Source organism: Chryseobacterium sp. FR048 (genome assembly GCF_056844665.1).
Genome location: NZ_JBXDSE010000007.1, coordinates 230,687 through 346,029 on the forward strand (window position 1 = coordinate 230,687; position 115,343 = coordinate 346,029).

General features: G+C 37.3%; 98 protein-coding genes and 1 tRNA gene (2 of these 99 running past the window's edge). 50 read left to right on the plus strand and 49 right to left on the minus strand.

Features of this window, described 5'->3' with window-relative positions:
- The 7 genes from AC106K_RS19785 to lpxB form a co-directional block, all read right to left on the minus strand.
- Window positions 1–99, minus strand: the 5' portion of a protein-coding gene (locus tag AC106K_RS19785; protein WP_482447172.1) for a TlpA family protein disulfide reductase. 1,446 nt of this gene lie to the left of the window's left edge; only the first 99 of its 1,545 coding nucleotides appear in the window; the start codon lies at window positions 97–99; its stop codon lies beyond the left edge, outside the window.
- Window positions 100–407: 308 nt separating this feature from the next.
- On the minus strand, window positions 408–1,175 hold the full coding sequence (locus AC106K_RS19790) for a succinate dehydrogenase/fumarate reductase iron-sulfur subunit (RefSeq protein ID WP_185288546.1): 768 nt from the start codon (window positions 1,173–1,175) through the stop codon (window positions 408–410).
- A gap of 24 nt (window positions 1,176–1,199) precedes the next feature.
- Complete coding sequence (locus AC106K_RS19795) at window positions 1,200–3,212, minus strand: fumarate reductase/succinate dehydrogenase flavoprotein subunit (protein ID WP_482447173.1); 2,013 nt, start codon at window positions 3,210–3,212, stop codon at window positions 1,200–1,202.
- A gap of 15 nt (window positions 3,213–3,227) precedes the next feature.
- A complete protein-coding gene (locus tag AC106K_RS19800; RefSeq protein WP_047096267.1) occupies window positions 3,228–3,890 on the minus strand; it encodes a succinate dehydrogenase cytochrome b subunit in 663 nt (220 codons plus the stop codon).
- A 145-nt stretch (window positions 3,891–4,035) separates the two neighbouring features.
- Window positions 4,036–5,808, minus strand: a complete 1,773-nt coding sequence (locus AC106K_RS19805; protein ID WP_482447175.1) for a ComEC/Rec2 family competence protein — start codon at window positions 5,806–5,808, stop codon at window positions 4,036–4,038.
- A gap of 142 nt (window positions 5,809–5,950) precedes the next feature.
- The gene (locus AC106K_RS19810) at window positions 5,951–7,039 is read right to left on the minus strand and encodes a glycoside hydrolase family 99 protein (RefSeq protein ID WP_482447176.1); all 1,089 of its coding nucleotides are present in this window, start codon (window positions 7,037–7,039) and stop codon (window positions 5,951–5,953) included.
- A gap of 50 nt (window positions 7,040–7,089) precedes the next feature.
- Window positions 7,090–8,193, minus strand: a complete 1,104-nt coding sequence (gene lpxB / locus AC106K_RS19815) for a lipid-A-disaccharide synthase (RefSeq protein ID WP_482447177.1) — start codon at window positions 8,191–8,193, stop codon at window positions 7,090–7,092.
- A gap of 147 nt (window positions 8,194–8,340) precedes the next feature.
- Between lpxB and AC106K_RS19820 the strand changes: the two genes are divergently transcribed.
- From AC106K_RS19820 to AC106K_RS19830, 3 genes are all read left to right on the plus strand, one after another.
- A complete protein-coding gene (locus AC106K_RS19820) occupies window positions 8,341–8,850 on the plus strand; it encodes a DUF2480 family protein (RefSeq protein WP_482447178.1) in 510 nt (169 codons plus the stop codon).
- A gap of 2 nt (window positions 8,851–8,852) precedes the next feature.
- Window positions 8,853–10,112 (plus strand): protein O-mannosyl-transferase family, encoded by a 1,260-nt coding sequence (locus tag AC106K_RS19825; protein WP_482447179.1) that lies wholly within the window; start codon window positions 8,853–8,855, stop codon window positions 10,110–10,112.
- Window positions 10,113–10,193: 81 nt separating this feature from the next.
- A complete protein-coding gene (locus tag AC106K_RS19830) occupies window positions 10,194–10,847 on the plus strand; it encodes a DUF937 domain-containing protein (protein ID WP_482447180.1) in 654 nt (217 codons plus the stop codon).
- 59 nt (window positions 10,848–10,906) lie between these two features.
- Here the strand turns inward: AC106K_RS19830 and AC106K_RS19835 are convergent, their stop codons facing one another.
- On the minus strand, window positions 10,907–11,023 hold the full coding sequence (locus AC106K_RS19835; protein ID WP_082126156.1) for a 30S ribosomal protein THX: 117 nt from the start codon (window positions 11,021–11,023) through the stop codon (window positions 10,907–10,909).
- 264 nt (window positions 11,024–11,287) lie between these two features.
- Window positions 11,288–12,682 (minus strand): MATE family efflux transporter, encoded by a 1,395-nt coding sequence (locus AC106K_RS19840; protein WP_482447181.1) that lies wholly within the window; start codon window positions 12,680–12,682, stop codon window positions 11,288–11,290.
- A gap of 173 nt (window positions 12,683–12,855) precedes the next feature.
- On the opposite strand from AC106K_RS19840, the gene AC106K_RS19845 reads away from it, so the two are divergent.
- The 3 genes from AC106K_RS19845 (at window position 12,856) to AC106K_RS19855 (ending at window position 17,716) form a co-directional block, all read left to right on the plus strand.
- The gene (locus AC106K_RS19845; RefSeq protein WP_482447182.1) at window positions 12,856–15,039 is read left to right on the plus strand and encodes a S41 family peptidase; all 2,184 of its coding nucleotides are present in this window, start codon (window positions 12,856–12,858) and stop codon (window positions 15,037–15,039) included.
- Between the two features lie 166 nt (window positions 15,040–15,205).
- Window positions 15,206–16,960, plus strand: a complete 1,755-nt coding sequence (gene aspS / locus AC106K_RS19850; RefSeq protein WP_482447183.1) for an aspartate--tRNA ligase — start codon at window positions 15,206–15,208, stop codon at window positions 16,958–16,960.
- A 162-nt stretch (window positions 16,961–17,122) separates the two neighbouring features.
- A complete protein-coding gene (locus AC106K_RS19855; RefSeq protein WP_482447184.1) occupies window positions 17,123–17,716 on the plus strand; it encodes a hypothetical protein in 594 nt (197 codons plus the stop codon).
- Between the two features lie 24 nt (window positions 17,717–17,740).
- On the opposite strand, the gene AC106K_RS19860 is transcribed toward AC106K_RS19855, so the two are convergent.
- From AC106K_RS19860 to AC106K_RS19875, 4 genes are all read right to left on the minus strand, one after another.
- Window positions 17,741–19,009, minus strand: coding sequence for an adenylosuccinate synthase (locus AC106K_RS19860; protein WP_482447185.1), 1,269 nt, complete (start codon window positions 19,007–19,009; stop codon window positions 17,741–17,743).
- A 172-nt stretch (window positions 19,010–19,181) separates the two neighbouring features.
- Window positions 19,182–19,754: a Crp/Fnr family transcriptional regulator gene (locus AC106K_RS19865; RefSeq protein WP_482447186.1), complete on the minus strand. Its 573-nt coding sequence runs from the start codon at window positions 19,752–19,754 to the stop codon at window positions 19,182–19,184.
- A 155-nt stretch (window positions 19,755–19,909) separates the two neighbouring features.
- A complete protein-coding gene (locus tag AC106K_RS19870) occupies window positions 19,910–20,221 on the minus strand; it encodes a T9SS type A sorting domain-containing protein (RefSeq protein ID WP_482447187.1) in 312 nt (103 codons plus the stop codon).
- Entirely contained in the window at window positions 20,218–21,432 is a 1,215-nt protein-coding gene (locus AC106K_RS19875; RefSeq protein WP_482447188.1) for a hypothetical protein, read from the minus strand. The genes AC106K_RS19870 and AC106K_RS19875 overlap by 4 nt, the downstream gene beginning before the upstream one ends.
- Window positions 21,433–21,546: 114 nt before the next feature.
- Here AC106K_RS19875 and AC106K_RS19880 point away from each other — a divergent pair, with 114 nt between their 5' ends.
- Window positions 21,547–22,071, plus strand: a complete 525-nt coding sequence (locus AC106K_RS19880; RefSeq protein WP_482447189.1) for a hypothetical protein — start codon at window positions 21,547–21,549, stop codon at window positions 22,069–22,071.
- 125 nt (window positions 22,072–22,196) lie between these two features.
- Here AC106K_RS19880 and AC106K_RS19885 read toward each other — a convergent pair whose 3' ends face one another.
- From AC106K_RS19885 to AC106K_RS19910, 6 genes are all read right to left on the minus strand, one after another.
- Window positions 22,197–23,045, minus strand: coding sequence for a mechanosensitive ion channel family protein (locus tag AC106K_RS19885; RefSeq protein ID WP_482447190.1), 849 nt, complete (start codon window positions 23,043–23,045; stop codon window positions 22,197–22,199).
- A gap of 323 nt (window positions 23,046–23,368) precedes the next feature.
- Window positions 23,369–23,842, minus strand: coding sequence for a hypothetical protein (locus AC106K_RS19890; RefSeq protein WP_482447191.1), 474 nt, complete (start codon window positions 23,840–23,842; stop codon window positions 23,369–23,371).
- On the minus strand, window positions 23,842–24,576 hold the full coding sequence (locus AC106K_RS19895; RefSeq protein WP_482447192.1) for an SDR family NAD(P)-dependent oxidoreductase: 735 nt from the start codon (window positions 24,574–24,576) through the stop codon (window positions 23,842–23,844). Before AC106K_RS19895 ends, AC106K_RS19890 begins: the two co-directional genes overlap by 1 nt.
- Before the next feature lie 169 nt (window positions 24,577–24,745).
- A complete protein-coding gene (gene yajC, locus AC106K_RS19900) occupies window positions 24,746–25,093 on the minus strand; it encodes a preprotein translocase subunit YajC (RefSeq protein WP_047098822.1) in 348 nt (115 codons plus the stop codon).
- A gap of 10 nt (window positions 25,094–25,103) precedes the next feature.
- Window positions 25,104–25,616 carry a DUF1573 domain-containing protein gene (locus tag AC106K_RS19905; RefSeq protein ID WP_482447193.1) on the minus strand — a complete coding sequence of 171 codons (513 nt, stop codon included), beginning with the start codon at window positions 25,614–25,616 and terminating at the stop codon, window positions 25,104–25,106.
- A 1-nt stretch (window position 25,617) separates the two neighbouring features.
- A complete protein-coding gene (locus AC106K_RS19910) occupies window positions 25,618–26,523 on the minus strand; it encodes a transcription antitermination protein NusB (protein WP_482447194.1) in 906 nt (301 codons plus the stop codon).
- Between the two features lie 91 nt (window positions 26,524–26,614).
- Between AC106K_RS19910 and AC106K_RS19915 the strand changes: the two genes are divergently transcribed.
- Window positions 26,615–28,276, plus strand: a complete 1,662-nt coding sequence (locus AC106K_RS19915; protein WP_482447195.1) for an ABC transporter ATP-binding protein — start codon at window positions 26,615–26,617, stop codon at window positions 28,274–28,276.
- 99 nt (window positions 28,277–28,375) lie between these two features.
- Window positions 28,376–28,711, plus strand: a complete 336-nt coding sequence (locus AC106K_RS19920; protein ID WP_002976288.1) for a DUF3276 family protein — start codon at window positions 28,376–28,378, stop codon at window positions 28,709–28,711.
- Window positions 28,712–28,822: 111 nt separating this feature from the next.
- Here AC106K_RS19920 and AC106K_RS19925 read toward each other — a convergent pair whose 3' ends face one another.
- The 14 genes from AC106K_RS19925 to AC106K_RS19990 form a co-directional block, all read right to left on the minus strand.
- On the minus strand, window positions 28,823–33,868 hold the full coding sequence (locus tag AC106K_RS19925; protein ID WP_482447196.1) for a DUF5724 domain-containing protein: 5,046 nt from the start codon (window positions 33,866–33,868) through the stop codon (window positions 28,823–28,825).
- A 29-nt stretch (window positions 33,869–33,897) separates the two neighbouring features.
- Complete coding sequence (locus AC106K_RS19930; protein ID WP_482447198.1) at window positions 33,898–34,332, minus strand: hypothetical protein; 435 nt, start codon at window positions 34,330–34,332, stop codon at window positions 33,898–33,900.
- A gap of 217 nt (window positions 34,333–34,549) precedes the next feature.
- Window positions 34,550–36,859 carry a hypothetical protein gene (locus tag AC106K_RS19935; protein ID WP_482447199.1) on the minus strand — a complete coding sequence of 770 codons (2,310 nt, stop codon included), beginning with the start codon at window positions 36,857–36,859 and terminating at the stop codon, window positions 34,550–34,552.
- A 253-nt stretch (window positions 36,860–37,112) separates the two neighbouring features.
- Window positions 37,113–37,188 (minus strand) — tRNA-His (locus AC106K_RS19940).
- Between the two features lie 35 nt (window positions 37,189–37,223).
- Complete coding sequence (bshB1, locus tag AC106K_RS19945) at window positions 37,224–37,943, minus strand: bacillithiol biosynthesis deacetylase BshB1 (RefSeq protein WP_482447200.1); 720 nt, start codon at window positions 37,941–37,943, stop codon at window positions 37,224–37,226.
- 81 nt (window positions 37,944–38,024) lie between these two features.
- Window positions 38,025–39,677, minus strand: coding sequence for a tetratricopeptide repeat protein (locus tag AC106K_RS19950; protein WP_482447201.1), 1,653 nt, complete (start codon window positions 39,675–39,677; stop codon window positions 38,025–38,027).
- 91 nt (window positions 39,678–39,768) lie between these two features.
- Window positions 39,769–40,641, minus strand: a complete 873-nt coding sequence (locus AC106K_RS19955; RefSeq protein WP_482447202.1) for a PstS family phosphate ABC transporter substrate-binding protein — start codon at window positions 40,639–40,641, stop codon at window positions 39,769–39,771.
- Complete coding sequence (locus AC106K_RS19960) at window positions 40,631–40,828, minus strand: DUF308 domain-containing protein (RefSeq protein ID WP_185114447.1); 198 nt, start codon at window positions 40,826–40,828, stop codon at window positions 40,631–40,633. The genes AC106K_RS19955 and AC106K_RS19960 overlap by 11 nt, the downstream gene beginning before the upstream one ends.
- 77 nt (window positions 40,829–40,905) lie before the next feature.
- Window positions 40,906–41,748 (minus strand): energy transducer TonB, encoded by an 843-nt coding sequence (locus AC106K_RS19965; protein WP_047098811.1) that lies wholly within the window; start codon window positions 41,746–41,748, stop codon window positions 40,906–40,908.
- 29 nt (window positions 41,749–41,777) lie between these two features.
- On the minus strand, window positions 41,778–42,347 hold the full coding sequence (locus tag AC106K_RS19970) for an ExbD/TolR family protein (RefSeq protein WP_482447203.1): 570 nt from the start codon (window positions 42,345–42,347) through the stop codon (window positions 41,778–41,780).
- A gap of 11 nt (window positions 42,348–42,358) precedes the next feature.
- On the minus strand, window positions 42,359–42,967 hold the full coding sequence (locus tag AC106K_RS19975; RefSeq protein ID WP_047098809.1) for an ExbD/TolR family protein: 609 nt from the start codon (window positions 42,965–42,967) through the stop codon (window positions 42,359–42,361).
- Window positions 42,968–43,028: 61 nt separating this feature from the next.
- Entirely contained in the window at window positions 43,029–43,892 is an 864-nt protein-coding gene (locus AC106K_RS19980; protein ID WP_047098808.1) for a MotA/TolQ/ExbB proton channel family protein, read from the minus strand.
- A gap of 240 nt (window positions 43,893–44,132) precedes the next feature.
- Window positions 44,133–46,946, minus strand: coding sequence for a leucine--tRNA ligase (gene leuS / locus AC106K_RS19985; RefSeq protein WP_482447204.1), 2,814 nt, complete (start codon window positions 46,944–46,946; stop codon window positions 44,133–44,135).
- Window positions 46,947–47,127: 181 nt separating this feature from the next.
- Window positions 47,128–47,601 (minus strand): lipocalin family protein, encoded by a 474-nt coding sequence (locus AC106K_RS19990; RefSeq protein WP_047098806.1) that lies wholly within the window; start codon window positions 47,599–47,601, stop codon window positions 47,128–47,130.
- Between the two features lie 198 nt (window positions 47,602–47,799).
- On the opposite strand from AC106K_RS19990, the gene AC106K_RS19995 reads away from it, so the two are divergent.
- From AC106K_RS19995 to AC106K_RS20005, 3 genes are read left to right on the plus strand one after another with little or no spacing between them, the layout of a single operon-like run.
- On the plus strand, window positions 47,800–48,777 hold the full coding sequence (locus AC106K_RS19995; protein WP_482447205.1) for an acyltransferase family protein: 978 nt from the start codon (window positions 47,800–47,802) through the stop codon (window positions 48,775–48,777).
- Window positions 48,778–48,801: 24 nt separating this feature from the next.
- Complete coding sequence (locus AC106K_RS20000; RefSeq protein ID WP_482447206.1) at window positions 48,802–49,557, plus strand: glycosyltransferase family 2 protein; 756 nt, start codon at window positions 48,802–48,804, stop codon at window positions 49,555–49,557.
- Window positions 49,557–50,183 carry a deoxyuridine 5'-triphosphate nucleotidohydrolase gene (locus AC106K_RS20005; protein ID WP_482447207.1) on the plus strand — a complete coding sequence of 209 codons (627 nt, stop codon included), beginning with the start codon at window positions 49,557–49,559 and terminating at the stop codon, window positions 50,181–50,183. Before AC106K_RS20000 ends, AC106K_RS20005 begins: the two co-directional genes overlap by 1 nt.
- On the opposite strand, the gene AC106K_RS20010 is transcribed toward AC106K_RS20005, so the two are convergent.
- The 5 genes from AC106K_RS20010 to AC106K_RS20030 form a co-directional block, all read right to left on the minus strand.
- On the minus strand, window positions 50,175–51,413 hold the full coding sequence (locus tag AC106K_RS20010; protein ID WP_482447208.1) for a 3-deoxy-D-manno-octulosonic acid transferase: 1,239 nt from the start codon (window positions 51,411–51,413) through the stop codon (window positions 50,175–50,177). The two genes, AC106K_RS20005 and AC106K_RS20010, sit on opposite strands and share 9 nt — an antisense overlap.
- Before the next feature lie 12 nt (window positions 51,414–51,425).
- A complete protein-coding gene (locus tag AC106K_RS20015) occupies window positions 51,426–51,896 on the minus strand; it encodes a DUF1648 domain-containing protein (RefSeq protein WP_482447209.1) in 471 nt (156 codons plus the stop codon).
- Window positions 51,897–51,907: 11 nt separating this feature from the next.
- The gene (locus AC106K_RS20020) at window positions 51,908–52,624 is read right to left on the minus strand and encodes a C40 family peptidase (RefSeq protein ID WP_482447210.1); all 717 of its coding nucleotides are present in this window, start codon (window positions 52,622–52,624) and stop codon (window positions 51,908–51,910) included.
- Between the two features lie 88 nt (window positions 52,625–52,712).
- Window positions 52,713–53,360, minus strand: a complete 648-nt coding sequence (locus tag AC106K_RS20025; protein ID WP_482447211.1) for an O-methyltransferase — start codon at window positions 53,358–53,360, stop codon at window positions 52,713–52,715.
- Between the two features lie 140 nt (window positions 53,361–53,500).
- Window positions 53,501–53,653 carry a CCPGW family putative bacteriocin gene (locus AC106K_RS20030; protein ID WP_482447212.1) on the minus strand — a complete coding sequence of 51 codons (153 nt, stop codon included), beginning with the start codon at window positions 53,651–53,653 and terminating at the stop codon, window positions 53,501–53,503.
- A gap of 1,269 nt (window positions 53,654–54,922) precedes the next feature.
- On the opposite strand from AC106K_RS20030, the gene AC106K_RS20035 reads away from it, so the two are divergent.
- From AC106K_RS20035 to AC106K_RS20045, 3 genes are all read left to right on the plus strand, one after another.
- Entirely contained in the window at window positions 54,923–55,516 is a 594-nt protein-coding gene (locus AC106K_RS20035; RefSeq protein ID WP_482447213.1) for a hypothetical protein, read from the plus strand.
- Between the two features lie 126 nt (window positions 55,517–55,642).
- A complete protein-coding gene (locus tag AC106K_RS20040) occupies window positions 55,643–56,215 on the plus strand; it encodes a hypothetical protein (protein ID WP_482447214.1) in 573 nt (190 codons plus the stop codon).
- A gap of 4 nt (window positions 56,216–56,219) precedes the next feature.
- The gene (locus AC106K_RS20045; RefSeq protein ID WP_482447215.1) at window positions 56,220–57,167 is read left to right on the plus strand and encodes a hypothetical protein; all 948 of its coding nucleotides are present in this window, start codon (window positions 56,220–56,222) and stop codon (window positions 57,165–57,167) included.
- 51 nt (window positions 57,168–57,218) lie between these two features.
- Here AC106K_RS20045 and AC106K_RS20050 read toward each other — a convergent pair whose 3' ends face one another.
- Together AC106K_RS20050 and AC106K_RS20055 are read right to left on the minus strand one after the other, a co-directional pair.
- Complete coding sequence (locus AC106K_RS20050; RefSeq protein WP_482447216.1) at window positions 57,219–59,714, minus strand: M1 family metallopeptidase; 2,496 nt, start codon at window positions 59,712–59,714, stop codon at window positions 57,219–57,221.
- 211 nt (window positions 59,715–59,925) lie between these two features.
- Window positions 59,926–60,759 carry an OmpA family protein gene (locus AC106K_RS20055; RefSeq protein WP_047098795.1) on the minus strand — a complete coding sequence of 278 codons (834 nt, stop codon included), beginning with the start codon at window positions 60,757–60,759 and terminating at the stop codon, window positions 59,926–59,928.
- Between the two features lie 87 nt (window positions 60,760–60,846).
- Here AC106K_RS20055 and tilS point away from each other — a divergent pair, with 87 nt between their 5' ends.
- From tilS to AC106K_RS20090, 7 genes are all read left to right on the plus strand, one after another.
- Complete coding sequence (tilS, locus tag AC106K_RS20060) at window positions 60,847–62,196, plus strand: tRNA lysidine(34) synthetase TilS (RefSeq protein ID WP_482447217.1); 1,350 nt, start codon at window positions 60,847–60,849, stop codon at window positions 62,194–62,196.
- Window positions 62,186–64,255: a protein-disulfide reductase DsbD family protein gene (locus AC106K_RS20065; RefSeq protein ID WP_482447218.1), complete on the plus strand. Its 2,070-nt coding sequence runs from the start codon at window positions 62,186–62,188 to the stop codon at window positions 64,253–64,255. Before tilS ends, AC106K_RS20065 begins: the two co-directional genes overlap by 11 nt.
- Before the next feature lie 136 nt (window positions 64,256–64,391).
- Complete coding sequence (locus AC106K_RS20070; RefSeq protein ID WP_482447219.1) at window positions 64,392–65,927, plus strand: T9SS type A sorting domain-containing protein; 1,536 nt, start codon at window positions 64,392–64,394, stop codon at window positions 65,925–65,927.
- A 185-nt stretch (window positions 65,928–66,112) separates the two neighbouring features.
- Complete coding sequence (locus AC106K_RS20075) at window positions 66,113–66,631, plus strand: biopolymer transporter ExbD (protein ID WP_482447220.1); 519 nt, start codon at window positions 66,113–66,115, stop codon at window positions 66,629–66,631.
- Between the two features lie 106 nt (window positions 66,632–66,737).
- Window positions 66,738–67,520, plus strand: coding sequence for an alpha/beta fold hydrolase (locus AC106K_RS20080; protein WP_482447221.1), 783 nt, complete (start codon window positions 66,738–66,740; stop codon window positions 67,518–67,520).
- A 5-nt stretch (window positions 67,521–67,525) separates the two neighbouring features.
- Window positions 67,526–68,332, plus strand: coding sequence for a hypothetical protein (locus AC106K_RS20085; RefSeq protein WP_482447222.1), 807 nt, complete (start codon window positions 67,526–67,528; stop codon window positions 68,330–68,332).
- Window positions 68,333–68,380: 48 nt separating this feature from the next.
- Window positions 68,381–69,199 carry a patatin-like phospholipase family protein gene (locus AC106K_RS20090; RefSeq protein WP_482447223.1) on the plus strand — a complete coding sequence of 273 codons (819 nt, stop codon included), beginning with the start codon at window positions 68,381–68,383 and terminating at the stop codon, window positions 69,197–69,199.
- Window positions 69,200–69,257: 58 nt separating this feature from the next.
- Here the strand turns inward: AC106K_RS20090 and AC106K_RS20095 are convergent, their stop codons facing one another.
- Window positions 69,258–70,262 carry a DHH family phosphoesterase gene (locus AC106K_RS20095; protein WP_482447224.1) on the minus strand — a complete coding sequence of 335 codons (1,005 nt, stop codon included), beginning with the start codon at window positions 70,260–70,262 and terminating at the stop codon, window positions 69,258–69,260.
- Between the two features lie 236 nt (window positions 70,263–70,498).
- On the opposite strand from AC106K_RS20095, the gene rpmH reads away from it, so the two are divergent.
- Window positions 70,499–70,657, plus strand: coding sequence for a 50S ribosomal protein L34 (rpmH, locus tag AC106K_RS20100; RefSeq protein WP_039365072.1), 159 nt, complete (start codon window positions 70,499–70,501; stop codon window positions 70,655–70,657).
- Window positions 70,658–70,812: 155 nt separating this feature from the next.
- Window positions 70,813–71,523, plus strand: a complete 711-nt coding sequence (locus AC106K_RS20105) for a cell division ATP-binding protein FtsE (RefSeq protein WP_482447225.1) — start codon at window positions 70,813–70,815, stop codon at window positions 71,521–71,523.
- A gap of 60 nt (window positions 71,524–71,583) precedes the next feature.
- On the opposite strand, the gene AC106K_RS20110 is transcribed toward AC106K_RS20105, so the two are convergent.
- The 3 genes from AC106K_RS20110 to AC106K_RS20120 are packed head-to-tail and all read right to left on the minus strand — an operon-like array spanning window position 71,584 to window position 74,316.
- A complete protein-coding gene (locus AC106K_RS20110) occupies window positions 71,584–72,276 on the minus strand; it encodes a tRNA1(Val) (adenine(37)-N6)-methyltransferase (protein ID WP_482447226.1) in 693 nt (230 codons plus the stop codon).
- Window positions 72,276–73,730 (minus strand): ATP-binding protein, encoded by a 1,455-nt coding sequence (locus tag AC106K_RS20115; RefSeq protein WP_482447227.1) that lies wholly within the window; start codon window positions 73,728–73,730, stop codon window positions 72,276–72,278. The genes AC106K_RS20110 and AC106K_RS20115 overlap by 1 nt, the downstream gene beginning before the upstream one ends.
- A gap of 1 nt (window position 73,731) precedes the next feature.
- Window positions 73,732–74,316, minus strand: a complete 585-nt coding sequence (locus tag AC106K_RS20120; RefSeq protein WP_047098785.1) for a riboflavin synthase — start codon at window positions 74,314–74,316, stop codon at window positions 73,732–73,734.
- Between the two features lie 48 nt (window positions 74,317–74,364).
- Here AC106K_RS20120 and pdxA point away from each other — a divergent pair, with 48 nt between their 5' ends.
- The 14 genes from pdxA to AC106K_RS20190 all read left to right on the plus strand — a co-directional run bounded on the left by pdxA (window position 74,365) and on the right by AC106K_RS20190 (window position 87,814).
- Window positions 74,365–75,456 (plus strand): 4-hydroxythreonine-4-phosphate dehydrogenase PdxA, encoded by a 1,092-nt coding sequence (gene pdxA / locus AC106K_RS20125; protein ID WP_482447228.1) that lies wholly within the window; start codon window positions 74,365–74,367, stop codon window positions 75,454–75,456.
- A gap of 84 nt (window positions 75,457–75,540) precedes the next feature.
- Window positions 75,541–76,065 (plus strand): YceD family protein, encoded by a 525-nt coding sequence (locus AC106K_RS20130; RefSeq protein ID WP_185288497.1) that lies wholly within the window; start codon window positions 75,541–75,543, stop codon window positions 76,063–76,065.
- 67 nt (window positions 76,066–76,132) lie between these two features.
- On the plus strand, window positions 76,133–76,336 hold the full coding sequence (gene rpmF, locus AC106K_RS20135) for a 50S ribosomal protein L32 (RefSeq protein ID WP_002976251.1): 204 nt from the start codon (window positions 76,133–76,135) through the stop codon (window positions 76,334–76,336).
- Window positions 76,337–76,463: 127 nt separating this feature from the next.
- Entirely contained in the window at window positions 76,464–76,946 is a 483-nt protein-coding gene (gene accB, locus AC106K_RS20140) for an acetyl-CoA carboxylase biotin carboxyl carrier protein (RefSeq protein WP_065395338.1), read from the plus strand.
- 98 nt (window positions 76,947–77,044) lie between these two features.
- A complete protein-coding gene (gene accC / locus AC106K_RS20145; protein ID WP_045501198.1) occupies window positions 77,045–78,400 on the plus strand; it encodes an acetyl-CoA carboxylase biotin carboxylase subunit in 1,356 nt (451 codons plus the stop codon).
- Window positions 78,401–78,671: 271 nt separating this feature from the next.
- Entirely contained in the window at window positions 78,672–79,256 is a 585-nt protein-coding gene (locus tag AC106K_RS20150) for a Crp/Fnr family transcriptional regulator (RefSeq protein ID WP_482447229.1), read from the plus strand.
- Between the two features lie 37 nt (window positions 79,257–79,293).
- Complete coding sequence (locus tag AC106K_RS20155; RefSeq protein WP_482447230.1) at window positions 79,294–80,442, plus strand: FAD-dependent monooxygenase; 1,149 nt, start codon at window positions 79,294–79,296, stop codon at window positions 80,440–80,442.
- A gap of 344 nt (window positions 80,443–80,786) precedes the next feature.
- On the plus strand, window positions 80,787–82,034 hold the full coding sequence (gene rocD, locus AC106K_RS20160) for an ornithine--oxo-acid transaminase (protein ID WP_482447231.1): 1,248 nt from the start codon (window positions 80,787–80,789) through the stop codon (window positions 82,032–82,034).
- On the plus strand, window positions 82,035–82,823 hold the full coding sequence (locus AC106K_RS20165) for a glycosyltransferase family 2 protein (RefSeq protein WP_482447232.1): 789 nt from the start codon (window positions 82,035–82,037) through the stop codon (window positions 82,821–82,823).
- Window positions 82,820–83,584, plus strand: a complete 765-nt coding sequence (locus AC106K_RS20170) for a polysaccharide deacetylase family protein (RefSeq protein WP_482447233.1) — start codon at window positions 82,820–82,822, stop codon at window positions 83,582–83,584. Before AC106K_RS20165 ends, AC106K_RS20170 begins: the two co-directional genes overlap by 4 nt.
- Before the next feature lie 47 nt (window positions 83,585–83,631).
- On the plus strand, window positions 83,632–84,381 hold the full coding sequence (locus tag AC106K_RS20175) for a glycosyltransferase family 2 protein (RefSeq protein WP_482447234.1): 750 nt from the start codon (window positions 83,632–83,634) through the stop codon (window positions 84,379–84,381).
- 4 nt (window positions 84,382–84,385) lie between these two features.
- Window positions 84,386–85,372 (plus strand): WaaS/CpsH family glycosyltransferase, encoded by a 987-nt coding sequence (locus AC106K_RS20180; RefSeq protein ID WP_482447236.1) that lies wholly within the window; start codon window positions 84,386–84,388, stop codon window positions 85,370–85,372.
- A 3-nt stretch (window positions 85,373–85,375) separates the two neighbouring features.
- Window positions 85,376–86,563: a glycosyltransferase family 4 protein gene (locus tag AC106K_RS20185; RefSeq protein WP_482447237.1), complete on the plus strand. Its 1,188-nt coding sequence runs from the start codon at window positions 85,376–85,378 to the stop codon at window positions 86,561–86,563.
- A gap of 3 nt (window positions 86,564–86,566) precedes the next feature.
- The gene (locus AC106K_RS20190) at window positions 86,567–87,814 is read left to right on the plus strand and encodes a glycosyltransferase (protein ID WP_482447238.1); all 1,248 of its coding nucleotides are present in this window, start codon (window positions 86,567–86,569) and stop codon (window positions 87,812–87,814) included.
- On the opposite strand, the gene AC106K_RS20195 is transcribed toward AC106K_RS20190, so the two are convergent.
- From AC106K_RS20195 to AC106K_RS20210, 4 genes are read right to left on the minus strand one after another with little or no spacing between them, the layout of a single operon-like run.
- Window positions 87,815–89,074 carry a glycosyltransferase gene (locus AC106K_RS20195; RefSeq protein WP_482447239.1) on the minus strand — a complete coding sequence of 420 codons (1,260 nt, stop codon included), beginning with the start codon at window positions 89,072–89,074 and terminating at the stop codon, window positions 87,815–87,817.
- A gap of 27 nt (window positions 89,075–89,101) precedes the next feature.
- Entirely contained in the window at window positions 89,102–89,746 is a 645-nt protein-coding gene (locus tag AC106K_RS20200) for a glycosyltransferase (protein ID WP_482447240.1), read from the minus strand.
- Window positions 89,739–90,908 (minus strand): glycosyltransferase family 2 protein, encoded by a 1,170-nt coding sequence (locus tag AC106K_RS20205; protein ID WP_482447241.1) that lies wholly within the window; start codon window positions 90,906–90,908, stop codon window positions 89,739–89,741. Before AC106K_RS20205 ends, AC106K_RS20200 begins: the two co-directional genes overlap by 8 nt.
- Window positions 90,898–91,035: a hypothetical protein gene (locus AC106K_RS20210; protein ID WP_482447242.1), complete on the minus strand. Its 138-nt coding sequence runs from the start codon at window positions 91,033–91,035 to the stop codon at window positions 90,898–90,900. The genes AC106K_RS20205 and AC106K_RS20210 overlap by 11 nt, the downstream gene beginning before the upstream one ends.
- Window positions 91,036–91,155: 120 nt before the next feature.
- On the opposite strand from AC106K_RS20210, the gene gltX reads away from it, so the two are divergent.
- On the plus strand, window positions 91,156–92,883 hold the full coding sequence (gltX, locus tag AC106K_RS20215) for a glutamate--tRNA ligase (protein WP_482447243.1): 1,728 nt from the start codon (window positions 91,156–91,158) through the stop codon (window positions 92,881–92,883).
- Window positions 92,884–92,932: 49 nt separating this feature from the next.
- Complete coding sequence (locus tag AC106K_RS20220; protein WP_047098769.1) at window positions 92,933–93,889, plus strand: acetyl-CoA carboxylase carboxyltransferase subunit alpha; 957 nt, start codon at window positions 92,933–92,935, stop codon at window positions 93,887–93,889.
- Between the two features lie 56 nt (window positions 93,890–93,945).
- Here the strand turns inward: AC106K_RS20220 and AC106K_RS20225 are convergent, their stop codons facing one another.
- Entirely contained in the window at window positions 93,946–94,710 is a 765-nt protein-coding gene (locus AC106K_RS20225; RefSeq protein WP_482447244.1) for a DUF6759 domain-containing protein, read from the minus strand.
- Between the two features lie 143 nt (window positions 94,711–94,853).
- Here AC106K_RS20225 and tsf point away from each other — a divergent pair, with 143 nt between their 5' ends.
- From tsf to AC106K_RS20275, 10 genes are all read left to right on the plus strand, one after another.
- On the plus strand, window positions 94,854–95,678 hold the full coding sequence (gene tsf / locus AC106K_RS20230; RefSeq protein ID WP_089737958.1) for a translation elongation factor Ts: 825 nt from the start codon (window positions 94,854–94,856) through the stop codon (window positions 95,676–95,678).
- A 195-nt stretch (window positions 95,679–95,873) separates the two neighbouring features.
- Window positions 95,874–99,224 (plus strand): T9SS type B sorting domain-containing protein, encoded by a 3,351-nt coding sequence (locus AC106K_RS20235; protein ID WP_482447246.1) that lies wholly within the window; start codon window positions 95,874–95,876, stop codon window positions 99,222–99,224.
- A gap of 79 nt (window positions 99,225–99,303) precedes the next feature.
- On the plus strand, window positions 99,304–102,141 hold the full coding sequence (locus AC106K_RS20240) for a T9SS type B sorting domain-containing protein (RefSeq protein WP_482447247.1): 2,838 nt from the start codon (window positions 99,304–99,306) through the stop codon (window positions 102,139–102,141).
- Window positions 102,142–102,280: 139 nt separating this feature from the next.
- Window positions 102,281–105,124 carry a T9SS type B sorting domain-containing protein gene (locus AC106K_RS20245; RefSeq protein WP_482447248.1) on the plus strand — a complete coding sequence of 948 codons (2,844 nt, stop codon included), beginning with the start codon at window positions 102,281–102,283 and terminating at the stop codon, window positions 105,122–105,124.
- A 533-nt stretch (window positions 105,125–105,657) separates the two neighbouring features.
- On the plus strand, window positions 105,658–108,546 hold the full coding sequence (locus AC106K_RS20250) for a T9SS type B sorting domain-containing protein (RefSeq protein WP_482447249.1): 2,889 nt from the start codon (window positions 105,658–105,660) through the stop codon (window positions 108,544–108,546).
- A gap of 112 nt (window positions 108,547–108,658) precedes the next feature.
- Window positions 108,659–112,057, plus strand: a complete 3,399-nt coding sequence (locus tag AC106K_RS20255; RefSeq protein WP_482447250.1) for a T9SS type B sorting domain-containing protein — start codon at window positions 108,659–108,661, stop codon at window positions 112,055–112,057.
- A gap of 207 nt (window positions 112,058–112,264) precedes the next feature.
- Window positions 112,265–113,092, plus strand: a complete 828-nt coding sequence (locus AC106K_RS20260) for a hypothetical protein (protein WP_482447251.1) — start codon at window positions 112,265–112,267, stop codon at window positions 113,090–113,092.
- Window positions 113,093–113,377: 285 nt separating this feature from the next.
- A complete protein-coding gene (locus AC106K_RS20265) occupies window positions 113,378–114,142 on the plus strand; it encodes a DUF6759 domain-containing protein (protein ID WP_482447252.1) in 765 nt (254 codons plus the stop codon).
- A gap of 95 nt (window positions 114,143–114,237) precedes the next feature.
- Window positions 114,238–114,915: a tRNA (guanosine(46)-N7)-methyltransferase TrmB gene (gene trmB / locus AC106K_RS20270; RefSeq protein WP_482447253.1), complete on the plus strand. Its 678-nt coding sequence runs from the start codon at window positions 114,238–114,240 to the stop codon at window positions 114,913–114,915.
- Window positions 114,916–114,932: 17 nt separating this feature from the next.
- Window positions 114,933–115,343 carry the 5' portion of a DUF6759 domain-containing protein gene (locus AC106K_RS20275; protein ID WP_482447254.1) on the plus strand. 282 nt of this gene lie beyond the right edge of the window, so the window shows 411 of its 693 coding nt (coding positions 1–411); the start codon lies at window positions 114,933–114,935; the stop codon falls past the right edge of the window.

Below are 115,343 nucleotides of genomic sequence, written 5' to 3' on the forward strand. Positions count from 1 at the left end.
TAATGGAGAACCTCCAGTAATTTTTCCTTTTACCTCTACTTTTTTTGAACAAGACATCACGAAAGCTGTGATGATAAACAATAAAAGATATTTTTTCATTTCAATTTTAATATTATACAAAAATAAGCTTTTTAGGGCTTGTTAATTCACACTGATTATTTTTTTTAAAAATTTTATTACAACCCTTCAAAAGGGAGTTTTCAATTGCTTTATCCCACTCAGTTTTATCGGGTAAAAATCGATTGAAATACATTTTGCAATACAATTCAACGACCCTCCAAATATATACTTATTAAATAAAGAATACCAAAGCTTATCAAGAAGTTAACAAATTTTAACAGGAAAATGACCGGTACAAAAAAATCGCCTCCGAAATGAAGGCGATTTTTTATGTATTTGAATCAATTCTATCCTTGATCTACAAGAGCAGCCATGTATTCTCTGTTCATTCTTGCAATATTTTCAAGAGAAATACCTTTAGGACACTCGATTTCGCAAGCTCCGGTATTTGAACAGTTACCGAATCCTTCTTCGTCCATAGCTTTCACCATGTTCAGAACTCTTCTCTTAGCTTCTACTCTACCTTGAGGAAGTAAAGCGAACTGAGATACTTTAGCTCCAACGAATAGCATTGCAGATCCGTTTTTACATGTAGCTACACAAGCTCCACATCCGATACAGGCAGCAGCATCCATTGCTTTGTCCGCATCTTCTTTAGGAACAGGAATAGCATTAGCATCCAGTGTGTTACCTGAAGTATTCACAGAAATGAATCCTCCTGCAGCCATTACTCTGTCGAATGCGCTTCTGTCTACCATCAAATCTTTGATAACAGGGAAAGCAGCACTTCTCCAAGGTTCAATAACGATCGTTTCACCGTCTTTGAACATTCTCATGTGAAGCTGACAGGTAGTGATTCCTGTGTCTGGACCGTGTGCTCTACCGTTGATGTAAAGAGAACACATTCCGCAGATTCCTTCACGACAGTCATGGTCGAAAGCGATAGGTTCTTTTCCTTCGTTAATTAGGTTTTCGTTCAGAATATCCAACATCTCCAGGAATGAAGAATCTGTAGATACATCTGATATTTTATAGGTCTCAAACTGACCTTTAGATTTATTATTTTTTTGTCTCCAAATTTTCAGCGTAAGATGTAAGCCTTTTTTTGCACTCATAATGTTATATTTATAGGTTGGAGATTATTTGTAACTTCTAGTTTTAACCTCGATGTTGTCATATATCAGTTCCTCTTTATGCAATACTTCCGCATTGATATTTTCTCCCTGATATTCCCAAGCCCCGACGTACTTGAAGTTGACGTCGTCTCTTTCCGCTTCTCCATCCGGAGTCGCATGATCCCAACGGAAATGCCCACCACAAGATTCTTCTCTGTTGAGTGCATCGATAGCCATTAATTGTCCTAACTCCAGGAAGTCTGCTACTCTGAATGCTTTTTCAAGCTCAGTGTTCATACCTTCTCCTTCGCCAGGTACTTTTACATTCTTCCAGAAGTCGTTTCTTACTTCTTCGATTTCTTTGATCGCTTCTTTTAATCCTTCAGGAGTTCTACCCATCCCTACTTTATTCCACATAATGTGTCCTAGTTTCTTGTGGAAGTGGTCTACTGAGTGAGTTCCTTTATTGTTGATAAAGAAATCAATTTTATCTTTAATTCCTTTTTCAGCTTCGTTGAACGCTGCTGAATCTGTAGGAATTGCTCCTGTTCTAATATCTGCAGAAAGGTAATCTGCAATGGTGTAAGGAAGTACGAAATATCCGTCAGCAAGCCCTTGCATCAATGCAGAAGCTCCAAGTCTGTTGGCACCGTGATCAGAGAAGTTGGCTTCACCGATTACGAAGCATCCAGGGATTGTAGACTGAAGGTTATAATCAACCCATACTCCACCCATTGTGTAGTGAACTGCAGGATAGATCTTCATTGGAGTTTTGTAAGGATCATCAGCCGTAATTTTTTCGTACATTACGAATAAGTTACCGTATTTCTCCTCAACCCACTTCTTACCAAGATCATAGATCTGCTGATCTGTAGGATTGTGAATATGTTTTTCGATAGCGGCTTCTTTACCTTTTTTGATGATCTCTGTAGAGAAATCAAGGTAAACTCCTTCCTGCGTATCATTATTCTCGATTCCGAATCCAGCGTCGCATCTTTCCTTAGCTGCTCTTGAAGCAACGTCTCTCGGTACAAGGTTACCAAACGCAGGGTATCTTCTTTCTAAATAATAATCTCTGTCTTCTTCTTTAATATTTTCAGGTCTTAATTTACCTTCTCTGATCGCTACTGAATCTTCAATCTTTTTAGGAACCCAGATTCTTCCTGAGTTTCTTAATGATTCAGACATCAAAGTCAGTTTAGACTGCTGAGTTCCGTGAACCGGAATACAAGTCGGGTGAATCTGTACGTAGCAAGGGTTTGCGAAATACGCTCCTTTTTTGTGAATCTTCCATGCTGCAGAAACGTTTGATCCCATAGCATTGGTAGAAAGGAAATATACATTTCCGTATCCTCCTGAAGCGATTACAACTGCGTGAGCAGAATGTCTCTCGATTTCACCTGTTACAAGGTTTCTTGCGATGATTCCTCTTGCTTTTCCGTCTACAATAACAAGATCAAGCATTTCGTGACGGTTGTACATTTTGATTCTTCCTTTACCGATCTGACGGCTCATAGAAGAGTATGCACCTAATAATAACTGCTGACCTGTTTGTCCTTTTGCGTAGAAAGTTCTTTTTACCTGAACCCCACCAAATGAACGGTTATCTAACTGACCTCCGTAATCTCTACCGAAAGGAACCCCTTGGGAAACACACTGGTCAATAATATTTGCAGAAACTTCAGCTAGTCTGTATACGTTAGCCTCTCTTGCTCTATAGTCACCACCTTTGATGGTATCATAGAACAATCTGTAAGTAGAGTCACCGTCTCCCTGGTAATTCTTAGCTGCATTGATCCCTCCCTGAGCTGCAATAGAGTGTGCTCTTCTTGGAGAATCCTGGTAGCAGAACGCTTTTACATTGTATCCTTGCTCTGCTAAAGTAGCTGCAGCAGAACCTCCTGCCAAACCTGTACCTACAACAATAATATCAATCTTATCTCTGTTGTTTGGGGCAACAAGGTTCATATGGTCTTTATGATTTTTCCACTTGTCCTTTAGAGGACCTGCCGGAATTCTTGAATCTAATTTACTCATACTAGTATATTGATATTATTGAGTTATAAAATGATAAACTGCTACGATGATAAATCCTGCAGGGATAAGGATTGAATACCATTTCCCGAAAGCTTTGATCACCGGTGTATATTTTGGATGTCTTGCTCCGATAGACTGGAACGAAGACTGGAATCCGTGAGCTAAGTGTAATCCCAATAAAACAAAAGAGATCACATACAAAGCCACTCTCCAAAGATCTGCAAACTTCTCATGAAGTTCCGGCCAGAAACGCTCAGAATCCGGAGCAATTCCCTGTACATACTTGTAAGTGATTTCATGTAGCCAGAAATCATATAAGTGAAGCGCTAAGAAAGCTAAGATAACAGCTCCGGAAATAATCATATTTCTGGACATCCATGAAGAATTCACAGATGCATTGTTTGCTGCATACTTTACCGGACGCGCTTTATTATTCTTGATCTCAAGCACAAATCCCATTACAAAATGGAAAATTACTGCAAAACCAAGAATAGGCTGCATTAAGAACTGCACAAAAGGATTATAGCCCATGAAGTCAGATGCTGCATTAAATGCATCTTTGTTCAGGACTGATAACAAATTGGTTGTCAAATGCAGTATAAGAAAAATCAGCAAAAACAGAGCTGATAATGCCATAGCGTATTTTCTACCTATCGTAGAACTCGTTAAACCTGCCATATAAGTTTAAATTTGAATTTCCACAAAATTAAGAAAGTTTAACAATATCGAAAAGTGAGAAATCTCACAATTAGACAGTTTGTAATCTTTCTAAATAAGAATTCCGCCCGTTATAAATGCAGGAAAACTACTAAATTAAGAACCCTCATTTCAAATCATAAATCCTATCCCGGAAAACTACTTTTTGAGCAGTGGATGGCAACGCTTTTACTTCAAATACGTTCACCCTTCTTGAAGCACAATAGGGCTTGATAATAAACTGTAAAGTTTTATCATAATCTGCTTTATCCGAAAGCCAGAAACATACTTTAGACCCGTTTTTGACCGAGAAAATCTTATTTCTGCCCAAAGTATAAAAAAGAATCTCTTCTTTCTGATTCTCAAAAGTATTGCTACTGACTCTTATTATTAAAAAAGCCAAAACTGCCATGATTCCCCTCATTATATTTCTAAAATTAAAATTCAGAAGAACAAACCTTAACAGATAGATGATGATGAATACAGAACCTATTTCGACAAGATTCATTGGAATGTTTTCAAAAAACAGAATATCTGCCTGTGCAAACCAATGGATCACTTTCAGCAGAATATGGATCACAAAGTCATAAAATTTACTGATCAGTCCAAAATCAATACTGATCGCAATAAGAGCGGTCATCAGAAAGGAAAATATAATAATTACTTCTGAAAAAGGGACAATGATAAAATTGGCAACGATTGAAATAAAAGAAAACTGATGAAAATAATACAGCACTAAAGGAAGAGTCACCAGCTGGGCAGAAAGTGATATGGTAACGGTATTAAACAATAGCTTTTTCAAATAATGATCTTGCTTAGGAAAATAGTTCAACAGTGGTTGATTCAACCAGAATATTCCCAATACCGCAAGAAAGCTGAGCTGAAATCCCACATCAAAAAACTGCTGGGTATCCAGAATAAGAATAATAAATGCAGATAAAGACAATGAATGCAGCAGATCCGTCTTTCTCTGAAGTAATACTAATATAAAATAGCTACTGAGCATGATGCAGGAACGTAACACAGAGTTTCCAAACCCAATAAATCCCGCAAATAGCCAAATAAAACCTAAACTGAGAATCACAGCGTACTTTCTGAACTTTAGGGGAGCAAAACGCAGCATCAGCAAGTAAAACATACCGAAAATAACCACGATATGAGTTCCGGAAATCGCCAGAAAATGAACAAGTCCAGATCTGTTGAAATCCTTCACAGTATCAGCATCCATACCGGTTCTGTCTGCCAGAATAATTCCTTTTAAAAATTCTTTGGTTCTTGCAGACATTTTTGCACCATCAATTCTTTTAAGGACTTCAAACCTGTATTGACGGACCTTATCTCCTATACTTAAGTCAGTTCGTTCTGCAGAAAAGGGCTCTCCTGACAGATAAATCTGATGTTTAATATTTTTTCGGTTCAAATAACGGGCATAATCAAACTGAAAATCATATTGTGGAGGATAAGGCTGCGTAATAAAAGCCTCCCCTTTGTAATAATGGATAAAATCCAGATCCCGGCTATTTTTAGGAAGATAAAAAACAGCATTAAGGCGTTCGTTTTTGATCTGTGCAATTCCTTCGTATTTTTTATACTTTTCACTTGAGTTCAATTTTTGAGTAATCCGGAAAACAACACTCCCCTTCTCTTTGGAAAAAAGCATAATATCTGGTGAAGTGGTATTATAAAAATGAGCAACAATTCCTGAACAAAAGAACAACAGCCCTAGCAAATAGGCTCTTATGACATGTAAAAAATAAGATCGAAAAAAAAGAAGACTAAAAACCACTCCTCCAGTCAACATTACAGAATAAACAAATCTATCGGACAATACAATCTGATCCTGAAAGACAATTCCAAGAATAAAACATAGGGTCAGAATAAAGAGGGGTTGTTTCTGCAATTTTTCATCAATTATTTCACTAAAATATGAAATTAATTAACTGAGCATCATAACCATAATCACTGATTAAATAACATTCTGCAGATAAAAAGGCCAATAGAACGCCTGATTTTTTACTATTAAAATAAAATTTGGATTTATATTATTTCCCTTTCAGAAACTTATCCATCAACCGTTTGGTTTCTTTGATATAGAACCATGGATCTTTTCCGTAATCTTCGTATTTGAAGGTTCCGGTTTTCTTAGGAATAGCAGGCTCTATCTGAGTCCCTTCGTGCCACTCATTGAATGAAGTTATTCCAATAAAGTCAGGGTTAACTTTGACTGCGGCATCAAACATATTTTCATAATATTTTCCGCCATTTCTGCTTTTAAAATTCGCTTCGTTCCATGGTCTTATCCGTGTATCTGAATACCCCGGTCCTACACAAGGAATAAAAATAAGATGATGATCTTTTGCAAAATTTGCAAGAAATTTCCAGTTAGAAACTGTGCTTCCGAATACAAAGCCTTCACTGGCAAAGTAAGTGTAAAACCCATCAAATCCCGAAGATTCAAAGAAAGCTTCATCATTTTTTTCTACCCACAATCCGATGTACAGTGCATCCAGATTTGTATTTCGCACTGTCTCCGAACCATTTTTCGAAAGTAATTTTGACCATTCTTCTTTGGGAATTTTATAGCTGTCATAAACATACAGCAATGGCTTACCTTCTTTTTTATAAAAAGCATGGTGCGATGAATACGTTTTGATGAGATAGGAAATCTGCTCTTTAAATTCCCTAATATTTTTATAGAATGGCTCTATGTGAAATGCAATTTTTAAATCGAAACGGTCTGCAATATCCAGATATTTTTTCGTGCTTTTATCTGTAAAAGAATCTTTTCCCAACCAGCTTATAACCACTACGCCTACTCCGGATGCTTTGATCATTTTCATATGTTTTTCAATGATCTCTGTATCGTTGGAACTGTAGTTACCCAATTCCGGATAAAAATTGGCACCAATATCAGCCCCTCCTTTATAATGCCCAAGATTATTCCATTTCGGATCTTTCCAATGGGGAAGAATCTCATGATTCCAATGGTAGTAACTGCCATCGGTAGCCGGATTTCCGTACCAGCCATAATAGAATATCTGTACATTTTCTTTATTTTTATTCTGCGCAGCCACGTACGGAAAAAGAAATATGAATGCGATGAATAAGAGGAAACGATTATAATAATTCATGGTTTTAAAAAAGTATTTCAGGGCTTCAAAAACTCCGGTTACAACAGAACTTAAACTTTCAGGATCACATCAGCAGCATGCTCGCTTGCTCCTTTTCCGCCAAGTTTTTTTCTTAAAAGCTCATAATCGCTCAGAACTTGTTCTCTTTTGGTACCCGCCAGTATTTTATGAAGTTCATCTACGAGATTTTTGGTATTCAGATCGTTCTGGATCAGCTCCTTCACCACCTCTCTGTCCATAATCAGATTGACAAGGGAAATATAATTGATATTTTTAACCAGTCTTTTCGCAATGGCGTAGGAAACTTTACTTCCGCGATAGCAAACCACTTCAGGAATATTCAATAGAGCGGTTTCCAATGTGGCCGTTCCGGAAGTAACAAGAGCCGCTTTTGAACATCGTAATAAATCGTAGGTTCTGTTGGAAACAAAATGCACATTATCATCTACATATTTCTGATAAAATTCTTTCGGAAGGCTAGGTGCACCGGCAATGACGAACTGATACTCCTTAAAATGCGGTCTCACGGAAAGCATGATTTCAAGCATTTTTTCCACTTCCTGCTTTCTGGATCCGGGTAAAAGAGCGATGATTTCTTTTTCGTTCAGTCCGTTTTCAGATTTAAAATCCTGAATACTGATGTCCTGAAGGTCAGAAATAGCATCAAGCAACGGATGCCCTACAAAATGAGAATGCACCCCGTGTTTTTTGTAAAAGTCTTCTTCAAACGGAAGAATAACCATCATTTCATCTACATATTTTTTGATGATCTCTACCCTGCCTTCTTTCCATGCCCAAAGCTGTGGAGAGATATAATACACCACTTTGATTCCAAGTTCTTTGGCAAATCTGGCAATCCTTAAATTAAAACCAGGATAATCTACCAGAATCAGTACATCCGGTCTGTTATTCAGAATGTCTTCTTTACAAAATTTGATGTTATTCAGAATTGTTCTCAGGTTCATCACCACTTCCAGAAATCCCATAAAAGCCAAATCTCTGTAATGCTTCACCAATGTTCCACCCTGAGCTTTCATAAGATCCCCACCCCAAAATCTGAATTCTGCAGCCGGGTCTTTCTGTCGTAAGGCTTTCATCAAATTGCTTCCGTGCAGGTCACCGGAAGCTTCTCCTGCAATAATGTAATATTTCATTTCTTCCGAAATCTTATTATTTGTTTTGTATGTCCTTCAAAACCTCAGCTGATACGGCATCATGCGAGATTTCTATGGTAAGGATAGAGAACAAATTAAAATAGATATGATCTTAATTCGTAAATTTGTTCAAAGATAATGATAAAAATGTCAGAAGAATTTGAAATCCGAAATAAAGTTGCCGAAAGCGGGCTTGTGAATTTTGACCTTTCCACTTTACTTCCAAAAGGAGAAAGAAAGGGAATCGATCTTAAAGATTTTCTGTTTCAGGAAATGATCCTGAAGGAAAAAGACTTCCGTGAAAAGGTAGAAGCCATCAATGTTGAAGAATACAAGGATGCTTACATCTACATCTATAATTCTGTGGATACAATCATCCCACTTTGGGCTTATTTTGTCCTTACAGCCAAGCTTACAGATGTGGCTAAAAAAATCGTTTTCGGAAACCGTGAAGATCTTGAAGTGATCCTGATGCATAATGCGATACAGACTTATGATTTCAGTGATATGACAGGAAAGAGAGTTCTGGTAAAAGGTTGCTCTGATAAAGAAATTCCTGAAAATGCATATATAGAACTGGTAGAACAGCTTAAACCTCTTGTAAAATCTCTAATGTTCGGGGAAGCCTGCTCTAATGTTCCTATTGTAAAGAACTAAGAATGAATAAATATTTATCTGCACTATTCCTGTTTATCATCTTTCTGGGCATCTATTATGTAGGAAGTTTCACAAGAATTCCTTTTGCAGATTGTGTAGGATTCATACTATCGGCAGAAAAAGAAGAATGGGTGACTGTAGCTGATGCGACCAGTCATTTTCTTTATGTTAATACGGTTATTTTCATTAAAAGTCTTACAGGTCTCAATGCTATAGAAGCCAGCCGGTTTCTGGTAGTCACTTCGGGAGCTGCAACCGTTGCCGTTATTTATCTTACCCTTAAAAGCCTGGTCAAAAAAGAATGGATCGCTCTTACTGCGGCTGTTGTTTTCGGTTTCAGTTTTTCCTTCTGGAGGAATGCAGAAATTGTGGAGGTATACACCTACAACACCTTATGGATCAGTTTCTTTTTCTATTCTATGATAAAGGTTTTTGCAGAGAATAAGAACAGATACATTATTCTCAGCGGTCTTTTTCTGGGAATCAGCCTTTGGGTCCATATTCAGAATATTCTGCTGATTCCGGCATTTGTTATTTTCCTGTTCTTTTTCAGACAGGAAAAAAAATATGTTTATGCTTCGCTTTCTCTTTTCGCCGTATTATTTTCATCCTTATTTATTTTGAATACGCTACAGGGATTGCCATTTAACTCCCCTTATTCATCCCCTCAGGGAACCTGGGTAGAAGACTCTTTAAAGAAAGCACCTTTGCAATATGTAAGAGATTTTTTTGTCTCACTGGCTTACCTGATCCACAATTTTAACTTATTTGTATTCTTCGGAATTGCAGGGGTGATTTTATTGTATAGATCTCATAAAAGAATGTTTTACGTTTTCTTTACCGGAGCGGTCTGTGTTTATGGTTTTTCCACCTTCTATGCGGTTTCGGATAATTATGTTTTCTTTCTTCCCTTTAATCTTATTTTTGCGCTTTCCATAGGCTATGGACTGTCTTCCGTGCAATATGCCGGATTCAGAAAATTTTCATGGATATGCCTTCTTATTCCTATAGGATATTTCCTTTCTTATACCCTTGTACGATCTACCGAAAAAGGTAAAGAATTTGATGATTTCAAAAAATACAAAGGAGGTCTGACCTACTATTTGCTTCCATGGATGCACAATAATGCCGGTATTGTAGGCTTTACTCTCGATAAAAAAGAGGCTCCGGAACCTATTCAGTGGATGACAAGAAGTGCGGAAGAATATATAAAGGTTCTGAAAAGTAAAGGATATACTGACGAGGAGATCAGAAAACTTTAACAATAATTATGAACTGTGGATATTTTGTAAGGCATATTTTTTGATAACTTTGGGTTACTTAATACTAAACAAACACAAACAATGAGTTTAATTGACCTACTTACAGGGAACACAGGCAACCAGGTTGCTGAACAGGCTGAAAACAAATTCGGAATCAACAGAAACCAGGTACTTGCCCTATTGGCTGTAGCAACCCCTCTGATCATCTCTTACCTTAGAAACAAGTCTCAGGATGCTAAAGAAGCGGAAGCTTTGAACACTGCTTTGGATAAAGATCACAACGGCAGTATCTTAAACGATGCTTCACAAATCGAAGCCAGACAGGCTGAAGGAGGTTCTATCCTTGACCATATTTTCGGGGGACAAAAAAGTACTGTAGAAAATCAACTTTCACAAAATACAGGAATTTCAATAGATAAAATAGGTCCTATCCTTGCGATGCTTGCTCCTGTTGTTATGGGATATATCGGACAGCAAAAACAGCAAAACAACGTAGGTGCCGGAGGTCTTGGAGATCTTTTGGGTGGCATTCTCGGAAATGCGTCCAACCAGGCACAAGCACAACAATCCAGCCCTTTGAATGACATTTTAGGAAGTGTTTTAGGAGGTGGAGGTCAATCATCAGGAAACCCACTGAACGACATTCTTGGAAGTGTACTGGGTGGTGGTGGAAATCAACAGCAGCAGGGCGGCGGCTTAGGCAGCATCCTTGGAAATCTTTTTGGAGGAAAATAATTAATTTAATTTGTATAAAAAAAGACCGGAGATTATTTCTTCGGTCTTTTTATTGGATGTTACTTTTTAGATTTCTCTGTGGCAGCAAAAGATTTTGAGGCTTTCTTAGGCCTTCTTTTCCCATAGCTTCCGGAATTGATTTTCCCTCTTCTTGATTTTTTGTCTCCTTTTCCCATAGTAATAGATATTTGTTGTTATTACGAATTTAGGAAATACGGATGAAAAAACCAATAAATCAAGCTGTTAAAATTTCACAATACATACTACTGGAAGATGGAAGCTTGAGGCTGGAAGTTACTATTAGGTTATTATTTTCAAGCCTCTGTTAACAGATCAAAATCTATAATTTAATAATTATTGATAAAGACTGACTTAAATATTTCAGACTGCCAGCTCCTATCATCCATCCCCTATCATCCATCCCCTATCATCCATCCCTTCTACACTTTTATAGTCTTCCACTTCCCTCTTTTAAAAAGAATAAAAGCAACCACAGTAATCAAAGTTTCTGCCGCCGGAATCGAAATAAAAACTCCTTTCGGCCCCATTTCCAGATGTTTGGAAAGAAAATAAGCCAAAGGAATCTGGAATAGCCAGAACCCAAAGAGATTGACCCATGTGGGAGTCCATGTATCTCCTGCCCCGTTGAAAGCATTGATCATTACCATTCCGATTCCATAGAAAATGAATCCTGTACTCATAATGTGAAGAGCGTTTTGGGCAAAGTTTTTAATCTCGGCTTCCTGAGTAAAGAAACTCACAAGGAAGTTGCTGAAAAGAATAAATATCAAACTGACAGTCAGCATAAAGATCACATTATATTTCACAGTTTTCATCACAGACTGTTCAGCTCTCAGCATTTCATTAGCTCCCATATTCTGCCCTACCAGCGTAGAAGCAGCATTGCTCAATCCCCAGGCCGGAAGCATAAAGAACATCATCAGTCTCAATGCCGTCTGATACCCTGCGGAAGCATTCTCTCCTCCGGTGGTCGCCACAAGTTCTGCAAGAAAAATCCAGCTGCATGATGCGATGACGAACTGAAAAATTCCCGGGGTTGCAATTTTTATAATGGACCGTATCAGGTCATAATGAGGTTTAAAATAATTCAACCTGATACGGATCTGGGTATCTGCTACTAAAAGATGATAAAGCTGATAGATCACTCCTATACTTCTCCCGATGGTGGTAGCCAGTGCAGCACCAGTAAGTCCCATCGCCGGAACAGGGCCTAATCCTTTGATCAGAACCGGACAGAGAATGATGTTAGCAATATTGGCAATCCATAAACTTTTCATCGCAATCATCGCATTTCCAGCTCCTCTGAAAATACCGTTGATCAAAAACAGAAGCATGATAATGGTACTGCTTCCCATCATAATTCTTGTAAAATCTTTTCCATAGGCTGCCGCTTCCGGTCTTGCTCCCATCAGGATCAGAATTTCTTCGGCATAAACTACTCCCAGTATACTTAGAATCAATGTGATGACAAATGAGACCAATAACACCTGTGCCGCACTTCTGGAAGCCTGTTCAGGGTTTTTCTCCCCGATCCTTCTGGCTACCAAAGCTGTCGCTGCCATACTCATTCCTATCGCAATAGAATACATTACTGAGAGTACAGATTCTGTAAGCCCCACGGTCTGAATCGCAAACCCGCTCTCTTTTAGATGTCCTACAAAATACAGGTCAACCAAAGCAAATACAGATTCCATGGCCATCTCCAGCATCATCGGTATGGCCAAAAGCAAGACTGCACTTCTGATATTTACCTTTGTATAATCAGTTTCTTCTCCGCTAAAAGCCTTCTTCAGGAAATCAAGGTACCGTGTCATAATCTTTGTGATTTGTCTGACAAAAATATTGATTCAAAACGGAACAGCACTTTGCATATGGAAAGTTTTTAAACCACATGTATCTGTTAAACTTCTCTTAAATTTTACATAAAAAAGCTGTTCAAATGCTTGATAAACTATTTAACTCATTAGATTTGGGAAAAATAAATACCATGAGAAAACATATTATTACGTTTCTGATGCTTCTTCCTTTCACTACCTATTATGGTCAGAATAAGGCAGACAATCTGAATTTCGAAAATATTGAAAACAATATTCCAAAGCTATGGACAGTCATTGGCAAAGATCCATCGTCCATCTCTGTGGATACCCAGGAAAAAAAAGAAGGGAAATATTCTGTTCTGGCACAAGCTTCAACAGCTGGTATGAAAGGGCTTATGTATGTTCTTCCCGAAAACTATGCCGGAAAAAAGATTACCATCTCCGGCTATATAAAAACAGAAGATGTGACTGAAGGGTTTGCCGGAATCTGGATCCGTATAGACCCGAAAGTAGGTTTCAACAATATGCAGGATAAAGGCATAAAAGGAACCACACCATGGACAAAATATGAAACAACTCTTACTCTCGCCCCTGAAAGAACCAAAGAAATTGTTATCGGAACTCTTTTGACAGGTAAAGGAAAAGCCTGGTTTGATGATATTAAAATAACCATAGACGGAAAAGATATTCAGGAAGCAATAGCGTTTCAGAAACCCAAGGTAAAGGCTGAGCTTGATAATCAGTTTGACAATGGTTCAGAAATCAACAGTATTGATACCAGCAAAAAAAACATGGATAACCTGAAGAGTCTGGGACTGATCTGGGGTTACCTGAAATATTATCATCCAAGTGTAGCAGAAGGGAAATACAACTGGGATTATGAACTTTTCAGAATTTTACCTAAAATCAGTGGAACTTCATCCAAGCAGAGAGATCAGATTCTAACGGAGTGGATCAAAGGTCTTGGAACATTTCAGACAGAGAAGTTTACTGTTGATGCAAAAAATGTAAAAATTAATCCGGACCTTAGCTGGATCACCGGTTCAGGTTTTTCAAAAGAACTTTCTGATCTTCTTTTGCAGCTCAAAGATGCCAAAAGACCTAAAGTAAATTATTATCTGGATTTTTATGATAATGTTGGAAACCCTGACTTTAGCCATGAAAAACCTTACGAAAACAACGCGTATCCGGACACCGGCTTCCGTTTGCTCTCATTGTACAAATACTGGAACATCATTCAATACAGTTTTCCATACAAGAACCTTATACAGGAAGACTGGAAAGATGTACTTCCTGAATTTATTCCCAAGTTTGTCGATGCAAAAAACGAAACGGATTATACGCTTGCCACTTTAGAGGTCATTGCAAGAATACATGACACCCATGCCAATATATGGGGATCCAACAAAGTCCTGAATCAGTATTTCGGAGCAAGGCATAGTTCTGTGAAACTTACGTTTGCAGAAAATAAAGCTGTAGTGAGCGGATTTAATAATGATCAATTGGGTAAAGAATCCGGGCTACAGGTAGGGGATGTAGTCACAGAAATCAATGGAAAACCGGTAGATAAGATTGTAAAGGAAATGCTGAAAATAAGTCCAGCCTCAAACTATCCTACTCAGTTGAGAGATATTGCGAAAAAATTATTGAGAAGTAATTCGGAAACAGTCAGTATTAAGATTTCCAGAAACGGAAAACCGGAAAGCCTGACGCTGAAGACCTATGAACCTAAAGAGCTTAATATCAAAAAAGAACAGAAAGAGTTCTTTAAAATGCTGAATCCCCAAACAGGCTACTTTTATATGGGAAGTGCCGATAGCAAAAAACTTTCCGATCTCTTTAATCAGGTTAAAGATACAAAAGGAATTGTAATTGATTTCAGAAGTTATCCACCAGACTTTGTCGTATTTTCTATGGGCAAATTATTAAAAAAGGATGCTTCTGATTTTGTGAAATTCACCCAAACGAACAATGAGATGCCAGGGCTCTTCACCTTTACACCGAGTATTGGTACAGAAGGAAATGGAGCTGATTATTATAAAGGAAAAATTGCTATCCTGGTTAATGAAACCACGCAGAGCAGCGCCGAATATCATACCATGGCCTTCAGAACAGCTCCTAATGCAAAAGTATTCGGTTCTACAACTGCCGGTGCCGACGGAAATGTTTCAACAATTCTCCTGCCCGGAAATATTTCGACTATGATCAGCGGTATCGGAGTCTATTATCCGGACGGAACAGAAACCCAAAGAATAGGAATTGTTCCGGATGTAGAGATCAAGCCAACTGTGGAAGGCATCAAAAACGGCAAAGATGAAGTGCTGGACAAAGCTCTTGAATGGATCAAAAGCTGATTTCAGGATACAACCTATTCCTGCTTCTTTTTATGATAAAAACAAAGTCAAAAACTTCCTTTTCGGAAGTTTTTTGTTTATAAAACCTGCAAAAATCTTATCTTTGCCAACGAAAAATTCAAGGTTCGAAGGAGAACCTTAAACATTGAACTTTAAACAAATAATTATGTTTCGATCACACACCAACGGAGAGCTATCTCTGAAAAATCTGAATGAAGAAGTTACACTATCTGGATGGGTACAGACTATCCGTGATAAAGGATTTATGATTTGGGTAGATCTTCGAGATCGTTACGGAATTACCCAGCTGGTTTTTGACCAGGAGCGTTCTTCTGCACAATTGATGGAAGAAGCAAAAAAATTAGGCCGTGAATTTGTTATTCAGGCAACCGGAAAAGTTATTGAAAGAGTAAGTAAAAATCCTAATATTCCTACAGGAGAAATTGAAATTTTAGTTGAAAAACTTACAATTCTGAACGACTCTCAGCTTCCTCCATTCACTATTGAGGATGAAACTGACGGTGGAGAAGAATTAAGAATGAAATACCGTTACCTGGATATTAGAAGAAATCCGGTAAAAGATAAATTGATCTTCCGTCACAAAATGGCGCAGAAAGTAAGAAATTACTTATCTGATGAAGGTTTCATTGAAGTGGAAACTCCTGTTTTGATCAAATCTACTCCGGAAGGGGCAAGAGATTTTGTGGTTCCAAGCAGAATGAACCCGGGACAGTTTTATGCATTGCCACAATCTCCACAGACTTTCAAGCAATTGTTGATGGTAGGTGGAATGGATAAATATTTTCAGATTGTAAAATGTTTCCGTGATGAGGATTTAAGAGCAGACAGACAGCCGGAATTTACACAGATCGACTGTGAAATGGCGTTTGTAGAGCAGGAAGACGTGATGAATGTTTTCGAGGGAATGACTAAAACTCTTATCAAAGATATTACAGGTCAGGAATTCGGAGATTTCCCAAGAATGACTTTCGCTGATGCGATGAGAAAATACGGAAACGACAAACCGGATATTCGTTTCGGAATGAAATTCGTAGAGCTTAACGAGCTTGTAAAAGGAAAAGACTTTAAAATATTTGATGAAGCAGAATTGGTTGTCGGAATCAATGTAGAAGGATGTGCAGAGTACACCAGAAAGCAGATCGATGAACTTGTGGATTGGGTAAAACGTCCACAGATCGGAGCTTCAGGAATGGTTTGGGCCAAATTCCAGAATGACGGTGTGAAAACCTCATCGGTAAATAAATTCTACAACGAAGAAGATTTAGCGAAGATCATTGAGAAATTCGGAGCAAAAGAAGGAGACCTGATGTTGATTCTTTCCGGAAACGAAAATAAGGTAAGAGCTCAGCTTTCTGCACTAAGAATGGAACTTGGAAACCGTTTGGGATTAAGAAAAGGAAATGTATTTGCACCGCTTTGGGTTGTTGACTTCCCTCTTTTGGAGTGGGACGAAGACACTGAAAGATACCATGCGATGCACCACCCTTTCACGTCTCCAAAACCTGAAGATATTCACTTATTGGAAACGGATCCTGGGAAAGCAAGAGCCAACGCTTACGATATGGTTCTTAACGGAAACGAAATCGGAGGTGGATCTATCAGAATCTTTGACAGAGATCTTCAGTCTAAAATGTTTGATCTTTTAGGATTCTCAAAAGAAGAAGCAGAGGCTCAGTTTGGATTCTTAATGAATGCCTTCAAATACGGAGCACCGCCACACGGTGGTTTAGCATTCGGATTCGACCGTCTGGTAGCGATTCTTGACGGAAATGAGGTGATCAGAGATTATATTGCCTTCCCTAAAAACAATTCCGGAAGGGATGTAATGATCGATGCTCCGGCTTCTATTGCTGATGCACAGCTCGATGAATTAGAATTAAAATTGGATTTAAAAGCATAAATTTAAAGCGGGGTATTGGCCCCGCTTTTTTATTTATTATTCCTACTCACAATATTGATTTCTTCTTGTAATTCTTTTGAAAAAAGGATTTAGAAGATAAACGAATAATTCAGATCAATAAAAACCTTAATCAACCTTTTCAAATAAGTTCAGCTTAAATAAATGAAAGAAAAACGAAAACTCAAAATCTGGGAAATCCCTGTTACAATTGCCCTTTTAGCAGGGTTAGTCATGTTCATGTATGGGATGGGCGGAAAGATAAAAGGAACAAAAAGAACAGAGCCTTTTAGAGTTGAATATTTTATGGGAGGTCTTTCTCTTCTGGCTTTCGTGGGTTTCTATATTTTTTCTAAAAATAAAAGTGAGGAAGGCTTTTCTTTAGAGAACTTCAACAGAGACCTTATCATTGATGATATAAAAAGATACAATATTTCCGGCACAGTAGATTTGAGTAAAGCAGTAATGGAAAGTTTCGTTTTTGGAGTGGGGAAAACCCAGAATGACTATGTCAATATTTTCTATAACAAACTTGACATTGAATTTGTAAAAACCAAAGTGACGGTTGAATATACAAATGGTGATACTCCATTAATCCTTACAGCCTATACCAATATTGATAAAATAACTTTAAAGGAAATTATTGCTCAACAACTCCCTTCCACCCGAGTGTATTTTGATAAATATATTCCCAGCGATTATTATATTGATCTGGAGTTCCTGCAACATTGGGAAAAACAAAATGAAAGCGGGAAATAAAACCCGCTTTACTTATATCAGATGTTATTTCATCTTCAAAATCTCTTCTCTTCCCGGGCCTATAGAAAGATACCCTACAGGAACATCCAATTCTGTTTCCAGGAAAGTGAGGAAATTCATGAGTTCTTTTGGTAATTCGGAAGTGCTCTTTATTTTCGAAAAATCGGCATTCCAGCCTTCCATCCATTTCAACACAGGTTGTGCCTGCTCCGGAAGTGTTCCGGAAACCGGGATAATTTCACCGTTCAGCTCATAATGGGTACAAACCGCAACTGATTTCAACCCACTTAAGACGTCGGCTTTGGTCAGAACCAACTGAGTCACTCCATTGATCATTACCGCATACCTCAAAGCAGGCAGATCCAGCCAGCCTATTCTTCTTGGTCGACCTGTATTGGAACCAAATTCGTTTCCTTTCATTCTGAGATCATCTCCGAATTCATCTAAAAGTTCCGTTGGAAAAGCACCATTTCCTACACGGGTACAATACGCTTTTGCAATTCCGTAAATATCACCGATCTTTTTCGGTGAAACTCCTAAGCCGCTGCTTGCTCCTGATGCCGTCGTTGAAGAAGACGTCACATATGGATAAGTACCGTGATCAATATCCAGCATCGCTGCCTGAGATCCTTCGGCCAATACTTTTTCACCTTCAGATAAGGCCTTGTTAAGATGGATTTCAGTTTCTGTACAATTGAATTTTTTCAGGAATTCTACTGCATCAAAGAATTCTTTACTGATTTCTTCCAAAGCAGGCAAAACAATCATTCCTTCTTCTTCCAGCATTTTGTAATCTCTATCCAGAATATGCTGGGCTCTGCTTTGAAAATCTGATGAAAATATATCCCCTACTCTCAGGTTTTGTCTTAATATTTTGTTTGAATACGCCTGGGCAATCCCATTTTTTGTAGTTCCGATCGTGGTATACTCAGGACTTTCTTCCATGAAAATATCCAGAAGCTTATGTGTTGGCATTACCAGGTGTGCTTTTTTGGAAATAATGATATTATTTTCTGGCTGAACGGTATCGTCAAATACCTGAAGATTCAGGATCTCTTTTTTAAAGCTTACAGGATCAAGAACGGTTCCTGTGCCAATGATATTCTGCACCTCTTTCATAAAGATCCCTGAAGGAATCATTTTAAGGGTTATTTTCCGTCCTTTTCTCTCTATGCTATGCCCAGCATTAGCTCCGCCATTAAAACGGGCTGTAATGTCATAATTTTCACTGATCAGGTCAATAAACTTTCCTTTTCCTTCATCTCCCCATTGCAATCCTAAAACGATGTCCATATTGTTGTAAATTTTATGGTACAAAGCTAGGGAGGTTTGAAAGGGAGGCCATTGTCATTTGACAAAAACGTATATCAACTTATATTCTTTTTATCAGGTTTGGGCTAAAGCCAGCGGAAAAATTTTAAATGATATGATGGGCTAAAGCCCATCTCTATTGAATGCTGATAAGTTATTCATTAACATTTCTTCTGATCCGGCTCAATGATGAGGGGGTGATTCCCAGATAGGAAGCCAGCATCGATTGTGGTACTCTGTTGGCAAGACCGGGATAATGGTTTAAAAAATGGATATAACGGGCTTTCGCATCCTGGTTCAACATAATACTCGCTACTTTCAGCTTATTTTCAACAACGAAGGCGTGAATTCTGGCAAAGAGAACAGGCCATATGGCAATCTCTTTTTCAAGCACTCTGAAATGATCGAGATCTATGACAAGCAATACGGCATCAGTGATCGCTTCGATATATTCGTGAGCAGGAAGCTGGTCATTAAATCCCTGAAAATCTCCGATAAATCGCCCTTCATAGATAAAATACCGGGTAAAATCATCCCCTTCTTTATTGTAGTATAACGCCCGGAAAACACCTTCTTTCACAAAAGCAATCCTTTGACTTACTTTACCGGCTTCAATAAAAGGTTCTCCTTTTTTCACCCTAACTTCCTGCATTCCTTTAGCCAACAAAAGTTCATCCTGTGCATTCAGGATTCCAAATTTTTTGATGTAATTAAAAAGTTCTTCCATTTTTTGTATCCACAGATTGCGGAAAGATAAAGGTATAAAAGTCGCCTGAAAAAACCATTGTCATTTGACAAAAAGCTTGGAAATATTCATATACAGATATTTCTTTTTTTAATCGTTGTAAAAACAAAAGACGGGATTGTTTCCCGTCTCTTCTATTATTCTTTAATAAATTTATGTGTAGTTTCTCCAACCTTGAGGAAGTAAGTCCCCTTCACAAGACTACTTATATCAACTTTGTTATTATTGATTGAAAGCTTCATTATTATTTTTCCACTTATATCTATTACTTCCGCATTGGAATCTTTAGTCTTAGTGTTTTTCAAATACAGAATGTCTTTAACAGGGTTAGGATAGATACTTACAAGCTCATTTTTAATAGGCTTATCAATAACTGCCAATGTATTTGCATTATTTAAAATCTTAGTAATAATCCCTTTGCTCGGAGTCTGATGATTGCCAAAGATCATGATGTCATAATAGCAGAATTAATATATTCTTTACTATTCAAATCAATGTCTACTACACCATTACTACCAAAGCCTTGATCAACAGAGCCGTCGGGTTTAAATTTTTTAATAAACTGATTGCTATCTGCTGCATTTCCTGTAGGACTTGCTGTACATACTAAAAATAAGTTACTGGTATTGTCTAATAATAAAGTAGGAAAAAGAACATTGGTATCTACATAATAACTAGTATTATTGTTGTAATACACTTCATTGACAACCCCATTGGTTCCAAAACTATTAGCCAGTTCTCCGTTTTGATTTAATTTCATTAGAGTAATGAGCATTGTCGGTATACCTGCTGCAGAAGAAAATCCATATATATAAGTATTATTATCTTTACCTGTAGCTGTACATAAGTAAGTTACATAATTGGGTAGAGGAGTATATGGAATAGGATTATTATTATAAGTTGTGTCTAAAATACCATCCTCCGAATATCTGGATTTCATCAAAACTCCATTAGATTTTTGTCTAATCAAAACAAGTTTTGAATCATTCTGAACCACTAAACGACCTAAATCGCTCTCCATTAATAGTATGCCATTATTTCCAAAACTCATATCTATAGAACCATTTTCATTAAGGCGAAAAACTGCTAATTTCCTTACCTGATTTTCTACTACAGCACTGCTTATTAAGATTTTATTAGTATTAGTTAGTAGCACATTATTAAAATTAAAGATTCCCGACATTCCAAGATTGCTCACAAAATCATCTAAAATAGTTCCGTCAACCATTCCATTAGTACCAAACCCTGTATCATAAGAACCATTTTCATTAAGTCTAATCAATTTATTACCCATCAAATCTCCCAAAATGATTTTTTGATCAGATTGAATACCCATTTTAATTAAACGTGTATAAGGGTTTGAACTTGCAGGAGGAATAACTACTGTACTAAAGCTATTATCTATTGTTCCATTTGCATTTAATCTTTGAATAAAATTTGTAGTATAATTAGGATATGGTCCAGCATAAAGGCTTCCACTCACAATAATCTTCTGTTGTGAAGTTATAGCTCCTGTTTCATAAATAAATCCATATGCATTATTAGGAGTATGGGTAAACACTCCATTAGTACCAAAGCCAGGATCTAAAAATTGATTCTGTGCTTTTATCGAAATAACTGATAATGAAATCCCTAAAAAAAGGATGAGTCTATTGATCATGTTTATTATATTTTTTTGTGTAAATATAGTGCAATATTTCAGGAAAGGATTTGATGTGATGAAGATCCTGAAATAGCTACAGAATACTGATTAATTTTTGGTATCTTTATTAGCATGAAACATTTATCAGTATTGTTTATTTTCATATTATTTGTCAGCTGTTCTGATCATAAAACAAGCTCAGGGCAGGCAAAATATTCTTTTGACAATATACTGCCTACTTATAGCACGGATACTCTATTTATAAAATCCAGGTTTGCAGATTGTGGAGAATGGGGCGGTCATGAGGAACTGATCAAGATATACCGCTCTGAGAAAAAACTGAAGCTCACTTATATAAAATATGAAGTTAATTGCAGAACCCGGGATCAATCAGGTTTACTACAGGTTGAAAAGCTCAACAAGAATATTAAATTATCCCGCTTTCAAAAACTGGCTTTAATGAATTATATGGAGAGTTTAATGAAGACGCAATTTCTGAATAAAGAAATTTCAAATGCAGGAAATTATTTCACTTTGGAAGACACCAAAGGAAATTTAAAATTGACCTGTGGCGGAAATAACCCTTTATTGCTGGAACACTATAATCTGTTGATGACTAAACTTGAATTTCCGAAGGTAACTATTCAAGAAAACTAAAATATTCCCCTCTCCTCAATGAATAAGGATATTTTCCGGATGAAGATCCCAAGCGTCTTATAAACAAAAAATTCCTGCATTCGTAAAGAACGCAGGAATTTTTATTATGATAGTATGACTATTTTTTACTGTTGATTATAAACATGTACATCTCTCTGAGGGAAAGGAATTCCGATTCCGGCTTTATCAAGAGCTTCTTTACAGCCAATGATCAATTCTTCGTTCATTTTCCAGAAATTCTCTGTAGCTGTACTTACTCTTACTGATACATTCACTGCACTGTCTCCAAGTTCTGTTACTACAACCTGTGGTGCCGGATCTTTAAGCGCATACTGGTTATTTTTTATCACTTCCATTAAAACGTCTTTGGTCTGTCTTAAATCTGCATCATAGGCAATTCCGATGTCCAAAGCAGTTCGGCGTGTACCCAGTTGAGTAAAATTAGTAATACTGTTATTCGAAACGACTCCATTGGGAATAATAATTAACTGATTTTGCGGGGTAATTAGTTTGGTATGAAAAATATCAATAGCCTGCACCGTTCCTGATACTCCGGAATTGGTAGAAATGAAGTCTCCTATTTTAAAAGGTTTTAATAATAAAATAAGAATTCCTCCGGCAAAATTCGTCAGTGATCCCTGCAAAGCTAAACCTACGGCTAAACCTGCAGCACCAATCATTGCAACAAATGCTGAGGTTTGTACTCCCAATTGGGTAACGACAACAATAAAAAGGAGAATATTGAGCCCCCAGTTGATAATATTAAGAAGGAAGTGCTGTAAAGAAGCTTCCATATTACGTTTTTTGAACCCTTTCTCAGCAAGTTTCTTAATCATTCTGATCATCCATGATCCAATCAGATAAATCAATAATGCAGAAACAATTGCAGTAAAGATTCTCGGTGCCCATGAAATGGCTGAAGATATTAAGGTATCCCAATGTTTTTGAATGTTGTTCAATTGTAAATCGTCCATTTTTTCTACTACTTATTTAATGTTTTTGTCTGTATCTGTTCATTGATCTCTCCGGGTAGCAAGTATAAAATGAAGAAGAATAAAAGACATCTATAATCAAAAAGAAACCAACCCTAAACCTTAAAAGGTGAAGAATAGAGAATGAAAGATGAAAATAGTTTGACAGCAGAACAGATGGGTTCAGCCTTACTCAATGATCATTTTAAAATCGGGTCTTACTGAGAAGAAATAATTTCGGGCATAGAATTACAAAAACGATACCGCTTTTCAAATAATCTACCCATTTCGGAATTTTAAAAGAAAATAAATACTACGAAAAGACTTTATTGACGAAAAGAAGGAGCGCTTATTTTGTTTATTATTTTTAAATAATGATCAATCCGGCTTACGTCTTTTATGCCGTTAATAACCACATAAAGATTATTAATGATTGAAGATACAGACAATTCATTTTTGTTTTTACACATGATCAACTGTATTTCTAAATCCTGAGCAAGATCAGTCAGATATTCTACTTCATCAATTTTAGAAAAACATTCGCAGAAAACATATCCCGAATCATGTTTACCTTTTAATTTAAAATCTGTTGAGCTTAGGAAATATGCTATAATATACTGTTCATACTCCGGCCATGTAAAAACTTTTTCTGCAAAATCATCCTGCTCCTTTGAGGTCAAATCATTTAATACATTCTGAATAAAGGGAAAGTAATCATATTCAAAATATTCCTGCGGATCATCCAGATTTATTTCGTTGATATAATTTTTGATGATAAGAAACTGGTCTTTCATCTTCATTAAGGAAGTTTTGCAGCCAGACTTTCCGGTAAAAGCCTTAAAATATGATAAATGATCTTCCATTTGAAATTCGGGACAATGGTAAAAGAATTTCCGGCATTGACAATAAATTTTGCTACATAATCCGGCTCCATGATCAAAGACTCATTCAATTCCAGTCCTTCATTTATTTTTGTCCTGATATAGCCTATCACCAAAGCATTCACCGTTATTTTCCGGGAAGCAAGCTCTTGTCTTAATCCTGCCAGATATTGGGTAAATGCGGCCTTCGTACTTCCGTACACAAAATTACTTTTTCTGCCTCTTACTCCTGATAAGGAAGATAACCCGATGATTCTTTCAAGGTTTTTATTGCTTTCATCCATTGCAATGATGTTCAGAATAGAAACTCCCCCCATATAATTGACCTCCATCATTTGTCTGGCCCCTTTAAAATCTCTTAGTGCCTTTTGATTATCTACAAGGAAACCTGCTGAATATACTGCAATATGTGGTTTTACAGGAAGTCTGGTATAAAACTCCTGATGTGAATCAAAATCAGCAGCATCAAAATACAAAACAGAAATCTTATTCTTATCCAGGTTATTTAAGGTGATAAAATCTTCCAGAGATTTTGTATTTCTGGAAGCAGCTATTACAGACAAGCCTTTTTCAAGATATTGGATGATACATTGCTTGGCCACATCTGAATTGGCCCCTAAAATGAGAACGGTTTTGTTTGTGTTTTGACTCATAAGGCAAAGATAATTTTTTATTAAACATTAATTTCACTAATGTTTTCACAAATGGACATAAAATTTTATCCGCTGTATAGTTTGGATATGGAATATATAATAGGACATAAAAAAGCTGCGGCGGGTGAACTTCGTTCACCCGCCGCAGCTAAATATTTTTGAGACTGAATTATTTTTTTTCTTCAGTTTCTGTTTTTTCAGTACTTTTTGCTTTATCTCCAAAACGGGATTCAGTCATTTCTCTTGAAACTGCCGCTTTTTCGAATTTCAGTTTTCCGGATAATGTTTCGATAACAAAACCGTCATCCTGAACCTGAGCAATTCTTCCGTGAAGACCTGATGTAAGTACCACTCTGGTTCCTACTTTAAGGTTCTCCTGAAAGTTTTTCTCCTGCTTCTGCTTTTTCATCTGCGGTCTTATCATAAGGAAATAAAACCCTACAAACATCACCCCCATCATGATCAGCATCATAGGTGAAGAGCCTCCTCCCTGTGCCTGTAAAAATAGTGTCAACATATTTTTAAAATTATGGTTGAATATTCGCTGTGAAAGTTAATTTGATCGGAGCTTTTTCTACGTTGGCAAAAACATCTGCATATTTCTGTACGTTTCCTTCGAAGCTTGAAGAATCAAAATGAAGGGTAACTTTTCCTTTTTTACCAGGCATGATCGGCTCTTTTGTGAAGTCAGGAGCTGTACATCCGCATCCAGGCTTTACTTCAGAAATGATCAATGGGTTTTTCCCAGTATTGGTGATTTCGTAGATGTGCTCTACTTTATCTCCTTTTTTGATTTTTCCAAAATCGAAATTACTTTCAGACAAAGCAATGGAAGTAGATGGTTCGTTGGAAACCGGAGCAGCAGCTTCAGCTGGAGCAGCAACAGGATTTACCGCTGAGTCAGTAGTCATTGGAGTTCCTGCAGCTGTAGAATCAGTAGCTACAGTTTCAGCATTTTGGGTTTCTTTGTTTTCTTTCTTACATGAAACCAACCCAAAACCTATAATAGATAAGGCGATAATTGATAACGTCTTTTTCATTTTATATTCTATTTTGATCTTTACAATATTTATCTAAAATACCATTAATGAAGATATTGGAACGGTCTGTAGCATATACTTTTGCAATTTCAATATATTCATTAATAATGACTCTTGAAGGGGTGAAAGCAAAATTATCAAGTTCTGCAATCGCGGTCGACAAAATGACTTTATCCATTAGAGAAACTCTTTCCAGATCCCAGTTTTCCAATCTTTCTTCCAACTTTTTCTCGTTGTTTTCCCAATTGTTCAGGGTATCTCTCAACAGTTTACTGGCAAAAGTTTTATCATCTTCATCTTTGATCATCTTGATCAGCGTTCTGCTTTCTTCATCTTCTCTCAGGAAACCGATTGTTTTTTGTACCATGGAGTTTGAAATATGAATATCATCATACCAAGAAAGTTCTTTATCTCCCAGATAGTCATGGAAATCATCATTTTCAGCAATATATCTTAAAAATAATTTCCCGATAAACTTCTGATCATCTTCAAAAGAATAGCCTTCTTCTTTCATGAAATCCTGATAACGTTTTCCGGCAGTGATTCTTTGGAAAGTTTTTACCAGTAAGTCATCATGCATATCCCATTTCAGCTGCTTGTGCTGGCCTGTGAAGAATAATCTTTCCGGGTTTTCTTCCAGCTTAAGCAATACCTGGTTGTTGATGAATTTCTGGTTAGGATTAATATCAGCATCTGTTTTAAGATATTTGTTCTTTCCAATTTCGATCTGGTGTTCTGCCAATTCTTTCAGGCTCACCAGGAAATTAAGCTGATAGATATAGAGATAATAGATTTTCTCTATTCCAGCGAACATGTTTTTCTCTAAAACATCAAACTTAACAGGATTCTGATAGTATGAATACACTGTCTGTACTACTTTTTCACGGATTTGTCGTCTTCCTAACATTCAAAGAGCTTTTTAATGAGTGCAAAGATACAAAATTTAAAATTGATGAAATTCGTAGTCTGATGACATTTTTGTAATTTTGTACAACTATATGAAAGCGCTAAAAACCTTAAACCCCTATTTTTGGAAACACAAAATACTTTTGTTTTGGGGGGTACTATTCATCATTGCCAGTAATTTTTTCAATATATATAAAGTTCAGTTCGTAGGAAAATCTGTGGATGAGCTTACCAAAAGCGGAAATTTAGGCTTCAATCAGCAGGTTCTGATCTATGTTGGAATTATTGTTGGCTGTTCTCTGCTGACGGGCTTTTTCACCTTTATGATGAGGCAGACCATTATTGTAGCTTCCAGAAGGATTGAATATGAACTTAAAAATAAAATTTACAGACATTATCAGGATTTATCTTTAACGGATTATAAGCAGACCACCATAGGAGATTTAATGAACAGATTAAGCGAGGATGTGGTTGCGGTAAGAATGTATCTTGGTCCAGGGGTGATGTATGTGGCTAACCTTATCGTTCTTGTTCTGATTACTGCTATATATATGGTAAAGACAGACGCTTCAATGACGTTATGGACTTTATTACCTCTTCCTATTTTATCTCTTGCTATTTATAAGGTAAGTTCTATTATCAATCAAAAGTCGAAGATCATGCAGAAAAGCCAGTCTGCTATTTCTACTTTTGTGCAGGACAGTTTCTCAGGAATTCGGGTAGTCAAATTTTTTGCAAGGGAAAAGTATATTAAAAATAACTACGGAATCAAAGTAACGGATTATCAGAATAAGGCTTTAGATCTTGCCAAAACGGAGGCTTATTTCTTTACCATCATTCTGTTCGTTATTGGTTTATTGAATGTGGCTATTATCTGGATAGGAGGAACGAAATATATTGCCGGAGAACTAAGCATCGGTAAGATTGCAGATTTCTTCATGTATATCAATACCCTGATCTTTCCGTTTTCTATGGTAGGCTGGGTAACATCCGTCAATCAAAGGGCTGAAGCTTCCATGCAAAGGATCAATGAATTTATGGATAAAAAATCGGAGATCATCAATACCAACTTCGAGACCTATCCTATTAAAGGAGATATTGAATTCCGAAATGTATCTTATGTTTATCCCAATACAGGAATCAAAGCGCTGGATAATTTAAGTTTTACCATTAAAGCCGGGGAATCTTTGGCTATCATGGGAAAAACCGGAAGTGGAAAATCAACGGTTGCCTTATTATTATGCAGGCTGATAGACCCTACGGAGGGGGAGATTTTGATTGATGGTAAAAACCTGAAAGATCACAATCTTGATAATTACAGAAACTTCATAGGATATATTCCTCAGGAAAGCTACTTGTTCTCTGATTCTATTGAAAATAACATTGGTTTTGCCATTGATCATCCGTCGCACGAAAAAGTAATTGAGTACGCTCAGATTGCAGATGTTCACAAAAATATTGTTGAATTTAAAGAGCAATATAAAACACTTGTGGGTGAACGCGGGGTTATGCTTTCGGGGGGGCAAAAGCAGAGAATCTGTATCGCCAGAGCCCTTATTAAGGATCCTAATATCATCATTTTTGACGATTCCCTGTCTGCTTTAGATACTGAAACGGAACAGAATATCCTGGAAAATATCGACAGAAAAATCAGTAATGCAACATCCATAATCATCACACACAGAGAGTCTAGCGCTCAAAAAGCGGACCAAATCATCAACCTCACCGAAATTGCTAATTCTGTAACCGCTTAGCTGTTTCATTCTCAATTGTTAAATAAATCATAAAAAAAATTTTGTGATTAAAAGAATTCTTTTATATTTGTTCTTAACAAGATTAAAAAATATCTAACAATGAGTGAATACAAGGAACGCCATGAAAATGAGATTTTCACTAAGGTGTTAAAAGCAGGGAGAAGAACTTATTTCTTTGATGTGCGCGAGACGAAAGCAGGAGATTATTATCTTACCATCACTGAGAGTAAGAAGAATTTCGGAGAGAATGGGGAAGCTACATTCGAGAAGCATAAAATTTACCTTTACAAGGAAGATTTTAAAAGTTTTCAGGAGATGTTTAATGAGTCCACAGATTTCATCATTAATGAAAAGGGTGAGGATGTAATTTCAGAAAAACATGACAAAGACTTCAAGAGCAGATCTTACACAATCGATTCTGACGACGAAGTTTAAAAAAAAGAATATCTAAAAACACAAGCATCTGAAAAAGATGCTTTTTTTGTGCCCTGAAGTGGGCTAAAAACAAAAGGTACACTTCCGAAAAGCATACCTTTTTATTTTTATTTACACATATTCCCTTTTGATCTGGGATAATATGGTTGGATCCTGAATCTCGTTATCTTTGGCCAGTAATAGTACCTTGGATAATACCTCAGCTGATTTCGGGTCGTCGTCTGCAAAAGGAAGGAATAATCTTCCTCTGTGCTGAGAGTGAACAGGAAGAATAGACAAATATTTTCCCGGAACCTGATGAACAACAGCACTTCCCAAATGCACGCTGTATTCTGCCAACTGACCTTTCACCAATACATGTGAACCATCAATTTTTACATTATCCAGCTTGAATAAACGGGCAGTTTCTTTCATCAATACAGCTCTCATTTCGATAGAAGAATGACTGGCTTCAGGATCTACTGCTCCTACATGAGCTACAGATACAACCAGATCTACATCACGCATCACCTCAGAGAATAATCTTGGATTGATCTCTTCAAAAGGAATATTTTTATAATCTTTTAATGAATGAAATTCTATAGTTTCTAAAGTTGGACTTTCTATATCGGCCGGTGAGAACCAATCTGCCATTGCATACAGTTTCACCTGGAAGCCTTCTTTATGATACACCTTTTGTAAACCTTCTTCATAGTCTACCTTCCAGCCTCTTGTTTTAAGGAGTGCCAGTGTTTTCTTAGGCTGGATCTGATGTCCTGCATATCGTCTGGAAACAGATTTTTCCTTCAATTCGTCGGGAGTAGGCACATACAGTTCCCTGAATATCTGTTTAAACGGCTGAATAAGCTTTTCCTTAAAGCAATAATGCTGATAATCGCTCCATACAGAATGTTCATGCAGATCGACACAATGGGCAATACGCAATGTAGTCTCTTCATTCAATTCCTGAATCTCACCATGGGCATTGACAAGGCTGCCGTCATGATAGAAACCTATCTTATGATCATTAGAAATAAATACCAGCTTCTCTAAATGTTTTACAATAACAGGGTGCTCAAAAAGGGTTTTGATTTCTTTTAAGAAAAATTCATCTCCTCTGATCATGGCTTCTTCCAGTCCTTTTCTTGAACGGGTCCATTGTTCACGCATGATCTTACGGTTGTTCCCCAATTCCAAAACAGCTTTATCTTTTTTAATTTTCGGAGGGATAGATTTCAACTGTTTATCATCTCTGAACACGACAAGCTCAGCTTTTCCGCTATCTTCTATGATTAATCCTACCGTCACTCCATCGATGGTTACCTGAGTATCTTTTGACAAAAGCCCTTGAATCTGTTTGGTTTCCATAGCCCAGGTCAGCCTTACAGGATCAGGATAGCCGGCATTACGGGCTAAATTTTCCAATGCTACACGGATTGCCAGCGCTTCACTAGCCTGCTTCATAGAACCAAACTCCTTGCTTTCTTTTTTGAACTGCTGAATATACTCATACCGGCTCAATACATCTTTCTCCGGATTGGCTTTGCTGAGCGGAACAAGTCCGTAAACGCGAAGATAATCCTGATCACGCTTGTCTTTTACTTTGGCCGTAACTTCTTTGATTTTTAAACTTCCGGATAAGGTATCGGAATACAGCCTTGCTCTTCGGTGTCCATTTCCGTCTGAAATATATTTTGCAGATTCATACAACATTTCCCAACGGGCTTTACCCAATTCTTTATACGCTTTTGTAAACCAGTCTTTATCTACAGCTCCATCTTTAAACTCCTGAATATCTACGGATGAATATTTGGCCACCTCACTTTCCAGTTTAGCATTCTGCGCCTCATAAGCTCCGGTTTTAGTATGGGCATGCATCCACCAAATTGCAGAATCCAGACCTTTCCAACCTAAATACTTACTCACCAATGGCTGCCACTGTGGTGCATATACTGCTGCCTGAATCAAACGAAGCTCAGAAATTTTTTCTTTCTTCATGATTTCATCAAATACCTTCTGGGTATCACTTGCTAAAGGATAGCAGTCCGAAATGAGCTTGGAGAAAAGCTTCTGCTTAGTCATATTCTCATTCCCATAAGCATAAATATAATTGGCATACAGCCCTGATTTGCCTAAACCTTTCAGAATCTGAGCAAAACGATGGATTCCATATATTGTCTGGAATTCCTGCACAAAATGTGAAACTGCAGTATTGGCGTCCCCACGAATGAGTTCTACATCAAGGAATTTATCCCGTATTTCATCAATCATAGGTTTTAGAAAAGGAAATTCTTCGAGAATGTTTTCATTGCCATTGATTAGTTTACCTCTTGTAAGATCCCTGATCGCTGAATCGGCAGTAAGGATTCCTTCGTAAAGCTCTTCTTTGGTAATCATATTCAGTTCGTAAGCTTTACAAAATAAATAGAAAGGCGGAACAGTAACCTCTACAGATTCCTCCAGCCCATTGTACTGCATCCATCGGTATAAGTTCCATTGCTTACGATGCTGTTCATCGGTAAGTTTCTTTAAAGGAATTCCTCTTAAAAACACATCAAAAAAGCCCAGCTCCTGCCAGCCATTCCCTCTATTATTCTGATAGTAATAGTCTTTATTGTCTTTTCCTTTATAGTTGATAATATCTTCGGGAAGATTAGCAAATAATGTACTGCATGCCTCTATTAAAAAATCTGTTTTTTCTTCGAATACAAATTTATATTGTAATGAGTACAGAATAGAATGGATCGGATTATTCCAATAATATCCACCCTTTATTGGATTAGGTATGCTATCTTTATGATAAAACACATAGTCCTCCAGAAAGTCTCTGAATTTTTTCCGATCACAGTTCTCAATGAAGGTTACCAGAAATAAATCTCTTGGCTGCCATCCGGAATCTGTATACCATTGTTCCCAAACCTCATGCAACGGATAGTTTTCTGCCAGTTGTTCAGGTGTGAAGCCTTCCGTATTTCTCTTTATCTGGCGGAATTCATTCCCCATCAGGACTGTTGTTACAGCATTATTCCAGTCTTCCGACTCATATTCATAGTCTTTATTTTGCAGAAACAGATCATTGAGTTTATTGAGTTCGGCTTTGATATGTTCTATAGGTTTTGTGAATCCATATTTATCATTTTTAGTAGCCTGAGCATATACTGAATCTTTTTCTACTTTTGGCAGTTCATATTTTGAAATGACCGCAGGGTTATAAAAGCCATATCCGTTTTCTTCGGAAAGTATAGCCTGGTTCCCGGATGGATTAATCTGATCCAGCAAACCTTGCTCTCTTTCTGATATTTTGGATCTTTCCGAGTACAGTTGTGTCCAACCGGTAATCTGAGAAGAAACTCTTTTATCCTTCTGAAGCTGAAGCATAATATCCAATGATGCGGCACGCTGCTCCAGATCACCTTTTCCTATCAGCTCATCAACTAATGGAGTAATAACACCATCTTCCTGTGCGATCACCAGTTCTATGAGCTTTTTACGAAGCACACCCCCTTTTCTTTTGAAGAGATCAAAGAAGGCTATTACTTCTTCTTTATTTAAAGGATCCTGCATCAAAACATTGATTCCCGAAGCAGTTAAAGCCTCTCCCCTGTCTTTTAAAATTTTAAAAGCAAATTCTTTCTGGAAAGCGGTGGCTTTTTTGTTCTTTTTCCCCAATCCGTAGGACAGTGAATAGCAGTAAAATTCTCCTAAAATATTTCGGGTAAGTAATTCCCGCAATGAAAGATCAAACTGGTCAAAATATGACAGAACTATATCCCGTTTATGGTGATCTTCTCCCACCAGATAAAACATGGAAGCATACAGATCGCTTTTCTTAAAAGTGGCATTCAGCCAGGAGAATATTTTTCCTTCAAATTTTTTCTCTTTTACTTCTGTTTTCAGTGTCAGTGCATGCAGTTTTTCAAAGAAGTCCGGGTAATCGGGGTTATTGATATAGAATTTGGAATCTGTGTTAGCTCCTAACAAGGTAGACATAGAGTATCCGGCGAAGGCCAGCACCTGAATATTACCCTCCAAAACTGCTTTATAATACAGTGGCATCTGAATGTAAGGATCTGCCGTTTCTATTGCAAATTTAATCGCCAGGCATTTCTTTTCCACATCTCCATTATCAAACAGCTCATGAAGATAAGGAACTGTTTTCTGAACATCCCATACTCCCTGCACCCAAAGTGCCATATACACTTCATTATTATTCTTACTTTTTATGGCACCCGGAATGTCCTCCGGATTCTTAAAGTAATGATCTGCCAATGACAGAATATTTTTTACTACAGATTCTTTCTCTGCCTCCCAGCCTAGACCTGTCCAGGTATCTATCGCTCTTACTACGGATGAAAAACGGGTAAGCTTCTGCTCAATAATGACCTTCGTCATATACTCCAGTGCCCCGATGCTTGTTTCATCCAAAGCTTCCAGTATGGTCTGGCGTAAACCTTCCTGCCGTTGAGCAGCCAGCAAAAGTTTTTCCACAAGCTCCCAACATTTCTTCTGCTCACTATTGAGTAAAGCCTTAATAATATTTAGAGATACTTTCCCCTCAGGGTGTTTGTTGAATATAATATCTTCAATCAATTGATAAATGGCCGTATTTCCTGTATCTATCGCCGCCGACCAAATATAAAAATGACTTGAATTATGGGTTAATTCGTTATCATAAATAATCTGCTCTTCCAATGTCAGGTCAAAGCTCTCATTCCCGTTATAAGAATAGATGTAAGGGAATATCATTAATTCTCTGATAAAATTGATCTGATTGAGTGCTCCATAATATTCATGATGCGGAGCTCTGAATGACCGCCTGGAGTAACTGGTCTGATACATTTTGTAAGGCATTTTATTCCATGCATACTTTACCAGCTCTGCATTTTCTCCAAATAAATAAATCAATAGATCATAATAGTCGGGATCGTCCCAGATATTAGGCTTAATATATTCTTTCAGCTTTTCAGCATCTTTAGAGCCTAAATTTGTTCTTTCAAAATAGTTGGCTTTGCCCTTCAGTAGTTTTCCTAATTCCGCTACTTCTTTTTTAAGAATAGGTCTATCCGGAAAAAGCGTTGAGGGTACTCCCTGCTCTGCATGTTCCAACAGGTCTTTCCTTAATTTTTCGTAAAAATTCTTTACTAGTTTTTTCGATTCTAATTTTTTTGTGATTTCCATGTTTTTAAATTGTTAGTATCATCATTGAATTACCAATAGCTTCCTGCGAGAAAAGTAAGCCTGATAAAGGTAAATGGGTGTTGTAGGCTAAGATCTATGGTTTGGGTAAGGTCTTCAAGCTGTTCGTCATTGTAGAATACCGCAAACATCCCGTCCTCAAAAGCCTGTATTGCATTCTCCTGAGCTTTTTGGACATCTGCTTTTTTTAGATTATAAATGCTTCCAAAATCTACTTTACCGGTATCTGTGAGAATATTCAGATAGCTATCCTGAGGAATTTTGGCATAATCTTCATCTTCCAACTCAAAGGATTTTGCATTAAATGCATCCACCTGCTGCTGAACGATAAGCTTTAGTAAATTTTCTAATGAGATATTGGAATCTTCGTATGCGATTTCTATTTTTTGTTCTGAGAGAACAGGGTGTTTCTTCCCCAACTGCTTTACAGTGACCTTTATTTCCATATTTGAACTTAGTGTGGACTAAAGATAATGAAATTTTCCAGTGCTATTGGATCAATTTGAGATTTTATGACGAATATCAATAAAGAAGTTTGACAAAGCACATCCAATGGTAAGTTTTAGAATGATCAGACCGATAAAATTTAGGCTAAAGCCGTTTGAATAGGTGCATAAAAAAAACGGACTAAAGCCCGTTTCTATTGAATAATATGCTATCTTTTTATTGATTCTCTTTTTTGATAGAAGTTATAGCGCTCAGGTTGTCCTTACGGGAGAAAGCTGACTTCAGGAAACTAAATAATTCATCAGGAAGCTCATTCTGACAAGGATCAGTATTTTTATCTATATTATTTCTATGATTCTCACTGCTGATAACATTTGCCGCAGAAAACATTACAATACCACCGTCATTTCTAAGGGTAACCAGTTCGTCATTTTTGGAGCTTGGATCAAAATTCCCGAAACACATCACATTGTCCTTTACCTGTACAGCGGGAAATTTTTCAGTAGCAGGATCAGCCAAATAATTTCCATATGATTTAAATACTTTATAATCTCCATCAAAATTTCTGTGAGCAATAATTTCATCAACTCCTTCCCCATCAAGATTTCCTACAGCCAACCCTTTCCATTTTGATGCAGAACCAAATCCTATTGATTTAGTAATCAAAGTTAATACCCCATTATCATCTACATCATAAACATATATTCCGTTTTGCATATGATCATCTGCATCTACAAGCAACACAATTTCGTCTTTTGTATCCTGATCAAGATTACCTGATGCCACTGCTTTGATTGTAGAATTCACCGGCAAATTGAGCTGGTTAAAATAAACCAGTTCCGGGTCTGTTCCATTAAACTTATAAACCCTAACCTCTTTATTATAATTTCTAACAGCAACAAAATCATCTTTACCTCCGCTAATAAAGTTCCCTGCAGTAATTCCAGCCCATTTTGAATCTTCACCAAATCCTGTAAACGTTGAATGTTCAACAATTTGATTATTGTCAATATTAAAAATATAAAAGCCGTTTTTATTAAAATCAGTGTGATCACTCAATGCAATGATCTCACTTTTACCATCACCAAAAAAATCTCCTGCCGCCAAGCCCTTCCAATTGTAGATCCCTCCACCACACACTCTACTGTTTGTAACAGAGGTAAACCCTTTATTATAAGGTTTCATAGTTCCCATCATGCCATCAAAGTTTCTTAAGACAACAAATTGGTCACTGCTTCCGCCATCAAAATTTCCCTTCGCCACTCCTCTCCAATCAGAACCCTCTCCATAATTATGTTCGGTATTTACAGGAACAATCATATTTTCATAACTGGCTAAAAGCGCCAAAGCTAAAGAAGATTCAGATATTACATGGGAATAATATTTTTCGGCAGCCTGTATATCTGCAACCATCTGGTATAAAGGACTATCTTTTTTTGACAGATACAACCACATATAACTCGTATAATCATCATATGCTAAACTGCCGTTAGAATTATATTTGATATTCCACATTGCATTCCCCCCTATTCGACCATTGATCAACAAAGGAGATCTATAAATATCTTTTGTGAAAGTATGAGTATATGCCTGTATATCCGAATCTGTATAAACAGGGATCCCGCCCTCTTTGATATTATATTTGTTGCACTCATAAGGAAAGCTCATAGTGAGCCCACCATGAGAAATATCTTCTTTTATATCTGTATGGTTCCAATATGGCCATACATTTGAGCCCAGATTAGAGTTGAGCTGGGTATTTAATTTTATAAAATTAGATAGTTGACGCACTTTTGTAAGATAGACCGTATCATCTGTTGCTTTATACATTTGTACAAAGACTCTTCCAATGGCACTTAGCATATTAAAAGGCAGAATCACTCCTCTATTATTTATTGGGGGAGTATGACCATTTGCGATGTCCCTTTCTTTATAATATCCTATATTCCCAGGACCTGTATACCATTGACCTTCATGATAAATAAGTGTTTCTTTTATTTTTTGTATAAGGTCGGTAGCAATAGTCTTAAAATTTTTACCATCATAACGCCCTCCAAGATTATATTGTAAATTTTGAATAGCAGAATCATCTTTTACCATTGCTGCAAACTTAGCCATAGGATATAGTATATTAGCACTATGTACTACATAAGCATAAGTAGCTCCTGAATCCATCTTAGGTATATTGTAGTGATTATGTGACCATGCAGCACCTGAAATTCCTCTATAATCAAAAATAGAATCTAAATTCGGCACCGCATCTCTAAGATCATCCCTTCTATCAATAGTGTTTCCCATACACTTTATTAGGGTTCTGGCGTATTTTGGGTCTTTTGTTTTTTCAAACATCAATACCAATGCTTCCATATGGGCCGGTACTCCCCAGGCAAACTCAAACTGATCCGGACTATCTGAATTACCTATGGATACATCATAATGCTTTTGATCAAATAGTTTTTTGTAATACGATTGAGAATAGCATTTTAATGAGAACAATACAATGATGATTGTAAAAAGATTTTTCATATTATTAGTTTTGGGTTCAAAATAGTTTGAAGAGAATCATCTCATGGATAATTAATCAAATATAATGCTTTTGGTCTCTGGCCCTGGAATTTGTTTAAAACGGTGTAAAGAAAACCATTTTTCATGTATGGCACAAAGAATTGAAATGAGATGTTGAAAAAAGCTACTATGAAAATTAGAAAAAAGAAGAAAGCTTTTTAATTAAAACAGATATAAAATAAAAAAGTACACTTTCAAAAAATGTACTTTCTTTGGGTGAATGAGGGGTCTCGAACCCCCGACCTTCGGAACCACAATCCGACGCTCTAACCAACTGAGCTACAATCACCGTTTTCTGAGTGCAAATATAGGACAATTTCCTCAACTACCAAACAATTCCGTCAAAATTTTTCAAAGAAATTAATCTTTCTGACGTAAAGCCTTCAGCGTAAGCAACTCCCGATAATCGACCTAAGTCCTGAGCACGGTAAGTTAAGCTCTCAAAAAAGTCTTTTGTGGTAATCGGAGTCTCGGGTTCTTTAGAAGTTGGGTCATAAAATTGAGTTTTATAAGCCATACATGAAGCAATCTTCTTATCCAGGAATTCTGAAATGTCAATAACGAATTCCGGTTTTATATCTTTCCACTGAATATAATGGAAAATATGCTTCGGTCTCCACACTTCCTGAGCTTCTCCCTCGTCTACAGTCTCAATTTTTCTCAGTCCGGACAAAAAGCACGCATCCGATACTAATTTCGCTCCTTTTGCATGGTCTGGATGTCTATCATCAATTGCATTGGCTAAGACGATTTCCGGCCTGTATTTGCGAATCATTTTTACGATCCTCATTTGGTATTCTTCGGAATTCACCAGAAAGCCATCTTTCATTCCCAGGTTCTCTCTTGCAGAAAGCCCTAAGATCTTCGCAGCGTCTGCCGCTTCTGCTTTTCTGGTTTCATCTGTACCTCTGGTCCCCAGTTCTCCTCTAGTAAGATCTACCACAACACATTTTTTTCCTTCAGAAACCATTTTGGCAATAGTTCCGCCACATCCCAGCTCTACATCGTCAGGATGTGCTCCAAAAGCAAGTATATCAGTTTTCATGTAATCAAAGATAGGTTTAAAATAAAAACTCCCCAAACATTACGAATGGGAAGTTTTAATATCTATAATTTAAATTTTAAATTACTTGTTGATTTCTGCATTCAATTTTACAGCATCCTGGTAAGTAGGATCCAACTGTAAAGATTTTGCTACATAATCTTTAGCTTTTGCCATATCAGAATCTTTGCTCATATACGCTACTGCAAAGTAAGCGTATGCAAGAGTCTGCTTGTTAGCTTCCTGATCAGCAGGTTTTACTGTGCTGATGAATTTTTCGTAAGCAATTTTTGCAGCATCGTTGTTTCCTGCCTGTTGGTAAGAATATCCCTGGCTGTAATATGCCGGAGCCCAGTCAGGAAGAAGTGCTGACATTTTCTGCCATGTAAGAATTGCACCGTTCCAGTTTTTAACATCCTGATAAGCTGTCGCTAACTTAAATAATGCATCAGAGTCCTGAGCATTAGCAGCTACCTGTTTCTTCAATCCTTCAATGGTAGGGTTAGTAGGTCCTTTATCCGCTTCTGCCTGAGAAGCACCACCACCTCCTGCGATGTTAGCCAATTCAAGATCCCACTTCATGGTTTCATCTTTCGCAGCTTTTGCAATCGCAACTTTTTGCTGTGCCTCAGTCATTAAAGCCGTTTTCTTAGCAGCATCTTTTTCATCTTTTGCTAATCCTGCAGCGATAAGCCCCTGTAGACCTTGGTCAGCCGGTTGAATTCTTGTTTTCTCAGCCTGAGAAACGAAAGTATCCATATTCTGCTTTGCATCTGCGTAATTTCTGTCAGCATAAGACTGGTAAGCTCTTAATTTGAATTTGATAGGATCTTCAATTTTATCAAAAATCTTATCTAAAACAGTTTTAGAGTTAGCATAATCTTCGTTAGTGAAATATAATTTAGCAATTTCTAACTGAGTATATGGATCTTCGTCAGCATATTTTGTATAGTTGATAAGATCCTGTGTAGCTTTTGCATTTTGCTGGTATCTGATGTCATAACCTGCCAATGCTTTATATGCCGGAGCATAAGTAGGGTCTACAGCAATCGCTTTATCAACGCTTTCTTTTGCTTTTTGCCATACTTGTGCAGCCATCCATAAAGTAGCCATTCTTGTATAAACGGAAGCTTTATTTTTAGCTAAAGGTAATGCTTTGTCATAGGCAGACATCGCCTCCCCCGGAGCTCTTTTCAATCTGTAGGCATCTCCTAAGGTATAATAGTAATGAGCAGGTACTCCTTTCTTTTCAGCTTTTTCAATCGCTTTAGTAAGGAACTGAATAGCAATATCAGGAGAACTGTTCTTTTCGAATAACGTTAGTGCTTCAGCAGCTCTGAATAAAACTTCAGCGTCTTTTTCTTTTGAATCAGCAACTACTTTTTGAATTTCAGCAACCGCATTTTTATCTCCTTTACCTAATTTAACGGCCGCAAGACCGATCTTGTTAAGGTAGCTTTTGCCGTCAGCAGCCAATCCTTTGTTGAAGCTTTCAGTTGCCTTTGCATAATCAGGCTCTCCTTGTTTTAAGAAAGTATTTCCTAAATAGAAGTAGTTTTCAGCAGTAGGCTCTTTAGCGATCATTTCAGTGAAGTTGGTTTTTGCCTGTGCAAATTTATCACTGTCTATACTGTTAATACCATCCTGCAATGTCTGTGCAGAGGCAAAACCGGTAAAAAATACCACGGCTGCTCCAAAAGCAATCTTCTTTACATTCATATTCATTATATCTTTCATTTTATATTTTCTAATAATTGAGTTATATTCTACACAATTTTCAGACCAAAATACTATTTTCTATAGGGGGAAATTGTGAGTTTAATAATTTTTAACGCATTTGCACTTCTCTCTTGTAGATATTATAAGGCTGTAATCCTTCTTTCTGAACGATTTTCTGTCCTAAATGAGTACATGAAAATCTCATAAACCCATTGGCGATATTGAAGTTACCTTCATTTGCAAGAAAATAAAGAACCCTTGTAAAAGGATATTTCATTGTGCTAAGACCAGCATGATCTGCGTTATATGAAACTCCTTTCTCTACAACAGGAAGAACTTTTACCATATTTCTAAGTTCTTCAGAAGTTTTATCATAAGGACGGCTGAAAGTATTAAGCCCTATAACCCCTATTTTATCAGGATATTTCCCTAATTCCTCTATGATCTGCTTATTTCCCGGGATAATGGAAAATTGAAGGTCTTTCGGCTGTTTTTTAAATTTTTCAGCAACAAAATTCAGATTACTGGAATTGGTTCCGTCAAAAATAAATTCTTTTTTATCTGATAAAAGACCACTGCTGATTTCTTCCATTGAAATACTTTCCTTTGGAGAGTTTTTAGGGACTACAAAAACGACCGCATCCGCCGCAAATTTAGCAGGGAGAAATTTAAGATCTGTTCTTGCTTCAAATGTCTTTATTTCGTCGGGATTAAGGTTTCGAGACATCACCACAATTTTGGCATTTCCGTTCAGCAAATCAAGAAAACCTAAGTCTTCTTTTTTTGTTTCCACTTTGATGTGGGTTTCCGGATAATTCATCATATACCCGTCCGCTAATGCTTCTGTAACGCTTTGAAAGGATTCATCCGTAAAAATCGTAAGATTACCTTTATGATAGGAAGGAGATTTCTCCTCTTTTTTGCAGCTTGCAAGCATGAATCCTATAAGGAAGACAAGCGCAACTTTGAAACTATTCTTCATCTTTCGATCTTTTGATTTTAGAAACTGCTCTATAGATTCTGAAAATACCATAAATAATCAACACCACTCCCAGTGCATAGGCAATAGCAGGTTCCAGAATGGTAAAGAAGAATTTATAGATCATCACTACAATTCCTAAAACGATATAAAACAATCCCGTAACCAGGGATAACCAATTGAACATCATGTAACAAAAATACAAAAAAAATAAAAAGGGAAGCATATGCCTCCCTTTTTATTTATATTTTGAATAAATAAGTCTAATTATTCAAAGTTCATAGTAAATGGTACGCTATAGTAAGATCTAACGCTCTCCCCGTTTCTCTTCGCAGGAGTCCATTTTTTCAGTTTCTTCACTACACGCATTGCTTCACTGTTGAAGTCGCCATTCGGAGATTTCTCTTCGATGGTAACGTTGGAAACAGTACCGTCTTTTTCTACAACGAACTTAAGCTTAGCTTTCAGTGTACCTTCACCTCCTTCCATTAGGGAAGTATCGAAGTTATCTCCTAAGAATTTTCTCAATGCACCCATACCTCCAGGATATTCTGCAGATTGGTCTACATCTTTGTAGATTTCGTTAGGGTTATTCGCTTTCACTTCTACTGTACTAGCTTTAGTACCTGTAGATGGTGGTGGTGGCGGTGGTGTATAAGCCGGAGCTTTTACCCCCTCCTGATTATTCAAACCAGTTGTAGTTTCCAACTGCTTAGAAATCGGTGGTGGTGGAGTTTCAATTTTCGGAGCTTTTACAGGCTCAGGAACTACGTTCTGAATCACTTCAATTTTCTCCTCTTCTTTTGGAGGTGGAGGTGGTGGAGGTGGTTCTTCTTCTTTAGGCTGCTCGATAATCGGATCTTCTTCGATAATATCTACAAGATCTGCCTTTACTTCTTGCTTAGGCGGAGCTGTAAGATTTTTAATCGTAAGATAGATGAACGGAGACAATGCTGCCAAAAGGAATAATGCTGTTCCGACGATAAAAGACTTTGTTAAAAGTCTTGGATACTGATGTCTAAGATCATAGGCACCATATTCCTTGTTTCTATTTTCAAATACGATCTCATCTAAAGTAAGATTCTGACCGTATACATTTTCATCTGCCATAGATTAGATATAACAATTTTATGGTTAAATTACTTTGTAGCAGCAGCTGGTGCAGCAGCACCTCCTACTTTCTTGTCATATACGGCTTTCTCCCAAGGTTTCAAGTCAGTAACCCCGTATTGCTCACTTTTCGTGATGGCCATTTCGTCAAGAATATCAACAAAGTTCTTATATACAGCATCGTCAGTTGGCTTAATGATCACGGTAAATTTCGCTTGATCTGCAGCTCTAGATTTTGCCTGCTCAATTACTTTTCTAATTCCCGTTCTATCAAGAGTAGTTTCCATAAGAGTCTGGTCATTCAAGGATGTAGCATCCTGCTGGTGCCAGAAAACTCTGTTGTCTTTTCCTAATAGGATAGAAATTGAGTTAGAAAGTTTAATTTCTGTTGGAGGGGGTTTCGGCTGATCTTTTTTAGGTTTAGCCGGAAGACCCAAATCCATAACATTCGGTTTACTGAATGTAGTTGTGAACATAAAGAAGGTAATCAATAGAAAACCCAAGTCCACCATCGGAGTCATATCGACTCTGGTACTCTGCTTTTTGGAACGGACCTTGCCGCCCTTGCCGCCTTTCTCTTGTACTTGTACTTCTGCCATTTCTATCGATATTATTCGTTAGGTTTACCTTCTTGTGATGTAATCAACCAAAATTTAAGAAAATCAATATCTCTTAAACCCTCAAATAGACCTTTAACTTTAGGATATTGAGTTGTAACGTCACCTTTAATAGCTAACTTGTAGTCAGGGTTAACGCTCAAACTTTCTTTTACCCAATCAATTAATTGCTTATTTGTACTGTCCATAGGAATACCTGTAGGACTCTTATAATTTTTCTGCTCATCTGCAGGCATATCCAAATAACCTTTTAGTTGGTTCATTGGAACTCCAATTGCCTGTACTTTCTGGAAAGCTGCCTTTTGGTTGTTGTCAAAAGTAATCCCATACTTTTGTCCCATTTTATCTAAAAGTGCAACTCTTTCTGATGCATTTTCTACTGGCTGGAAATAGAATTTTCCGTCCGGAGTAGCGTTGATAGTCATTAAACTAGCATCAGGAAGCAATTTTTCCGAAATTGAAGATGGCGGTTTGATCTGCTCCACGTCAGGTTTTTTAAACTGAGTGGTCAAGATAAAGAACGTAAGAAGTAGGAACGCAACGTCACACATTGCGGTCATGTCCGTCACTACTCCATGTCTTTTTGGTTTGACTCTCGCCATTATTATAAAATATTTTTAATTAAACTTCTTTTAATTGCTAATGCAAATTTCTTGCTAATTCTTAGTTGAATTCAGCGAAAGATTGTTGGATACTCATAGAGATTTCGTCGATCTTATAAGTTAATCCGTCAATTTTAGAAGTAAAGAAGTTATAAAGGATAATAGCGATTGCAGAAGTACCAATACCTAATGCCGTGTTGATCAAGGCTTCAGAGATACCAGTAGATAGTGCAGCAGCATCCGGAGTACCACCTCCTGAACCTAATGCGAAGAATGCCTTGATCATCCCGATTACCGTTCCAAGTAGTGCGATTAGGGTTGCAACTGTACCTAAAGTAGAAAGGATCATCATGTTTTTCTCAAGCATTGGCATCTCAAGAGTAGTAGCTTCTTCGATAGCTTTGTTAAGCGCTACCATTTTCTGCTCTTTATTTAATGTAGTATCGTGAGCAAGAGCTTTGTAAGTAGTAAGACCTTCTTTTACTACGTTACCTACAGAACCTTGTTGTCTGTCACACTCTTCGATAGCTTCGTCGATTTTGTTTTGGTTTAGTAAGCTTCTTACCTGTACTACGAAATTGTCTAAGTTTCCTTTTCCAGCAGCTTTACCTAAGATTAAATATCTTTCAATAGAGAAAACGATTACTGTAATCATGAAAGTAATCAAGATTGGTACGATAACCCCTCCCTTGTAGATAATACCTAAGAACGATTCTGGGTGAATGTCTTTTCCTTCAACACTTGAAAAAGCTACAGAACCACCTCCTAGTTTATCTGCATCTTTAAAGTTTCCTGGGCTTCCAAGAACGAATAAATAAATACATACTCCTATAGCAAATAGAATAGGAATAATAACAGCTGGATTTAAACCTCCTGCCTTTCTAGCAACTACTTGCTCATCATTTTTTGAAACATTCATTTCCATATTTAACTAAATTATATTGTTTTAAAATTTTACAGGGTGTAAATTAAAGGCAAAATTAATTAAAATGCAAGAGTCTTAATTAAACATTTTGCTTTTTTTTGATAAAGAAATTTTAATACGATTTCGAAATAATAATTATTTTAAATTATTTTATTTATTTTTTCCAAATTTAACATTTGGGTTAAAAAATCAAAAAAATAAGACACCCATTTTTTTGATTTTCCCAATGTTAATTTTTTTTTAAATTACGATATTCACAATACGGTGAGGGACTACAATGATTTTTTTAGGGGTTTTTCCTTCCAAAATCTGTTGCATTTTCTCATTTGAAATCACCAAATCTTCCACCTCCTTAGCAGATAATTGAGCAGAAAGTGAAATTTTGAACTTCATTTTACCATTTACGCTTACCGGATATTCAATTTCATCTTCTACTAAATATTCTTCATTTAATACCGGGAATTTTTCAAATTCTATCGATTCACCGTTTCCTAACAAACTCCACAATTCTTCGCAGATGTGAGGTGCATATGGAGAAATGATAACGGCAAGAGGTTCCAGAATATTGCGTTTGTTGCATTTTAATTTCTGAAGTTCATTCACAGCAATCATAAAAGATGATACTGAAGTATTGAAAGAGAAGTTTTCAATATCATATACTACCTTCTTTATTAAGGTATGTAAAACTTTATATTCTGCTTTTGTAGGTTCTTCGTCAGAAACTTCAAATACATCACCGTTGAAATAAAGGTTCCAGAATTTCTTAAGGAAACCATACACTCCACTTAATCCCTGAGTATTCCAAGGTTTGGATTGCTCCAGCGGACCTAAGAACATTTCATATAATCTTAATCCGTCTGCTCCGTATTCTTCACAGATGTCATCAGGATTTACTACGTTATATTTAGACTTGGACATTTTTTCTACTTCACGGTCTGTGATGTATTTTCCATCTTCTAAAATAAATTCTGCATCAGCATAATCAGGTCTCCAGGCTTTGAAAGCTTCTGTATCCAATTCGTCAGAAGTTCCTTTTAATAAGGATACGTCTACGTGGATCTGCTGAGTCTGATATTCGCTTGCTAAGTTTTTAGATACATATTGATTAGTCCCGTCGATCCTATACACAAATGCACTCATTCCTAAGATCATACCCTGGTTGATCAGTTTCTGGAATGGTTCATCATGGCTGATATATCCTCTGTCTTTTAAGAACATGTTCCAGAAACGGGAATACAACAAGTGACCGGTTGCGTGTTCGCTACCTCCTATATATAGGTCTACCTGTCCCCAATAATCTGCTAAATCTTTTTTAACAAAAGTTTCTTCATCATTAGGATCCATATATCTAAGGAAATACCATGAGCTTCCAGCCCATCCCGGCATTGTAGATAATTCTAACGGGAAAATTGTTTTGTCATCAATTAAATCTGTAGCCACCACTTTCTGGTTAGCTTCATCCCATGCAAATTCTTTTGCATTCCCTAATGGTGGATCTCCGTCTTCAGTCGGCAAGTATTTTTCAACCTCAGGAAGTTCCAATGGCAAAGCAGAAGTTGGCAACGTGTAAGGCATTCCATCCTTATAATATATAGGAACGGGTTCACCCCAATAACGCTGTCTTGAGAAAATGGCATCACGCTGTCTGTAGTTTGTAGTTCCGTGACCGATTCCTTTCGTTTCAATCTCTCCAATTATTTTTGACTTCGCATCATTATAACTCAATCCGTTTAAGAAATCAGAGTTTACACAAACGGAATCTTTGGAATCAAAAGATTTTTCCTGAACGTCTTCTTCGGTTTCTACAACCTTTTTAATGTCAAGGTTAAATTTCTTTGCAAATCTGTGGTCACGCTCATCATGTGCAGGAACAGCCATTACAGCTCCCGTTCCATACCCCATCAATACATAATCTGAAATATAGATCGGCATTTTTTCTCCACTGAACGGATTGACTGCATAACTTCCGGTGAAAGCTCCGCTCACGTTTTTCACGTCAGACATTCTGTCTCTTTCAGATTTTTTGGAAGTCTCTTCAATATAAGTATCTACTTCAGCTTTTTGAGCATCGGTAGTAATAGTATCTACTAATGGATTTTCCGGTGCCAATACCATAAAAGTAGCTCCAAAGATCGTATCAGGTCTTGTTGTAAATACCTCAACGATTTCGTCATGACCTTCTACCTGAAACTGAACCTGTGCTCCCTGAGATTTTCCGATCCAGTATTCCTGAGAATCTTTCAAAGGTTGCGGCCAGTCTAATGTATTTAATCCTTGTAATAATCTTTCAGAGTAAGCAGAAATTCTCATGCTCCACTGCATCATTTTCTTCTGGAATACTGGGAATCCTCCTCTTTCAGATTTTCCGTCTTTTACCTCATCATTTGCCAATACGGTACCTAGTGCAGGACACCAGTTTACGGTAGTTTCTGCTCTGTAGGAAAGACGGTAGTTTAATAATATATCTTCTTTATCAAGATCGGAAGCATTTTTCCATTCTTCTGCCGTGAAATTTAATTCGTCGTTCTGATTGGCATTTAATCCTTCTGTTCCTTTTTCTTCAAAATGACTGATCAGGGTATCGATTGATTCCGCCTTATCGGTATTTTTATTATACCATGAATGATACAGCTGAATAAAGATCCACTGTGTCCATTTATAATACGATGCATCTGAAGTTCTCACTTCTCTGCTCCAGTCGAATGAAAATCCGATTTTTCTTAGCTGCTCTTCGTATCTGTTGATATTTTGTTCTGTAGTAATCGCCGGATGTTGCCCAGTCTGGATCGCATACTGCTCAGCAGGAAGTCCGAAGCTGTCATATCCTACCGGGTGCAGTACATTAAACCCCTGATGTCTCTTGTATCTCGCATAAATATCCGATGCAATATATCCCAGCGGGTGACCTACGTGAAGTCCTGCTCCGGATGGGTACGGGAACATGTCGAGTACATAAAACTTAGGTTTATCTGTATTGTTAGAGGTTTTATAGGTTTGATTTTCCTCCCAGTATTTCTGCCACTTTTTTTCTATCTGCTGATGATCGTAAAACACTTTATATAGATGTTATATGTTAGACTTTAGTATTGAATATTTTTTTCTTCTTAGTGAAGATTCACAAAAATAATGATTTTAAAGGAAATAGAAATTTAATTTATGATGAATTGCAATTCTATCCTCAACAAAAAAATCCCATCCGAAGATGAGATTTGTTTTTATATCCTGAAGTATACTATTATTGAACCACTCTTTTGAACGTATACGTTCTTGTCTGGAATACGGTAGGATCCTGTGTCTCTTCTCTTACAGCAAGATTAAGCGTAGTATCATCCAGCGTAACCACTTTTGCCACCTCCGGCTCTACCACTCCCTGAATCTTCATCTGAACCGTTTTTGAATCCTTATCATAGGTATAATTGAATTTTTTATCGGAAAGAATAGCACACACTCCCGGTGTAGCGGTATCTCCCCAGGTAGTTTTCCCGCCTTTGGAATCAACACTGAACCACCATCTGGTCTTTTTCTGACAATCTGTATAAGTAATTGTGTTAGAAACAGGAACTTCACCAGTTTCCACCGTAGTAACTACTTCTTTCAACGGTTGCCATGTCCCAACTAAAGGAGCTTCTCTGACAGTATCATTGTCATTACTACATCCTGTAGCGGCAAACAATGACAAACCTGCAAATAGTAATGCTAATTTCTTCATAGATCAATTTTTTCAAGCGCTAAAATTATAATTTTTTTGATTTATATTACTATTTTTTATGAAAAATTATTTCATCGCTCATTATTTATACATATTTTAAAACACTCAGACTCAATATTCCTGTTATTTAACAAATATTGAACCTGCGAAATCCCCTCTGTTTTATTAAAAAAGTTATTTTTGTAAGAAAAAATGCAAATGCAGGATATAACGAAAAATAATTTTGATTTCATCCGTGTTCTCCTAGCTTTCATTGTCTTTGTAGGACATTTGGGAGCGCTAAGCCAATCTGCATCACTTAAAATTTTAGAACACAGCCCTGTAGAAGTTGCCGTTTTCTCATTTTTCATTGTAAGTGGTTTCCTGATTGCAAGAAGCTATGAAAGGTCTTCAAGTCTTAAAAGCTACGCCAAAAAAAGATTCAACAGAATTGTTCCCGCTTATCTGTTGGTTGTTTTTCTTTGTGCCATACTTCTGAGCCTGGTCAGTACTTTATCTTTCTCTGACTATTTCAGCAATACCCAGGTCTACAAATATTTGTTCTGGAATTCATTGTTCATGAACTTTAAAGCGCCATGGCTTCCCGGAGTTTTCGGAAATCAGGCCGTGAACGGAGCTTTGTGGACGCTTAAAATAGAAATGTGTTTTTACATTGCTGTTCCCCTGATGTTTTTATTGTTCGGAAAGAATAACCGGTACAGAAATACCAGTCTTATTGTACTGTATTTTCTTTCGCTGATCTTTCTTAATTATTTTGAAATGACAGGAAAAGCAGCCATTTCGAGACAGCTGCCCGGTTCATTGTGCTATTTCATCGGCGGAATGCTATTATATTTTAATTTTGACACTTTCATCAAACATAAAAATTTACTTTTTATCATCGCTATGATTACGGTGTGGATAGATCTTATTTTTAAAATAAAACTATTCTCCCCAATGATGATCAGTATTATTGTGCTTTATATTGCCTACTCTTTCAAATTCCTGAATAATTTCGGAAAATACGGAGACTTTACCTACGGGATTTATATCTTCCACTTCCCTATTATCAGGGTATTTCAGACATTAGGTTTGTTTGAGGATTATAATCCCTACGTCATGAGTTTGGTATGTATGTTTACCGTAATTGGTGTAGGAATTGCTTCATGGCATCTTTATGAAAAAAGATTTTTATAATTTTACCGATATTTTAAAGCACAAATGAAAGATCTTGTCTCCATCATCACCCCTTGTTACAATTCAGCGGAATTTATAGAGGAAACGATACAATCTGTTCTGAGCCAGACCTATGAAAACTGGGAGTGGTTGATCACAGATGACCTTTCTAAGGACAATACTGTTGAAATCATCAGAAAGTATAATGACCCAAGAATAAAACTACATGTCCTGGAGCAAAACGGTGGTGCCGGAAATGCAAGAAATCACAGCATTGAAAGGGCCCAGGGAAGATATATTGCTTTTCTCGACTCTGACGACTTCTGGTATCCGGAATACCTCGAAACCATGACGGATTATATGCAGGAGCACCATGCAGAACTTGTGTATTGTAATTATTCGAGATGTAATGAGCAGCTTCAGCCTATATTGAAAGATTTTCTGGCAGACAAAGTGGTCACTTTTTCTAATCTATTGAAAACCTGCCGACTGGCTCCCGTCTCAACGATGTATGATACGAAAAGGGTTGGAAAGTTCTTATTTCCTGTAAAAAGTAAGCGGGAAGACCACGTTATGTGGCTGAATCTTTTAAAAGTAATTCCGCAGGGCATGCCTATCAATAAAACATTAGCTAAATACAGAATGCGGGAGAACAGTGTTTCCAGAAATAAAAAAAACATCATCAAAGATCAGTATCTTGTGTATAAAGATTTCATGGGCTTCTCTACCTTCACTTCGTTGTATTATACGGCTAACTGGGCATTGAACGGATTCCTGAAATATTCGAAAATTTTCAACTAATGGAGTATTCAAAAGAATTTAAAGCGGCATTGAGCGCTTTTTCAGCAACCGAGAAGGATAAACTTATTTTCAGACTGCTGAGAAAGGATAAACTGCTGTCTAAAAAGCTCTACTTTGAACTTATTGATCCGGAAACTACCGATGATAAAAGGGATGCCATGGAAGAACAGGTAAAAGAAAAGGTTTTTCTGGCTTCAAAATACACAGGAAATGCTAAGTATTTCCTGACCATTATCCGAAAAATAAGTGCTGAGATTACGGAACATGTCAAAATAACAACGGATAAATTTGGTGAGATCTCACTCAACCTTCTCCTCATTAATGCTATTTTAGATTATAATACGGATCTGAGCAGGCAGCGATTTGACAATGTCTACAAACTCTATCTGTACATCATCAATAAAATATTCAAATCTTTAATCCTGATCCGAAAACTGGATGAAGACTACTGGATGGAGATTGATGAATATTTACGGGACACCGAAAAGAAAATCACAGAGAACCATTATCTTCAAAAGCTCTGTATCAATAACGGACTTGACTTCAATTGGCTTGAATGTGACCGTATTCCGGAAAACATTGATCAGATCATGAAGGACATTAAAAATCAGGGATTCTTAAGATAAAATTTTCTTCAGAATCATTGCGGTAGAATCAGGTTTTTCATCGATGAACTTCTGAGCATTCTGAGACATGGAATCAAGTTCTTCCGTATTGTCTCCGTTGGTAAGAAACAGGACAAATTCTGCAGCTGCATATTCGTCTGCAAAGGCTTTTCCACCATCAGAAGAAATCAGCCCGTCTGCTTCGGGATTCTTTTTGTAGCGATTTCCAAAAACAACAGGGACACCAAATGTGGCCGCTTCTAAAATATTGTGCAGACCGGCATCATGAAACCCTCCTCCTACTACAGCTACATCTGCATAAGAATAAAGTTTTGATAGCAGCCCTATACTGTCAATGATTAAAATCTGGTATTCAGAAATCAAGAGTTCACTGGTTTCTATTTCACTATACAATAGCGCATCGGGATACAGATTTTTTAAATGCGATACCCTTTTCAGATCGTGAGGTGCAATGATAATTTTCAGAGAAGGATTTTTTCTGTAGGTTATTGCCGCAATTTTCTCTTCTGCCTGCCAGGAACTTCCAAAAACTACCGTTTTATGATCTCCTATAAAATCTGTAATATGACCAACATGGTTATCCCGTTCACGAAGTTGTTTTACCCTGTCGAATCTTGTATCTCCTGTTACAGAAGACTGCGTAAGGCCTATACTTTTGGCCAGGGCAAAAGAAACCTGCGTCTGATGAAAGAACCAATCTACATTTTGCTGAAGCTGTTTTACAAACCATTTCCCATATGATGTGAAAAAAGATTGGTTTTCATAGAACAGCGCAGAGATCACATAGATCTTTATATTTTGAGTTTTCAGCTCAGCCAACAGATTATACCAATAATCATACTTCACCGTAAAAAATAGTTGAGTATCAAATTGCGATATAAACTCCTTTATTACAGCTTTTTTATCAAATGGAAGATAACAGATCACATCTGCAATATGTTTCTTTTTAATAACATTTTCATAGCCGGAGGGAGAAAAAAAGGTAACCAAGATTTTATGATCCGGCAGACTTTCTTTGAGTTTTTCCAATACAGGAAGTCCCTGTTCATACTCCCCTAAGCTTGCGGCATGCATCCAGATGACTTTATCCGTTTTCGAAAATGAAGTCTGAACTTTATGCAAAGATTCTTTTCTTCCCTCAACGCCTTTTTTAGTTTTGGCATTAAATAAAGAAAATACTTTCATACCGAAAGTAAGGAGGCTTATAAATATGTTGTAAAGCAGGTTCAATTTTGGTTTGATTTAGTGATCAGAGTTTTCTTTATTTCCTTCCTGGATAGTTTTTACCATCCCTACTCCCAGCACTGCAAAAAGCAATCCCAGAATGAAGAAAATGGCATTGCTGAGCTCCGTTTGTTTTCCTTCTGCAACGCGAATACTTTCAACAATAATATCCAGAAATAAAATCATTACAGGAAGTTGTAAAGAAAACATAAACAATCCCAGTGTTTCCTTATTCCGAAAGTTTTTAGGTACATTTACAAGAGGTGAGTTGGGGTTTCTGGAGGCGCTCCATAAAATAAAAAAAACAAATGTCGCAATACACGGAAGGGCCCAGATCGTTCCTTTTCCGGATTCTCCGTCCACATTACCCTGAAAATCGAAATGGGTAGGAATAATATCTGGCAACCCGGCATACTTCACCCCCGTAAAAACCCAGATCACGATAAGCAAAAGAACGTTTACAATGAAGAGTATTCCGGAAGTTTTCATAGTATCTTGTTCTAAACAACACTTCTAAGCACTCTCAGTTTATGGGTATGCTTATTCATTTCTTTATTGAAAATCCCTGTAGAATCCAGGGTATCGATTCTCACTTTTCCTGAGGCATGGATGATTCTCTGATTATCCAGCATGATTCCTACGTGGATGATCTTCCCTTCAGCATTTTCAAAGAAAGCCAGATCTCCCGGCTGTGTTTCTTCCACAAAAGTAAGAGCTTCTCCCACTTCTGCCTGCTGTGAAGCATCTCTAGGAATTTTGATCCCATGAACTTTATAGACCAGTTGGGTAAAACCGGAACAATCTACTGCAAAAAAACTTTTCCCACCCCACAGGTAAGGAATATTAAGGAATTCTTTGGCCGTCAGAGCAATACTTTCCCTCACGTCATGACTTCTTCTTGATGCCACTACGGGAAATTCCACCTCGGATCCCATTGACAGTAACATTTTTCCGTCATTCGTCAGTACAGAAGAGAAATCTTCAGTTACCACCGTTGTTTTTCTGCCAGCAAGCTCCTCGTCTGTTACAGGCTTTAGCTGTTTGGTATCCATCCATCCTTCATAGCCATCATAATGCATTTTTATTTTGGTCCAGTTTTTATTCACTTCCAAAATATCTGCGCTTTCTCCAAACAATATCTCGGTAACAATCTCTGCCCTGTCAGATCCCTCTGCACGGACTGGTGCTACTGTAACAATACAAATTCCTTTATTCATTAACTTTGAATTTAAAGATTGAATAATTTAAAGATAAAAAAATACAGTTTGTACCCTCTTTAAATGTTTTGATCTTTGAATATTTTAATTACTTTCTGCGAAGAAAGTTGACCCCATCCCGCAAAGGTAAAATAAGATTTTCAAAATCTTCGTCTTTTGCTGCTAAATCGTTTAATTCTTTGATAGACTGAGTGGATTTCTGCTTAGGATCTTCTTCCAATACTTTTCCATACCACAAAACGTTGTCAAACAAAACCACAGATCCTGATTGAGTATGCGGCTTTATCAGTCTGAAATATTCTGCATAGTTTTCTTTATCGGCATCCACAAAGATCAGGTCATAAACCTCATCGGTTTCTTTTAAAAATTCTTTGGCATCCTGAAGTCTGAAATCAATCTGATCTGCATATTCACTGGTTTCAAAATATTTTTTCGGCAGATAAGCCAGATCTTCATTCACATCCAGGGTTGTAATTTTTCCATCTTTGCTCAAGCCTGATGCAAGACATAAAGTAGCATATCCGGTAAAAGTTCCTATCTCAAGAACATTCTTCGGTTTCAGCATCTGGGAAATGATTGTAAGCAACCTTCCCTGCTGGTATCCCGAGATCATATGCGGCTGCGTTGTTTTTTGATAAGTCTCTCTTCTCAGCTTTTTCAGAATTTCAGCTTCCGAAGAAGCGTGTGCTTCCAAATATCTATCCATTTCAGGATTCTTTTCTTCAAAAAAACTCATACCATTTTATTTTAAACAAATTTACGGAATTTTAAAGTTTCTTTTCCGAATCCTACGGTTCTATTCATCCTGTTTAACAAAAAAAGAGAGAAATTAATCCCTCTTTTCTCTGATAGATCTGTTGTGCTACAGAAAAATCATTAAATCGCGATGCAATACTGCCTTTTCCCAGGACATGCCCATCCCGGACAGCAATCAGAACTTTTCTGACAAATTATTTGTGGATTACACCCATTGACAGCTCCCTGCACGCTTTTCATCTGTGCTCTTGAAAGTTTTTTTGAATTTTTCATAATGATTTTGGTTTGGTTTTAATTTCCTACTCTTGAAGATTTTCGGACCACTCTATCAAATATCCCTTTAAAGGGATTTAAATATAGCATTATTTACCCAAATAAACAACTGATTGAATACAAGTTACAAACAAAAACACTATCCGAATTGAAATAAAATCCTTAAACATCAACCTTATTCCTTCCATTGCAACACCTAAGTTCTGTTATTATCCCGGGGAAAACCCCATATAAAATACCGGGAAAACACGGATGTTTTTGCTATAGTATAAATAATAGCTTTGCATAGAGAACAAAGGGGTAAAAACACTAAGAGAAATAACATGATTGCAGGAGAGACACAAACTAACCATGGGAATCAAAAGAATGTTATGCCGAAAGGCAGAACAGATTCTTCTGCAAAAAAAACTAAGACAGAAATATCCAATTCATTTTTGCGACGAATTATTTCGCTCTTGAAAAAAGAAGAATTAATTTGATTACTAAATAAATCCCGTACTCCTTCGGGATTTATTTTTTTATATCTTTTCAAAAGAATTCTATATTTTCCAATAGATTCCTTTTTCAATTCAGCAATAAAACCAGTATCATTTTTTTAAGTACAATCAATTTCTTTGTTTCTTTAAGCAAATGGAATCAGTTGCAAAAGTCGGGTTAATGTGAATAGAGAAGATTTTCTGTTCTTTGCAATTGGAATCAATCGTTGTGGAGAAGGGTTTTAAACGCAAAGTTTTTATTTTAATGCTGTAGTATTTCGAGGGAGCAAAGATGGAATCAATTTCATTGATTTTTATGAAGCGTACACATAAACTACAAAGCCAACATACTCTTAGCCCCCTAATATAAAATATTTGAATTTCTAATTCTTGGCATTTATAAAATTTAGCATAATCGATCTATATTCAATTGTTATACTACAGCTTTTGAGCATGATCTAACAAATGTATATCACAAAATTTCTTGAGTAACAATCCTGTACTTCAAAACTGTGTAAGGCAAAACATCCGAATCACCTTTCCTCTACCCTCGGGAAAAATAAACGGCTCTATTTTACCAAAACAGATTGGATTTTGTATTAATCCCACAGTTTTTACGCTTAATGGTTTCAGTTTAAAAGCTAAAATCCCTACACAAAAACAGGAAAAACACTTACTGGTAAATACTATCATGCTTCTACCTTTGATATAAGTTTTATAACCATGAAATACTCATATCGAGGAGGAACCCGAAAAGCCTAAAATAGAGTAGGGATATTCTAAAAACAACCACATGAAAACAAAAACCTTATTTTTAATCGGTACAATCGTGGGATTAGTGATTATTTTTTCCCAACTGAAACCTCAGGAAATGTCTTTTTATAAAGAGAAAGGCAACTACATCGTAGACAACAATTACATCATTAAAGACGTAAAAAAAATTTCAGATGAAGACATGAAAACTCTGGTACAGCTTCAAAACCTTCATCAAGCCAGATTAGGAACCAATTTTATCGTATACAAAATCAATCGACAGTATATCATCCGGGGATGCCTGCTCAAAGCAAACATCGACTGGAAAAAATATGGAGACTTAAGAACCAAAGTAGATGTGATCCTAAAAAAATACGGAGCTAAAGAACTGGGAACTGATTACTACTCTATTCAAAACAATCAGTTTGCTACGAATGCCGCTTTATTGAGTCAAAAGGATATAGCCTCTTTAAACAGACTGACTGTAAGAGGTGCTGAAGAATATACGATCTGCCCGCCAACGATGGGAAGAAAGAATCTCACCAATGTGATCATAAAATCTGTGAAAAACAATATGACGATTGATCCTAAAATAAATGTAAGGCTCAACAGTGTATTGGTGAATTACAAATAACATTAAAAAGACTGTTCCAGAAAACAAAAACATAGGTCATTAAACAATTCTAAGGAATGTTTTCAGATTCTGATTTTTTATTCGGAAGAATATTTTGGAACAGTCTTTTTTTTAAAAATTGCTGCCATGAAAAGAAAACTTCAATTATCCGGAATTTTCACATTATTGATCCTTGTCTTCATTATAGGCTTAAAAGGGACTTTCGATGGCTACTATGGTTTTTATTATGAAAACAAAACCTATCAGAAACCTTTGGCATATACCGCCTGTGAAAATATCACCCAATCATTACCCATCAGTATGTTTACCTCATATACAGGTTTTGATACCGGCTATGGTTTTTATGCACCGAATGTTGCCAGCGACTTTGTCATGAGCTTTGAACTAAAAGACGAGAAAGGGAATATTCTGGAAGAAAAAATGCTGCCATCCTTCAAAAGCAAAGAAAGCAGAGTAAGATACACCACTGTTTTCAATATGTTTCTTGATAAAATTTCTGATCAGAACAGATATGATAAAAAGTATTACAAATACCTGGACCTCATTATTCAACAGATCTCTGAAAATGTAATGAAGGAAAATCCTAAAGCTACAAATGTTACCACAAAGCTTTATTTGTATGACTACCCTACTATTGCAGATTTCAAAAAGGGAAAAATGACTGAAAATTTTATTCTTATTGATGAATTCAAACATTAAACCGATGAAAAATCTAAATTTGATCTACAGCAAAATTGAAAATTTCTTTTTCAAACAAGATCATCAGACTGAGTTTCTGAGCTTCTTCAGACTGTCGATAGGAATTATCATCCTGCTGCAGTTTATGGCTGTAATTGCAGATTTCGACACTCTGTTTTCAAGCAGCAGCATTATTCCTCAGGATATTATGAATGTCTTCACTCCTGACTGGCTGATTACCTTCCCGAAAATAATCAACTTTTTATATTCCTTTGGTATTCAAGAATCCACAACGGTTATTGCCTTCAAAGTCCTATTTATTACGCTATGTATTTTTATCATCATAGGGTTTTACTCCAGAATCTCGGCTTTCTTATTACTTTTACTCCAAATTGCCTTATTAAAAGGAAGTTCCTTTTTTGCCTATGGAGCTGATTTCTTTACTAGCATGTCTTTGTTTTACCTGATACTCTTTCCTTGTGACAATAGTTTTTCTCTAAAAAATGTCATATTCCGTAAAAAACCAAAAGATATTAATATAACTCCTGTCAAAAGATTATTCCAGCTTCATATTTCTATCGCTTATTTTTTCTCAGGTTTAGATAAAGCTCTTGGCTTCAACTGGTGGAACGGCGAATCGATCTGGAAAGCCATTCACCTTCCTTATTCTAACAGAGATCTGAATATTGATTTCAGCTGGCTTGCGGAACACCATTATCTTTTAATAATAATCGGCTGGAGTACCATTCTCGTCGAGATGTGTTATCCGTTCTTTATCTGGTACAAACCAACTCAGAAAGCATGGCTTTTCTTTACTGTTTCCATGCATTTAGGGATTGCTATCGTTCTCAATCTTTATTACTTCTCAGCCATTATGATCGTCTGGAACATCACTAATTTTTATTTTGAACAGCCTGCCTCAAAAAGAGTTCATGCCCACGGGAAGAAAATTCTTCCCGGACAGATTACCTGATAAGAAATCAATAAAGCAAGCTCTATATCTTCCAGCGCCAAAAGTATCTTATCACTTAAAAGCTTCTATTATTTTATTCAGAACAGCAATTTGCTTATCAATACTTTTTGCTTTTTGTGGGTTTTGTTTCAGAAGCTCAGTTTTTTTGGCAAGTCCTTCTTTCAGCATCTGGGTAAACATCATTTTGGTTTCCGGATCTTTCACAAGTCCTCCTTTCGATTGAGTGAGAACTCTGACAATATTTTCTGTGGCAATGAGATTGTCAGAAGTCATGATCCAGTTAAACCCATCCTCTGCAGGTTTTCCCAAAGCCGGATTCTGAAGTTTAACTAATGGATAGAATGCCACAATAGGAGCAAGATACTGCATTTGCGAAGTCACCTTATTCTTAACAACGGTAGGAAGCATTTTAATAAGCTGGCTCTGGGAGACGCCTGCAAGGTCAATCTTATCGATCAGCTTATCCGCTTTGGAAGGATCTAAATCTATAATTGCTTTCAGAGAATTGATTCTTACGGAATTGGAAACCGCATTGGTTCCTTTTTCAAATAAAGGAAGATATTTTTTGTTTTTTGTCTTTGACAAAGCTGTAACAGCCGCTGCCTGCACCAAAGTTTTCGGATCGCTGACAGCCAGTTTTTCCACATCGGAAATCAAAACTTTTGCCTGGTCTGTTTTAGTAAGATCCATTAAATCCAAAGCTTTTATACGGATTCTGAAGAAAGGATCTTTTAAGGCTGCATTCAGTAATCTGACCGATGCAGGATCCTGCAGGTTATCTTTGATTCCGGTTAATGCTTTATAACGGCTTAAAAATTCTTTAGATTGGGTAAACTGCATCAGATTCTGCTCTGCCGATTTTTTTTCTGTAATTTCAGAAAGCAATATCCCATCTGCATTGATATTAACAAGATCAGGATTTTTTGAAGCATTAAAGCTGAACGTATTCTTTGCCTGGGCATTTACCCATACATTATACCGCGTCGGTTTTCCATTGTCATATACATCAATGGCCAAAGGAAATTCAAATGGTTTTTCCTGAGACTGATTAATCACGACCTCTACCTGTTTCTTTACAGGTTCGAAAGTGTATGAATAATTTAATTTAGGATTGCCGCTTCCGTAATACCATTGGTTGAAGAACCAATTCAGATCTTTCCCTGAAACTTTTTCAAACGACAATCTTAGTTGTTGTGCTTCGGCATTTTTATATTCATAGGTTTTCAGGAAATCACTCATTCCTGCAAAAAAGGCTTCATCTCCTAAATAATTTCTCAACATGTGAAGAATTCCGCCTCCTTTTTGGTAAGATACCACATCAAAAACATCTTCCGGAGAGTCATAGCTGAATCTTACAAGATCTTTATTAAAATCCGAAGGACTGTTGAGATACCGGTTCACATTGGCCATTAAATGATAATCTCCCTGATCCTTTCCATATTTATATTCGTTCCAGAGGTATTCGGAATAATTGGCGAAAGATTCATTGAGGGTAAGATTACTCCAGCTCTCTGTAGTCACAAGGTCCCCAAACCAATGATGGAATAATTCATGGGCAATATATTCTTCCCATTTGTTTTCATCGATCAACTGACCGGGTTTCTGCAGCACTTCTGTGCTATGAAGGGTAGCAGTCGTATTTTCCATAGCGACACTGGTATAATCTCTACCGGAAATCTGGGAATATTTTGCCCACGGATAATCGTAGTTTAATTTTTTAGAGAAAAACTCCATCATTTCAGGAGTATTTCCGTAGATCTGTCTGGCATAAGGCTCATATTCCTTTTCCATATAATAATCTATCGGAATATTTTTCCACTGATCTTTCACAACTGCATATTCCCCTACTCCCATAAAAAAAAGATATACCGAATGTCTTTTATCCATTACCCAATGATCTGTCCGCATATCTCCGGATTCTTTTCTTGATTCTTTCAAAACACCGTTGGAAAGGGTAATATACTTGTCAGGAACAGTCATATAAATTTCCTGGGTAGTTTTCTGGTTCGGTTTGTCTATGGTAGGAAACCAGGCTGAAGAATATTCGGATTCTCCATCTGTCCAGATCTGAGATGGATGATCTTTATCTGTGCCCTGTGGATTAATAAAATACAGGCCTTTTGCCGGGCTCCCCTCCTGCTCTACTACGTTGGGTCTGGCTGTATATTTTATATAAACCGTATAATCCTGATTCCGGGTATATGTTTTATCAAGATTGACGGTAAGAATATTATTGTTGTAATTATATTTCAGCGGAACTCGGCTTTCACCTTTATCTATCGCTACTTCATGGATCAGCATTCCTTTTGCATTCAGCACCAATGAATCTGAAGGGTAAAAATAAGGAGATGCCGTAAGCCATTCTTCCCCGTTCATCTGTTCTTTCTGATAATCAAAATTTACTTTCAGCTTGGTGTGTTTCAGTTCAGTCCGTTTTGTATGGGCCGCTTTATATATTTTTTCTCTTCCGGATGTCTCCGTTTGTGCAAAAGCTTTTCCGGATAAAAAGAAGCTTAATAAGCTTACCGATAGAATTATTTTTTTCATAATGATTATTGTTTTTGGGTAAACATTCTGATTGCCTACTAATAAATGAGGATAAACCTCAATCCTGCAACTCTATAGCTCTCTAGGATTTACATTGAATAGGTAGTGCTATTTCTTTAAAAGTTACATGTTGGGAATATCAATTCATTTCACAAAAAAAGATCCCGATTTTTTTTCGGGATCTTGTATACTTTTATTTACTGTTGAGTAATTATTTTTTCGGAGCAATGTCCATCAACTTCATAAACTCATCCAGCTTAGGCATAATGATGATTTCTGTTCTTCTGTTTTCAGATCTTCCTGAAACGCTCATGTTCGTAGCTTTCGGGTTGTATTCGGAACGTCCACCTGCTGTAATTCTTGCAGGATCTACTCCAAACTGAGTCTGAAGAACTTTAGCTACAGAAGTACCTCTTAAAGCAGAAAGGTCCCAGTTGTCTCTTGGAAGATTAGGAGAATTCAACGGAGCGTTATCTGTATTACCTTCGATCAATACTGAGTATTTATCATAATCATTGATTACTTTCGCTACTTTACCCAGCACTTCCTGAGCAGCTGGCAAGATGTTGTAATCTCCTGTTTTGTATAACATTTTATCTGAAAGGGAGATCATTACCACTCCTTTTAATACTTTTACCTGTACATCCTGATCAGATACATTATCCAAAGATCTCTTCAGCTTGTTAGACAATGCAAGATTCAAACTGTCATTTTTAGCATTGCTTGAAATCAGCTGCTTGATATATGAATTGGAAGCGTTGATCTCACCTACCAGTTTATCAATGTTAGCAGAACTTTTCCCTGTATTGGAAAGACATGCATCAAGAGATGATTTTAAAGCATCATGCTGACTTTTCAACAGGTTGTTTTCGCTTGATAATGCAGAGTTTTGAGATTTCAGATCCTGAATTTCTCTTTGTCTTTCTCCAATATTTTCAATACACTGCTTATAATTGGTACTCAAGGCATCATATTGCTTCTTGCTCACACAAGATGTCATCCCCAGTGCCATTGCAGAAACTGCTACAATTTTTAAAATCTTCATAAATAATCTTTTTTAGACCAATCAAAGTTAGGAAAATTCAATTGAATTATATAAGTTATCTTTGCATAAAAGAAATTCTCAACGTATATGTTGAAAAAATCAAGCTTTAGCTACCAGTTAGAAAATCTCGTTCAGCAGCCTGAAAAATGCACTTATCTTTTGGCGGTAAGCGGTGGGGCAGACTCTATGGTTCTGGCCTCATTATTCCGGGATTTAAGAAATAGACAGGGCAATTCCGGATATGAATTTCAGGTGGCTCATATCAATTATAAACTTCGTGGCAACGATTCTGATCTTGACCAAAAAGTGGTACAGGATTTTTGTGAGAAAAATCATATAAAATTCCATTTGTATCAGGTATCTGAAAAGGATAATAAACCGGAAAATTCTATCCAGCTTTGGGCAAGAGAGCTCCGCTATCGTTTCTTTAAAGAAATTCAGGAAACAGAAAACCTGGAATTTCTCGTTACGGCACATCATCTGAATGACCAGCTGGAAACTTTCATCATCAATCTTTCCAAGGCTGCCGGCATCAATGGACTGAGTGGAATTCCGGCCAATGATAATTCTATTCTCAGGCCCATGCTCAGTTTTTCAAAAGAAGAAATTTATCAGTTTGCCGAGCAACACCATATTGAATTCCGGGAAGATCTTTCGAATAAAAAAAGTGATTATTTAAGGAATAAAATCAGGAATGAGATTGTTCCGGCATTAATGGAGACCAACGATCATTTTCTGGAAAACTTCAAAAAGAGTTCTTCTTACCTGAAGCAGACTAAAGATTTTGTTCAGAAACAGATTCTGGAGATAGAAAATAAACTTACGGTATTTAACCAAGAGCATAAAATCCTATCAAAGGAAAAGCTGAATCAGGAAAGTGATTTCGTCAAGTTTGAAATTTTAAAAAAATACGGATTCAACCGGGAAGAGGAAATTCCCAAAATTTTTAAAGCAGAAAACAACAGTTCTTTTTTTTCGAAAGACTTTCAGTTGATCGTTAACCGTGATGAATTAATTTTCATTGACAATAGTAAAGGTAAGGAGGTCGAAAATGAAATTATACTGATCGATCATTTTGATTTTTCTGAAAACCTAATCAGCATCAATCTCGTAGATGATATTGAAAGCATTGATGGAATCAATAAAAGTTTCGACTGGGATTTTGATGCTGAAAAACTTCAGTTTCCATTGCGCTTAAGAAAGCAAAAGGAGGGTGATGAATTTTACCCGGCAGGATTTTCGGGGAAAAAGAAAGTTTCTAAGTTTTTTAGGGACGAAAAATTATCTATTTTAGCGAGGCAAAAAATCTGGATACTGACCGACAGCGATGATTCTGTACTTGGAATCATCCCTTTCAGACAAGACAGAAGATATTCAAAGAATGAGAAGACGAAATGGAGTCTCAAAATTTTTAATGAAACGAACAATGAAATTTAGAAATTGGTTTTTATTAATTCTACTATTTTTAGCAACAGGAATTAACGCACAGATCAAAAATCCTGTAAAGTTTAAATTCACCATCAACGATCTTGGCAACAACCAGTATGAAGCGGTTTTGAATGCAACGATGGAAAGTGGCTGGCATATTTATTCAAAAGACCTTCCGGAAGATACCGGAATTCCTACTGAATATAAAGTGACAGGAAAGAATATTGAACTGATCGGAAAGTTTACCGAAGTCGGTAAAAAACATGAAGAGTTTTCTGAAGCCTTCGGCGGAACGATTGTATATTATTCCAACACCGCAGGATTTAAGCAGAAATTTAAATTAAAAGATCCGACAAAACCTGCTGAGGTTACCTCTGAAATCACTTATCAGACTTGTGACGACAGAGTTTGTCTGGCTCCAAATACTTTAGAATTCAACCAAAAAGTTACCCCGAAAGGAGCTACTGAAGAAGCAACAACAGAGGAAAAAACTGAAGCGACAAAAGATTCTGCAAAAACAGCTGAAACAGTTACTGAAAACCCAACAAAACAAGAAATTACCATTGCAGAAGGATCAAAACTAGATCCAAAGCAACTGAAAATTGAAACTATAGATTTCAAAAAACCTTTAACAGACTGTGGTACAGCGTCCACCAAAGTGGATGAAAATTATTGGACGTATTTATTCCTGGGCTTCATCGGTGGTTTAATTGCCCTGCTGACTCCTTGTGTATTCCCAATGATTCCATTAACGGTTTCATTCTTTACCAAAGGAAGCAAAAACAAAGCAAAAGGGAAAAGAGATGCTCTTATTTACGGGTTCTTCATTCTGTTGATCTTTGTTTTACTAAGTATTCCTTTCCACATTATCGACGGGATTGCAGGGAATATTTTCAATGAGATTTCAACAAGCGTATGGCTGAATATTGCCTTCTTTATCATCTTTATTTTCTTTGCCGGAAGTTTCTTCGGGTACTATGATATTACATTGCCAAGTTCTATTGCCAACAAATCTTCAAAAGCAGAAGAAGCAGGAGGAATCATTGGTATTTTCTTTATGGCATTGACCCTGGTTATTGTTTCATTCTCTTGTACAGGACCTATTTTAGGAAGTTTATTAGGAAGTGCGGTAACAGGTTCATCCAACGTTCCTATGCTGTTAACATTTGCATTGGCAGGATTCGGACTGGCTTGGGCAATCATTTTCGGACTATTGGCTTTATTCCCGCAGGCATTACAGAGTCTTCCGAAATCCGGAGGATGGATGAATACGGTAAAGGTCGTATTAGGTTTTGTAGAGCTTGCTTTAGCTTTAAAATTCTTATCAAAAGCAGATCTTGTATCGAAGACATTCTTCTTAAAAAGAGAACTTTTCATCGCAATATGGATCATCATTGCTCTGGGACTGGCATTATATCTGTTAGGATTGATCAGATTCCCACATGATGATAAAAAACCTAAAATTTCAATAACAAGAAAAGTATTAGGTGTTCTGGGAATTGGTTTTGTAATCTATCTGGTGCAGGGATTAATTCCTTCTGACCGTCCGAAACTTCATCTGTTAAGCGGAATTCTGCCTCCGTTGAACGTAAGTTATTTCCATGATGAAAAAGATGGAATTCTGGGAATGCACCCGGAACACGACTTCTTCAAAGCTATAGAAATTGCTAAAAAGGAAAACAAACCTATCCTGATCGACTTTACAGGATATGGATGTGAAAACTGTAGAAAAATGGAAGAGTTTGTATGGAGCGAGCCGGATATTTTGCCAATTCTTCAAAACGACGTTATATTAGCTTCTCTATATGTGGACGACAAAGAAGAGCTTCCTGAGGATCAGAAAACTAAGATTGACCTTGGAGACGGACAGATCAAAAAGGTAAAAACAATCGGTGACCGATGGAGCTTGTTCCAGCAGGTAAACTTTAATAACAACTCACAGCCTCACTATGTTTTAATAACTCCTGAAGGTAAAGTGATCAACACTCCTGTTTCAGGATATATGCCAAAAGAGGATTTCAAAAAATTCCTTGAATGTGGTGTTAACTACTATAAAAAGAGTAAATAATTTTTTTACATATCATTTGAAACTCACACTGCTTGGTGTGAGTTTTTTTATTCCTTAAAATTAAAATCAATGATAAAAAACCTGTCAGCCCATAAAATTAGTTATATTTGAATAACTAACACCATTTCAAATACATATGAGACACATAACCTTTACATTTTTATTCTTCATTTATTCAATATTATCTGCTCAGACTGCTCCTTCTATCCAGTGGCAAAAAGCGTTAGGAGGTACAGATAACGAGACTGCCTCTTCTATTCAGCAAACTCCTGACGGAGGATATATTATGACAGGAGTTTCTAATTATGTCAACGGAGATGTTACCGAACATCATGGGAATAATGATTGCTGGGTTGTAAAACTGGATTCCAGTGGTAACATTCAATGGCAAAAATCGTTTGGTGGAAGTGGACATGACCAGGGTCAAGCTGTTCACACAACTACTGATGGCGGATATATTATTGCAGCCTCCTCCGTATCTTCAGACGGAGATGTTACCGGAAATCATGGACAAGGAGATTATTGGATTATCAAACTGGATTCTAATGGAAATATGGAGTGGCAGAAATCGCTGGGTGGAAGTGGCAGTGAAACGCCCCGATCAATTCAGCAAACGAGTGATTTCGGATATATTGTAGCAGGCTCTTCCACTTCTACAGATGGAGATGTTATTGGAAACCATGGCAATAGTGACTATTGGATTGTTAAGCTGGATGCCGGAGGAAATATTCAGTGGCAGAAATCACTGGGTGGAAGTGATGGCGACATTGCAAACTCAATTCAGCAGACATATGACGGCGGATACATTATCGGGGGTACATCGAGTTCTACAGATGGAGACGTCACCGGAAACCATGGTGGTGTTGATTATTGGATTGTAAGACTCAGTTACGATGGTTCTCTACTATGGCAAAAATCCCTGGGCGGAAGCGGCAATGATTATTGCAACTCTATCCAACAATCCTATGAAAATGGCTTTATCGTAGCCGGAGCCTCTCCAGCCATTGGAGAATCTCCTATTCCCAACTATGACTATCGGATTATAAAACTAAGCAGCAATGGAACAGTACAATGGGATAAGTACTTTGGAGGAAGCGGATATGACGTTGCACAAGTAATCCGACAGACCAATAACTGGGATTTCATTGTAGGGGGCTCCACTACTTCTACCAATGGAGATGTAACAGGAAATCATGGAGGACAGGACTATTGGATCGCAAGATTGGATTATTTAGGAAATCTGAAATGGCAAAAGACTTTAGGAGGAGCTGATTCGGATAATCTTACTTCGATGATGATCACAGAAGATTATAGCTGTGTCGTTGCGGGAAGTACCCGCTCTACAACAGGAGATGTGACAGACAATCATGGCTTATTAGATGCATGGGTGGTAAAATTAGCGCCGGAACAATTGAATGTATCGGAAAGCCAGCAAAAAACCAAACCTAAAGTGTACCCCAATCCTGCAAAGGATTTCTTCTATCTGGATCATCTTCCGAAAGAATCCACGATCAGTATTACCGATATGGCCGGAAGAAAACTCTTCTCTCAGAAGTATCACGAAGAAAAAGTAAGAATCGACACCTCCGGATTCACCGATGGAATGTATGTGGTACAGGTAAAAAACAAAGAAGAAATTATGGTATCAGAAAAAATATTGGTGAGTAAATAACCGTCTATCAACACAACAATCCAAACACCTTGATTTTAACAATATTTAAATGTAAACACTCAACAAAAATCCGAAAATATTAAAGTTTTAACAATTACAGGCATAAACTTTGTATAACTTCTCAAAATCACGATCGGATTTTAAAGTTTTCATCAAATACCGTTTAACATTTAAAAACTAAAATCATGGCAGAAGTAATTGCACAAGAAAAGCAAGGCGGCAAGCAAAAGAAAAAATTAATCAGAGTAGACATGACCCCTATGGTAGACCTGGGATTCCTGTTGATCACTTTCTTTATGTTCACCACCAATTTTACAAAACCTAATGTAATGGATCTGGGACTTCCCGCAAAAGGAACTCCACCCACCGGACCTGTTGTAGTGAATCAAAAAAACCAGGTCACATTTATCCTGGGGAAAGACAATCGTGTTTTTTACCATCAAAGCAATGCGACAGATTTAAATACTTCAAATCTTAAAGAAACTGATTTCAGTGGTATAAAGATTTCAAAAATCATTTCTGAAGCTTATAAAAATGCTCCAAAACCGGAATTTTTCACAGTCATTATCAAACCTACTGATGAAGCCAACTACAAAAATTTTGTAGATATGCTGGATAATCTGGCTATTGCAAAAAAAGAACGATATGGAGTAACAGATATAAAGCCTTGGGAAACGAAGGTATACAAAGAATTAATCCAATAAAGACAAAGGGCATTTTTAAAATGCTCTTTTTTGTTTACATTTGAGGATGTAATTGAGCAACAGCAGATCATTTGCTGTTTATTTTAACCTCTATAATTTTGAAATCATGCTGAACTTTGAAAGAAAAGGAAATGGAAAAGAAACCCTGGTACTCCTCCACGGTTTTATGGAAAACTTATCAATATGGAGCGATATGGAACCTCATCTTTCTAAAGATTTTTCATTATTAAAAATAGACCTTCCCGGCCACGGACAATCTGAAATCCTAGGTGATATACACACTATGGAGCTGATGGCTGAAGAAGTAAAAAAAGTTTTGGATCATCAGCATGTAGAGAAAATTCATTTGCTGGGACATTCTATGGGTGGATACACCTCCTTAGCTTTTGCTGAAAAATATCCCGAGTCTCTAAAAAGTCTGACGTTATTCTTCTCCACCTATTTTGCTGATGATGAAGAAAAGAAGCAGCAACGTATCAAAAGCTACAGAATCATTAAAGACGCATTTGCCCATTATGCAAGAGCGGGCGTTCCCAATCTGTTCAACCCCAACGAAAGAGATGTTTTGGAAGGAAAAATTGAAACCGCTTTGGAAACCGCTCTCTCCACCAACAACATGGGTGCTCTGGCCTGTGTAAAAGGAATGGTGGAACGAACGGACAAAAAACATATCATGCAAAATCTGGAAGCCAAGATCCTGGTCCTGGCAGGAAAACACGACAATGCCGTAAAAACAGACATCATGATTAAAAATCTTCCTGACAGAACGAATATAAAATCCTACATCCTGGATTGCGGACACAATGGTCATTGGGAAAAACCAGGGATCTGCGCCGAAATCATCAACACCGAACTTTTGCATCACCTCCCTAAAAAACTGGTATTTTAAGATCTATGAGAATCGCTATAACCTCCATGCTGCTTCTTGCATTGCTAAGCTGCAAAAAAGAAACCCAACCTTCTTCTAAGGTTGCCACAACTGCCGATACTGTAACAGCTAAGAATGATACTTTAAGTGCAACTCCACCTAAAGAAGAAATATTCAACTTTGTGACTGAACTCTGCGACAATAAAGGGCATTTCGATAGCAGCAAATACTCCAGAGAAGAAATTGAAGGAACCTATAAACTCTGGTTCGAACTGAGTCATTCTTTACTCGATACTCCTTCTGTATTTAACCTTCGGGACCTTGAGGAAGTAAGACGTGATAAAGACCAGATCCTGGCAAAACTTGATAAGGATTTTGCGGAGAAAAAAAAGCTGTTTCAAAATCTTAAAGTCGTTAATACACCCTATTGGCAAAATGTAAAAAAAGTACAATACGAAGCTCTTGTACAACGATATGAAATGGAAAAGATCCGAATAGAAGCCTACTCTGATCCCGCCATCCTTTTGAAAAGCAGCACATGCCAGAACTTCGCAAAAGCCTTAAATTCCACTGATGAACAGATGATGGAGGAATGGAGAAAACTCAGGGAACAAATGAATAAAAAAAATGCAGATCCGGAAGGAAAAGCTGCTGAGTTCAATAACCGTTTGAATTCACCGGACAGAAAAGATTATGCAACGATTGATCTGATCACTTTTGGATGGGGGAACTGTTCCAACGATAAAATCAGCAGGGTCAATATTGACGAAAAAATGAACAAAGAATTCTATTCGCTGTTTCTAAAGACCGATTCTGAGTGTGATGAACCTTAATCTACATTTATAAAAAATCCTGTATATTAGTAGGTAATAATTGCTGCAATGGGTCTGTTCTCGTTCAAAAAAAAGAAAAATCCGGTTATCGGGCTTACACTTTCAGGCGGAGGAATGCGTGGGATTGCCCATATTGCTGTTCTGAAAGCTTTGGAAGAATACAATCTGAAGCCTCATATTATCTCAGGAACCAGCGCAGGCTCTATTATCGGGGCTTTTTATTCTTTTGGAAAGAGTCCGGATGAAATGATGGAAATTGTACGTCAAACTTCTTTTTTCTCCCGATCTGCTTTAAAACTATCAAAAAACGGGATTTTCAGCTCCAATTTTATTTTAAAACTTTTCAAAGATTATTTTCCGGAAGACAATTTCAATATACTCAATATCCCGGTTTATGTAGCTGCCACGGAAATGACCCACGGCATTGTCGATTTCTTTTCCGAAGGAGAACTTTTCGGGCCTTTGCTGGCGTCATCCAGTGTTCCTTTCATTCTTCCCCCGGTAAGAATTGGAGACAAAATATATGTAGACGGTGGTGTTCTGGATAACCTTCCTATAGAACCTATTATTGACAAATGCGATTTTCTGATTGCCTCCCATGTCAACTCGATCAGCTATGATGAATTGAAAAAAATGAGTCTGCTGAAAGAATTCGACCGGATCCTTCACTTAGCTATTGCCAAATCGGTATATTCAAAGGTAAAGCACTGCAATATCTTTTTAGATCCTCCGAAGATGACGAGATACAGTCTTTTTAACAAAAAATATATGGACGAAATGTTCCGGCAGGTGTACGAGTATACGTGCATAGAGCTGGAAGAAAAAGGATACAGTAAAAACTGGAATCTCAATACGTCAAAGAGTTAGAATAAATTTACGGTTCAATTTTAGCCCTCTTTTACACCAATCAGCATCTTTAGTATTCCTATAAATTCTCTTCGATCAATCTTGCTTTAAAATTTTCAATAGTTCCTGCTAAAGAGTCATTGGATTTCCCACCTGCAGCATTAATATGCCCGCCTCCGTTGAAGTATTTTCTGGAGAACTGATTCACATCCACATCATCTTTACTTCGGAACGAGATCTTCACAAAGTCTTCATACAGATCCTCCATAAAAAATGCAGACATTTTCACTCCGGCAATGCTTAATCCATAGTTTACAAATCCTTCCGTATCACCTTTCTGGAAACCAAATTCTTTCAATTCATTTCTCGTGAGGCTCAAAATAGCTACCTGATTGTCATTCACTACCTCTATTCTTCCCAGGACTAAAGCCAGTAGATGCAGTCGGGAAACAGTATTGGTATCCCAAGTATTGGAGGTGATCATCGCAGGATCTGCTCCTTTTTCGATCAGGTTAGCAATGATTCTGTGAGTCGCTGCACTTGTGGAACGAAAACGAAAACCTCCGGTATCGGTCATAATCCCTGTATAAAGACATTCTGCCATATCCAGATTCACAAGTTTTTCATCATTCATTGCTTCAATAAAATGATAGATCATCTGTGATGTAGCCGGAATTACGGTATCAGAATATACGAAATCAAATTGCTCCGGCTGCTGATGATGGTCGATAAGAATTTTCTTACCCTGTGCTTTCACCAGCCAATCTCCTAATAATCCTATTCTTGACGGAGAATTAAAATCCAGGCAGAAAATAACATCTGCTCCGGCAATCATATCTGAAGCCAGCTTTCTTTTATATTCTGCAATAATCACTTTTTTAGATTCCGGCATCCATTTCAGAAACTTCGGAAAATCATTGGGTACAATTACCTCAGCATGAATTCCTTTTGCCTTCAGATAATGTTTCAATCCCAGGCTGGAACCAATAGCATCACCATCCGGATTGTAATGGGTAAGGATAACTATTTTGTTTTCAGGGCTAAGTAATGTATTGATTTCTAAAAGTTCTGCTGGTGTAAACATCTGGTGTTTATTTTCGTTAAAATTTAAGTTTTCAAAGATAGAGCTTTTATATAAATCATTTAAATATTATTTTTGCAGCGGGAAATTGGTTTCTCCATCGGGGTTTTTAAATACCTGATACAAAAACATCATATTTAAATTTTAAAAAAAGATAATTAAAGTTTGTAACTTATAAAATTTTATATATCTTTGCAACCTGAAAATTAATAGATTAATTACGATTTAAACATATAGTAATGAGTAAAAGAACATTCCAGCCATCAGAAAGAAAAAGAAGAAACAAACACGGTTTCAGAGAAAGAATGTCTACGCCAAATGGAAGAAGAGTTTTGGCTGCGAGAAGAGCTAAAGGCAGAAAGAGTTTAACTGTAAGTGCTGCACGCGCTAAGAGATAATCTTTTTATTATCATATACAAAACATGCTTGAGAAGTTTCTTTTCAGGCATTTTTTGTTGTTAAAATTTATTAAAATTAGAGTCAGATAGACTTCTTTTTTCTATTTTTAAAGTTTAAAAATTTTTTGTTAGAAAATAGCCTTTAAAATTAAATTATGCCACATACCAATATCTCCGGAGACAATATTATAAGTTTACAACATGCAAAAATTGCACAAAAAAACTTTACTGTTCTTTCTGATGTAAACCTTAACATTAAAAAAGGTAGATTCTGCTACCTTATCGGAAAAACAGGTTCCGGAAAAAGCTCCCTTCTGAAAACGCTTTACGGACACATCCCTTTAGCATCAGGACACGGAGCCGTGGTAGGGTTTGATCTGGCAAAGCTAAAACCTTCTGATATTCCTAACCTGAGAAGAAAACTAGGAATTGTATTCCAGGACTTCCAGTTATTGTCCGACAGAACCGTTGAAAAGAATCTGAAATTCGTTCTTGAAGCAACAGGATGGAACGATAAAGCAAAAATAGAAGACCGTATCAATGAGGTTTTGGGAAGCGTGAACATGAAGAGCAAAAAGCACAAAATGCCGCACGAACTTTCCGGAGGAGAGCAACAGCGTATTGCCATCGCAAGAGCCCTTCTGAACCACCCGGATCTGATCCTTGCAGACGAACCTACAGGAAACCTTGACCCGGAAACTTCTAATGAAATTATGACCTTATTGAAGCAGGTAGCCCTTGAAAATGGCGCAGCTGTAGTAATGGCAACTCACGATTACCACATGATCCAAAACTTCCCTGGTGAAGCTATCAGATGTGAAGATGGAAAAGTATCCGTACTGGATACAGCAGAATTATTCGAATAAGAATTAAAATGATGGAAAAGTCAGAAATTACCAACTTCTAAAGTCTAATTTCTAACTTCTCTATTTAAAGACATGAAACTCTTTTGTGAGTTCAAGATATTGGTCCGAGTATATTCTCGGACTTTTTTCTATAATAAACTCAGATTCCAGAAGATTTTTTTCCGTTGGAGAAAACTCCAGCACCAGTCTTTTTATTTTAGAGTTTTCGATGCCTTTAATATTGATTCTCTTGGTGAGAAAAAGATGATATTCTTTAGCGATTGCAATAAAGATCTCGCCGGCCTCAACCGGAATAATTACAGAAAGTAGACCGTCTTCAGATAAAATCTGGGCAGATTTACCTATTAGCTGGGTAAAATTCAATTCTACCGTCTGCCGGGCTATCTTATCCTTTTCTGATCCTGATTCTTCAAAATAGGGCGGATTGGAGACAATCAGATCAAACTTTTCTTTCGCCTCAAACGTTTTAAAATCCTGGTGAATATTTTTCAACCTTACATGAAAAGGAGCATTTTCAAAATTGAGCTTTGTAAGTGCAACCGCAGCTTCATTAATGTCTAATCCTAAAAAATCAGCCTGCGAATTTCTTTGTGCCAGCATTAATGAGATCAACCCGGTTCCGGTTCCCACTTCCAAAACACTGGATGCCAATCCAACATCCGCTAATGCCCCAAGCAGAACCCCGTCCGTCCCTACACGGAAGACGTCTCTGGACTGTTGAATTTCAAATTGTTTAAACTTAAAAGGCTTCACTATAAATTGGTAGGTAATGTGATGATAAATGTAGACCCCTTCCCTACTTCAGATTTCACAGAAATCTCTCCTTTATAATCTTCTATCATTTTTCTTACCATAGACAAACCGAGCCCCATCCCGCTGTTTTTGGAGGTAAAATTCGGTTCAAAGATTCTCTCATACATATTTTCAGGAATCCCGATTCCGTTGTCCTGAACAGAAATGATCACTCTTCTCTGATATTGTTCCACATCAACATTAATAATCAGTTTTCTCTCATCACTTTCTGCCTGCTTGGCATTGGTAACAAGATTGGTAATAATCCTGGACAGGTAAATTCTATCCATATTGATCATGATATTGCTCTTGTTGGCATGCATAAAAATGCTGTCGTCATTGAACACACGGAGAATATCTTCTACTTCCGTATTGAGGTTGATCACCTCATTATTTTTTTCCGGAAGTTTTGCAAATTCTGAGAAAGCAGAGGCAACGGTAGCAATCAGATCGATCTGATCCACCATCGTTTTGCTCATCAGTTTTACTTTTTCTTTAATATTCGGATCTTCAGGATCAAATTTTCTCTCAAAGTTCTGAATCGTCAGCTTCATTGGGGTAAGCGGATTCTTCACCTCATGAGCCACCTGTTTGGCCATTTCCCTCCAAGCCTCTTCGGAAGCTTTAAAACGAAGTCTTTCCTTTTGGTCCTGAATCTGAAGAATCATTCTGTTGTAAGCTCTTGCCAAAGCATTAAGCTCATCATTTTTATAGTACCTGATAGGGCGCATTTCATTTTCAAACAATGTAATACGGGTAATCATATCAGAAAACTTGGTAATGGTTTTTGCAAGACTGTTGGAGGTCACCCAGCTGATCCAGATACTGAAAAGAATAAGAAATATATCGACCAGAAGAATGTATTTTACATACTGATGAAGGACATCCAGATAAGCAGATTCGTTGTGATATAAAGGAATATAAACAATCGCGATAGGTTCAAGCTCATTATTTTTCAGCAAGAGATAAGAAGAGGTAAGCTTTGCATCTTTGGCAGCATCATACCTTGTCATATCTACCCTGGCATCTGTTGAAAGCACTTTATTAATGATCTCCATAGGAATAGTTTTCTGCTCAACCAAAGCCTCATCTTTATTAGACAGCAGATAATGCCCTTTCAGATCATAAAGAAAAATTTCATGTTGATTAATATCTCCTATCTCGAAAATCTTGTTCCCTAAAACTGCCGGAAGGTCTTTTGTCTCTATAACTTTCTGACTCACCGCATAATCCAGATACCGCATCACGGCATTGGTCTTATCCTGCATATCGATATTACTCTGCTGCAGAGAGTGATTTCTCAATACAAAGTAAGGAACAAGTGATGTAGCTACAACACTTAAAAAACATACCAGTAAGAAACCGAAAAATACCCGGTTCCTTAAGCTATATCCTTTATATTTATTAATTGACATCTTACTTTTTAATTAACCTAGCAATATACTTACCAATAATATCAAATTCCAGGTTAACTTTATCACCAATTTTTAAATTTTTCATATTGGTAAATTCCCATGTGTAAGGAATGATCGCTACAGAAAACTGTGCGTCCTCACTTTTTGCTACAGTAAGACTGATCCCGTTTACAGTGATTGAACCCTGAGGAACGGTCACAAAACTTCCATCGTTGTCATATTTCATCGTGATGAAATAACTTCCATCCTTATTTTCAATCCCAACAACCTCTCCTGTTTTATCAACATGTCCCTGAACGATATGACCATCCAATCTTCCGTCCATTTTCATGCAGCGTTCAAGATTTACAACGGTTCCCAACTCCCATTTTCCAAGGTTGGTTTTTTCAAGGGTTTCGTTGATGGCCGTCACCACATATTGATTGTCTTTGATTTCTACTACAGTAAGGCAGCAACCGTTATGAGCAAGACTTTGATCGATTTTAAGCTCGTTTGTAAAAGGGCATGTCAGGGTGAAATCTATGTTGCTTCCTTTTTCTTCAATTTTCTCAATAACACCAACTGCTTCAATAATTCCTGTGAACATATTATTTTTTGCTAAATTTGTAAATTATAATCTTCAAAGATAATCAAAATGAGCCCAAAAAACCATAAAGTACGAGTAGGAATTTCAATCGGTGATTTCAACGGCATCGGCCCGGAGATCATTATGAAGTCTCTGAAAGACAAAACCATTACGGATTTTTTCACTCCTGTAATTTTTGGTTCGGGGAAATTGTTCACTTATCAGAAAAATATTTTCAAGCTGAATCTTAATTTCAACTACGTTAATGAAGCTTCGCAGGCTCAGGCAGGAAAGCTTAATATGGTTAACCTGACCAAGGAAAACGTCAACGTAGAATTGGGAGTTCCTACTGAGGAATCTACCAAAATGGCTATTGATTCTTTAGAAGCTGCTACGGAAGCTTTGATGAAAGGAGACATTGATGTTCTTGTAACAGCTCCTATCAATAAGGATGAAATGGTAAAAATGGGCTTTAAACATGCCGGGCACACCGGGTATTTTGAAGAAAAATTCAGCAAGAAGGGACTGATGTTCCTGGTAACTGAAGATCTGAAAGTTGCGGTTTCTACCCATCATATTCCTATCGCTAAAATTGCGGAAAATATTTCCAAGGAAAAGATCAAGAAGCAGATCCGAGTCCTGAACCAAACGCTTATAGAAGATTTTTGTGTTCAGAAACCTAAGATTGCTGTTTTGGGATTAAACCCTCATGCAGGTGACGGCGGTGTGATCGGAACAGAAGAAATCGAAATCATTGCACCGGCAATCAAAGAACTTTCTGATAACGGGATCCTGACATTTGGGCCCTTCCCGGCAGACAGTTTCTTCCAGCCAGGTAAGTATAAAAACTTTGATGCGGTTTTAGCAATGTATCATGACCAGGGGCTGGCACCGTTCAAAACACTGGCTTATGAAGAAGGAGTAAATTATACGGCAGGACTTCCTTTTATCAGAACATCTCCGGATCATGGAGTCGCTTATGATATTGCGGGGAAAAATATTGCTGATGAACAGAGTTTTACAGAAGCTATTTTCACTGCAATCAATGTTTTCAAGAACAGAAGTGAATACAGCGAACTGATGAGTAATCGCCTGCAACCGAGAAAAATGGCTGTTGACAATGGAATAGATGAAGATCTTCCTGAGGAAACTGAAGCATAAATTGTTGAAACAAATTTTAAATTAATTTGTTTGGAATTTTATTTGTTATTATAAAAAAAATGCATATTTTTGCACACTCATTTTATGGACAAGTTAAGAAACTATGACGTAAGCTTTTCCGGACTTAAAAACGGGAAACACGAGTTCAAGTTTGAGATAGATAAAACGTTCTTTCAATTATTTGACACTGAGCAGGAATTTACAAATCCTAGGATAGAAGTGAATGTCTTACTGGATAAGCACACTACTTTTTTAGAGTTTGAGATTAAAATAAAAGGTTTGGTAGAGCTGGTTTGTGACATCACAAATGAAGACTTCGACTATCCTATTGAGAATGAAATCAAAATTCTGGTGAATTTCGGGGAAGAATATGATGACAGCAATGAAGATGTCATTACGATTCCTACCGGAGAGCATGCCTTCAATGTAGCACATCTGATCTACGAAAATGTAATGCTTTCTATCCCGATGAAAAAGATTTCACCGAATGTAAGTGATGAAGACATCAAAATCCTTGACCAGTTCAGTCCTAAAGATATTGAGGAAGAGGAAGAACATGAAAGTGACCCGAGATGGGATGCTTTAAGAAAATTAAGAGACAATAATTAAATAGAATAATTTAAATATGATGAGATGATGAATCTCATCGCTCATCAATTAAAAAAGTTATTAGAAAATGGCACATCCAAAGAGAAGACAGTCGTCTACAAGAAGAGATAAGAGAAGAACTCACTACAAAGCTGTAGTTCCTCAATTAGCTAAAGATGCAACAACAGGAGAGCTTCACCTATACCACAGAGCTCACTGGCATGAAGGGAAACTTTACTACAGAGGTAAAGTAGTATTGGAAAAAGAAGTAGCTGCTACTGAAGAAAACTAAGAGTCGCTTTTCGCTGAAAAAGCCTCATTTTAATACAAAAACCGCCCAATTTTGATAAAATTTGGCGGTTTTTTGTTGTTTTTTACGTTTTTTTGGTATCTTTGGCATCAAATCAAATATCAAATTTATGGACATTAAAGACATACAAAATCTTATCAAGTTTGTATCTAAGGCTGAAGTATCAGAGGTGAAGTACAAGACTAAAGATTTCGAAATCACTATTAAAACTCCATTAGCTGGAAGCGATGCTGTTTATGCACAACCTGCAGTATACCACACTGCACCACAAGCGGTAGCTGCTCCGGCACCTGTTGCCACTCCGGCTGCTGCCCCTGCTGAAAAAGCTGAAGCTGCATCTGATGACAGCAAATATGTAACGATCAAATCTCCAATGATCGGTACTTTCTATAGAAAGCCATCTCCGGATAAAGATGTATTCGTAAACGTAGGTGACGAAGTTTCTGTTGGTAAAGTAGTTTGCGTAATTGAAGCAATGAAATTATTCAACCAGATTGAATCTGAAATCAGCGGAAAAATCGTTAAAATCTTAGTTGACGATGCTACTCCGGTAGAATATGACCAACCATTATTCTTAGTAGATCCATCTTAATTTAGAAGTTAGATGTTAGACATTAGATGTTAGATTAAATTCTACATTAAAATAACATTATCTGATTTTCAAATTATCTAATTTTCAAATTGAAGAAGATGTTCAAAAAAATATTAATAGCCAATCGTGGCGAAATTGCAATGCGTATTTTACGTACTTGTAAAGAAATGGGAATCAAAACCGTTGCGGTATACTCTACTGCAGATAAAGACAGTCTTCACGTAAGATTTGCTGACGAAGCGGTTTGTATTGGTCCTGCGATGAGCAAAGACTCATACCTTAAAATCCCTAACATTATTGCTGCTGCAGAAATTACCAATGCAGACGCTATCCACCCAGGATACGGATTCTTATCTGAAAATGCTAATTTCTCAAGAATCTGCCAGAAGAACGGGATCAAATTTATTGGTGCTTCCCCTGAACAGATCGAGAAAATGGGAGATAAAGCGAACGCTAAAGCTACCATGAAAGCAGCAGGAGTACCATGTGTACCAGGTTCTGACGGTTTGATCGAGTCTTACGAGCACGCTGTAAAAGTTGCCGAAGAAACAGGATACCCTGTCATGATCAAAGCAACAGCCGGTGGTGGTGGTAAAGGAATGAGAGCTGTATGGAAAGCTGAAGACCTTAAAGATCACTGGGAATCTGCAATTCAGGAAGCTGTGGCTGCCTTTGGTAACGGAGGAATGTACATGGAAAAACTGATCGAAGAGCCTAGACACATCGAAATTCAGGTTGCAGGTGACCAATTCGGTAAAGCTTGCCACCTTTCTGAAAGAGACTGTTCTGTACAGAGAAGAAATCAGAAACTGACCGAGGAAACACCTTCTCCGTTCATGACAGACGAGCTTCGTGAGAAAATGGGTGACGCTGCTGTAAAAGCTGCTGAATTCATCGGGTACGAAGGAGTAGGAACTATCGAATTCCTTGTAGACAAGCACAGAAATTTCTATTTCATGGAAATGAATACAAGAATCCAGGTAGAGCACCCTATTACTGAGCAGGTAATTGATTATGACCTGATCAGAGAACAGATTCTTTTAGCTGCAGGAACACCTATTTCAGGAATCAACTATTATCCAAAATTACATTCTATCGAATGTAGAATCAACGCTGAAGATCCTTATGCAGACTTCAGACCGTCTCCGGGAAAAATCACAGGATTAAACATCCCTGGCGGACACGGAATCAGAGTAGATACTCACGTGTATTCCGGATATACAATCCCTTCTAACTACGACTCTATGATTGCTAAGCTTATCACTACGGCTCAAACCCGTGAGGAAGCGATTGCAAAAATGAGACGTGCTCTGGAAGAATTCTATATTGAAGGAGTAAAAACAACAATTCCTTTCCACAGACAACTGATGGATAATGAAGATTATCTTGCAGGAAACTACACTACAAAATTCATGGAAGATTTTGTAATGGATAGAAAATATGATAATCACTAAGATTATTTAATATATAACCTTTAATAATCCGTCGCACGGCATGTGTGACGGATTATTTATTTTTGGAAACAACGCAATGATTGATTCTTATCGTAATTATTTCCAGAATCCAACGGAGAAGAAAAAGGAGCCTCCAAAGCCACAATAATCATACTGTTTACTCTCTCCCATCGAGGATTTATTTTTGAACATAGTCGAATAGGAAAAGTTATTTTTGTAATGACAAAAGATAAATTTTATTGTAGCATCAATTCAAATTGACATAGAAGCAATGACATCAGCAATAAAAGAGAAATTAGCAGAGACACTTCAAATTTCAATGGAGCGTGTGGAGGAATTTTTGGAGATTTGTTACATCGAAAATTATGATAAAAACAAAGTTATAGAACCTAAAAATGGCGTTTTTAATCGTTTGGGATTCATTTTGAATGGTGCTGTACGGATTTATTATATCAATGAAAAAGGGGAAGACATCAGCTATCTTTTGCAAGTGAATAATGATGTGATTGGCGATTATGCAAGCTATATCACCGGCAAAAAATCAACAGCAGCTATAAAGACTCTTCTAAAAACGGAAGTTTTATATTTTGATAAAAAAGATATTGAGGCATTAATTCAAAAAGATATTTTTTGGATTGAATTAGCAAAACGTATATCCGATTTAGCTTTTTTGGATGCGAAACAAAGACTGGACGAATTGTTTTTTTATACACCGGAAGAACGCTATCTCAATTTATTGAAAAAGTCACCCGAAATCCTGAACAAAATTCCACAGAAATATATTTCCTCTTACTTAGGAATTACACCACAATCACTGAGCAGAATCCGGAAAAGAATTTACTCGTTCAAAAGTTAACTTAAGTGAACGTCTTTGGTTTTTCTGACCTTTAATTTTGTCTCATAATATAAATGTAATCACAATGAAAGTAGCAATTATTGGTGGCGGAATTGGCGGTTTGACAACAGCTCTGGCCTTACTAAAAAATAATCTGGATGTTACCATTTACGAAAGTGCAACCGAAATAAAACCCGTAGGTGCCGGAATTATCATGGCCAATAATGCAATGCAGGTTTTTGACAAGCTTGGCATTCGTCAGAAGATAGAAAAAGCAGGCCACAAAATTTCAACCATTACAATTACCGATCCACAGCTCAAGACCTTATCAGATGTACAACTGGATACATTTGAGCGTAAATATGGAGTATACAATACAGCGATTCATCGTGCCGATTTGCAAATGATTCTGGCTGAGGAAATTGGTTTTGAAAATATCAAACTCTCCAAACGCTTATCCAAAATCGAACAGGGAAACGGCTATCAACTCACTTTTGAAGACGGAAGCTTCGTTAATACAGATGTGGTTATAGGTGCAGATGGAATTAAATCGGTAGTGCGGCAGCAAGTTTTCAACATTGGAAAATTAAGATCCTCCAAACAGAAATGCTGGCGCGGTGTCAGCGAATTTGACTGGACCGCAAAATACAATCATCAAGCCGTTGAAGCCTGGGGAAAGGGTAAACGTTTTGGATTTGTAAGGATTAACGACCAAAAAGTCTATTGGTATGCTGTGATTAATGAAAATCTGGTTAAAAATCCGAATCATCTTGCTGAGCTTTTCGCTGATTTTAATCCGGAAGTTCCAAGAATGATTTCCGAAACACCTAAAGAGAAAATATTCGTCAACGACATTATCGATTTGGAACCTATTTATCAATGGCAAAAAGATCGCGTTTGTTTGATTGGTGATGCTGCACATGCAACAACTCCTAATATGGGACAAGGTGCCTGCCAGGCCATTGAAGACGCCTACGTTATCGGAAAACTTTTTGGTGAAGGAAAAAATGTAGATGAAGTTTTCAAACAATACGAAGAACTGCGTATGAAAAAAGCGCATTACATCGTCAACACGAGTTCAACAATTGGTAAAGTTTCTCATTATGAAAACAGTCTGGCAGCTTGGCTCCGCAATACTTTACTAAAGGCAACACCTAGCTCCATCAACGAAAAGCAGATGGAAAAAGTATTTGATATTACATACTAGAAGCAGTATATCATTTAATTATTGAATATAATAACAAAGGCTTTAAAAATGATGATCACCTCTTCCCCGCATTGGTATATGTTTCAGTTTTTTTAAATTTTATATGTTAATTATTCTTTAAAAAAATAATTATAGAACCCAAGGTTATCATTTACAAACCGGAGATATTTTTTATCATGAGTCCTAACTATAGATAAAAATAAGGGTAAAAATAATCAATACCAGTTTTTTCATTTGTGTAGTTATTCATTCTGATTTTCAAAAAAACAGTTCAATATTTTCTCAATGACTCCCCAAGACTTTATCTCATTAATATTGCTTAAATTTGTCGAAAATCAACAAATATGTCAACAGCAGAAACAACAAAAAACTCACAGTATTTTATTGACCTTGAAGACAAGCATGGAGCACACAATTACCACCCCCTTCCAGTAGTTCTGGATCGTGGAGAAGGTGTTTTCGTTTGGGATGTAGAGGGCAAAAGGTATTATGATTTTCTTTCAGCATATTCTGCTGTGAACCAGGGACACTCGCACCCGAAGATCGTAGGAGCATTGGTAGAGCAGGCTCAGAAGCTAGCTTTAACGTCAAGAGCATTCTACAACTCTAAATTGGGAGAATACGAGCAGAAGATTACCACTCTTTTTGGGTTTGATAAAGTATTACCGATGAACTCCGGGGCAGAAGCGGTGGAAACTGCTGTAAAGCTTGCCAGAAAATGGAGCTACGAAGTAAAAGGAATTTCAGAAAATGCAGCAAAGATCATCGTTTGTGAAAATAACTTCCACGGAAGAACAACAACGATCGTTTCTTTCTCTAATGATCCGGATGCCAACCAAAACTACGGACCTTTTACGCCAGGATTTATCAAAATTCCTTACAACGATATTGCAGCACTTGAAGAAGTTCTGAGCAGAGAAGCCGGGAATATTGCCGCTTTCCTTGTAGAACCTATTCAGGGAGAAGCAGGAGTATATGTTCCGGATGAAAACTTCCTGAAAAATGCTTCTGAACTGTGTAAAAAGCACAACGTTCTTTTCATTGCCGATGAAGTACAGACCGGTATTGCAAGAACAGGAAGATTAATCGCTTGTCACCACGAAGATGTGCAGCCCGATATTCTGATCCTAGGAAAAGCACTTTCCGGAGGAATGTATCCTGTATCTGCAGTTTTAGCGAATGACAGCATCATGAATGTTATCAAACCTGGACAACATGGTTCTACATTTGGCGGAAACCCGATTGCGTGTGCTGTAGCAGTAGCAGCTTTAGACGTTGTTGCTGAAGAAAAATTATCTGAAAGAGCGGAACAGCTTGGACAGTTATTCAGAGCTGAGATTGAAAAAATCATTGAAAAGTCTGACCTGATTACCAAAGTAAGAGGAAAAGGACTTTTGAACGCTATCCTGATCAACGATACTCCGGAAAGCTCTACGGCATGGAACCTTTGCCTGCAGCTGAAAGAAAACGGATTATTGGCAAAACCTACTCATGGTAATATCATCAGACTGGCACCGCCGTTGGTGATTACTGAAGAACAGCTATTGGATTGCGTAAAGATCATCGAAAAAACGATTCTCGAGTTCAAATAAATGGCTCTTTCCCTTGCAATCATTACCTATAATGAAGAAGAAAATATTGTAAGACTTCTAGATTCACTTATAGATACTGTGGATGAAATTATCATTGTCGATAGTTTTTCTACAGACAAAACAAAAGAGATTTGCACTCAACAATATCCTCAGGTAAAATTCTTTGAGAAAAAATTTAATGGGTATGGTGAACAAAAAAACCATGCCCTTAATTTATGCTCCCATGACTGGGTTCTGTTTCTCGATGCAGACGAAGTTCCGGATGAAAAACTGAGAAATTCTATCAGAAAAATAGCCACCTCAGAAAACCCGGAATTCAATATTTATAAAGCAAAATTCAACAACCATCTTGGGATTCACCTGATCAGATTCGGGGGTTGGGGAAATGTTTGCCGCGAAAGGCTCTTCAGAAAAAAATATGCAACTTATTCTGATGACAAGGTACATGAGTTTTTAATTACCGATCAGAAAGCGGGTCTTTTGGAGGGTAAAATAGACCATTACACCTACAAAAGCATTCATCATCATGTTTCGAAAATCAACAAATATTCGGATATGATGGCAGAAAAAATGTTTGAAAAGGGAAAAAAGATCAACCGTTTCAAAATCATTGTGAGCCCTATTTTTGAGTTTATCAAAGTTTTCATTTTTAAATTAGGTTTCCTGGATGGATTTCCTGGTTTTTACATTGCAAAAACAATGTCTTACTACACCTTTTTGAAGTACATCAAGCTTCGTGAGAAAATAAGGCTACTCGAAATTGAACAAAAATCCGGAAAAACAGCATGATCTTTTATTTCGTATTACTTGCCATGACAGCTTTTGTTGTCCTGTATTTTCGTCTCTACCTTTTTGCTTTCCCAAAAAACAGGCTGATCATCCTTATGTATCATCAGATAGCACAGGAAACCAACGAAGATCTTACCGTAAGTTTAAACAATCTTGAGCAGCAATTCAGCTATCTGAGCAAAAAAAAATATACTTCCAAATTCTTTTCGGAACTCAGTATCCCCACTCAAAAAAATATTATGATTACCTTTGATGACGGATATAGGAATAATTTTGAATATCTCCCGTCACTGCTGGAAAAATATAATCTGAAGGCAACGATTTTTATTCCAACGGCATTCATCGAAAAAGGATATAAAGATTTTGAAATGATGACCTTTGAAGAGATCCGGAGTCTGGATAAGAAATATTTTGAAATTGCTCTTCACAGCCATGCCCATGAAAACCTGAAAAATGTTTCTGCTGATTTTGTAAAAGAAGATCTTAAAAGGAATATGGAAATTCTGGAGGCTCAAAATATAGAATTTTCAAAAATTCTGGCCTATCCGTATGGCAAGTACCCTGTTAAAGAATCAGAAAAAAATAGATTTTTTTCTATATTGAAAGAAATAGGAATCGATTTTGCAGTAAGAATTGGTAACAAGGTCAATTATTTTCCTACACAGCATCCGTACGAGCTGTGCAGGGTAGATATAAAAGGCAAAGATTCGTTTATAAAGTTCAAATTAAAACTTATCTTTGGCAGATTAAAACTATTTTAAAACAACATTCAGGAAATGCAAACTATTTCCCTGTCAAACAAACCGTTATGATGAATATAAGTGGTTTAATCATAACATATAATGAAGAAAAAAACATACAGGAAGTGCTTGAATCTTTTGATTTTTGTGATGAAATCATCGTAGTAGACTCATTCAGCACGGATAAAACTGTAGAAATTGCGAAAAAATTCCCCCATGTAAAGGTCGTTCAGAACATATTTGAAGACTTTACAAAACAAAGAAATTTAGCTCTTGATGCCGCAAAAAATGATTGGGTATTATTTTTAGATGGAGATGAAAGAATTACCCCTGCTTTGAGACAGGAAATTATAGATGAGCTAAACAAACCCGAGCAAAAGGATGCCTATTATTTTTACAGGAAATTCTTTTTCGCCGAAAAACCGATCCATTTCTCAGGGACGCAGTCTGATAAAAATTTCAGGCTCTTCAGAAAATCGAAGGCCAGATATATGGACGGAAAAAAAGTACATGAAACCCTGGAGGTTAATGGAAGTATCGGGATATTAAAAAATAAATTACTTCATTACTCCGTTTCAGATTATGAATCGTATAAAAAGAAAATGATTCACTATGGAGTTTTAAAGGGGAAAGAACTGGCTGCAAAAGGAAAAAAATACAGTGTTGTGATGCAATATCTTAAAACTGCTTTTAAATTCTTTAAAGCCTATATAATGAGACTTGGTGTTTTAGACGGAAAGGAAGGCTATCAGCTGTCCTACCTGCAATCTTTAAGCGTGTTTGAAACATTTGAATCATTAAAAAAAGAGCAAAATTAGTTGGATGAAGATTTGTATCATTAGTTATGATTTTTGGGATTATGATAAGTATATTGTTCAAACATTATGCAAAAAGGGTATTGCTGCACATCATATAAAGATCAGTTCGGTTACGCATTCCAACTTCAACGAAAGGGCAGTGAATGCCTTAAGCAAAACTTTCTTAAACAAAAATCTTAAAACGGAAAAGAGACAGAAATACGTTCTGGACTCTTTGGAAAAATTGGGACATCAGGATCAGATACTGGTACTGAATCCGGATACTTTTGACCTGTCTACACTTCAGAAGATCAGAAAATATACAGACAGACTGATTACTTATCTTTATGACAACCTTGAAAGAGTACCTGTAGAAGATAAGCTCTATCTTTTTGACAAAGTCTTTTCTTTTGACAGAATTGATGTGAAGAAACATGGTTTCGAAAAAATAACCAACTATATATACCTTCCTCATACTCCTAAAGAAGCTCAGCATCCGGAGATGGATCTCTTTTATATCACGTCTTATGACAGCCGAAGAGTTTCAATGATAAAGTTACTGGCCAAAAAATTAATCGATCAGGGACTGAAGTTCCAGATCATGGTGATTGGAAAAAAATCATGGAAACATCAGCTTACCAATATATTTATTCAGGTTCCTAAAAATCTTTTCCTGATCTTCAGCATCAAAAAGATTCCTCATAATGACCTTCCCAAATATTATAAAAACTCAAGGGTTTTGCTTGATCTGATGCGTGAAGGACAGTATGGTCTCAGCTTCAGAGTCTTTGAGGCAATGGCTTTGGAAAAGAAAATCATTACCGATAATGAGGCTATTAAAACCTACGATTTTTACAATCCCAATAATATTTTGATTTTAAACGAAAATATTAGTAATCTTGACAAAGCTTTTTTTGAAAAACCCTACGAAAAAATTCCGGATGAAATCTATTACAGATACACGTTGGACAGTTGGGTGAATAAAGTTTTTGAACTGGACACTAAAAACTAGCAAATGGGAATCTTAAAAAAAATAAAAAAACACTTCGAAAGAAAAGAAAAACTCAAAGACCTCCAAACTCAGGACATTGTCAACATTCACCTGTATGACGCTGCTAAAAAAACAATTCTTTTTGCTTCAAGAGATTTTCCTGCCCACGATAAAGAGTCCGGAGCCAACAGGCTGAAAGAACTTATTTTAATCTACAGGGAACTGGGATACAACTGCATTTTGTTTGCTCCTCATATCTTTGAAGATAATTCTTATGTGAAATTTTATCAGCAGCACAATGTCATTGTTTATACCGAAAACCATAAGTACAAAAATATTTACGCCTTCATTTCCTCTTTTAAAAATATAGATTATGTTTGGTTCAACGGGCCTCTTGCCCTGAATCTGTTCTATAAAAAGATGAAAAGTATTCTCCCCCGTACCCGATTCATTTACGACATGGTGGATATCCATTTTTTAAGATTTAAAAGAGCGATTGAACTGGAGCCGAGCCGTATTTCTCTAAAGAAAAATTATAAACATTTTTTCCGCCTGGAAACCGTGATCGCCCCGCAACTGGATTATATTATTGCCATATCTGATAAGGAAAAGGAGATTATGGCCCAATATGCAGATAAAAACAAGATCATCACCGTTTCCAATATCCATTATCCTAAAATTGATATTTCTGAGCGAAAGAACTTCAGTGAAAGTAAAGGAATTATCTTCATCGGTTCTATCCATGAACCGAATATTGACGCCGTAAAGTTTTTATATGAAAAGATCATGCCTTTGGTATGGAAAACCAATCCTGAACTAGAGGTCAGCATCATTGGTAATGTGGCCGAAAAGCTTGATATAAAACAATATCCTAAATTTAAATTTTTAGGTTTTGTAGAAAGTATCGAAGCGCTGTTCATGAATTCAAAAATCATGGTTGCCCCTTTAAGATTTGGAGCAGGGGTAAAAGGAAAGATCGGACAGGCTTTTGAATATTATTTCCCGGTGGTCACTACAGACATCGGTGCTGAAGGAATGAAACTTACCGATCATAAAAATGTACTGATCGCCAATGATGAAAAGAGCTTTGCAGAAGCCATTCTTCAGCTGAATACCAATGAAGAACTCTGGAATACACTCAGCCAAAACTCCATTGACAGCCTGAGAGCATTTTCTCCTGAAGAAGTAAAAGAAAAACTTAAAACATTATAATCCATGTCATTAAGTGTAAACTACCACGGTTTTTTTGATGGAAATTTCGGAATTTCCGAAGCCACACGTCTGAATGCTCTAGCTTTGGAAGCAGTAGGCATCCATGTAAACCGCATCAATTATTCCAGTGAAACTTTCGAAAGAATTGAAAACAGTTCTGCACAGAAAGTAGAAACTTCGATTAATGTTTTCCACATTAACATCAACTTTATCAACAATTTTTTCTCCAAAAATCAGGATCTTAATCTTAAAGACCATTATAATATCATCTATTGGGCCTGGGAATTTCCTGAAGTTTCGGATAAAGTGGTTGAAATTCTGAATGTATTTGATGAGCTTTGGGTCCCTAGTGATTTCTGTGTCAATATTTTCACAAAATATACAGGTATTCCTGTGATCAGGTTTTCCCATCCTATTCAGAAAATGGCAGAATCAAAAGATTTTGATCTCAGCCAATACAATATCTCCCCGGATTCAAAAATCTATCTTACAATCTTTGACTCTCTGAGTACCACCATCAGAAAAAATCCGGAAGCAACACTGGAAGCTTTCACAACGGTTTTCAAAGAGGATAAAAACAGCATCCTTATTGTAAAAACCCATAACCTGGAGAGAAGTAAAGATGCTCAGAAAGCATTGGAACCTTACAACAATATCCCCAATGTCATTATCATTAATGACCATTTTTCTAAAGAAAAGCTACATTCTCTGATCCAACAGTCTGATGTACTGATCTCCCTTCACGGTGCAGAAGGTTTCGGACTGACGATGGCCGAGGCTATGGCTTATGGAAAAATTGTAGTAGGAACCGGCTATTCCGGGAATCTGGATTTTATGAATGTGAATAACAGCTTTCTGGTACAGTACGAATTTATCAAAACAGCTAATACAAAAGGGTTAATTGACGAAGGTCTTACTCTCGCCAAACCAAGTCTTCAGGATGCTATTGCCAAGCTTCTGTATATTAAAAATAATTTTGATGCACAGGAGAGCAGAAGAGAAAATGCAAAGTCTCAGATCGCCGATAACTTCTCCCTTACTTCCATAGGAGAATTGTTCAACATACGGCTTAACTTTATTGATGGATTTGGCAAAAAAGAAAGCAGCGGTGGAAATGATGTGAATAATGTCTTTTACCTGAGCGAAATCGAAAGGTTGAATACCAAAGTGAACTATCTGGAAAGAACGCTCTACAACAAAGCAAGAAAGAAAGTGAATGCTTTCCTTAAAAAAATCAAAGGCAAGAAGTAACTACTTCTTGCCTTTTCTATTTCTGAAATACATTTTGATATTGTAAATAAACTGGATCGGGGCACTTTTCTTATAAATCCTGAGATCTTTTTTCAATAAGATGTTTTCCACATAAAGTTTGATCAGTGTAGATTTATTCTGCTCTATTCTTTTCTCCGCAAAAAGCTCCTCACATCTGCTTTTAATCAGCTCTCCTACTCTTTTCAGGGAAAGGTCGTTTATAATGGTCTGCTGTCCTTTTGCCGCTTTTTCCTGTACCGGTTCTTTTCCTCCATACACCGTTTTTAAAAAGGTGGCAGCTTCCTGCAGTGAAGGCTCAGACCAAACCGTATTGGCGGCATAATTGATCACATTAGAATCTGAAGCAATAACTTCCGCTGAAACCAGAAAACTATTTTCTTCGTTCATGAATTCAAGGTTTCCTGAATATCCTGTAGCAATAACCGGTTTGCTGAAATACATCGCCTCCGCCATCGTCAGCCCGAAACCTTCGGATCTGTGCAGAGAAATATAGCTGTCACAGTTGCTGATCACATAGTTCAGTGCATTTTTATCAAAAATCTTTTCAACGATCTTTATCTTTTTTGAATCTCCGATAGCCTGTAGAATCTGTTCTTTTTCGGAAGGAAACTTTTGGGATCTCGATGTTTTGATTGTAAGGAATGCGTTATTTTCGTCTTTGTCAAAAGTTTCTCTGAAAACTTTGATCAGGTTGATGACATTCTTTCGGTCAACGGAACTGTTGTAATCAAAGATGAAAAGAAAATTAAAAAGGTCCTTACTGTAAAAGTTCAGGGCTTCTTCATCATCAGTTTCCTTTAGATCGATATTGATAGGATGCGGAATCACTCGTACCGGAAGCCCCACATATTTTTCAATACAGTTTTTGCAGTAGGTGGATGGTGTCCAGATCTCATCAAAGAGATTCATATTCATCACATAATCTTCGGGAATGGTCTCCGACTCCCAGGCCATATAAAGAATATTGTATTTATCTTTAAAGAAAGAATGATCAAAATAATCAAAAAAGTTCGGGGTCTCGGACGGTGAAATCTGGATCAGATTGATTGGGTACGGCGCATGATCGGAGAACTCCGTAAAAGTAAGATCATTATTGTTGTGATTGGTGTTCACATTATAATTGATCAGACTGATCGGAACTCCTACCGTCTGTATCGCCTTACAATTCAGCCTTGTCGCTTCAGCGATGCCAAATTCACCATTAATAAATCCAAAAACGTTAATTCCTAAATCTGCCATTCTCATTTTTCTAAATAATTCAACGGATTAATCTTCCAGCGTTTCATAAAAATCATTCTGCATCTTCTGTCTTTCGATATTCTTCTTGTGAATCAAAGACAATTCGTACTTTTTGGGTACTTCCGTAAAGTTTTTGTTCCCGTAAAGCACTTCATGTACTTTATTTTTCCAGAAGATTTTCTTATTGTTTTTGATAATTCTTGCCTGATAATCCGGAAAGTTGATGTATCCTTCTTCATTTATTTCCCAGCCCATCTGCTTCACATATTCTTCTGTGATGCCTTCCACAATATTGATTCTCGGCACGAAAAACATTTCCACACTCTTTTCTTTTTTCAGATAAGGTTTCAAAGTTTTAATAAAATGCTCTGTAGGATATTCATCAGCATCGATCTGGAACAGGTATCTGGATTTTGCATTTTCAATCAGCCTGTTTTTGAAAGTGGCAAAGTCTCCGTTCAGTTTTGCTTCAATAACATTTATTTTAGACTTATAAGAATCTAAAAGCGCTCCTACTTTCTGATCAGGATTGGTGACATCTCTCAGGATGAGAACTTCATCATTCTTATCAATCAACGGTAATAGTATATCTAAAAGGATCTTGAGTTCCTTGTGTTCATTACAGACAGTGATCCCGTAAGTAATCGTTATGGGTTTAAAAAAATCAAACATTTTTTCTGATTATTAATTGTTGTTCGTAAGACTGATCCTTCTGTATTTCAAACTTCAGGTTATTGATTTTAAAATGATTCGGTTTTCCGAAAAGCTTGTCAAAAATATTTCTTTCCGAGTTCTTTTTATCTTCAATACAATCAGCAAGGTTTCTGAAAGTATATCTGTTTTTATCAACAAGTTTCTGAGCATCAAATCTGATGATGACATCATCAGTCACATCTGCATTTTTGGTCCTGAATTTTTCCTTCAGATCAAATCGGGTATTTTTTTGCTCGTCTGCAATATATTGACCGGCATTATAGTCTGAATAGATATGGTCCACAAATATTTCCAGTTCTCTGACTGCCTCATCCGTAGGATTTTCCAGAACCAATCCATACTGCAGCTTCTTTTTGGTCTTCGATTGATTGGAAAAGCCCCATTTACGTATAAAATTGCGAAGTGAGCTTTCTTCAATTTTACGGGTTTTGTTCTGAAACTCTTCAGAAAACCTTGAAGTTTTGCTTACGAAATGGTACACCAGAGCATCCGGGCACACAAACGTTTTTTCGCCGGACATTCTCAATCTTAAAATAAGATCATCGTCTTCACAGAACATTGGTTTGAAAAGCGGATCAAGTCCGTTTATTTTTACCAGCACTTCTTTTTTGGCCGCAAGGAAAAAGCTTACATCCTCGGTATACTCTCCTTTTTGTGGTTCCTGATTATTTTCAAACTGAAAAAAGGCGTCGAACTGAAAGGTTTCAAAATCACTTCCGAAATCCTGAATTTCTTTCCACAATCTTTTGTCTGAAGCAAAAATAGGGGGTTCAATCACTTTATAGTATACCAGATTATTTTCCAGTAATACTTTTTCAAGAGAAGAAAGAAAATTTCTTCCTATTACCATATCATTGTGTAAAAAACAGATATAGTCTTTGGTCGCAATTTCTATCGCTTTATTATAAGTATCTGAAAGTGTTTTCTCCTCTGCATTGGAAAAATAAACCAGATTTTGGTCCTGCAAAGAATCCAGCCATTCATGAGTTCCGTCCGAACTTCCGTAGCTTACAAAGACAATCTCTGTATCCGGATAGTTTTCTCTTATGGAGTGGTAACACCTTTTTGAATACTCAAGGTTGTTTTTCAGGCCGATTAACAGCGAAATATTATTCTTCATCAGATTGTTTTCTATTGTCATGATCTTCACGTCTTACCCTACCCGTCTCACCAAAATAAATTCCGGAGCCCTCCTCATTCAGCAATACAAAATATTCCCCAAAGGGTTTTTCGCCGATTCCTAGCATAATTCTGCGTGTTCTTAATGAATACAAATGTAGAGATTAACTTCAAAAAAGCCAATACAAACTCATAAATCATCTCGTAAACACATAATTTTAAGTAAATTTGCAAAAATTTTAATTGAAATGGAGAAAGTAAGAGTACGTTTTGCTCCAAGTCCTACAGGACCTTTACATTTGGGAGGCGTAAGAACCGCATTATATGATTACCTTTTTGCGAAAAATCAAGGGGGAGAATTTGTATTAAGAATTGAAGATACAGATACTGCCAGATACGTAGAAGGAGCTGAAGAATACATTGAAGAAGCTTTAGAATGGTGTGGAATCATCCCAGATGAGAGTCCTAAGAAAGGGGGAAAATTTGCTCCTTACAGACAATCTGAAAGAAGAGATATCTATGACAGATATACGGAACAGATCCTGAAAACAGATTATGCTTACATCGCTTTTGATACGGCAGAAGAATTGGATGCGGTACGTGCAGACTACGAAGCCAGAGGAGATGTTTTCTCTTATGATAATAAAACAAGAAACAGTCTGAGAAACAGTCTTGCTCTTTCTGAAGAGGAAGTTCAGAAATTATTGGCGGAAAAGACGCCTTATGTGGTAAGATTCAAAATGCCTGTAGACAGAGTATTGAATCTTGAAGACATCATCCGTGGAAAATCTGCTGTTAATACCAATACATTGGATGATAAAGTTCTGGTAAAAAATGACGGAATGCCAACTTACCACTTCGCTAATATCATTGATGACCACGAAATGGAAATCTCCCACGTCATCCGTGGTGAAGAATGGCTGCCATCTTTAGGATTACATACTTTATTATATGAAGCAATGGGCTGGGAAGCACCTCAGTTTGCCCATCTTTCTCTGATTCTTAAACCTGATGTTTCAACATTAATCAATAAAGATAATATTGACGAGATCACAAAATCTTTTACAGACGAATTTGTGGCTAAAAACAGTCATTTTTCTTTTGAGGAATCTGCACCTATTATAAAATCCTTCTTTTCAGAAGTAAAAAGCCCTAGATTCAAATCAATGCTGGGCGAAAACGATAAAGACAATCCATTGACTGCAGCTGTAAAACAGTTCTTAAAAAAAGGTCTTTCAGGAAAACTAAGCAAAAGAGATGGTGATAAATTCGGATTCCCGGTATTCCCACTTGATTTCAAAGATCCTGCAACAGGTGCTGTTTCTAAAGGATACAGAGAAAACGGGTATCTTCCTGACGCCTTCATCAATATGGTAGCGTTATTAGGATGGTCCCCGGCAGATGACAAGGAAGTTCTTTCTTTGGATGAAATGGCTAAAGAATTTGACCTTCATAAAGTACATAAGGCTGGAGCGAGATTTAGTAAAGAGAAATCAGAATGGTTCAACCATCAGTATATTCAGATGAAATCTGACGAAGAGCTTCTTGACATGCTTAAAAATTCAGGACTTGATTTATCCAATGCATCTGATGATAAGCTATTAAAAGTAATTCCTCTGATGAAAGAAAGAGCTACTTTTCCGAAAGACATCTATGAAAACGGAAAATTCTTCTTTGAAGCTCCGACTTCTTACGATGAAAAAGCGTCTAAAAAAGCATGGAATGACGAGACTTCTGCTATTTTAGGAGAATTGGCTACTGCATTTGAATCTACAGAATTTGTTGCTGAAACATTAAAGCAAACCATGCATGATTTCGCAGAAAACAAAGGTTTGGGAATGGGTAAAGTAATGATGCCGCTTCGTTTATCTTTGGTAGGAGAATTGAAAGGCCCAGACGTTCCGGATATTCTGGAAATCATTGGTAAAGAGGAAAGTATCGCCAGAATAAGCAATGCTATAAATAATTTTAAATAGAATTACCATAATTTTTCATACATTTGAAAGATTTAATTTACTTCAAGAAATGGAATATTTAAGTTTCGAACTTCCTATCAAAGAATTGATGGACCAATACCAGACGTGTTCTTTAGTAGGAGAAGAAAGTGGTGTTGATGTAAAATTAGCATGCAGCCAGATTGAGGATAAGATTTTGGAAAAGAAAAAAGAAATCTATGAAAATCTTACACCTTGGCAAAGAGTACAACTGTCCCGTCACCCGGATCGTCCTTATACTTTGGACTACATCAACGGAATGGCAGACAAAGGCAGTTTCTTAGAACTTCATGGAGACAGAAATTTCGCTGATGACCCGGCAATGATTGGAGGATTGATTACCCTAGACGGTCAGAGAGTAATGATCATAGGGACTCAGAAAGGAAGAACGACTAAAGAAAGGCAGCACAGAAGATTCGGAATGCCGAATCCTGAAGGATACAGAAAAGCTTTAAGACTAATGAAGCTTGCTGAAAAATTCAATATCCCTGTGGTAACTTTAGTAGATACACCGGGAGCTTATCCAGGATTGGAAGCTGAAGAGAGAGGACAGGGTGAAGCTATTGCAAGAAATATTTTTGAAATGGTACAGCTGAAAACTCCGATCTTCACTTACATCATCGGAGAAGGAGCCAGTGGTGGAGCATTAGGAATAGGTGTAGGGAACAAAGTATATATGTTGGAAAACACATGGTATACTGTAATTGCACCGGAAAGCTGCTCTTCTATCTTATGGAGAAACTGGGATCACAAGGAAGATGCAGCCAATGCATTGAACCTTACTCCAGCAGATGCCCTAAGAGAGAAATTCATCGACGGAATTATTGAGGAACCACTTGGAGGCGCTCAATATGATCCTGAGACAGCGTATTTAAACTTGAAAAGTTCAATCTTACAAAATATCAAAGCTTTTTCCAAATTTACAGGACAGGAGCTTGAAACTCAGAGACAGGACAAATTCATTGCGATGGGGCAATTTAAAGGATAAAAAAATAAAACGGTTAAGAAAATTCTTAACCGTTTTTACTTTAGCTTTCTTCCTATCTAATCAGCAACATTGAGAACGATCTCAATATCCTGAGTAATTTTCTTCAGTGACGAATATTTGGCATCACATACCATCGTTGTCAGTATATATTCTCCTTTGTCTACCAGAATAAAATTTTCCCCTTTGGCAGGAACACTCAGATTATAATACTTTTTACCGTTGATCTTTACAATCATATTGCACGCTGATTTATTTTTAATATTAATATAAGCTTCATTTTTATTAATATCATTATTAAAAAGGTGAGTCAGCATGGCGGCTGTCTTTTTATTGGCTTCACTGGGTTCCGATTTGGCAGAAGTTCCTGCACTTTTGGCTGCCCCTACCGAAGCATAGCTTGCCAGCCTTTCTTCTTTCAAAGCTTTGACGGCATTATCTATTTTATCTGTGTTCTTAGCAGTATTGGCCTCAGTTTTTTTATTTGCCGCGATTACTTTACCGCTGTTCAGTTCGTTATTTTTAACAATATTTTCAATTTTTTCTCTGCTGATCGGCTTAATCGTAGGTTTTGCTTCAGGAGAATTGTCGGCCATAATAATCTCCATCAGTCTTTTCTTAAAGTAATCATTTCGGGCGTGCCCGGGGTTCTGTTTGATAAAGCCAGCGATCACTCTGGTCTCCTTTGAAGTCTCAGCTTCCTGTTCTGTATAAATAATAACCGTTTCTTTTTCTACAACAGCTTTAGATTTTGTTTTTTTCTTTTTTTGGCTAAAACCAAGAGAAAAAATGCATATAAATAGAAGGAGGAAGATTTTTTTCATTAATCAAATCTTTAAAATAGTATTAAATATATCAATAACGTGAAAAGTCCTTTTTTAGTTTATCATTAAAATCATTATCTTTGCACTGCTCTAAATTTAAGCTAAAAATTAATACTAATCTTAAATAAAAAATAATAGATATTATGTCTTATACACCAGTTGCTGCAGACGTAGCGAAATTAAGAAACCAAACAGGTGCAGGTATGATGGACTGCAAAAAAGCTCTAGTTGAAGCTGAAGGAGACTTCGAAAAAGCGGTAGATATCCTTAGAAAAAAAGGACAGAAAGTTGCTGCTAACAGAGCTGACAGAGAGTCTACTGAAGGAGCTGTAATCGCAAGAGTAAACGAAGATAACACTTTAGGTGCTATTATCTCTCTAAACTGCGAAACTGACTTCGTTGGTAAAAACGAAGCTTTCATCGAGCTAGCTTACGAATTAGCTGAAATGGCAATCTTTGCTGCTACTAAAGAAGAATTATTAGCTACAGACTTCCACGGAATGACTGTTGCTGAGAAATTGATCGAGCAGACAGGTGTTATCGGTGAAAAAATCGAAATCGGTACATTCGAAAGAATCGAAGGACCATTCTTAGGAGCTTACATCCACGCTGGAAACAAAATTGCTGCAATCACTTCTCTTTCTGCAAAAGTAGACGGAGCTGACGAAGTTGCTAAATCTGTTTCTATGCAAGCTGCTGCTATGAACCCAATCGCTTTAGATGAAACTAAAGTTTCTCAGGAAACGATTGATAAAGAATTAGAAATCGAAAGACACAAACTTACTGAAGAAGGTAAGCCTGCAAACATTATCGATAATATCCTTAAAGGTAAAATGCAGAGATTCTACAAAGACAACACTTTGGTACACCAGGATTTCATTAAAGATTCTAGTATCTCAGTTGCTGATTACGTAAAATCTGTAAACGCAGACTTAAAAGTAACAGGATTTGTAAGAGTAAGCTTATAATCCCTCTTTTATATCATATAGAATCCCGGTGAATATTCACCGGGATTTTTTTGTGCAGAAAACCTTTGCGAGCATTAACGTAATATGAAGCAAATTTTAAATATTCAGCAATTACAGCACAAACTCAATTTCAATGTTTTTTTTATATAAAAATTTGATTATTAATGCTTAAATTTGCGGCCCTTATAATAACGCATGAAAAAATTTCTACTCGCTATTTGCACTTTTATTTGTTTAATTGTTAATGCACAATTAGATAATGAACACTGGTTTGCACCCATGTCGGCAAGTTCTCTTCAGGGGAATAATCCGCCACAATGTTTTCTGTATCTGTCTACTAACGAGACGACTCCGTTTTCTGTACAGGTATCTAATAATAACGTTGTGTATTCTACCGTACAGGTAAGCAAAAACAATCCTGTACAAATTACCATTCCGAGCAATTTTATGATTGCCTCTACTCCCAACAACCTGTTTACCCAAAATTCAATGGGGTTACACGTCAAGGGAAGTAAGAAATTCTTTGCCAACTTCAGGTTTTCGGTTCCTCAACAGGCTGAAATCATTACTTCTAAAGGAATGGCAGGGGTTGGAAAAACATTTTTCATAGGAACAGCACCTACGACAGCTCCCAAAGACTATGTGAACTCTACCGTAGGGGTAACTGCTACTGAAGACAACACTACAGTAACTGTATCCGGATATAATCCCAGCATTATTTTCGCAGACGGCAGCGTAATGGCGACCAGAACATTCAAAATCAATAAAGGGAAATCCTACATCCTCGACGTTAATAGTGATATGGGAGGAGCTCCTAACAGAAGAGGATTACTGGGGGCAAAACTTGTCGCAGATAAGCCTGTATCCGTAACGAACGGAAACTTCAATGGTCTCTACACCGCTCAAAACAGTACTAACGTAGATATTCTGATGGACCAGGCCGTACCTACAGAAAGACTTGGGAAAGACTTTGTCATGGTAAAAGGAAACGGACCTAATGCAGTAGGAATGGAAAAAGCAATGATCATTGCGACTGAAAACGGAACAACCCTTACCGTAAACGGAAATCCTGTGAATGGAGTTAACCTTAATGCGGGAGACTATTATATGATTGAAGGGAATAACTATATTAATAAAGGTAACGGGAATTACAACATGGGAATTTCTTCTAATAAGAATGTCTATGTATACCAGCTTCTTGCCGGAGCTTCGGGGAATACCGTTTATCAGACAGGAGGAATGAATTTCATCCCCCCATTAAGCTGTTTTCTACCTAAAGAGATCAATGAAATAGGATTTATCGACAAAATAGGGAATGTTTCTTACGATACTAAACTTAATATCATCACTCAGGTAGGAGCAACGGTAACCGTGAACGGAGCAGTTGTTACAGGATTTGTATCTGTAAACGGAAATTCCAATTGGGTTACTTACTCCAAAACGAATGTGACAGGAAATGTTACAGTAACTTCTACCAAACCTGTTACAGCAGGAATTGCTGCAGGAAACGGAGCTGTAGGCTATGGAGGTTATTTTGCAGGTTTCTCTTCTATCCCGGTGATTACTAAAACCGGCGACTGTTATTATGGAGTACAGCTTGAAGTAGAAGCTGGCTCAGACGCTTATCAATGGTACCTTAACGGAGTAGCCATTTCCGGAGCAACAAATCCTACGATCAACCCTGATCTGTATGGATCTGGAATGTATACCTGCTATATCACTAAAACCAATTGTGAATCCAGATTCACCGCAGAATACGATTATACGGTATGTCCGCCGATCACCACAACAATCTATGAGATAGGATCATGTAATACCAAGGTAATTAATCCGGTATTTACCAATTCTACTCAGACTATTGATCCTGCTTATACCAATATTATTGTACAGCCTGCCAACGGAACAGTGAATGTAAATCCGGCAACAGGACAGATCACTTATACTCCGAATCCTGGTATCACCACAGACATTACCGATACCTTCTCCTACTATATTCAGGGAACGGGAAATCCGGCTGCTTTTGAATATTTTAAAATTGTAGTCAATACCCACGTTCTGCAAACCACCAATGCCTCCATGAATTCCTGTGCGGCTGCTAATGGAAACGGAACATTTGACCTTACAACAGCTAATGTAACAGCGGATCCAACGGCTACGAAAACCTATTTCACCAATGCAAACCTGACAGGTCAGATCACCAATCCGACTTCCTACTCAGGACCGGCCGGAACTATATACGTGAATGTAACTTCTGTATATGGATGTTCTAAAATAGCCACTATCACATTAACTACTTATCCTACTCCAAATCTTAATACCAACAACTTCAATGCAAATATCTGCGATAATAATTTTGAAGGGATTGTACATGTTAATTTTGCTAACGTAACTCCGCAGATTGTTACCAACCCTGCGAACTTCCAGATAGGCTATTATCTTAGCCAGGCTGATGCCAATGCGGGAAACAATAATACACTTCCTGCCAACTGGTCCTTTACTGCCAACACAACGGTTTATGTAAGAGTATCAGCCAATGTGGGCGGATGTCCTCCTGCTTTAGGACAGATCAATTTTACCATTGGAAATAAAATTCCTCTGATCACAGGAAGTGCAAAAGTTGAGATTTGTGATAATGACCTTAACGGTTCTGAAGCGGTAAACCTTAATGATTACAAAGGATTGTTTACGAATGATCCGGGGGTCATCTTATCTTTTTATACCTCTCTTGCTAATGCACAGGCGGGAATTAATCCTGTTTCAGCCGCACAAACTCTTACGGCAGCAGGTGGTGTATTCTATATAAGATTCCAAAGTAGTGCAGCATGTCCTAATACTGCTGTTCTCACCCTAAATCTGAAAAGCCCCAAGAAATCAACTAAACTTCAGGATCAGATTATTTGTTCCAACGATAAAATCATGCTGGATGCCGGACCTGGATTCACGTCTTATTTATGGAATACAGGAGCAACAAGTCAAACGATTTCTGCAGGGCCTGGAACCTATTATGTAGACCTTGGATTCAATGGATGTGTATACCGTCAGCAAGTGAATGTAGCGGCAGCACAGGCCCCAACAATCACAAGAATAGATGTGACAGGTAGTACAGCTACAGTGTTTGCAACGGGAGGAACCCCTCCTTATAAATATTCATTAAACGGTTTTGATTATCAGACCTCTAATGTTTTCACCGGATTATCGAGAGGACTTCATTCAGTATATGTATTGGGAGCAGACGGATGTCGTCCTGTCACCAAAGAGTTCCTTATCATCAATCTTATCAACACGATCACTCCTAACGGAGACGGAATCAATGATGTTCTGAATTATTCAGAATTAAAAATCAAACAAAATGTATCGATAGAGGTAGCAGACCGATATGGAGCATCTGTTTATAAATCCTCTGATAAAAACTATGTATGGGACGGAAAATCCAATGGTAGAAACCTTCCAACAGGAACTTACTGGTATGTAATAAGATGGACAGAACCTGATACTCAATTACCAGTTTCATACTCAGGATGGCTTTTAATTAAAAATCGGGAATAATTTTTTAACATTTATTTACATTTTATTAAAAGTATTTCATTTTTTATTTTAATTTTGTAGAAATCCTAATTCCATACACATGAAAAGATTTCTACTCAGTTTGGTATTAATTTTTTTTACAATTAATACACTCTTTGCACAAAGGGATACCGAGCACTGGATTGCTCCATACTTTGATAGCTACAACCTCGGAAGCTATACGAATATGTTATACCTCTCCACGGACTCGGTAACTCCTTTTGATGTAACTATTTACAATAACAATATTGTTCTTACAACAGTAACAATCAGTAAAGGGAATCCACAAACTTATAAGGTTGCGAATAACCTTATTTCGTCACAAACACTCACTGATGCCTTTAACGTTACAACTAAAGGGCTTTACTTAAAAGCAACAAAACCTTTTTACTGTAGTTTAAGACTGGCACAGGATATTCACGGAGAAATTATTACCAGTAAAGGAAAAGCTGGGATAGGGAAAAAATTCTTCGTTGCCCAGAGCCCTAATACGGACCTTACTTCTTATTATAACTTTACAGCGGGTATCATGGCTACCGAAGACAATACCAATGTAACGGTAACATGGAATGCTGCTACTCCTGGAGTAACATTCATCAATGGATCCAGCGTTACCGGTAATACCCATTCTGTAACTTTACAAAAGGGACAATCCTTTATTTATGCCGGATCAGGTTCACAGGCAGGTAACAAGAACGGTTTTATGGGAGCTAAAATAGTTTCGGACAAACCGATTACCCTTACCAATGGAAGCTGTAATGGTAATTTCTCAGCCAGCCCAAGTGGAACAGACCCTATTCTTGACCAGTCGGTTCCTGTAGAAAGACTTGGGAATACTTTCGCTATGGTAAAAACAAGATCTACTCAGCCTTCACTGAATATGGAAGGAGGTCTTATCATCGCTACGGAAGACAATACTGAAGTTTATATAAACGGTGTTAATACTCCAGTTGCTACTCTAAACACTGGTGAATGGTATAGAATAAATGAAACCAGCTATGTTACCCAAGCGGGTGCTGGAAATCATTCCAACATGTTTATTTCGACGACTAAAAATGTTTATTTATATCAGTTTATCGGAATTGATTCTAATGCAGCAACCAATGGATTTAACTATATCCCACCTTTGAACTGTTTCCTTCCAAGAAAAATCGACGAAATCGGAAAGATTAACGAGATGCCTCTTGGTACGGCGGGAGCCAGTACCCCTGCAGGGATCATGGTAAAATTAAACATCCTAACTGAGGCAGGTGCAACCGTAATGGTAAATAACGGTCCTACTCTACCAGCAGACGGACCTTATCCGTTAACCGGAAATACGAACTGGGTAACCTATGCAATAAGCGGAGTATCAGGAAATATTTCTATCACTTCTACAAAAGCAGTAACAGCAGGTATCAATGGAGGATATAGTTCTGCAGGATACGGAGGTTACTTTGCCGGATTCTCATCAATCCCTCTTATTGCAAAAAAAACCGGGGAATGTGTTCCAGGTATCGTTCTGGAAGTGGATGATGGATACGAAAGCTACCAGTGGTACCTTAATGGGGTTCCAATCCCTGGAGCGACTTCTTACACTTATACTCCTACTCAGTCTGGAAATTATACGGTAAAAGTAACAATGGGAACATGTCCTCCTGTTACAACACCTATTTATAAAGTACAAACTTGTTTAAAAGAAACAACGCAAACGCTTAATGCTTGTTCTACTAAAATTATTACACCAACATTTACTTCGTCAACCCAAACTGTGGTTCCAAGTACAGTAGTAATTTTGACACAACCTACGCATGGTACAGCTGTCGTTAATGCCAACGGAACGATCACCTATACTCCTACAACAGGATACCTGGGTCCAGATAAGATTATTTATAAATTCTGTGGTAACAACGTAGAGTTTACAGATTGTGAGCAAGTAACTTTAAACCTTACTGTAGTACCATTTATTGTATATGACGCAGTGATCAAAGCATGTTGGTATGATATAGATCCTTATGCTTCTTTTGATCTTACTAAAGCTAAGCTTTCTGATTATGGAGCCATCACAAAAAAATACTACCGTTCATTAAATGACCTTACTAACGGTGTGAATGAAATTACAACTCCTGAGAAATTCCTTTCAACCGGAGGATATGTATATGTAAAAGTAACTACCGCTGAAGGCTGTACAGCTAATGCGAAGATTCAGTTGATTCCACTTCCTATCAAGAAGTCACCTATACTGGTAGATCAGTACATCTGTATTGATGCTAAGACCAATCTGGATGCAGGTCCTGGATATGATTCATACCAATGGAGCACTGGAGCTAATACTCCAGGAATCAGAAACGTAGGAGTAGGAGAATACACTGTAGTTCTTGGTAAAGACGGATGTTTCCTTACGCAGACTGTAAGAGTGAGAAAAGTTGAAGATCCGGTAATCCAGACTGTAGAGCTTAATAACAATAATGCAACAGTAGTGGTAAGCGGCGGTAAAGCTCCTTATAAATACTCTGTTGACGGAACGGCTAACTGGCAGGATTCGAATATATTCACAGGATTATCAAGAGGACAGCATACTTTCTATGTGAAAGATTCTTACGACTGTACTCCTATATCAGTAGAGATTACTGTTCCTAATCTATTGAATGCGATTACACCAAACGGAGATAATGTAAATGACTTCATCGACTACAGCGAATTGGCTTATAAAGAAAACCTTACTTTTGTAGTGTATGACAGATATGGAAATATGGTATTCACAGGAAACAAGTTCAACAACTACAAGTGGGATGGAAAACATTACGACAAAAAGATTGTAACAGGAACTTACTGGTATCATATCAACTGGAATGAGTCTAACAAAGACAAAACTCCAATAAAATACACAGGATGGATTCTTGTAAAAAACAGAGAATAATTTTTAATAAATTATAAATTCATAAACCACGATTAATATAATCGTGGTTTTTTTATTAATATAACAACAGATTAATTTATATTTTTCACAAACTAATCGATTATTCTTATATTTTTGTAAAAACCATAATAAATAATCTATGAAAAAAACTTTATCTGTTTTTCTGTTATTATTTGCGGCCTTACTTTTTGCCCAAAGAGATACAGAGCATTGGTTTGCCCCCATGGCAGCCAGAGCACCCAAAATAGTTACCCCCATGCAGGCGCTCTACTTCTCAACGGACTCTGTCGCTCCGTTTAGTGTAGATATTTACAGCAATAATGCCTTGCTGGGTACAGTAACAATAAGTAAAGGATCCCCACAAACATTCAACATTCCCTTAAACAGAATGGTAGCCAGTATCAATGGCGAATTATTTACTGTGGGAAACAAAGGTTTGTATACCAAAGGGCCTAAACCTTATTTTGTAACCTACAGATTCTCGGTAAGCCAGCACGGTGAAATTCTAACCTCAAAAGGTAAAGCAGGAATCGGTACAAAATTCTATGCTGTAACCTCTCCTATCGAAGAACTCAACGCCGAGTATAATTTTACAACCGGAATTCTGGCGACGGAGGATAACACAAAGGTGACAGTCTCGAATTATTCTCCAAACATTATTTTTACCAACGGATGGACGGGAGTAACCAATCCTACCCTTACTTTTACTTTAAATAAAGGACAATCCTACATTATTGAAGGAATAGGTAATCAGGCAGTAAACAAAGAAGGTTTCATAGGCGCTAAAATTGAATCTGATAAACCAATTTCAGTAACCAACGGAAATTTCAACGGTCAATTTGCGATGGCTGCCGGTGGCTCTTACCAGGGTTCGGATATTATCATGGACCAGTCTGTACCGGTAGATCGACTTGGTAATGAATTCGTAGTCGTAAAAGGAAACGGAGACATCAGCCGAAGAATGGAAGATGCCCTGATTGTTGCTACAGAAGGGGGTACCCAGGTATACATTAATAACGGAACTACTCCTGTTGCCACATTGGCTGAAGGGGAAAGCTACAGAGTAAATAAGGTGAACAATACCAATTACATCAATCAGGGGAACGATCACTATAATATGTACATCAGAACAACCAAAAATGTATATGTCTATCAGCTCATGGCGGGAGTGGCAGCCAGTAATGCCACATTAGGTTTTAATTATATTCCCCCCTTGAACTGTTATCTGCCCAGAAAAATTGATGAGATTGGAAAAATTAAAGACCTGCCTTATTCTACAACGCTTACCGGACATATCGTAAAGCTAAACATCCTGACAGAAACAGGGGCTGTGGTGACGGTAAACAATGCTCCTTTGCCCGCTGTACAGGGGCCTTATCCTGTGACAGGAACTACGAATTGGGTATCTTATTCTATTCCGGACATCACAGGAAATGTTACCATCGCTTCTACCAAAGCTGTAACGGCTGGAATCTCCGGAGGAAGTGGTGTGGTAGGCTATGGCGGATATTTTTCAGGGTTCTCCTCTATTCCCGTTATTGCCAAACAAAATGGAGAATGTATCCCGGGAATTGTACTGGAAGTGGATGACAGTTTTGATACTTACCAATGGTATAGAGACAACGTTGCGATCCCTGGTGCTAATGCCAATACCTATACCCCAACACAATCAGGAAATTATTCTGTAAAAATTACAGTGGGGTCATGTCCGCCGGTAATTACTCCCATCTACAAAGTATATACCTGTCTTAAGAAAACAACCATGAACGATACGGTATGTAATGGGGTAAAACAGATCGTACCTACTTTCACCAATTCTACCCAGACTGTAGTTCCGGGAACCGTTACCATTCTTACCCCTCCGGCTCATGGCAATGCTGTCCTTGATCCTGTTACAGGAGTTATAAGCTACGCTCCTGCATCCAATTATTTCGGAACCGATACCATAGTATATCAGTTCTGCGGAAATAATCCTGATTTCACCGATTGTGAACAGATAACACTCAATCTGACCGTTTCTGAAAATCCAAAAGTAAACGATGCTACTGTAAGAACATGTTTCCTTGAGTCTAACATTGCTACAGGATTATTTAATCTTATCAATGTGAATGTAACAACAGCACTCAATATTACTAAGAAATATTATCCTTCAATTACAGACGCTCATGCAGGAACTAATGAAATATTAAATCCAGCCAATTATGTGGCTCCTAACGGTGTTGTTTATATAAAAGTGATCAATGCCAACGGTTGCTACAGCGTAGCAGTAGTTACCCTTGTTGTACTGCCACCGGTAAAATCTGATGTTCTGAAAGATAAGATCATCTGCATGGAAGAGAAAACGACGCTTGATGCAGGGCCAGGTTTTAAAAGCTATGAATGGAGCACAGGAGCAACCACTCAGACCATCAAAGATGTAGGCGTGGGCATCTATTGGGTAAAACTGAAGACCGGAGATTGTGTAACCATGCAGACTGTAAAAGTATACGCTTCGGAGCAGCCTGTCATTTCAAATATTGATATTTCGAACAATACCGTAACAGTGAACGTTATTGGAGGAACCCAACCTTACAAGTACTCCATAGACAATATTAACTGGCAGGATTCTAATGTCTTCGCCAATATTGCAAGAGGTAATGCAAGCATATATGTAAAAGACAATTACAACTGCGAGCCGATAAAAGTAGACATCACCGTTCCTAACCTTATCAATGTCATTACTCCTAATGAGGATGGTAAGAATGATTTTGTAGATTATTCATCTCTGGCTGTAAAAAACAACCTGGTCTGTAATATTTTTGACCGATACGGAAGCAAGGTCTTCCAGGCAGATAAAACCAACGGATACAAATGGGATGGTACTTCCGGAGGCAAAAGAATCCCTACAGGGAATTATTGGTATGAAATAGGATGGAATGAGCCTAACAATAAACAAACTGCCATAAAATACACCGGATGGATTATGGTAAAAAACAGAGAATAATTATTTAAAACCTATTCTATATAAACCACGATTGATATGATCGTGGTTTTTTACTATAATACTATTGAACTCATCAAAAAGCTAAAACAAATTGGAGAATAAAAGTAATTTCACTGAAAAATATAACATAAAAACATCATTTAATATCCATTTTTCAACCATGCTTACATTTAATGTTTTTTTTAGCTAAATAAATAATATTCAGGCACATATTTATTAAAAATCAATCAGATATTGTAATATATTTGTAACAAACATAAATATACTTTGATGGAAAAGAACATACCGGTAATTTCATTAATATTTTTATCAACAGTCACCTTAACGATTAATCTGTTGAAATTTCCAATGAACTTATTGGTATTTAGTATTCAGCCTCTTTTTATAGAAATTCACTTATTAAAAAGATTGACTGTGCCCCACTTTACCCGAGCCAGTTTATCTGTGGAAGCACTCGTTCGAAATATCTTTCCTCCTAACTCTAACGTTTCCCTCTGCATCAATGAAAATTATTTACAAAAAACACCAAAAATATGTTAAAAGCACTATTTTTTAAGAAAGAACAAGCAGTCTTTGTATTTCTGCGAAGAACGTTAATCTTTCTGCTGACCATACTCACCCTGAGTATGACTTATGCCCAAAGAGATACAGACCATTGGTTCGCACCGATGATGAAAAGAAATACCAATGCAACAGAGCAACAGGGATTGTATTTTTCTACAGATTCTGTGACTCCATTTCCGGTAGAGATCTATAATAATAACGTTCTGATTGGTACAGTTACCATCAGCAAAGGAAATTCACAGGTCTTTAATGTTCCTTTTCAGAATATGATGACTACTACTGTGAATGATTTATTTAAACCCGTCAAAATGGGGCTATATACAAAAGGGACTAAGCCTTATTTTGTGACCTTCAGATTTTCATCGGTTAACCATGCTGAAATATTAACATCCAAGGGTAAGGCAGGGATAGGGAAGCTTTTCTATGCTGCTGCTGCTCCGATAACAGCATCTAATTCCAGTGGTATCAATTTTACTACCGGAATACTTGCTACAGAAGACAATACTACAGTTACAGTCTCCGGATATTCCCCTAATGTAAGATTTGCCAATAATACAACAGGTACAACCAATCCAACAATGACTTTCACTCTTAATAAAGGGCAATCATACATTATTGAAGGTGATGGAGATCTGACGGTTAATCGTAAAGGTTTTATAGGTGCCAAAATCGTAGCAGACAAGCCTGTTTCTGTTACTAATGGAAATTTCAACGGACAGTTTTCTCTGGGCAATTCTCTCATAGGTTTTGGTACAGATATTATTATGGACCAGTCGGTTCCGGTAGATCGGCTGGGAAACGAGTTTGTCGTTGTAAAAGGAAATGCCAACATCAGCGAACGAATGGAGGATGCCCTGATCATTGCTACAGAAGATAATACCCAGGTATTTATCAACAATGCAGCCACTCCGATCATTACCCTCAACGAAGGGGAAAGCTACAGGGTAAATGAGGTAAACAATACCAATTATATCAATCAGGGGAACAATCACTATAATATGTACATCAGAACAACAAAAAATGTGTACGTATATCAGCTTTTGGCAGGAGTGGCCAATGACATTCAGGCGGCTACAGGCGGATTCAACTATATCCCACCCCTCAATTGCTTTTTACCCAGAAAAATTGATGAAATCGGAAAGATCAATATTCTTCCACCGTCAGTCAACACGGTTAAATTAAACATTTTAACAGAAACAGGAGCTACTGTCATGGTCAACGGAGCTCCCCCCACAGCTATACAGGGTCCTTATCCGGTAAGTGGAACCAACAGCTGGGTTTCTTATTCTATCCCCAACATTACCGGAAATGTCACTGTAACATCTAATAAAGCAGTAACGGCCGGTATTGCCGGAGGAAGCGGCGCTGTAGGATATGGAGGATATTTTGCCGGATTTTCTTCTATTCCCGTTATTGCCAAACAGACTGGTGACTGTATTCCCGGAATTATACTGGAAGTAGATGACAGTTTTGATACTTACCAATGGTATAGAGACAACGTTGCGATCCCTGGTGCTAATTCCAATACATATACTCCTACACAATCCGGAGATTATACCGTAAAAATTACGGTAGGGTCATGTCCTCCCGTAATAACTCCCGTCTACAAAGTATACACCTGTCTTACAAACACTACGGTCAATGAGATCATGTGTGAAAACGTAAAGCAGATTATCCCTGCATTCACCAGTTCTACACAATCTGTAGTTCCCGGATCTGTAGTAATACTGACACCTCCCACAAATGGTACAGCTACAATAGATCCAACGACTGGAGTCATAAGCTATGCTCCCAATTTAAACTTTCAGGGAACTGAAACCATTGTTTACAAATTTTGTGGAAATAACCCCAACTTTACGGATTGTGAAAAAATAACGCTAAACTTAACCATCTCCGGACGACCTAAAGTGAATGATGCCACTATAAGAACCTGTTTTCTTGAAAATAACATTGCCACAGGATTATTTAATCTTATCAATGTGAATGTAACAACAGCCACCAATATTACCAAGAAATATTATCCTTCACTTACAGACGCTCATGCAGGAACTAATGAAATATTAAACCCTGCCAATTATGTGGCTCCCAGCGGTGTCGTTTATATAAAAGTGATCAATGCCAACGGTTGTTACAGCGTAGCGGTGGTTACTCTTGTTGTACTGCCACCTGTAAAATCTGACGTTCTGAAAGATAAGATCATCTGCATGGAAGAGAAAACGACACTTGATGCAGGGCCAGGTTTTAAAAGCTATGAATGGAGCACAGGAGCAACCACTCAGACCATCAAAGATGTAGGAGTGGGCAGCTATTGGGTAAAACTGAAGACCGGAGATTGTGTAACCTTGCAGACTGTAAAAGTATATCCTTCAGAGCACCCTGTCATTTCAAATATTGATATTTCAAACAATACTGTGACCATCAACGTTATAGGAGGCACATCTCCTTATCAATATTCTATGGATCATATTAACTGGCAGGATTCTAATGTTTTCACCAATATTACAAGAGGTAATGCAAGCATATATGTAAAAGATAATTACAACTGCGAGCCGATAAAAGTAGACATCACCGTTCCTAACCTTATCAACGTCATTACTCCAAATGAGGATGGTAAGAATGATTTTGTAGATTATTCATCTCTGGCTGTAAAAAACAACCTGGTCTGTAATATTTTTGATCGGTATGGAACCAAGATCTTTCAGGCAGATAAAACCAACGGATACAAATGGGATGGTGCTTCCGGAGGCAGAAGAGTCCCTACAGGGAATTATTGGTATGAAATAGGATGGAATGAGCCTAATAATAAACAAACTGCCATAAAATACACCGGATGGATTATGGTGAAAAACAGAGAATAGTCATTTTACTTTACAATTTTAGAACCACGATTCCCAAATCGTGGTTTTTTTATTATGTTTTCAAGCATTCAATGCTTTTTATTATTAAATTTGTGATAAAGACTAATACTAGATGAAGAAAATTCTATCTTTTTTATTTATATTTTATTTTTTCACCTCTGCTTTTGCTCAACTGGACAGAGAACATTGGTTTGCCCCTATGATAGACAGGAGCGGTGCACCCAGCCCCTACCAGAAACTTTACTTATCTACCAACAGAACAACGCCTTTCCCGGTCAGTATTTATAATAACAATGTCCTGATTGGAACTGTGAATATCAGCAAAAACAATCCGCAGAAATTTGATGTATTAAGAAATTATATCATCACTACGCTACAAACGGACCTTTTCACCCCTACTACAAAGGGATTATACCTGAAGGCTGAGTTTCCGTTTTATGCCAATCTAAGATTTTCAGTATACAATCATGCCGAGATTATTACCTCCAAGGGAATCCCTTCCACGGGTAAAACCTTCCATGCCGCGTCAGCACCTATTTCGGTAAGTAATGATATTCTGAATTTTATGACCAGTGTTCTGGCCACGGAAGACAATACTACCGTTACCATTACCGGCTACAGCCCTACCGTCCAGTTTTCAAACGGAACTACAGGAGCCACCAATCCTACAATGACCTTCACTTTAAACAAGGGACAATCTTATATCATTGACGGAATTGGAAATATTACAGGAAACTTTGATGGTTTCATTGGTTCAAAAATCACTGCTGATAAACCCGTCAATATTACTAATGGGAATTTCAACGGACAATATGCCGGAAATTACCCTACCAGTTCTGACATTTTAATGGATCAGGCTGTACCTGTCAACAGACTGGGGAGTGAATTTGCCCTGGTAAAAGGAAATGGAAGTATTGGTGCTAATATGGAGGGCGCAGTGATCATTGCGACTGAAGATAACACCCAGATTTATGTCAATAATGAATTATTGCCTGTCGCAACGATCAATACAGGTAAGTATTTCGTGATCCCTGATTCCAAATACATTCTTCAGGGTAACGGGCACTATAACTTATACATCAGAACTACTAAGAATGCCTATGTCTACCAGATTCTGGCGGGTGATTCCGGCTCAGGAAATGAAGTAGCAACAGGAGGTTTTAATTTTATTCCGGCATTGAACTGCTACCTTCCTAAACAAATCAACGAACTCGGATTCATCAACGAAAATTTTGTTCTTTCCAACGGAAACCCCACCGGGATCCTTAATATTCCTACAAAACTTAATCTGATTACGGAAAGAGGAGCTGTGGTTACCGTCAATGGAGCAAATCCACCTGCCACATCCGGTCCTTATAACATGACAGGAACAACTAACTGGGTTACCTACGGAATTCCCAATGTCACGGGAACCATCACTATTGTTTCAGACAAAGCTATTACCGCAGGAATTACCGCGGGAAGTGATGCCGTAGGATACGGAGGATTCTTCGCAGGATTTCCTACACAGCCTGTGATTTTAAAATCAGGGGGAGACTGTGCTCCTGGAATTGTACTTACCGTAGATCCTATCATTTATGATACTTATCAATGGTACAGAAATGGGATCATTATCAACGGAGCTACCTCCTCCTCCATTACCCCTACTCAATCCGGATATTATACCTGTTCTGTAACAATGGGCAGCTGTGCTCCTTTAGTTACCGAACAATTTAAAGTTCAGAACTGTACGAAACTGAGTACAACCACTTATAGCATATGTACTTCACAAACGATAACACCTACCTTCAGCAGCTCTTCTCAGACTCCTGTTCCTGGCAGTGTTACCATTACGACTCCTCCCACTTTAGGAACAGCTGTGATCAACCCTACCACAGGGATCATTACTTATACTGCCAATACGCCCGGAGTTGCAGGAAATGACACATTTTCCTATACATTCTGTGGAAATGACCCTGTCTTTCCGGATTGTGAAACAGTAACCGTAACCATTAACATTTTAGCACTTAAAGTCAACAATACAACACTACAGGCCTGCGATATTAATGGACAGGGAACATTCAACCTGACTACCGCTAATGTAACCACGAATAACCCTGTTACCATCACCTATTACCCAACACTAGCGGATGCCCAGACAGAAAATCCTGCCGCGTTGATCAATGCTCCTAATTCCTATACTGCTCCTAACGGAACGATTATCTATGCTGTTGTAAAAAACAATATTGGCTGTAAAAGCATTGCCCAGATTACATTATCACTCTTTAACAAGGCAGTTGTTTTGGATAATTACAATGGTGTTTTCTGTGATGATAACTTAGACGGGACAGTCAATATCATTCTGTCTAATGTTACCGGTATTGTTCTTAATAATCCAACCTATTTTACCAATGTAAGATACTACGCAAATCTTGCGGATGCCAACGCCGGAAATAATAATACCCTGCCTAATAACTGGAGCTATACGACTACAACAACCATCTATATCAGAGTAGATTCTCCTGACGGATGTGCCTCTGTAATCAAGCCTCTACAATTCAGCATCGGAGGAAGAATACAGCTGATCACAAAATCTGTTACAGAAAATGTCTGCGATGATGATCTGGATGGAATCAAAACCGTCAACCTGACACAGTTTATTCCTCAGTTTACGCTGGATCCGAATGTAACTTATACTTTCTATGCAACGTTAGCTGATGCACAGAACAATACGAATGCAATTCCTGCATCAGTCAATATTAATACTTCTCAAACCTATTACATCCGTTTTCAAAAAAATGGAGTTTGCCCGGAGGTAGGTACAATTAAGATCACCATTAAAATTCCTAAAAAATCTGATCTGCTGAAAGATGTGGCCATATGTCCGAAGACCACCACTACACTGGATGCAGGTCCCGGATTTGACAGATACCTGTGGAGCACAGGAGCCACTACCCCTTCGATCAATAACGTTCCGGCCGGAAGCTATTGGGTAGAACTTACATCCAACGGCTGCGTATACAAGCAATATGTAAACGTAACAGAATTGCCGAGCCCAATGATCACCTCGATTGAAATAGACGGGACTACCGTAAAAGTAGGGGTGACCGGCGGTACACCTCCCTATCAGTATTCCTTAGATGCAGTGGTATGGCAGAGCTCAAATGTCTTCTACAATGTACCAAGAGGGGCACATCATGTATTTGTAAGAGATTCCAAAATGTGCGAAGAAGTGAAGCAACCTTTTGCAATCATTAACCTGATCAATACTATTACACCTAACGGAGACGGATATAATGAAATGATCAATTATTCTGCTTTGATGGCCAATGAGAATCTTGTATTCCGGATTTTTGACCGATATGGTGCTGAAGTTTTCAGAGGGACTCCTGAGAACAAATATACCTGGGACGGAAGAATCGGCGGCCGATATGTACCTACGGCAACGTACTGGTATTTTATCACCTGGACAGAATATGGATCTGCTCTTTCTATTAAATATTCCAGCTGGCTGCTTGTAAAACACCGATAAAAAATGGAAGAAAGACTGAATGAGAATACGCATGAGTTCCGGCATTCTTTCTTCCGATTTTTCTGCATAATACTGATTTTGTTAAGTTCATTACAGGTTTATAACACTCATTAACAATTTACTGGTAAAGTTTAATATAACTTTAACCTGTATTCTCTATCTAAATAGTCACAAATTGCTGTATTTCTATGTAATTTTGCGCATTATATGAAGAAACTGTTTACTCTGCTGCTATTGATATTTCTTGCAAAAATCAATGCACAAACATACTCCGGAGAGGTATTCCTTCGAGACAACTCCATTTTGTATCTTAATCAGGTATATGTTACCAATCTGAACACTCAGAAAACCGTTCTTACGGATTTCAACGGCAATTTTAATATTCCTGCCAATCCGGGAGATGTTATCCGTTTTACGTCTATCGTTACCGAAAGAAAAGACATTAAACTGACTCCTCAGTTGGTACAACAGAAAAACCTGGTTGAGCTCAAGATTGCGTATTATGAAATTCAGGAAATTGTACTCAGCAGATTCAAGCCTACCGGAAATCTTCGGTATGATGTAAACTCTTTAAGAAAAGAAGATAAAGCCTACAAGCTCAAAAAAGTAATCGGACTTCCGGAGCCTAAAGGAGACGGAACTCCACCGGAACTTCCTGTTGCCGGATTAAGAGACGGAGGACTTACTTTCAGCCTGGAAAGCATCTACGATATTCTTTCCGGAGAGAGAAAGAAAAAGCAGCGTTATCAGGCTTATGAAAGAATGAACAGCTCTGTTACCCAGATCAAAAATTATTTAGGAAAAGATTATTTCCTGAAGTTTAAGATCCCTGAAAACTTAATTGATAATTTCCTTCAATTCGTTTATACTTCTGAAAATATTCAACCTTATATATTGGCAGGAAACTTTGAGGCGGTTAAAATTCCTATTGAAAAATATCTGCCTATCTACCAAAGAAGACTTAAGAATTCGAATCTACAGGAAGTTGTCGGTCCTCCTGCGCCTAAACAAAAGACTGATCAAAGCAGCGAATAGTATCCTTTAAACATATCTACACAGAATCCATGTATCGTATTGCATGGATTTTTTTTGCTATATGAAGAATTCAGCAGATTTAATTTCAACATGTATATTATCTCCAATTTTGATTATTCAATTTTTATCGCATATCATTCGTCAATATTCAAAAATATGTTTATTTTTATATCACAATAAAGTGTTTAAAATAAAAACACTTGTATTCCGTTATTTATTAAAAACTAATTGCCCCAAACACAAATTAATTAAGGAAAGTACCCATTTCTAACTTAATATTAATTAATGAAAAAAATATTTTTATTTTTTGGCTTGGTTCTGTTTTTCAGTGTGTCTGCCCAAAAAAGAGGGAAAGACTACACTAACATTTTGAAAAGTAATAATATCTACGAGATCAATGCTTTTCTGAGAGATGCCCATCCTGATGATCCCCGAAGATCTGTTCTGAAACCTCGGGTAATGGAAATGATGAAGGAATACATCAAAAACGCTCATCCGGCAGACCAGAAGGTAAAGGATATGCAGGAAATGCTCGCATTATTACGAAGAAGGCCTTCTACAAAGATCACTTTTGATGAAATGAATGCTATCATCAAGCAAAAACAGATTGCAAAATACAAGGCCGAGCTGGCAGCAAAACAGCCTACTGAAGTTTACACCCCAAGCAATGCTCAGAATACTTTTGTGGTCAACACCGCTTCCAATGCTGCAATTCCCAATGCTGAAGCTGAAGAATTCAACATGCTTATGGCCGTATCTCCTGTAGAGCACAAAAACAGGACGGTAAAAATCTTAAATTCTCTTTTTGATAATGATCCCAAAGCCAAAGAAAGTATTGTGCTGATTCAAAACAAATCGGATTGTAATATTATTGTAAGAATGGAGGGAGTTGGCAATACCAAATACAGGCTGGCTGTACCGGCCCATGCTGACGGCTCTATAGTCATAGAAAAAGGACAGTATCTTTTTACCAGTCTGGTATGTGGGGCTCAATATGCCTCCCAAAAAACAATACAAAGCGCGATCATGGTAGCTTTGGGAGGCCAATAATCTCTTCCCGAATACCCTACATACTCTGTCTTTTAGCCTCAAAAGACAGAGATTTTATATAAATTTTAGTATTTTTGCACTCATTTTATAACTCAATGGGCAAGAATAAATTAGCAAGATTTGCAGAAAACAAAATATTACCAAACGTCATCCAACCTACAAGAGAAGATGCTTTAAATGGTTTTGAACTGAAGGGAAAATGGAGAGAAGATTTTTTTAAAAACGACAACCCTATCGTTCTGGAACTGGGCTGTGGAAAAGGGGAATATTCTGTAGGACTTGCAAAAACGTTTCCTGAAAAAAACTTTATCGGAGTTGACATCAAAGGGGCAAGATTCTGGTTCGGGGCAAAAGAAGCTGTAGAAAACAATATGAATAATGTGGCTTTTTTAAGAACACAGATTGAGCTTGTTGACTATTTCTTCGCTGAAAATGAAGTAGATGAAATCTGGATTACCTTTCCGGATCCTCAGATCAAATACAAGAGAACCAAACATAGATTAACTCACCCTGACTTTTTAGAACGATACAAAAAGTTTCTGAAGCCCGGAGGTATTATTCACCTGAAAACCGATTCAGAATTTTTACACGGGTATACATTGGGATACTTACAGGGAGCTGGATATGAAATCATCAGTGCTCACCATGATATATACGGAGCCCCTGAATATGATCCGGATACGGAACATTTGAGAGATATAAAAACGTATTATGAGGAACTGTTCTCAGCGAAAGGAAAAACGATTACTTACATCAAATTCCGGATAAGCTGATGATATAAATAATATTGATGAAAAAAAATCTATTGACGGTTTTATTCTTCACCTTCCTACTCCCAGGCTTTACTTATGCCCAAAAAGGCAGTAAAGACATCTTAAAAAGCACAAATATAAAGGAGATTGAAGAATATCTTAAGAATGCACATCCTGACGATCCGAAGAGAAGTGTACTGAAGCCAAAGCTCATTGCTTTGAAAAATACGGAGTGGACAAAGGGTGCCCGTACTGCCAAACCTATGGAAGCAAGACCTGTGATTTCTGATATTCCTAAAAGTGTCATGAGAAATCCTAATTCCAATGAGGCGGAAGAATTCAAGCGGCTTCTGCTGGAAAGTTCTGCAGAACATAAAGAAAAAACGGTAAAACTACTGAACGCAATGTTCAATGAAGATATTACGCGTAAAGAGGCCATTCTTTTATTC

What these genes read in the sequence shown, in the direction of transcription:
- AC106K_RS20070 (WP_482447219.1), top strand. Translation starts at nt 64,392, where the DNA reads ATGAGACACATAACCTTTACATTTTTATTCTTCATTTATTCAATATTA.
- AC106K_RS19930 (WP_482447198.1), bottom strand. Translation starts at nt 34,332, where the DNA reads ATGGAAATAAAGGTCACTGTAAAGCAGTTGGGGAAGAAACACCCTGTT.
- AC106K_RS20255 (WP_482447250.1), top strand. Translation starts at nt 108,659, where the DNA reads ATGAAGAAAATTCTATCTTTTTTATTTATATTTTATTTTTTCACCTCT.
- AC106K_RS20150 (WP_482447229.1), top strand. Translation starts at nt 78,672, where the DNA reads ATGACATCAGCAATAAAAGAGAAATTAGCAGAGACACTTCAAATTTCA.
- AC106K_RS20170 (WP_482447233.1), top strand. Translation starts at nt 82,820, where the DNA reads ATGATCTTTTATTTCGTATTACTTGCCATGACAGCTTTTGTTGTCCTG.
- AC106K_RS19885 (WP_482447190.1), bottom strand. Translation starts at nt 23,045, where the DNA reads ATGGACGATTTACAATTGAACAACATTCAAAAACATTGGGATACCTTA.
- AC106K_RS20235 (WP_482447246.1), top strand. Translation starts at nt 95,874, where the DNA reads ATGAAAAAATTTCTACTCGCTATTTGCACTTTTATTTGTTTAATTGTT.
- AC106K_RS19890 (WP_482447191.1), bottom strand. Translation starts at nt 23,842, where the DNA reads ATGAAGATGAAAGACCAGTTTCTTATCATCAAAAATTATATCAACGAA.
- AC106K_RS20260 (WP_482447251.1), top strand. Translation starts at nt 112,265, where the DNA reads ATGAAGAAACTGTTTACTCTGCTGCTATTGATATTTCTTGCAAAAATC.
- AC106K_RS19865 (WP_482447186.1), bottom strand. Translation starts at nt 19,754, where the DNA reads ATGGAAGAACTTTTTAATTACATCAAAAAATTTGGAATCCTGAATGCA.
- AC106K_RS20220 (WP_047098769.1), top strand. Translation starts at nt 92,933, where the DNA reads ATGGAATATTTAAGTTTCGAACTTCCTATCAAAGAATTGATGGACCAA.
- AC106K_RS20205 (WP_482447241.1), bottom strand. Translation starts at nt 90,908, where the DNA reads ATGAAGAATAATATTTCGCTGTTAATCGGCCTGAAAAACAACCTTGAG.
- AC106K_RS19790 (WP_185288546.1), bottom strand. Translation starts at nt 1,175, where the DNA reads ATGAGTGCAAAAAAAGGCTTACATCTTACGCTGAAAATTTGGAGACAA.
- AC106K_RS19825 (WP_482447179.1), top strand. Translation starts at nt 8,853, where the DNA reads ATGAATAAATATTTATCTGCACTATTCCTGTTTATCATCTTTCTGGGC.
- AC106K_RS20025 (WP_482447211.1), bottom strand. Translation starts at nt 53,360, where the DNA reads ATGAGTTTTTTTGAAGAAAAGAATCCTGAAATGGATAGATATTTGGAA.
- trmB (WP_482447253.1), top strand. Translation starts at nt 114,238, where the DNA reads ATGGGCAAGAATAAATTAGCAAGATTTGCAGAAAACAAAATATTACCA.
- AC106K_RS19840 (WP_482447181.1), bottom strand. Translation starts at nt 12,682, where the DNA reads ATGACACGGTACCTTGATTTCCTGAAGAAGGCTTTTAGCGGAGAAGAA.
- AC106K_RS20130 (WP_185288497.1), top strand. Translation starts at nt 75,541, where the DNA reads ATGGACAAGTTAAGAAACTATGACGTAAGCTTTTCCGGACTTAAAAAC.
- AC106K_RS19915 (WP_482447195.1), top strand. Translation starts at nt 26,615, where the DNA reads ATGAAAGCGCTAAAAACCTTAAACCCCTATTTTTGGAAACACAAAATA.
- AC106K_RS20005 (WP_482447207.1), top strand. Translation starts at nt 49,557, where the DNA reads ATGGAGTATTCAAAAGAATTTAAAGCGGCATTGAGCGCTTTTTCAGCA.
- bshB1 (WP_482447200.1), bottom strand. Translation starts at nt 37,943, where the DNA reads ATGAAAACTGATATACTTGCTTTTGGAGCACATCCTGACGATGTAGAG.
- rpmH (WP_039365072.1), top strand. Translation starts at nt 70,499, where the DNA reads ATGAGTAAAAGAACATTCCAGCCATCAGAAAGAAAAAGAAGAAACAAA.
- AC106K_RS19965 (WP_047098811.1), bottom strand. Translation starts at nt 41,748, where the DNA reads ATGGCAGATGAAAATGTATACGGTCAGAATCTTACTTTAGATGAGATC.
- AC106K_RS19990 (WP_047098806.1), bottom strand. Translation starts at nt 47,601, where the DNA reads ATGAAGAAATTAGCATTACTATTTGCAGGTTTGTCATTGTTTGCCGCT.
- AC106K_RS19875 (WP_482447188.1), bottom strand. Translation starts at nt 21,432, where the DNA reads ATGATCAATAGACTCATCCTTTTTTTAGGGATTTCATTATCAGTTATT.
- tsf (WP_089737958.1), top strand. Translation starts at nt 94,854, where the DNA reads ATGTCTTATACACCAGTTGCTGCAGACGTAGCGAAATTAAGAAACCAA.
- AC106K_RS19910 (WP_482447194.1), bottom strand. Translation starts at nt 26,523, where the DNA reads ATGTTAGGAAGACGACAAATCCGTGAAAAAGTAGTACAGACAGTGTAT.
- AC106K_RS20195 (WP_482447239.1), bottom strand. Translation starts at nt 89,074, where the DNA reads ATGGCAGATTTAGGAATTAACGTTTTTGGATTTATTAATGGTGAATTT.
- AC106K_RS19845 (WP_482447182.1), top strand. Translation starts at nt 12,856, where the DNA reads ATGAGAAAACATATTATTACGTTTCTGATGCTTCTTCCTTTCACTACC.
- AC106K_RS20065 (WP_482447218.1), top strand. Translation starts at nt 62,186, where the DNA reads ATGAAATTTAGAAATTGGTTTTTATTAATTCTACTATTTTTAGCAACA.
- AC106K_RS19795 (WP_482447173.1), bottom strand. Translation starts at nt 3,212, where the DNA reads ATGAGTAAATTAGATTCAAGAATTCCGGCAGGTCCTCTAAAGGACAAG.
- AC106K_RS20250 (WP_482447249.1), top strand. Translation starts at nt 105,658, where the DNA reads ATGTTAAAAGCACTATTTTTTAAGAAAGAACAAGCAGTCTTTGTATTT.
- AC106K_RS20105 (WP_482447225.1), top strand. Translation starts at nt 70,813, where the DNA reads ATGCCACATACCAATATCTCCGGAGACAATATTATAAGTTTACAACAT.
- AC106K_RS19835 (WP_082126156.1), bottom strand. Translation starts at nt 11,023, where the DNA reads ATGGGAAAAGGAGACAAAAAATCAAGAAGAGGGAAAATCAATTCCGGA.
- AC106K_RS20000 (WP_482447206.1), top strand. Translation starts at nt 48,802, where the DNA reads ATGAAAGATCTTGTCTCCATCATCACCCCTTGTTACAATTCAGCGGAA.
- AC106K_RS19855 (WP_482447184.1), top strand. Translation starts at nt 17,123, where the DNA reads ATGAAAGAAAAACGAAAACTCAAAATCTGGGAAATCCCTGTTACAATT.
- AC106K_RS19970 (WP_482447203.1), bottom strand. Translation starts at nt 42,347, where the DNA reads ATGGCAGAAGTACAAGTACAAGAGAAAGGCGGCAAGGGCGGCAAGGTC.
- aspS (WP_482447183.1), top strand. Translation starts at nt 15,206, where the DNA reads ATGTTTCGATCACACACCAACGGAGAGCTATCTCTGAAAAATCTGAAT.
- AC106K_RS19895 (WP_482447192.1), bottom strand. Translation starts at nt 24,576, where the DNA reads ATGAGTCAAAACACAAACAAAACCGTTCTCATTTTAGGGGCCAATTCA.
- AC106K_RS20075 (WP_482447220.1), top strand. Translation starts at nt 66,113, where the DNA reads ATGGCAGAAGTAATTGCACAAGAAAAGCAAGGCGGCAAGCAAAAGAAA.
- AC106K_RS20030 (WP_482447212.1), bottom strand. Translation starts at nt 53,653, where the DNA reads ATGAAAAATTCAAAAAAACTTTCAAGAGCACAGATGAAAAGCGTGCAG.
- AC106K_RS19860 (WP_482447185.1), bottom strand. Translation starts at nt 19,009, where the DNA reads ATGGACATCGTTTTAGGATTGCAATGGGGAGATGAAGGAAAAGGAAAG.
- AC106K_RS20245 (WP_482447248.1), top strand. Translation starts at nt 102,281, where the DNA reads ATGAAAAAAACTTTATCTGTTTTTCTGTTATTATTTGCGGCCTTACTT.
- yajC (WP_047098822.1), bottom strand. Translation starts at nt 25,093, where the DNA reads ATGTTGACACTATTTTTACAGGCACAGGGAGGAGGCTCTTCACCTATG.
- gltX (WP_482447243.1), top strand. Translation starts at nt 91,156, where the DNA reads ATGGAGAAAGTAAGAGTACGTTTTGCTCCAAGTCCTACAGGACCTTTA.
- AC106K_RS20045 (WP_482447215.1), top strand. Translation starts at nt 56,220, where the DNA reads ATGAAAAATCTAAATTTGATCTACAGCAAAATTGAAAATTTCTTTTTC.
- AC106K_RS20035 (WP_482447213.1), top strand. Translation starts at nt 54,923, where the DNA reads ATGAAAACAAAAACCTTATTTTTAATCGGTACAATCGTGGGATTAGTG.
- AC106K_RS19950 (WP_482447201.1), bottom strand. Translation starts at nt 39,677, where the DNA reads ATGAAAGATATAATGAATATGAATGTAAAGAAGATTGCTTTTGGAGCA.
- lpxB (WP_482447177.1), bottom strand. Translation starts at nt 8,193, where the DNA reads ATGAAATATTACATTATTGCAGGAGAAGCTTCCGGTGACCTGCACGGA.
- accC (WP_045501198.1), top strand. Translation starts at nt 77,045, where the DNA reads ATGTTCAAAAAAATATTAATAGCCAATCGTGGCGAAATTGCAATGCGT.
- AC106K_RS20240 (WP_482447247.1), top strand. Translation starts at nt 99,304, where the DNA reads ATGAAAAGATTTCTACTCAGTTTGGTATTAATTTTTTTTACAATTAAT.
- AC106K_RS20095 (WP_482447224.1), bottom strand. Translation starts at nt 70,262, where the DNA reads ATGTTTACACCAGCAGAACTTTTAGAAATCAATACATTACTTAGCCCT.
- AC106K_RS20175 (WP_482447234.1), top strand. Translation starts at nt 83,632, where the DNA reads ATGATGAATATAAGTGGTTTAATCATAACATATAATGAAGAAAAAAAC.
- AC106K_RS20040 (WP_482447214.1), top strand. Translation starts at nt 55,643, where the DNA reads ATGAAAAGAAAACTTCAATTATCCGGAATTTTCACATTATTGATCCTT.
- rpmF (WP_002976251.1), top strand. Translation starts at nt 76,133, where the DNA reads ATGGCACATCCAAAGAGAAGACAGTCGTCTACAAGAAGAGATAAGAGA.
- AC106K_RS19975 (WP_047098809.1), bottom strand. Translation starts at nt 42,967, where the DNA reads ATGGCGAGAGTCAAACCAAAAAGACATGGAGTAGTGACGGACATGACC.
- AC106K_RS20020 (WP_482447210.1), bottom strand. Translation starts at nt 52,624, where the DNA reads ATGAATAAAGGAATTTGTATTGTTACAGTAGCACCAGTCCGTGCAGAG.
- accB (WP_065395338.1), top strand. Translation starts at nt 76,464, where the DNA reads ATGGACATTAAAGACATACAAAATCTTATCAAGTTTGTATCTAAGGCT.
- rocD (WP_482447231.1), top strand. Translation starts at nt 80,787, where the DNA reads ATGTCAACAGCAGAAACAACAAAAAACTCACAGTATTTTATTGACCTT.
- AC106K_RS19905 (WP_482447193.1), bottom strand. Translation starts at nt 25,616, where the DNA reads ATGAAAAAGACGTTATCAATTATCGCCTTATCTATTATAGGTTTTGGG.
- AC106K_RS20015 (WP_482447209.1), bottom strand. Translation starts at nt 51,896, where the DNA reads ATGAAAACTTCCGGAATACTCTTCATTGTAAACGTTCTTTTGCTTATC.
- AC106K_RS19870 (WP_482447187.1), bottom strand. Translation starts at nt 20,221, where the DNA reads ATGATCTTTGGCAATCATCAGACTCCGAGCAAAGGGATTATTACTAAG.
- AC106K_RS19925 (WP_482447196.1), bottom strand. Translation starts at nt 33,868, where the DNA reads ATGGAAATCACAAAAAAATTAGAATCGAAAAAACTAGTAAAGAATTTT.
- AC106K_RS19955 (WP_482447202.1), bottom strand. Translation starts at nt 40,641, where the DNA reads ATGAAGAATAGTTTCAAAGTTGCGCTTGTCTTCCTTATAGGATTCATG.
- AC106K_RS20115 (WP_482447227.1), bottom strand. Translation starts at nt 73,730, where the DNA reads ATGTCAATTAATAAATATAAAGGATATAGCTTAAGGAACCGGGTATTT.
- AC106K_RS20200 (WP_482447240.1), bottom strand. Translation starts at nt 89,746, where the DNA reads ATGTTTGATTTTTTTAAACCCATAACGATTACTTACGGGATCACTGTC.
- AC106K_RS20120 (WP_047098785.1), bottom strand. Translation starts at nt 74,316, where the DNA reads ATGTTCACAGGAATTATTGAAGCAGTTGGTGTTATTGAGAAAATTGAA.
- AC106K_RS19960 (WP_185114447.1), bottom strand. Translation starts at nt 40,828, where the DNA reads ATGATGTTCAATTGGTTATCCCTGGTTACGGGATTGTTTTATATCGTT.
- tilS (WP_482447217.1), top strand. Translation starts at nt 60,847, where the DNA reads ATGTTGAAAAAATCAAGCTTTAGCTACCAGTTAGAAAATCTCGTTCAG.
- AC106K_RS20225 (WP_482447244.1), bottom strand. Translation starts at nt 94,710, where the DNA reads ATGAAAAAAATCTTCCTCCTTCTATTTATATGCATTTTTTCTCTTGGT.
- AC106K_RS19920 (WP_002976288.1), top strand. Translation starts at nt 28,376, where the DNA reads ATGAGTGAATACAAGGAACGCCATGAAAATGAGATTTTCACTAAGGTG.
- AC106K_RS19800 (WP_047096267.1), bottom strand. Translation starts at nt 3,890, where the DNA reads ATGGCAGGTTTAACGAGTTCTACGATAGGTAGAAAATACGCTATGGCA.
- AC106K_RS19830 (WP_482447180.1), top strand. Translation starts at nt 10,194, where the DNA reads ATGAGTTTAATTGACCTACTTACAGGGAACACAGGCAACCAGGTTGCT.
- AC106K_RS20165 (WP_482447232.1), top strand. Translation starts at nt 82,035, where the DNA reads ATGGCTCTTTCCCTTGCAATCATTACCTATAATGAAGAAGAAAATATT.
- AC106K_RS19935 (WP_482447199.1), bottom strand. Translation starts at nt 36,859, where the DNA reads ATGAAAAATCTTTTTACAATCATCATTGTATTGTTCTCATTAAAATGC.
- AC106K_RS20050 (WP_482447216.1), bottom strand. Translation starts at nt 59,714, where the DNA reads ATGAAAAAAATAATTCTATCGGTAAGCTTATTAAGCTTCTTTTTATCC.
- AC106K_RS20265 (WP_482447252.1), top strand. Translation starts at nt 113,378, where the DNA reads ATGAAAAAAATATTTTTATTTTTTGGCTTGGTTCTGTTTTTCAGTGTG.
- AC106K_RS19980 (WP_047098808.1), bottom strand. Translation starts at nt 43,892, where the DNA reads ATGGAAATGAATGTTTCAAAAAATGATGAGCAAGTAGTTGCTAGAAAG.
- AC106K_RS20180 (WP_482447236.1), top strand. Translation starts at nt 84,386, where the DNA reads ATGAAGATTTGTATCATTAGTTATGATTTTTGGGATTATGATAAGTAT.
- pdxA (WP_482447228.1), top strand. Translation starts at nt 74,365, where the DNA reads ATGAGCCCAAAAAACCATAAAGTACGAGTAGGAATTTCAATCGGTGAT.
- AC106K_RS20210 (WP_482447242.1), bottom strand. Translation starts at nt 91,035, where the DNA reads ATGCTAGGAATCGGCGAAAAACCCTTTGGGGAATATTTTGTATTGCTG.
- AC106K_RS20085 (WP_482447222.1), top strand. Translation starts at nt 67,526, where the DNA reads ATGAGAATCGCTATAACCTCCATGCTGCTTCTTGCATTGCTAAGCTGC.
- AC106K_RS20080 (WP_482447221.1), top strand. Translation starts at nt 66,738, where the DNA reads ATGCTGAACTTTGAAAGAAAAGGAAATGGAAAAGAAACCCTGGTACTC.
- AC106K_RS19820 (WP_482447178.1), top strand. Translation starts at nt 8,341, where the DNA reads ATGTCAGAAGAATTTGAAATCCGAAATAAAGTTGCCGAAAGCGGGCTT.
- AC106K_RS20055 (WP_047098795.1), bottom strand. Translation starts at nt 60,759, where the DNA reads ATGAAGATTTTAAAAATTGTAGCAGTTTCTGCAATGGCACTGGGGATG.
- AC106K_RS19995 (WP_482447205.1), top strand. Translation starts at nt 47,800, where the DNA reads ATGCAGGATATAACGAAAAATAATTTTGATTTCATCCGTGTTCTCCTA.
- AC106K_RS20185 (WP_482447237.1), top strand. Translation starts at nt 85,376, where the DNA reads ATGGGAATCTTAAAAAAAATAAAAAAACACTTCGAAAGAAAAGAAAAA.
- AC106K_RS20190 (WP_482447238.1), top strand. Translation starts at nt 86,567, where the DNA reads ATGTCATTAAGTGTAAACTACCACGGTTTTTTTGATGGAAATTTCGGA.
- AC106K_RS19880 (WP_482447189.1), top strand. Translation starts at nt 21,547, where the DNA reads ATGAAACATTTATCAGTATTGTTTATTTTCATATTATTTGTCAGCTGT.
- AC106K_RS20090 (WP_482447223.1), top strand. Translation starts at nt 68,381, where the DNA reads ATGGGTCTGTTCTCGTTCAAAAAAAAGAAAAATCCGGTTATCGGGCTT.
- AC106K_RS19810 (WP_482447176.1), bottom strand. Translation starts at nt 7,039, where the DNA reads ATGAATTATTATAATCGTTTCCTCTTATTCATCGCATTCATATTTCTT.